Source organism: Lentzea albidocapillata subsp. violacea, from assembly GCF_900100275.1.
GTDB lineage: Bacteria > Actinomycetota > Actinomycetes > Mycobacteriales > Pseudonocardiaceae > Lentzea > Lentzea violacea.
This window is the reverse complement of sequence record NZ_FNET01000006.1, coordinates 1-113,071: the sequence shown is the minus strand read 5'-3', so window position 1 is coordinate 113,071 and position 113,071 is coordinate 1. Positions and strand designations below refer to the sequence as shown.

At 68.4% G+C, this 113,071-nt stretch carries 109 protein-coding genes, 1 tRNA gene, 1 pseudogene and 1 riboswitch (1 of these 112 cut by a window edge); of the genes and pseudogenes, 60 read left to right on the top strand and 51 right to left on the bottom strand.

From position 1 onward, the window contains the following. A protein-coding gene (locus BLR21_RS15760) for a glycosyltransferase family 87 protein (protein ID WP_256334705.1) crosses the window boundary here: on the top strand, window positions 1-1,320 show its 3' portion. It extends 72 nt beyond the left edge of the window; the window shows 1,320 of its 1,392 coding nt (coding positions 73-1,392); the start codon falls outside the window, past its left edge; the stop codon is at window positions 1,318-1,320. A 168-nt stretch (window positions 1,321-1,488) separates the two neighbouring features. After that, window positions 1,489-2,496: a GDSL-type esterase/lipase family protein gene (locus BLR21_RS15755; RefSeq protein ID WP_143027733.1), complete on the top strand. Its 1,008-nt coding sequence runs from the start codon at window positions 1,489-1,491 to the stop codon at window positions 2,494-2,496. On the opposite strand, the gene BLR21_RS15750 is transcribed toward BLR21_RS15755, so the two are convergent. From BLR21_RS15750 to BLR21_RS15735, 3 genes are all read right to left on the bottom strand, one after another. Then, window positions 2,408-4,021 carry a glycosyltransferase family 87 protein gene (locus BLR21_RS15750; RefSeq protein ID WP_090006587.1) on the bottom strand — a complete coding sequence of 538 codons (1,614 nt, stop codon included), beginning with the start codon at window positions 4,019-4,021 and terminating at the stop codon, window positions 2,408-2,410. The two genes, BLR21_RS15755 and BLR21_RS15750, sit on opposite strands and share 89 nt — an antisense overlap. A gap of 101 nt (window positions 4,022-4,122) precedes the next feature. After that, a complete protein-coding gene (locus tag BLR21_RS15745) occupies window positions 4,123-6,636 on the bottom strand; it encodes a transglycosylase domain-containing protein (protein ID WP_176929653.1) in 2,514 nt (837 codons plus the stop codon). A gap of 347 nt (window positions 6,637-6,983) precedes the next feature. Further along, window positions 6,984-7,382, bottom strand: a complete 399-nt coding sequence (locus tag BLR21_RS15735) for a DUF5318 domain-containing protein (protein ID WP_030480154.1) — start codon at window positions 7,380-7,382, stop codon at window positions 6,984-6,986. 164 nt (window positions 7,383-7,546) lie between these two features. Here BLR21_RS15735 and BLR21_RS15730 point away from each other — a divergent pair, with 164 nt between their 5' ends. Further along, complete coding sequence (locus tag BLR21_RS15730) at window positions 7,547-8,083, top strand: PadR family transcriptional regulator (RefSeq protein ID WP_030480153.1); 537 nt, start codon at window positions 7,547-7,549, stop codon at window positions 8,081-8,083. A gap of 31 nt (window positions 8,084-8,114) precedes the next feature. Continuing rightward, the gene (locus BLR21_RS15725; RefSeq protein WP_090006585.1) at window positions 8,115-9,200 is read left to right on the top strand and encodes an inositol-3-phosphate synthase; all 1,086 of its coding nucleotides are present in this window, start codon (window positions 8,115-8,117) and stop codon (window positions 9,198-9,200) included. 42 nt (window positions 9,201-9,242) lie between these two features. Here the strand turns inward: BLR21_RS15725 and BLR21_RS15720 are convergent, their stop codons facing one another. Further along, window positions 9,243-9,977, bottom strand: a complete 735-nt coding sequence (locus BLR21_RS15720) for an SDR family NAD(P)-dependent oxidoreductase (protein WP_090006584.1) — start codon at window positions 9,975-9,977, stop codon at window positions 9,243-9,245. 94 nt (window positions 9,978-10,071) lie between these two features. On the opposite strand from BLR21_RS15720, the gene BLR21_RS15715 reads away from it, so the two are divergent. Further along, window positions 10,072-10,653 (top strand): hypothetical protein, encoded by a 582-nt coding sequence (locus BLR21_RS15715; RefSeq protein WP_090006583.1) that lies wholly within the window; start codon window positions 10,072-10,074, stop codon window positions 10,651-10,653. Here BLR21_RS15715 and BLR21_RS15710 read toward each other — a convergent pair. Beyond that, window positions 10,602-11,231, bottom strand: a complete 630-nt coding sequence (locus BLR21_RS15710; protein ID WP_090006582.1) for an HAD family hydrolase — start codon at window positions 11,229-11,231, stop codon at window positions 10,602-10,604. The two genes, BLR21_RS15715 and BLR21_RS15710, sit on opposite strands and share 52 nt — an antisense overlap. 382 nt (window positions 11,232-11,613) lie before the next feature. Here BLR21_RS15710 and BLR21_RS15705 point away from each other — a divergent pair, with 382 nt between their 5' ends. The 3 genes from BLR21_RS15705 to BLR21_RS15695 all read left to right on the top strand — a co-directional run bounded on the left by BLR21_RS15705 (window position 11,614) and on the right by BLR21_RS15695 (window position 16,591). Further along, window positions 11,614-13,629: a PhoX family protein gene (locus tag BLR21_RS15705; RefSeq protein WP_176929652.1), complete on the top strand. Its 2,016-nt coding sequence runs from the start codon at window positions 11,614-11,616 to the stop codon at window positions 13,627-13,629. A gap of 129 nt (window positions 13,630-13,758) precedes the next feature. Further along, window positions 13,759-15,846: a PhoX family protein gene (locus tag BLR21_RS15700; RefSeq protein ID WP_090006581.1), complete on the top strand. Its 2,088-nt coding sequence runs from the start codon at window positions 13,759-13,761 to the stop codon at window positions 15,844-15,846. Between the two features lie 67 nt (window positions 15,847-15,913). Continuing rightward, window positions 15,914-16,591, top strand: a complete 678-nt coding sequence (locus BLR21_RS15695; RefSeq protein WP_090006580.1) for an SDR family oxidoreductase — start codon at window positions 15,914-15,916, stop codon at window positions 16,589-16,591. Here the strand turns inward: BLR21_RS15695 and BLR21_RS15690 are convergent. From BLR21_RS15690 to BLR21_RS15670, 5 genes are all read right to left on the bottom strand, one after another. Beyond that, window positions 16,588-17,895, bottom strand: a complete 1,308-nt coding sequence (locus BLR21_RS15690) for an amidohydrolase family protein (protein ID WP_090006579.1) — start codon at window positions 17,893-17,895, stop codon at window positions 16,588-16,590. The two genes, BLR21_RS15695 and BLR21_RS15690, sit on opposite strands and share 4 nt — an antisense overlap. A 348-nt stretch (window positions 17,896-18,243) precedes the next feature. Continuing rightward, window positions 18,244-19,401: a sensor histidine kinase gene (locus BLR21_RS15685; RefSeq protein ID WP_090006578.1), complete on the bottom strand. Its 1,158-nt coding sequence runs from the start codon at window positions 19,399-19,401 to the stop codon at window positions 18,244-18,246. Window positions 19,402-19,695: 294 nt separating this feature from the next. Next, window positions 19,696-20,802 carry a nitric oxide synthase oxygenase gene (locus tag BLR21_RS15680; RefSeq protein WP_063758336.1) on the bottom strand — a complete coding sequence of 369 codons (1,107 nt, stop codon included), beginning with the start codon at window positions 20,800-20,802 and terminating at the stop codon, window positions 19,696-19,698. A 132-nt stretch (window positions 20,803-20,934) separates the two neighbouring features. Further along, window positions 20,935-21,579, bottom strand: a complete 645-nt coding sequence (gene trmB / locus BLR21_RS15675) for a tRNA (guanosine(46)-N7)-methyltransferase TrmB (protein WP_218130891.1) — start codon at window positions 21,577-21,579, stop codon at window positions 20,935-20,937. Between the two features lie 68 nt (window positions 21,580-21,647). Beyond that, a complete protein-coding gene (locus tag BLR21_RS15670; protein WP_256334704.1) occupies window positions 21,648-22,052 on the bottom strand; it encodes a hypothetical protein in 405 nt (134 codons plus the stop codon). A gap of 260 nt (window positions 22,053-22,312) precedes the next feature. On the opposite strand from BLR21_RS15670, the gene mycP reads away from it, so the two are divergent. Further along, window positions 22,313-23,455, top strand: coding sequence for a type VII secretion-associated serine protease mycosin (gene mycP / locus BLR21_RS15665; protein ID WP_176929651.1), 1,143 nt, complete (start codon window positions 22,313-22,315; stop codon window positions 23,453-23,455). On the opposite strand, the gene BLR21_RS15660 is transcribed toward mycP, so the two are convergent. The 3 genes from BLR21_RS15660 to BLR21_RS15650 all read right to left on the bottom strand — a co-directional run bounded on the left by BLR21_RS15660 (window position 23,421) and on the right by BLR21_RS15650 (window position 26,082). Then, window positions 23,421-24,323, bottom strand: a complete 903-nt coding sequence (locus BLR21_RS15660; RefSeq protein ID WP_090006574.1) for an ABC transporter ATP-binding protein — start codon at window positions 24,321-24,323, stop codon at window positions 23,421-23,423. The genes mycP and BLR21_RS15660 overlap by 35 nt on opposite strands. A 92-nt stretch (window positions 24,324-24,415) precedes the next feature. Continuing rightward, complete coding sequence (locus tag BLR21_RS15655) at window positions 24,416-25,165, bottom strand: hypothetical protein (protein WP_090006818.1); 750 nt, start codon at window positions 25,163-25,165, stop codon at window positions 24,416-24,418. 5 nt (window positions 25,166-25,170) lie between these two features. Beyond that, window positions 25,171-26,082 carry an ABC transporter ATP-binding protein gene (locus BLR21_RS15650; protein ID WP_090006573.1) on the bottom strand — a complete coding sequence of 304 codons (912 nt, stop codon included), beginning with the start codon at window positions 26,080-26,082 and terminating at the stop codon, window positions 25,171-25,173. Window positions 26,083-26,212: 130 nt separating this feature from the next. Between BLR21_RS15650 and BLR21_RS15645 the strand changes: the two genes are divergently transcribed. Further along, on the top strand, window positions 26,213-26,647 hold the full coding sequence (locus BLR21_RS15645; RefSeq protein ID WP_090006572.1) for a PPOX class F420-dependent oxidoreductase: 435 nt from the start codon (window positions 26,213-26,215) through the stop codon (window positions 26,645-26,647). Here BLR21_RS15645 and BLR21_RS15640 read toward each other — a convergent pair. Beyond that, window positions 26,644-27,426 carry an HAD family hydrolase gene (locus tag BLR21_RS15640; RefSeq protein WP_090006571.1) on the bottom strand — a complete coding sequence of 261 codons (783 nt, stop codon included), beginning with the start codon at window positions 27,424-27,426 and terminating at the stop codon, window positions 26,644-26,646. The two genes, BLR21_RS15645 and BLR21_RS15640, sit on opposite strands and share 4 nt — an antisense overlap. Before the next feature lie 47 nt (window positions 27,427-27,473). On the opposite strand from BLR21_RS15640, the gene BLR21_RS15635 reads away from it, so the two are divergent. The 3 genes from BLR21_RS15635 to BLR21_RS15625 are packed head-to-tail and all read left to right on the top strand — an operon-like array spanning window position 27,474 to window position 29,384. Then, window positions 27,474-28,001: a TetR/AcrR family transcriptional regulator gene (locus BLR21_RS15635; RefSeq protein WP_090006570.1), complete on the top strand. Its 528-nt coding sequence runs from the start codon at window positions 27,474-27,476 to the stop codon at window positions 27,999-28,001. Then, window positions 28,001-28,480, top strand: a complete 480-nt coding sequence (locus BLR21_RS15630) for a pyridoxamine 5'-phosphate oxidase family protein (RefSeq protein ID WP_218130885.1) — start codon at window positions 28,001-28,003, stop codon at window positions 28,478-28,480. Before BLR21_RS15635 ends, BLR21_RS15630 begins: the two co-directional genes overlap by 1 nt. Further along, entirely contained in the window at window positions 28,464-29,384 is a 921-nt protein-coding gene (locus BLR21_RS15625; protein ID WP_143027732.1) for an SDR family oxidoreductase, read from the top strand. Before BLR21_RS15630 ends, BLR21_RS15625 begins: the two co-directional genes overlap by 17 nt. Here BLR21_RS15625 and BLR21_RS15620 read toward each other — a convergent pair. Further along, window positions 29,381-30,037: a response regulator gene (locus BLR21_RS15620; RefSeq protein ID WP_090006569.1), complete on the bottom strand. Its 657-nt coding sequence runs from the start codon at window positions 30,035-30,037 to the stop codon at window positions 29,381-29,383. The genes BLR21_RS15625 and BLR21_RS15620 overlap by 4 nt on opposite strands. 9 nt (window positions 30,038-30,046) lie before the next feature. Then, the gene (locus BLR21_RS15615; protein WP_338061046.1) at window positions 30,047-31,222 is read right to left on the bottom strand and encodes a sensor histidine kinase; all 1,176 of its coding nucleotides are present in this window, start codon (window positions 31,220-31,222) and stop codon (window positions 30,047-30,049) included. 116 nt (window positions 31,223-31,338) lie between these two features. Between BLR21_RS15615 and BLR21_RS15610 the strand changes: the two genes are divergently transcribed. Beyond that, window positions 31,339-32,007 carry a hypothetical protein gene (locus BLR21_RS15610; protein WP_090006567.1) on the top strand — a complete coding sequence of 223 codons (669 nt, stop codon included), beginning with the start codon at window positions 31,339-31,341 and terminating at the stop codon, window positions 32,005-32,007. Next, window positions 32,004-32,372: a GntR family transcriptional regulator gene (locus tag BLR21_RS15605; RefSeq protein ID WP_090006815.1), complete on the top strand. Its 369-nt coding sequence runs from the start codon at window positions 32,004-32,006 to the stop codon at window positions 32,370-32,372. Before BLR21_RS15610 ends, BLR21_RS15605 begins: the two co-directional genes overlap by 4 nt. Here the strand turns inward: BLR21_RS15605 and BLR21_RS15600 are convergent. Further along, window positions 32,357-32,806 carry a hypothetical protein gene (locus BLR21_RS15600; RefSeq protein WP_090006566.1) on the bottom strand — a complete coding sequence of 150 codons (450 nt, stop codon included), beginning with the start codon at window positions 32,804-32,806 and terminating at the stop codon, window positions 32,357-32,359. The genes BLR21_RS15605 and BLR21_RS15600 overlap by 16 nt on opposite strands. A gap of 27 nt (window positions 32,807-32,833) precedes the next feature. Between BLR21_RS15600 and BLR21_RS15595 the strand changes: the two genes are divergently transcribed. Genes BLR21_RS15595 through BLR21_RS15585 form a run of 3 tightly spaced genes read left to right on the top strand, consistent with a single transcriptional unit; the run spans window position 32,834 to window position 36,542 of the window. Then, complete coding sequence (locus BLR21_RS15595) at window positions 32,834-34,363, top strand: dynamin family protein (RefSeq protein ID WP_420843884.1); 1,530 nt, start codon at window positions 32,834-32,836, stop codon at window positions 34,361-34,363. Beyond that, on the top strand, window positions 34,330-34,725 hold the full coding sequence (gene grpE, locus BLR21_RS15590) for a nucleotide exchange factor GrpE (protein WP_420843891.1): 396 nt from the start codon (window positions 34,330-34,332) through the stop codon (window positions 34,723-34,725). The genes BLR21_RS15595 and grpE (BLR21_RS15590) overlap by 34 nt, the downstream gene beginning before the upstream one ends. Next, a complete protein-coding gene (locus BLR21_RS15585; protein WP_090006563.1) occupies window positions 34,722-36,542 on the top strand; it encodes a dynamin family protein in 1,821 nt (606 codons plus the stop codon). The genes grpE (BLR21_RS15590) and BLR21_RS15585 overlap by 4 nt, the downstream gene beginning before the upstream one ends. Here the strand turns inward: BLR21_RS15585 and BLR21_RS15580 are convergent. Next, window positions 36,539-37,036 (bottom strand): hypothetical protein, encoded by a 498-nt coding sequence (locus tag BLR21_RS15580; RefSeq protein ID WP_143027731.1) that lies wholly within the window; start codon window positions 37,034-37,036, stop codon window positions 36,539-36,541. The genes BLR21_RS15585 and BLR21_RS15580 overlap by 4 nt on opposite strands. A 235-nt stretch (window positions 37,037-37,271) precedes the next feature. Between BLR21_RS15580 and BLR21_RS15575 the strand changes: the two genes are divergently transcribed. The 3 genes from BLR21_RS15575 to BLR21_RS15565 all read left to right on the top strand — a co-directional run bounded on the left by BLR21_RS15575 (window position 37,272) and on the right by BLR21_RS15565 (window position 40,365). Then, a complete protein-coding gene (locus tag BLR21_RS15575) occupies window positions 37,272-37,958 on the top strand; it encodes a DUF6802 family protein (protein WP_030480118.1) in 687 nt (228 codons plus the stop codon). A gap of 310 nt (window positions 37,959-38,268) precedes the next feature. Further along, window positions 38,269-40,080: a phosphoenolpyruvate carboxykinase (GTP) gene (locus tag BLR21_RS15570; RefSeq protein WP_090006561.1), complete on the top strand. Its 1,812-nt coding sequence runs from the start codon at window positions 38,269-38,271 to the stop codon at window positions 40,078-40,080. Between the two features lie 75 nt (window positions 40,081-40,155). Next, the gene (locus tag BLR21_RS15565) at window positions 40,156-40,365 is read left to right on the top strand and encodes a hypothetical protein (RefSeq protein ID WP_090006560.1); all 210 of its coding nucleotides are present in this window, start codon (window positions 40,156-40,158) and stop codon (window positions 40,363-40,365) included. Window positions 40,366-40,630: 265 nt separating this feature from the next. On the opposite strand, the gene BLR21_RS15560 is transcribed toward BLR21_RS15565, so the two are convergent. The 5 genes from BLR21_RS15560 to BLR21_RS15540 all read right to left on the bottom strand — a co-directional run bounded on the left by BLR21_RS15560 (window position 40,631) and on the right by BLR21_RS15540 (window position 45,480). After that, window positions 40,631-41,473, bottom strand: coding sequence for a septum formation family protein (locus BLR21_RS15560; protein ID WP_143027730.1), 843 nt, complete (start codon window positions 41,471-41,473; stop codon window positions 40,631-40,633). After that, on the bottom strand, window positions 41,470-42,717 hold the full coding sequence (locus BLR21_RS15555; protein ID WP_256334703.1) for a pyroglutamyl-peptidase I: 1,248 nt from the start codon (window positions 42,715-42,717) through the stop codon (window positions 41,470-41,472). The genes BLR21_RS15560 and BLR21_RS15555 overlap by 4 nt, the downstream gene beginning before the upstream one ends. 71 nt (window positions 42,718-42,788) lie before the next feature. Further along, the gene (gene mctP / locus BLR21_RS15550; RefSeq protein WP_090006557.1) at window positions 42,789-44,423 is read right to left on the bottom strand and encodes a monocarboxylate uptake permease MctP; all 1,635 of its coding nucleotides are present in this window, start codon (window positions 44,421-44,423) and stop codon (window positions 42,789-42,791) included. After that, a complete protein-coding gene (locus tag BLR21_RS15545) occupies window positions 44,423-44,689 on the bottom strand; it encodes a DUF3311 domain-containing protein (protein ID WP_090006556.1) in 267 nt (88 codons plus the stop codon). The genes mctP and BLR21_RS15545 overlap by 1 nt, the downstream gene beginning before the upstream one ends. A gap of 104 nt (window positions 44,690-44,793) precedes the next feature. Beyond that, window positions 44,794-45,480, bottom strand: coding sequence for a GntR family transcriptional regulator (locus BLR21_RS15540; RefSeq protein ID WP_256334702.1), 687 nt, complete (start codon window positions 45,478-45,480; stop codon window positions 44,794-44,796). A gap of 97 nt (window positions 45,481-45,577) precedes the next feature. Between BLR21_RS15540 and BLR21_RS15535 the strand changes: the two genes are divergently transcribed. Continuing rightward, window positions 45,578-46,357 (top strand): LamB/YcsF family protein, encoded by a 780-nt coding sequence (locus BLR21_RS15535; protein ID WP_090006555.1) that lies wholly within the window; start codon window positions 45,578-45,580, stop codon window positions 46,355-46,357. 542 nt (window positions 46,358-46,899) lie between these two features. Here the strand turns inward: BLR21_RS15535 and BLR21_RS15530 are convergent. The 8 genes from BLR21_RS15530 to BLR21_RS15495 form a co-directional block, all read right to left on the bottom strand. After that, on the bottom strand, window positions 46,900-47,799 hold the full coding sequence (locus tag BLR21_RS15530) for an ROK family protein (protein WP_090006554.1): 900 nt from the start codon (window positions 47,797-47,799) through the stop codon (window positions 46,900-46,902). 11 nt (window positions 47,800-47,810) lie between these two features. Beyond that, a complete protein-coding gene (locus tag BLR21_RS15525; protein WP_090006553.1) occupies window positions 47,811-49,979 on the bottom strand; it encodes an NEW3 domain-containing protein in 2,169 nt (722 codons plus the stop codon). Window positions 49,980-50,032: 53 nt separating this feature from the next. Then, window positions 50,033-52,141, bottom strand: coding sequence for a hypothetical protein (locus BLR21_RS15520; protein ID WP_090006552.1), 2,109 nt, complete (start codon window positions 52,139-52,141; stop codon window positions 50,033-50,035). A gap of 4 nt (window positions 52,142-52,145) precedes the next feature. Then, window positions 52,146-52,913: an amino acid ABC transporter ATP-binding protein gene (locus BLR21_RS15515; RefSeq protein WP_090006551.1), complete on the bottom strand. Its 768-nt coding sequence runs from the start codon at window positions 52,911-52,913 to the stop codon at window positions 52,146-52,148. After that, on the bottom strand, window positions 52,910-53,707 hold the full coding sequence (locus BLR21_RS15510) for an amino acid ABC transporter permease (RefSeq protein ID WP_090006550.1): 798 nt from the start codon (window positions 53,705-53,707) through the stop codon (window positions 52,910-52,912). The genes BLR21_RS15515 and BLR21_RS15510 overlap by 4 nt, the downstream gene beginning before the upstream one ends. 73 nt (window positions 53,708-53,780) lie before the next feature. Then, window positions 53,781-54,599: a basic amino acid ABC transporter substrate-binding protein gene (locus tag BLR21_RS15505; RefSeq protein ID WP_090006549.1), complete on the bottom strand. Its 819-nt coding sequence runs from the start codon at window positions 54,597-54,599 to the stop codon at window positions 53,781-53,783. A gap of 241 nt (window positions 54,600-54,840) precedes the next feature. Then, window positions 54,841-57,495: an MGH1-like glycoside hydrolase domain-containing protein gene (locus tag BLR21_RS15500; RefSeq protein ID WP_090006548.1), complete on the bottom strand. Its 2,655-nt coding sequence runs from the start codon at window positions 57,493-57,495 to the stop codon at window positions 54,841-54,843. Between the two features lie 78 nt (window positions 57,496-57,573). Continuing rightward, window positions 57,574-58,977, bottom strand: coding sequence for a M20/M25/M40 family metallo-hydrolase (locus BLR21_RS15495; protein ID WP_256334701.1), 1,404 nt, complete (start codon window positions 58,975-58,977; stop codon window positions 57,574-57,576). 370 nt (window positions 58,978-59,347) lie between these two features. Here BLR21_RS15495 and pdhA point away from each other — a divergent pair, with 370 nt between their 5' ends. From pdhA to BLR21_RS15465, 6 genes are all read left to right on the top strand, one after another. Continuing rightward, window positions 59,348-60,544: a pyruvate dehydrogenase (acetyl-transferring) E1 component subunit alpha gene (gene pdhA, locus BLR21_RS15490; RefSeq protein ID WP_090006546.1), complete on the top strand. Its 1,197-nt coding sequence runs from the start codon at window positions 59,348-59,350 to the stop codon at window positions 60,542-60,544. Further along, window positions 60,544-61,569 (top strand): alpha-ketoacid dehydrogenase subunit beta, encoded by a 1,026-nt coding sequence (locus tag BLR21_RS15485; RefSeq protein WP_030480099.1) that lies wholly within the window; start codon window positions 60,544-60,546, stop codon window positions 61,567-61,569. The genes pdhA and BLR21_RS15485 overlap by 1 nt, the downstream gene beginning before the upstream one ends. 14 nt (window positions 61,570-61,583) lie before the next feature. Next, window positions 61,584-62,963, top strand: a complete 1,380-nt coding sequence (locus tag BLR21_RS15480; protein WP_090006545.1) for a dihydrolipoamide acetyltransferase family protein — start codon at window positions 61,584-61,586, stop codon at window positions 62,961-62,963. Window positions 62,964-63,059: 96 nt separating this feature from the next. Then, a complete protein-coding gene (locus BLR21_RS15475; RefSeq protein ID WP_090006544.1) occupies window positions 63,060-64,565 on the top strand; it encodes a carboxylesterase/lipase family protein in 1,506 nt (501 codons plus the stop codon). Window positions 64,566-64,609: 44 nt separating this feature from the next. Beyond that, entirely contained in the window at window positions 64,610-65,530 is a 921-nt protein-coding gene (locus tag BLR21_RS15470) for a helix-turn-helix domain-containing protein (RefSeq protein WP_090006543.1), read from the top strand. A 66-nt stretch (window positions 65,531-65,596) separates the two neighbouring features. Further along, window positions 65,597-65,923 (top strand): hypothetical protein, encoded by a 327-nt coding sequence (locus tag BLR21_RS15465; RefSeq protein WP_090006542.1) that lies wholly within the window; start codon window positions 65,597-65,599, stop codon window positions 65,921-65,923. A 135-nt stretch (window positions 65,924-66,058) separates the two neighbouring features. On the opposite strand, the gene BLR21_RS15460 is transcribed toward BLR21_RS15465, so the two are convergent. Beyond that, window positions 66,059-67,273, bottom strand: coding sequence for an acyl-CoA dehydrogenase family protein (locus tag BLR21_RS15460; protein ID WP_090006541.1), 1,215 nt, complete (start codon window positions 67,271-67,273; stop codon window positions 66,059-66,061). 10 nt (window positions 67,274-67,283) lie between these two features. Continuing rightward, window positions 67,284-67,913, bottom strand: a complete 630-nt coding sequence (locus tag BLR21_RS15455) for an SCP2 sterol-binding domain-containing protein (RefSeq protein WP_090006540.1) — start codon at window positions 67,911-67,913, stop codon at window positions 67,284-67,286. Between the two features lie 99 nt (window positions 67,914-68,012). Here BLR21_RS15455 and BLR21_RS15450 point away from each other — a divergent pair, with 99 nt between their 5' ends. Then, complete coding sequence (locus BLR21_RS15450) at window positions 68,013-68,651, top strand: TetR/AcrR family transcriptional regulator (protein ID WP_090006539.1); 639 nt, start codon at window positions 68,013-68,015, stop codon at window positions 68,649-68,651. Here the strand turns inward: BLR21_RS15450 and BLR21_RS15445 are convergent. Both BLR21_RS15445 and BLR21_RS15440 read right to left on the bottom strand, forming a co-directional pair. Beyond that, entirely contained in the window at window positions 68,640-69,404 is a 765-nt protein-coding gene (locus tag BLR21_RS15445) for a MaoC family dehydratase (RefSeq protein WP_256334699.1), read from the bottom strand. The two genes, BLR21_RS15450 and BLR21_RS15445, sit on opposite strands and share 12 nt — an antisense overlap. A gap of 11 nt (window positions 69,405-69,415) precedes the next feature. Then, entirely contained in the window at window positions 69,416-70,651 is a 1,236-nt protein-coding gene (locus BLR21_RS15440) for a 3-oxoacyl-ACP reductase (RefSeq protein WP_090006537.1), read from the bottom strand. A 53-nt stretch (window positions 70,652-70,704) separates the two neighbouring features. Between BLR21_RS15440 and BLR21_RS15435 the strand changes: the two genes are divergently transcribed. Continuing rightward, on the top strand, window positions 70,705-71,910 hold the full coding sequence (locus tag BLR21_RS15435; RefSeq protein WP_090006536.1) for an acetyl-CoA C-acetyltransferase: 1,206 nt from the start codon (window positions 70,705-70,707) through the stop codon (window positions 71,908-71,910). Between the two features lie 76 nt (window positions 71,911-71,986). Beyond that, the gene (locus BLR21_RS15430; RefSeq protein ID WP_090006535.1) at window positions 71,987-72,247 is read left to right on the top strand and encodes a hypothetical protein; all 261 of its coding nucleotides are present in this window, start codon (window positions 71,987-71,989) and stop codon (window positions 72,245-72,247) included. Here BLR21_RS15430 and BLR21_RS15425 read toward each other — a convergent pair. Further along, complete coding sequence (locus BLR21_RS15425) at window positions 72,244-72,858, bottom strand: SIMPL domain-containing protein (RefSeq protein ID WP_090006534.1); 615 nt, start codon at window positions 72,856-72,858, stop codon at window positions 72,244-72,246. The two genes, BLR21_RS15430 and BLR21_RS15425, sit on opposite strands and share 4 nt — an antisense overlap. Window positions 72,859-73,012: 154 nt before the next feature. Between BLR21_RS15425 and BLR21_RS15420 the strand changes: the two genes are divergently transcribed. The 5 genes from BLR21_RS15420 (at window position 73,013) to BLR21_RS15405 (ending at window position 77,372) form a co-directional block, all read left to right on the top strand. Beyond that, window positions 73,013-74,206: an ATP-binding protein gene (locus BLR21_RS15420; protein ID WP_090006533.1), complete on the top strand. Its 1,194-nt coding sequence runs from the start codon at window positions 73,013-73,015 to the stop codon at window positions 74,204-74,206. 159 nt (window positions 74,207-74,365) lie between these two features. Then, the gene (locus tag BLR21_RS42505; protein WP_169746017.1) at window positions 74,366-74,512 is read left to right on the top strand and encodes a hypothetical protein; all 147 of its coding nucleotides are present in this window, start codon (window positions 74,366-74,368) and stop codon (window positions 74,510-74,512) included. A 226-nt stretch (window positions 74,513-74,738) separates the two neighbouring features. Next, complete coding sequence (locus BLR21_RS15415; protein WP_176929649.1) at window positions 74,739-75,590, top strand: NAD(P)-dependent oxidoreductase; 852 nt, start codon at window positions 74,739-74,741, stop codon at window positions 75,588-75,590. Between the two features lie 52 nt (window positions 75,591-75,642). Further along, on the top strand, window positions 75,643-77,013 hold the full coding sequence (locus tag BLR21_RS15410) for a S28 family serine protease (RefSeq protein WP_256334698.1): 1,371 nt from the start codon (window positions 75,643-75,645) through the stop codon (window positions 77,011-77,013). A gap of 14 nt (window positions 77,014-77,027) precedes the next feature. Next, on the top strand, window positions 77,028-77,372 hold the full coding sequence (locus BLR21_RS15405; RefSeq protein WP_090006531.1) for a hypothetical protein: 345 nt from the start codon (window positions 77,028-77,030) through the stop codon (window positions 77,370-77,372). On the opposite strand, the gene BLR21_RS15400 is transcribed toward BLR21_RS15405, so the two are convergent. Both BLR21_RS15400 and BLR21_RS15395 read right to left on the bottom strand, forming a co-directional pair. After that, window positions 77,369-78,142, bottom strand: a complete 774-nt coding sequence (locus tag BLR21_RS15400; RefSeq protein WP_218130884.1) for an HAD-IIB family hydrolase — start codon at window positions 78,140-78,142, stop codon at window positions 77,369-77,371. The two genes, BLR21_RS15405 and BLR21_RS15400, sit on opposite strands and share 4 nt — an antisense overlap. Before the next feature lie 21 nt (window positions 78,143-78,163). Continuing rightward, complete coding sequence (locus BLR21_RS15395; RefSeq protein WP_218130883.1) at window positions 78,164-78,826, bottom strand: TetR/AcrR family transcriptional regulator; 663 nt, start codon at window positions 78,824-78,826, stop codon at window positions 78,164-78,166. 97 nt (window positions 78,827-78,923) lie between these two features. Here BLR21_RS15395 and BLR21_RS15390 point away from each other — a divergent pair, with 97 nt between their 5' ends. Beyond that, the gene (locus BLR21_RS15390) at window positions 78,924-79,841 is read left to right on the top strand and encodes an SDR family oxidoreductase (protein ID WP_090006529.1); all 918 of its coding nucleotides are present in this window, start codon (window positions 78,924-78,926) and stop codon (window positions 79,839-79,841) included. 27 nt (window positions 79,842-79,868) lie between these two features. Continuing rightward, complete coding sequence (locus BLR21_RS15385) at window positions 79,869-80,537, top strand: dienelactone hydrolase family protein (RefSeq protein ID WP_090006528.1); 669 nt, start codon at window positions 79,869-79,871, stop codon at window positions 80,535-80,537. Here the strand turns inward: BLR21_RS15385 and BLR21_RS15380 are convergent. Further along, a complete protein-coding gene (locus BLR21_RS15380; protein WP_090006527.1) occupies window positions 80,534-81,586 on the bottom strand; it encodes an NAD(P)-binding domain-containing protein in 1,053 nt (350 codons plus the stop codon). The genes BLR21_RS15385 and BLR21_RS15380 overlap by 4 nt on opposite strands. A gap of 125 nt (window positions 81,587-81,711) precedes the next feature. On the opposite strand from BLR21_RS15380, the gene BLR21_RS15375 reads away from it, so the two are divergent. The 4 genes from BLR21_RS15375 to BLR21_RS15360 all read left to right on the top strand — a co-directional run bounded on the left by BLR21_RS15375 (window position 81,712) and on the right by BLR21_RS15360 (window position 86,807). Continuing rightward, complete coding sequence (locus tag BLR21_RS15375; protein WP_090006811.1) at window positions 81,712-83,571, top strand: NHL domain-containing thioredoxin family protein; 1,860 nt, start codon at window positions 81,712-81,714, stop codon at window positions 83,569-83,571. Window positions 83,572-83,607: 36 nt separating this feature from the next. Further along, the gene (locus BLR21_RS15370; protein ID WP_084401587.1) at window positions 83,608-83,901 is read left to right on the top strand and encodes a GroES family chaperonin; all 294 of its coding nucleotides are present in this window, start codon (window positions 83,608-83,610) and stop codon (window positions 83,899-83,901) included. A gap of 283 nt (window positions 83,902-84,184) precedes the next feature. Then, on the top strand, window positions 84,185-85,969 hold the full coding sequence (locus BLR21_RS15365; RefSeq protein ID WP_420843890.1) for a VanW family protein: 1,785 nt from the start codon (window positions 84,185-84,187) through the stop codon (window positions 85,967-85,969). A gap of 46 nt (window positions 85,970-86,015) precedes the next feature. Further along, on the top strand, window positions 86,016-86,807 hold the full coding sequence (locus tag BLR21_RS15360; protein WP_256334696.1) for a DUF1206 domain-containing protein: 792 nt from the start codon (window positions 86,016-86,018) through the stop codon (window positions 86,805-86,807). On the opposite strand, the gene BLR21_RS15355 is transcribed toward BLR21_RS15360, so the two are convergent. Beyond that, window positions 86,797-87,243 (bottom strand): hypothetical protein, encoded by a 447-nt coding sequence (locus BLR21_RS15355; protein ID WP_090006525.1) that lies wholly within the window; start codon window positions 87,241-87,243, stop codon window positions 86,797-86,799. The two genes, BLR21_RS15360 and BLR21_RS15355, sit on opposite strands and share 11 nt — an antisense overlap. A gap of 171 nt (window positions 87,244-87,414) precedes the next feature. Between BLR21_RS15355 and BLR21_RS15350 the strand changes: the two are divergent. Beyond that, window positions 87,415-88,440 (top strand): annotated as a pseudogene (locus tag BLR21_RS15350) (Cmx/CmrA family chloramphenicol efflux MFS transporter); the annotation flags it as partial. Window positions 88,441-88,515: 75 nt separating this feature from the next. On the opposite strand, the gene BLR21_RS15345 reads toward BLR21_RS15350, so the two are convergent. Both BLR21_RS15345 and BLR21_RS15340 read right to left on the bottom strand, forming a co-directional pair. Beyond that, window positions 88,516-90,351, bottom strand: a complete 1,836-nt coding sequence (locus BLR21_RS15345; RefSeq protein WP_090006523.1) for an acyl-CoA dehydrogenase — start codon at window positions 90,349-90,351, stop codon at window positions 88,516-88,518. A gap of 201 nt (window positions 90,352-90,552) precedes the next feature. Further along, on the bottom strand, window positions 90,553-91,191 hold the full coding sequence (locus BLR21_RS15340) for a LuxR C-terminal-related transcriptional regulator (protein WP_030480067.1): 639 nt from the start codon (window positions 91,189-91,191) through the stop codon (window positions 90,553-90,555). Between the two features lie 242 nt (window positions 91,192-91,433). Between BLR21_RS15340 and BLR21_RS15335 the strand changes: the two genes are divergently transcribed. Together BLR21_RS15335 and BLR21_RS15330 are read left to right on the top strand one after the other, a co-directional pair. Then, on the top strand, window positions 91,434-92,942 hold the full coding sequence (locus BLR21_RS15335) for a sodium:solute symporter family protein (RefSeq protein ID WP_090006522.1): 1,509 nt from the start codon (window positions 91,434-91,436) through the stop codon (window positions 92,940-92,942). A 158-nt stretch (window positions 92,943-93,100) separates the two neighbouring features. After that, complete coding sequence (locus BLR21_RS15330) at window positions 93,101-93,517, top strand: hypothetical protein (protein ID WP_090006521.1); 417 nt, start codon at window positions 93,101-93,103, stop codon at window positions 93,515-93,517. A gap of 81 nt (window positions 93,518-93,598) precedes the next feature. Here the strand turns inward: BLR21_RS15330 and BLR21_RS15325 are convergent, their stop codons facing one another. The 3 genes from BLR21_RS15325 to BLR21_RS15315 all read right to left on the bottom strand — a co-directional run bounded on the left by BLR21_RS15325 (window position 93,599) and on the right by BLR21_RS15315 (window position 94,926). Next, window positions 93,599-93,970, bottom strand: a complete 372-nt coding sequence (locus BLR21_RS15325) for a hypothetical protein (RefSeq protein WP_176929648.1) — start codon at window positions 93,968-93,970, stop codon at window positions 93,599-93,601. Between the two features lie 132 nt (window positions 93,971-94,102). Further along, the gene (locus tag BLR21_RS15320) at window positions 94,103-94,471 is read right to left on the bottom strand and encodes a roadblock/LC7 domain-containing protein (protein WP_090006519.1); all 369 of its coding nucleotides are present in this window, start codon (window positions 94,469-94,471) and stop codon (window positions 94,103-94,105) included. 384 nt (window positions 94,472-94,855) lie between these two features. Then, window positions 94,856-94,926 (bottom strand) — tRNA-Gly (locus BLR21_RS15315). A gap of 72 nt (window positions 94,927-94,998) precedes the next feature. On the opposite strand from BLR21_RS15315, the gene dcd reads away from it, so the two are divergent. After that, window positions 94,999-95,580: a dCTP deaminase gene (dcd, locus tag BLR21_RS15310; protein ID WP_090006518.1), complete on the top strand. Its 582-nt coding sequence runs from the start codon at window positions 94,999-95,001 to the stop codon at window positions 95,578-95,580. Here the strand turns inward: dcd and BLR21_RS15305 are convergent. Further along, window positions 95,577-96,557: a cation diffusion facilitator family transporter gene (locus BLR21_RS15305; RefSeq protein WP_090006517.1), complete on the bottom strand. Its 981-nt coding sequence runs from the start codon at window positions 96,555-96,557 to the stop codon at window positions 95,577-95,579. The two genes, dcd and BLR21_RS15305, sit on opposite strands and share 4 nt — an antisense overlap. Window positions 96,558-96,912: 355 nt before the next feature. Here BLR21_RS15305 and BLR21_RS15300 point away from each other — a divergent pair, with 355 nt between their 5' ends. Genes BLR21_RS15300 through BLR21_RS15290 form a run of 3 tightly spaced genes read left to right on the top strand, consistent with a single transcriptional unit; the run spans window position 96,913 to window position 98,164 of the window. Further along, window positions 96,913-97,278 carry a hypothetical protein gene (locus BLR21_RS15300; protein ID WP_090006516.1) on the top strand — a complete coding sequence of 122 codons (366 nt, stop codon included), beginning with the start codon at window positions 96,913-96,915 and terminating at the stop codon, window positions 97,276-97,278. Beyond that, window positions 97,269-97,751, top strand: coding sequence for a hypothetical protein (locus tag BLR21_RS15295; RefSeq protein WP_090006515.1), 483 nt, complete (start codon window positions 97,269-97,271; stop codon window positions 97,749-97,751). Before BLR21_RS15300 ends, BLR21_RS15295 begins: the two co-directional genes overlap by 10 nt. A 32-nt stretch (window positions 97,752-97,783) precedes the next feature. Further along, window positions 97,784-98,164 carry a phage holin family protein gene (locus tag BLR21_RS15290; protein ID WP_090006514.1) on the top strand — a complete coding sequence of 127 codons (381 nt, stop codon included), beginning with the start codon at window positions 97,784-97,786 and terminating at the stop codon, window positions 98,162-98,164. Window positions 98,165-98,223: 59 nt separating this feature from the next. On the opposite strand, the gene BLR21_RS15285 is transcribed toward BLR21_RS15290, so the two are convergent. After that, the gene (locus tag BLR21_RS15285; protein ID WP_090006513.1) at window positions 98,224-100,485 is read right to left on the bottom strand and encodes a (Fe-S)-binding protein; all 2,262 of its coding nucleotides are present in this window, start codon (window positions 100,483-100,485) and stop codon (window positions 98,224-98,226) included. Between the two features lie 144 nt (window positions 100,486-100,629). On the opposite strand from BLR21_RS15285, the gene BLR21_RS15280 reads away from it, so the two are divergent. The 9 genes from BLR21_RS15280 (at window position 100,630) to BLR21_RS15240 (ending at window position 107,732) form a co-directional block, all read left to right on the top strand. Further along, window positions 100,630-100,953: a DMT family transporter gene (locus BLR21_RS15280; RefSeq protein WP_090006512.1), complete on the top strand. Its 324-nt coding sequence runs from the start codon at window positions 100,630-100,632 to the stop codon at window positions 100,951-100,953. Between the two features lie 8 nt (window positions 100,954-100,961). Then, window positions 100,962-101,540 (top strand): TetR/AcrR family transcriptional regulator, encoded by a 579-nt coding sequence (locus BLR21_RS15275; protein WP_090006511.1) that lies wholly within the window; start codon window positions 100,962-100,964, stop codon window positions 101,538-101,540. 4 nt (window positions 101,541-101,544) lie between these two features. Then, complete coding sequence (locus tag BLR21_RS15270; protein WP_090006510.1) at window positions 101,545-102,099, top strand: hypothetical protein; 555 nt, start codon at window positions 101,545-101,547, stop codon at window positions 102,097-102,099. Between the two features lie 80 nt (window positions 102,100-102,179). After that, the gene (locus BLR21_RS15265) at window positions 102,180-103,022 is read left to right on the top strand and encodes a DUF4097 family beta strand repeat-containing protein (protein ID WP_143027729.1); all 843 of its coding nucleotides are present in this window, start codon (window positions 102,180-102,182) and stop codon (window positions 103,020-103,022) included. Between the two features lie 184 nt (window positions 103,023-103,206). Beyond that, window positions 103,207-105,078: a molecular chaperone DnaK gene (gene dnaK / locus BLR21_RS15260; RefSeq protein ID WP_030480052.1), complete on the top strand. Its 1,872-nt coding sequence runs from the start codon at window positions 103,207-103,209 to the stop codon at window positions 105,076-105,078. Then, complete coding sequence (grpE, locus tag BLR21_RS15255; protein ID WP_090006508.1) at window positions 105,075-105,698, top strand: nucleotide exchange factor GrpE; 624 nt, start codon at window positions 105,075-105,077, stop codon at window positions 105,696-105,698. Before dnaK ends, grpE (BLR21_RS15255) begins: the two co-directional genes overlap by 4 nt. A gap of 17 nt (window positions 105,699-105,715) precedes the next feature. Next, window positions 105,716-106,879, top strand: a complete 1,164-nt coding sequence (dnaJ, locus tag BLR21_RS15250; RefSeq protein WP_090006507.1) for a molecular chaperone DnaJ — start codon at window positions 105,716-105,718, stop codon at window positions 106,877-106,879. A gap of 5 nt (window positions 106,880-106,884) precedes the next feature. Next, complete coding sequence (locus tag BLR21_RS15245; protein ID WP_090006809.1) at window positions 106,885-107,313, top strand: heat shock protein transcriptional repressor HspR; 429 nt, start codon at window positions 106,885-106,887, stop codon at window positions 107,311-107,313. Next, complete coding sequence (locus tag BLR21_RS15240) at window positions 107,310-107,732, top strand: hypothetical protein (protein WP_090006506.1); 423 nt, start codon at window positions 107,310-107,312, stop codon at window positions 107,730-107,732. Before BLR21_RS15245 ends, BLR21_RS15240 begins: the two co-directional genes overlap by 4 nt. Before the next feature lies 1 nt (window position 107,733). Here BLR21_RS15240 and BLR21_RS15235 read toward each other — a convergent pair whose 3' ends face one another. Then, the gene (locus BLR21_RS15235; protein ID WP_090006505.1) at window positions 107,734-108,633 is read right to left on the bottom strand and encodes an SDR family oxidoreductase; all 900 of its coding nucleotides are present in this window, start codon (window positions 108,631-108,633) and stop codon (window positions 107,734-107,736) included. Window positions 108,634-108,716: 83 nt separating this feature from the next. Here BLR21_RS15235 and BLR21_RS15230 point away from each other — a divergent pair, with 83 nt between their 5' ends. Continuing rightward, window positions 108,717-109,292, top strand: coding sequence for a TetR/AcrR family transcriptional regulator (locus BLR21_RS15230; RefSeq protein ID WP_090006504.1), 576 nt, complete (start codon window positions 108,717-108,719; stop codon window positions 109,290-109,292). Here BLR21_RS15230 and BLR21_RS15225 read toward each other — a convergent pair. Both BLR21_RS15225 and BLR21_RS15220 read right to left on the bottom strand, forming a co-directional pair. Further along, window positions 109,275-110,492: a serine hydroxymethyltransferase gene (locus tag BLR21_RS15225; RefSeq protein ID WP_090006503.1), complete on the bottom strand. Its 1,218-nt coding sequence runs from the start codon at window positions 110,490-110,492 to the stop codon at window positions 109,275-109,277. The two genes, BLR21_RS15230 and BLR21_RS15225, sit on opposite strands and share 18 nt — an antisense overlap. A 13-nt stretch (window positions 110,493-110,505) precedes the next feature. Beyond that, a riboswitch (ZMP/ZTP riboswitch) is annotated at window positions 110,506-110,590 on the bottom strand. A 6-nt stretch (window positions 110,591-110,596) separates the two neighbouring features. Beyond that, window positions 110,597-111,700, bottom strand: a complete 1,104-nt coding sequence (locus tag BLR21_RS15220) for an FAD-binding oxidoreductase (RefSeq protein WP_090006502.1) — start codon at window positions 111,698-111,700, stop codon at window positions 110,597-110,599. Window positions 111,701-112,034: 334 nt separating this feature from the next. Here BLR21_RS15220 and BLR21_RS15215 point away from each other — a divergent pair, with 334 nt between their 5' ends. Further along, window positions 112,035-112,664: a pyridoxamine 5'-phosphate oxidase family protein gene (locus BLR21_RS15215; RefSeq protein ID WP_338061045.1), complete on the top strand. Its 630-nt coding sequence runs from the start codon at window positions 112,035-112,037 to the stop codon at window positions 112,662-112,664. 121 nt (window positions 112,665-112,785) lie between these two features. Here BLR21_RS15215 and BLR21_RS15210 read toward each other — a convergent pair. Further along, window positions 112,786-113,071: IS3 family transposase (locus BLR21_RS15210; RefSeq protein WP_143027728.1), on the bottom strand; the 286-nt coding region annotated here is incomplete at its 5' end.

Here is a 113,071-nt window from a genome sequence, read left to right as displayed (position 1 = left end):
TTGTTGTGCGGGCTCACGCTGCTGCTGGGCTTCGTCAACAAGGACCGCTGCACCGGTCCCGCGTTCGACCAGTGGGGCCGCACGCAGCCCGACTACGACGAGCGCAACAAGCAGGACGTCTGCTACTCCGACATCCAGCACCTCTGGATCGGGCGCGACATCGACCGGCACGTCTTCCCGTACGTCGACGGCAACATCAACGACAAGGGCGTCCTCATCGGGGGCTCGGTCGAGTACCCGGTGCTCTCCGGCCTGCTCATCTGGGCGGGTGCGATCTTCGCGCACAACGACGCGGAGTACCTGCTCTACTCGTCGCTGCTGATGGCACCGTTCGGCCTGCTCACGGGCTACCTGCTGGGCAAGCTGGCCCGCTGGCGCGCGTTGCTGTGGGCGATCGGGCCACCGCTGGTCCTCTACGCCTTCCACAACTGGGACCTGCCCGTCGTCCTGTGCTCGGTCGCCGCGGTCTTCGTGGTGCACCGCTGGAACCGGCCGCTGGTCGAGAGAGCCACGGTCGCGTCCGTGCTGCTCGGGCTCGGGTTCGCGTTCAAGGTCTATCCGGCGGCCTTCGTGCTGCCGCTGATGCTCTTCGTCGCCACCGGCGGCTGGCGCGGCCAGGAGATGCCGGCCGGCAAGAAGACCGACGTGGCGGGCGCGGTCAAGGTAGGGCTCGCGTCGATCGTCACGGTCGTGCTGGTCAACCTGCCGTTCGCGATCGCGGGCTACGACGGCTGGGCGGCGTCGTTCGAGTTCCAGCAGCTGCGCCGGGTCGACATCACCACGAACTCGATCTGGTACTGGGGCCTGCGGCCGTTCATCGGCGACGACGCGATGCAGTCGCTGGTCGGTGTCATCTCGCCGATCACGATCCTGCTCTCGTTCGGCATCGCGGCCGGCTACGGCTGGATGCGGTTCCGGCGCGAAGGCAGTTACCCGTGGATCGCCGTGTCCGGCGCGATGCTGTGCGGCTTCATGCTGCTGCACAAGGTCCACTCGCCGCAGTACACGCTGTGGCTGGTGCCGTTCCTCGTGCTGCTGCGCGTGCGGCTGGTGTGGGCCTTCGCCTACTTCGTGGTCGACCTGGCCATGGGCATCGGCATCTTCCGCTGGTTCTGGGCGATCGAGTTCGGTCAGCCGGCCGGGATCTACGACAGCTTCTCCGCGCAGGCCGTGATGATCGGCGTGTGGGGCCGGGCCGCGTTGCTCGTGGCGCTGTTCGTCGTGTTCCTCAAGGCCAGGGACGTCACCGAGGATGATCACGACGACCTCAAGTTCATCCGCGGGGCGGTAGTGCCTGTATCGAAGTCTGGCCCGCGATAGCCGGGCTTGAGGCGGCCCCTGGCGGCACGGCCGGACGACCCACATACAACACCGGTATGCGGGCCGTCCGGCCGCACCACCAGGAACCACCTCAAGCGCGACTCTCATCGGACCAGACTTCGATACAGGCACTAGCAACAAAGGCCTGATCCGCCGCAGACTTCACCGGTGAGGGTGATCATCGTGCTGGCGTTGCTGCTGGCCTGCGGTGCCTCCGGCGTGCCGGTGCGCTCGGAGGTGATCCGCTGGCTGCCCGTGTGGCAGGCCGTGCCGACGCTGTCGGGTTCGGTGCCGGACCAGAGCGTGCGCACCACGGTCGACCTCGCGGCGGGCGGCACCTCGGTCCGGGTGCGCCTGTCGAACCTGATGGGCATCAGGCCGGTCCGCGTCGAGCAGGTCACCGTCACCGCGAACGGCGAGACGCGGCAACTCACGTTCGGCAGGTCCGAAGGCGTCACGATCAGGGCGCGCGACGAGGTCTACAGCGACGCCGTGCGGCTCGACGTCACCAGGACGCTGGAGATCAGCACGTACGCCCCGGCCGGCACGCCGTGCCAGGCCCGCGCGCATCGCACGATCACGTCCACGCGTGACCAGATCTGCCTCGTCTCGGCCGTCGAGGTCGCGGGCTTCACCGCGCCGGGTGCGGTCGTGATGTTCGGCGACTCGATCACCGAGGGGTTCTACGAGAACACCTGGCCGTCGTTGGTGCAGAGCGACTACGCGGTCCTGAACGCGGGCATCAACGGCAACGGCGTGGTGCTGGGCAACGCACCGATGATCACGCGCGTGCACCGGGACGTCCTGTTCAGCAACGAGGTCCGCAAGGTCGTGCTGCTGGGCGGCATCAACGACATCCAGAGCGGCGCAAGTGCCGAGGAGGTCATCGCGGGCATCCGCACCGTTCGGCTGCGATGCGGCAACGAGGGCGTGGAGTTCCACGTCGGCACCATCACGCCGTGGCGCGGCTGGTACAGCTGGACCGAGGAGAAGGAACAGCAGCGCCAGAAGGTGAACGCGTGGATCCGCGCCACCTTCCGCGACGCCATCGACTTCGACGAGGCCGTGCGCGACCCCGCCGATCCGCTCAGACTGCGTCCGGAGTTCGACTCCGGTGATCACCTGCATCCGAACGGGAACGCATTCGGTGTGATGGCGCGCCTCGTGCGGGTCTGACGAGCGGCCGGTCCGGCGCGTCGGCCAGCACGCCTGCCAGCGGGTCGTCGCCCGCCTGCCGCACGAGATCTCGCTCCGGGTGGTAGATCTCCTTGAGGATCATCACGCACAGCCCGACGACGGCGGCGTCACGCAACAGCACGGCGCCGAGGAACCAGTCGATCGGCAGGCCCTTGTTGTCCGTGCCGAGGTAGAAGTACATGCGCGGCACCCACACCAGCGCGTCGACCGTCATCCACGCCAGCAGCAGCTTCCAGCGCGGCAACGCCAGCACGGCCAGCGGCACCAGCCACAGCGAGTACTGCGGGCTCCACACCTTGTTCGTAATGAGGAACGCCGCCACGACCAGGAACCCGAGCTGCGCGAGCCGTGGCCTCGTCGGTGCCGAGAGGGCCACGTAGGCGATGCCGGCGCAACAGGCGAGGAACAGCACCATGCTGACCGTGTTGAGGACAGTCGGTGGTTGTCCCTGCGTCAGCCCGGGATCGAAGCCCTGCCATCCCGTCCACTGCACGAGCACGTTGTAGAGCGTGTCCGGGTCCGCGTTGCGTTCGGTGTTGAGGCGGAAGAACTCACGCCACCCCGTCTGCGACGCCGGGTTCAACGCGATCGGTGCGTTGACGAGCGCCCACGCGCCTATGGCCGCGGCCGTGGTGGTGAGGCCGACCTTGATCCTCTTGGACCGCCAGCACAACAACAGCAACGGCCCGAGCAGGAACAACGGATAGAGCTTCGCCGCGCCACCGAGCCCCAGCAACACCCCGGCGAGCACAGGCTTCTTCCGCGCCCACGCCAGCAGACCCGCCGTCGCGAACGCCGTCGCGATCGTGTCGAAGTTGGTGAACGCATGCACGATGACCAGCGGCGACACCGCCACGATCGCCGCGTCCCACGTCCTGCGCCGCGCGATCCGGGCGACCGAGAACACCGTCACCAGCCACGCCACGGCCAGCCAGAACGCCGTGACGTTGAAGAACACGATCACCGTCATCGGCAGCCCCGGCACGAGCGCCACCAGCCCCTGCGCCACACGCGCGTTGAGCCACATGAACACACCGGTGACCACCGGGTACTCCATGTACCGGACCTGCTCGGTCGGCTTGCCCTCGTCGTCCTTCCACGACGTGATGTACGGGAAGGAACCGCGCTGGTCGAGCCGTTCCGCGGTGTAGAGCGGCACCGTGTCGGAGTAGCAGAGCGCGGTGAACTGCTTGCTGCCCCGCCAGTCGAGCTGCACGACGCCCTTGTCGTCCGTGTACTGCTGGATACACGGCGACTTCTGCACCCATCCCAGCAGCAACGTGACCACGGCGAGCATCAGCACCACTCGCAGCGCCGTCCAGAAGTAGTTCCGGCCGACCTGCGCGTGCTCGCCGAGCGGACCGCCGAACGGTCTGCTCAGGCCGCGGGCGAGGGACTCGGTCCACGTGGGTGCGACGCGTTCTTCACGGGTGAGCGAGTCGGTTTCCTCGGCGAGGTCCGTCTCGGAGGCCTCGGCGGGACGCTCGGCAGGGCTGCTGGGCACGGGGCGGATGTTACGGCCAAGACCGTTTCGCCGTGGTCGACATCCCAGGTACCGCACAAAGCGAAGGAGCCCGGTGCGTGTGCACCGGGCTCCTGCACGAGTCAGCCGTCTCCTGGACTGCCGTTCCTGGGACGGCCGCTGGTCGACGGATCGGGATCATCGGACGGATCGGGGCAGTTGAGGCCCGGGATGCAACCGGGGTTCGGGGGCTTCGTCTGCGACGGCTTGGTCGATGCCGAGGTCTGCGACGGCGGGTTGTTGTTGCTCGGCGGGTTGTTGCTGCTGGCCGGGGTCGACGGCGGCTCGGACTTGCGCGGCGGGTTGAAGTTGCCCAGCGGGACCGGCTTCGGGAACGCTTCCTTCTGCGCGCCCGCGAGTGCCCCGTCCATGAACTTCTTCCACATCAGGCCGGGCAGGCCGGAGCCGAAGACGGCCTTGCCGCTCTTGTCCTTGATGGCCACGTTGCCCTGGTCCTTGCCGACCCACACGGAGGCGGACAGCTGCGGCGTGTAGCCGACCATCCAGGCCTTCGAGTTCTGGTCGAGGCTGCCGGGGAGCTCGTGCGTACCGGTCTTGCCGGCGCACGGGCGGCCGCCGGCGCACGCGATCGACCCTGACGGGATGTCCTTCAACGTCTCGGTGACGTTGTCCGCGATGTCGCGGCTCTTCGTCTCGACCGGGTCGAACGCCGGCACCGGCTGGTCGACGTGCTGGTAGAGGACGTCACCGGTGGGGCCCACGATCTTCGTGACGAAGAACGGAGCCCGGTACACGCCGCGGGCCGCGAACGTCGCGAAGGCCGAGGCCATGTCGAACGGCCGCACCTGGGCGCTGTCGGCACCGATGGAGATACCGGCGGTGGGCGGGTTGCCGCCCTCGCCGACCAGGGTCTGCTTGTCCTGGCCGCCCACCCGGACGACCTTCGGGATGCCGGCCGCGTGCGCCGCGTCCGCCACGGCCTTCGTGCCCGTGCCCTCCGGGCCCGCCACCATGTCGTAGAACACGGTGTTGAGGGACTCCTTCATGGCCTGCTTGATCGTGCACTGCTTGCCGCACTGGGTGTTGCTCGCGTTGCGGATCTCGACGCCGGCGATCTTGCGCGGGGTGGCGTCGTAGGTGTCGCCGATGCCCTTGCCCATCTTCAGGGCGGCCACCAGGTCGAACGGCTTGAACGACGAGCCGGCCTCCTGGATCGTGCCCTTGGCGTAGTCGATGCCCTTGAGGCCGTCCTTGCCAGGGTAGTAGGCCCTGACGGCGCCGGACTGCGGCTCGATCGCGCTGAGCGAGGTGCGCAGCTCCGGGTCCTGGCCTGCCATCACCGAGTTCACGGCGTCGAGCGCGGCCTGCTGCATCTTCGGGTCGATCGTCGTGGTGACGGTGACGCCGACCTTCTGCGCCTTCTCCATCGTGAGGCCGACGAGCTCGCTGTCGATCTCGTTCTGGACCTGCTGGCTCACGCGGGCGAGCGGGCCGTCGAGGCTGGCGGGCTGCGTCTGCTCGAACGGCAGCGGCGTCGGGTACTGGCGGGCGTCGTAGTCGGCCTGGCTGATCCATCCCTTCTGAAGCATCTGCTTCATCACGAACTCCCAGCGCTTCTTCGCGTGCGCCTCGTCCTCGGACCAGGAGGGGATCTGGATCATGCCTGCGATGAAGGCGGCCTCGGAAGGAGTGAGGTCCTTCATCTCCTTGTCGTAGTAGACCTGCGCCGCGGCCTTCATGCCGTTCGCGCCGCGACCGAAGTACACCGTGTTCATGTACGCGGTGAGGATCGTCGGGTGGTCCGACTCGTTGCTCATCTTGTAGGCCTTGACGAGCTCGGTGAACTTACGAGTCAGCGTCGCTTCCTCGTTGCCGGTCGCCTTCTTGATGTACTGCTGCGTCAGGCCGGAACCACCGGAGCTGCCGCCGGTCGCCTGGATCCAGACGGCGCGGGCGATGGCCTTGACGTCGAAGCCGGGGTTGTCGAAGAAGTCCGCGTCCTCCGCCGCCATGACCGCGTTCTTGACGGTGTCCGGGAGCTCCTCGTACGTGAGCAGCGTGCGGTTCTGACCGGGTGAGGTGATCTTGCCCATCTCGGAGCCGTCCGAGTAGAGCAGGGTGATCGTCTTGTCCTGATCGGCCGCGATGTCGCTCGGCCGGGGCCAGTCGACGAGCGGGTACGCGACCGCGATGGCGATCACCGGGCCCAGGAGCATCAGGCCGATCGAGACGAACGCGGCGATCCGGACGCGCTTCCAGATCTTCTTCTTACGCAGACGACGCTCCTCCTCTTCGGTGAGCTCCGGCTCGTCGTCGTACTCGTAGTCGTCGTCATCGTCGCCGACACCGGCCATGAGGAACTCGTCGTCGAACTCGCGGTGGGTGATGAGCTCGGGCTCGCGCTGCGTGGGCCGGTTGACCGGCGGCATCTGCGTGGTGCGCTCTTCACCGGGGCTGCGCGGGGGCACGCCGGGACGACCGGGGCCGCCGGGACCGCCCTGCGGGCCACCGGGGCCGGTCGGTCCGCCGGGGCGACGGACGCCGGGAGGCGGGGCGATGGGCATGCCGCCGGGAGGCGTCGGAGGACGGTTGCCCGGACCGCCGGGACCGCCCTGGGGTCCACCGGGGCCGCCCATGGGGCCCAGCGGACGTCCTGGCCCACCCTGCGGTCCGCCAGGCCCACCCTGCGGACCGCCTGGTCCGTTCGGGCGGCGTGGGGGCTGCTGCTGTGGGAAACCACCAGGTGGCGTGCCACCCTGAGGAGGGCGCGCGAAACCACCGGGCGGGGTACCCGGACGTGGCTGATTCGGGACATCGCGCCTCGCGCCGCCGCCGTCCGGGTCGTCCCCGGTCGGCCACTGCGGCTCGCCTCCGCGCTGCCGGTCATCATGCTGGTCGTTCACGTGAAAAGGCCTCCCAGACCGGCGTGCAACAGCACACGGTTCGGTGGTCGTACTTCATTCGGAGCAGTGTCACCTGTGGATCATTCAGCCGCAGTCCTCCTGCGTGGCTTTTCCAGCCCACGCTTCCCCAGGACGTATGACTGCACCAGGTGGTTCCAACTGCACGTGCGACAAACTTCAACCAGGTACACGGAGAACTCGTCGAAGAGGTTCGCCATCTTCACCAGTTCTTCAGGCGTCCGCGCCGAGCCGGCCGCGTGCTTGAGCTCGTCACCGTAGACCCACGACACGTGCGTGAGCGGTTCCTTGCGGCACACAGGGCAGGGCACGTCGGTCGCCGTCCCGTGGAACTTCGCAGCTCGCAGCAGGTACGGGTTCGCGTCGCAGACCTCCATGGTGCCCGTGCGACCGGCATAGACCTCCGCCAGCAGCGCACGCCGCTGCAGCGAGTAGTCCACCACCTGCCGTTGGGTCAACACGTGACCAGAGTACGTGCCGGGCGCTTTTCGATGATGGGCCGTTCAGGGCAGCGGGCCCTGACGCGGTATCACGGTGTGCCACATCCCACAGTTACGAGGAGCCATCGATGTATCGAGCCGATATACTCACCTCACCTATCGGTGCAGGTGCGAGGAGGTGACTCGTGTTCGAGTTCGCGCTGCTCGGCCTGCTGCACGAGGCGCCCATGCACGGCTACGAGCTGCGCAAGCGCTTGCATGACCTGCTCGGAGCGTTTCGCGCGTTCTCCTACGGATCGCTGTACCCAACATTGCGGCGACTCCAACGTGCGGGCCTGATCGTGGAGGAGGGGCCGGAGGAATCGGCTCTTTCCTGGGGACGTCGGGCGCGCAAGGTCTACAAGCTGACGCCGGAGGGCAAGGAGCGGTTCGCCGATCTCCTGGCCAACGCGGGTCCGCAGACCTGGGACGACGACTCGTTCGGAGTCCACCTGGCGTTCTTCTCGCGCACGCCGGCCGACGTCAGGATGCGCATCCTGGAGGGCCGCCGGCGGTGTGTCGAAGAACGCAGGGAAGGGCTTCGCGAGCGGCTCACGCGCACGGGTGAGCAGATCGACCGCTACACCCGTGAGCTGCACAGCCAAGGCCTGGAAAGCACGGAGCGCGAGGTGCGGTGGCTCAACGAGCTCATCGCGCACGAGAAGTCCGAGCAGGACGAGTAGCGATTCACTGTTGATCAAGGAGGACTCGGCAATGGGCGAAAACCGCCGCACCGTTCGAGTGGCCATCGTCGGGGTTGGCAACTGCGCGGCGTCGCTGGTGCAGGGCGTCCACTACTACCGGGACGCCGACCCGAGCACCCGCGTGCCCGGTCTCATGCACGTGCAGTTCGGTGACTACCACGTGTGCGATGTCGAGTTCGTCGCCGCGTTCGACGTGGACGCGAAGAAGGTCGGCGTCGACCTCGCCGAAGCCATCGGGGCCAGCGAGAACAACACGATCAAGATCGCGGACGTGCCGCCGCTCGGCGTCGTCGTGCAGCGCGGGCACACCTACGACGGTCTCGGGAAGTTCTACCGGGAGACGATCGAGGAGTCCGACTTCGAGCCGGTCGACGTGGTCGCGACGCTGCGCGAGGCCGAGGTCGACGTGCTGGTCTCGTACCTGCCCGTGGGCTCCGAGGACGCGGACCGCTTCTACGCCCAGTGCGCCATCGACGCCGGTGTGGCGTTCGTCAACGCCCTGCCCGTCTTCATCGCGTCGGACCCGGAGTGGGCGGAGAAGTTCCGCGCGGCCGGCGTCCCGATCGTCGGTGACGACATCAAGTCCCAGGTCGGCGCCACCATCACGCACCGCGTGCTGGCGAAGCTGTTCGAGGACCGCGGCGTCCAGCTCGACCGCACCATGCAGCTGAACGTGGGCGGCAACATGGACTTCCTGAACATGAAGGAACTGGAGCGCCTGGAGTCCAAGAAGGTCTCCAAGACCCAGGCCGTCACGTCCCAGGTGGACCGCGAGATGGGCAAGCGCAACGTCCACATCGGACCGTCGGACTACGTGGCGTGGCTCGACGACCGCAAGTGGGCCTACGTGCGCCTGGAAGGCCGCGCCTTCGGCGACGTGCCGCTGAACCTCGAGTACAAGCTGGAGGTCTGGGACTCCCCGAACTCCGCGGGCATCATCATCGACGCGGTACGCGCGGCGAAGATCGCCCTCGACCGGGGCATCGGCGGCCCGATCCTCTCGGCGTCGTCGTACTTCATGAAGTCCCCGCCCGTGCAGTACTCGGACTCCGAGGCGCACGAGTCCGTCGAGAAGTTCATTCGCGGCGAGATCTGATGCGGTGAAGGGCCGCTCTCCTCGTGAGAGCGGCCCTTCCCGTCACCGCTTCGAGAGCCGCAGCTTCTGCCAGCTGCCGTCCGCGGTCCACCCGCCGTCGACGGGCAGCGCGACGCCGTTGATGTACCTGGAGTTGTCGCTCGCCAGGAACCGCACGGCCTGCGCGATGTCATCGGGCGCCGCGAACCGGTTCATCGGCACGTGGTCCGTGATGTCCGAGTCGACGTAGTACCCACCGGCCTGCGACTCGACGTCCATCTCCGTCTTGACCCACCCGGGACACACGGCGTTGACCCTGATCCCCCGCCCGCCCCACTCCACGGCAAGCGTGCGGGTCAGCCCGATCAGCCCATGCTTCGTCGTGTTGTACGCGGCCCGGTCCGCCACCCCCTGCAGCCCGGCGACGGACGCGATGTTGACGACGCTGCCGCTGCCCTGGTCGAGCATGATCCTGCCCAGCGCCTGCGTCAGCAGGAACGGCCCGGTCAGGTTGACCGCCATGATCCGTTCCCACTGCTCCAGGCTCGTGTCCTCGAACGGCACGATGCCGGCGATCCCCGCGTTGTTGACCAACACGTCCACCCGGCCGTAGGTGGCTCGGACGTGCTCGGTCAGGCGCTGGACGTCCGCGGCGCTCGCCACGTTGCCGACGATCCCGTCCTTGCTCTCCTGCAGGTCGAAGCCGACGACGGCGAACCCGTCCTCGCGCAGCACGTCGGCGATCCGCAGCCCCATGCCCTGCGCCGTGCCCGTGACCACGGCAACTCGTTGCGTCATGCCGTCACGCTAGGCAGCGGTGGCCGTTCAGGCACAGACACGTTCGTGTGTTCGGAGTCTCAGCGACAGCCCTGCTTCCGCTAACTTCAGTGCGGTGCGCACGCTGCTCGTCGCCCTCCCCGGCCTGGTGCTGGCCGGCATCGGCCTGACCCACCCGCACCACCTGGACGCGTCGACCGCGCAGCGGTGGCGGGACATGCACATCATCCTGGCGGTGATCTTCCCGCTGCTCGGTGCCGCGCAGTGGGTTCTGCTGGCCGACGCCCCTGGGTACGTCCGCTACCCGGCCCGCGCCGCGACCTTCGGCTACGTCGTCTTCTACGGCGCGCTGGACGCGCTGGCGGGTATCGGCGGCGGGGCGATGACGCTGGCCAACGGCGGTCGCACCGGTGCCGACGAGCCGCTGTTCAAGATCGGCAACCAACTCGGAACCGTTGGTGCGTGGTGCTTTTTCGCGGCCAGCGCCGCGATCGTGGTGTGCGCGCTGGTCAAGCATCGCCTCAAGGCGATCCCGGGCGCTGTGTTCCTGCTGCTGGGGAGCTACCTGTTCCTCAGCAGCCACATCTACTGGCCGAAGGGCGTCGTCGCCTGCGCCTGCATCGCGATCGGCATGGCCGCGATCAGCTACGCCAGCGCGTCCGGCAGGTCCGTGATCGAGGACAGCACCCGCACCTGAGCCAGCACGTCCTCGGCGGGCGGGAAGTGCGGGTTCGGCACGGCGAGCACGGTCATGCCCGCTGCCAGGGCCGCCTTCAGACCGTTGGTCGAATCCTCGACGGCGTAACAGGAAGACGCTGCGAACCCGAGTCGCGAAGCCGCCAGCAGGTACACGTCCGGTGACGGCTTGCCCGCGGCGCACTCTTCCGACGACACCGCGACAGGCACCGGCAGGCCGGTCACCTCCAGGAACACCTTGATCAGCACCGCGGGCGCCGACGACGCGATCGCCACCGGGTAGCGCGACGAGACGAGACGCAGCGTCTCGGTGGCGCCCGGGATCAGCGGCAGGTGCGCGGCGTAGGCATTCTGCATCTCGGCGATCACGCCGGCGGACGCCTCGGCGGGCGAGAGCCGGACGCCGACGGCCGACACGAGGTACTCGGCCCACTCCGGCGTCGACATCCCCTGCATGGCGCGGGTCGCCTCGGCGGTCCACACCCCGCCGTGAGCGGCGGCGAAGGACTGGCGCACCTCGTCCCACACCTGCTCTGAGTCGATCAGCACGCCGTCGAGGTCGAAGATCACCGCATCCACGTGGTGAACGGTACCTTTCATGGGGATCGGGCCCGTGGACCGTGTGTGTGCGGCTGCCTTGATCCTTTGTGCAACGTTCCTGGCGATGGATTCTCACCTGGAACGTCCGAGCAGCAGCCTGCTCGACCCGCTGAAGACCCTCCGGAATCCCGTTCCCGCTCCGCACGTCGATCGGAGCGGCGCTCTAAACGGCCGCGTTCTTCACAGTTCTCGCCTGCGCCGTTCGTCGTCGCCGCCGGACTGCCGACGCTCAACCGGACGGACACAAGGGACGTTCCGTCCGAAGCTGTGCTCGCGGGTGAACAACTTGTGGGTTAACAAAGCATGAACGGAAGCCTACGGTCGGTGCTGGTTCCCGCACCGACCGTAGGAGGCCACCACCATGATCCCTCTGCCACTCGTCAACCACCGCGTCGGCAGAGCGGCGGTGACATGCGAGTACCGCTGCGGGGACGCGTGCTTCCACGAGGTCCCGAACACCTCGGACAACCCCTACTTCGGCGATCTGGTCAGCCGCCGCACCGCGCTCAAGGCGGGTGCGGTCGTCGCGGCGGCCGCCACCATCGCCACGCCGGCGACAGCGGCAGCCGAACCCGAGCACTCCCAGGGCCGCCCACCCAGGGGACTCGACTTCAAGCCCGTCGCGGTCAACACCAGGGACGAGGTCGTCGTCCCCGAGGGGTACGAGCAGGGGATCGTGATCCGCTGGGGCGACCCGCTCTTCCCCGGTGTCCCCGCGTTCGACTTCGACAACCAGACCGCGGCCAAGCAGGCCAAGCAGTTCGGCTACAACTGCGACTTCGCCGCGATCCTGCCGCTGGACCCGTTGGAACTGACCGGGATCATGGTCACGAACCACGAGTACACGAGCGAGTCGTTCATGTTCCGCGGCTACGACCCCGCGAACCCCACCGAGGAACAGGTGAAGATCGCCTGGGCCGCGCACGGCCTGTCGGTGTTCATGATCAAGCGATCGCTGTTCTCCGGCCACTACAAGGCGAAGTTCAGCAGGTACAACCGCCGCATCACCCTGGACACGCCGTTCGAGGTGCGCGGACCGGCAGCGGGCAGCGACCTGCTGAAGACCTCCGTGGACCCCACCGGCCGCAGGGTCCTGGGCACGATCAACAACTGCGCCGGTGGCGTCACGCCGTGGGGCACGATCCTGTCCGGCGAGGAGAACTTCAACCAGTACTTCGCGAACGCCGCCGGCCGCAACGACCCGAGGCTCACGAGGTACGGCGTCAAGGGCACGGCGACCACGCGCAAGTGGGAGCGCTTCGACAAGCGCTGGGATCTCGCCCAGGAACCCAACGAGGTCAACAGGTTCGGCTGGGTGATCGAGCTCGACCCCAACGACCCGGACTCGACGCCGGTCAAGCACACGCACCTCGGCCGGTTCAAGCACGAGACCGCGAACGTGCGCGTCGCCGGCGACGGCCGGGTGGTCGCGTACTCCGGTGACGACGAACGGTTCGAGTACATCTACAAGTACATCTCGAACGGCAAGGTCAAGCGCGGCAACAGCAAGGCGGCACGCCGCCACAACATGACGCTGCTCGACGACGGCACGCTCTACGTCGCGCGGTTCAAGGGCGACAGCCCGGCGTCCGAGATCGACGGCACCGGAAAGCTGCCCAGTGACGGGAAGTTCGACGGCTCCGGCGAGTGGATCCCGCTGGCGGCGGGCACGAAGTCCTTCGTACCTGGGATGACCGCGGAAGAGGTGTACGTCTTCACGCGCCTCGCGGCGGACAAGGTCGGCGCGACCAAGATGGACCGTCCCGAGGACATCGAGACGCACCCGCGCACCGGCACCGTCTACTGCGCGCTGAGCAACAACAGCGAGCGCGGCAACACCGGCAAGGAAGGCGCGACCGAGCCGAACCCGCGGGTGAAGAACCGGCACGGCCAGGTGCTGGAGCTGACCGAACGGCGCGGCGACGCGCTCGCGCTCACGTTCAACTGGAACCTGTTCCTCGTCTGTGGCGACCCGGCGGACCCGAACACCTACTTCGGCGGCTACGACAAGTCCAAGGTCAGCCCTATCTCCAGCCCGGACAACGTGGCGTTCGACCGCCACGGCAACCTGTGGATCTCCACGGACTCGGGCGGTGCGCTCAACGGGCTGAACGACGGCCTGTACGGCGTTCCACTGGACGGGCGCGAGCGCGGGCACCTGAAGCTGTTCCTCACGGTGCCGCGCGGTGGTGAGACGTGTGGTCCGGTGATCGGCGAGCGAGTGATCACCGTGTGCGTGCAGCACCCCGGCGAGGTGGACGGCGCGAGTGCCGACAACCCGGTCTCGAACTGGCCGGACGGAGGTAGGTCGCAACCTCGTGCGTCGGTCGTCGCGGTGTGGCGCAAGGGCCGTCGTCAGCTGGGTGAAATCGGTTGATCACCCTGCGTGCTGTGATCGTTGCGGTGTAGTACGAGTTCGCCCGCCGTTCACCTTGTGGACGGCTGGCGAACTCGTTCGGCTCTTAGGTTCGGCCAGTTCCCACACTGACCGATCTCGGAGGCCTGCGTGTCCTCACCCACCGATCCGGGCCGTCGCCTGCTGCCCCTGCTCACGGCCAACCACCCGCTCGGGCGTCAGGCCGTCACCTGCCAGTACCGCTGCGGCAACGCGTGTTCGCACGAGGCGCCCAACACCTCGGCCAACGCGTACTTCGGCGACGTCGTCAAGGAGGTCGTGAGCCGCCGCGGCATGCTGAAGGCAGGCGCCGTCGTCGCGGCCGCGGGCGCCGGAGCGCTCGCGTTCTCCGGTACGGCCGCCGCCGCTCCGGCCGCCGTTGATCTCGACCTGGACCTCAAGTTCGGCCGCGACCGTGACGGACTCGACTTCGAGCCGGTGCAGCCCAACACCCTCGACGCGGTCGTCGTGCCGAAGGGCTACCAGCAGGACGTCGTCATCCGCTGGGGCGACGCGGTGCTGTCGGACGCGCCGGAGTTCGACTTCGACAACCAGACCGCCGCCGCCCAGGCGAAGCAGTTCGGTTACAACAACGACTTCTGCGGTCTCGTTCCGCTGCCCGGCTGGAACCGCTGGCTCATGGTGAGCAACCACGAGTACTCGTCCGAAGAGTTCATGTTCAAGAACTGGGACGTGAACAACCCGACCGAGGAGCAGGTCAAGATCGCGTGGGCCGCGCACGGCCTTTCGGTCGTGCAGGTCGAGCGCGACCACCGCAGCGGCAAGCTGGTGGTGTCGAAGGACAAGCGCCGCTACAACCGCCGTATCACGCTCACCACGCCGTTCGAGATGCGTGGTCCGGCCGCCGACTCGAAGTACCTCAAGACGTCGGCCGACCCGAGCGGCAAGGTCGTGCTGGGCACGCAGAACAACTGCGCGGGCGGCGTCACGCCGTGGGGCACGATCCTGTCCGGCGAGGAGAACTTCAACCAGTACTTCGCGAACGGCGACCTGGTGACCGACGCGACCGCCAAGGCGCGCAACGCGCGTTACGGCATCAGGGGCACGGCATCGACGCGCAAGTGGGAGCGGTTCGACAAGCGCTTCGACCTCGCGCAGGAGCCCAACGAGGCCAACCGCTTCGGCTGGGTCGTCGAGATCGACCCACTCGACCCGACGTCGACGCCGGTCAAGCACACCGCGCTCGGTCGCTTCAAGCACGAGGGTGCGAACGTCATCGTCGCCCGCAACGGTCGCGTTGTCGCGTACATGGGTGACGACGAGCGCTTCGACTACATGTACAAGTTCGTCTCCGACGAGCGCTACATGCGGGGTAGCTCGAAGCGCGCACGGGAGCACAACAAGCGCCTGCTCGACTCGGGCACGCTCTACGTCGCGAAGTTCACCGGTGACAGCCCGGCCTCCGAGATCGACGGGACCGGCAAGCTGCCGTCGGACGGCGAGTTCGACGGCTCGGGTCAGTGGATTCCACTGGCGCACAACGACAAGTCGTTCGTGCCCGGCTTCACCGCCGAAGAGGTCTACATCTTCACGCGCCTCGCCGCCGACAAGGTCAGCCCCACGAAGATGGACCGGCCGGAGGACGTCGAGCCGTCGTTGAAGAACCGCCGCGTCTACGCGGCGCTCACCAACAACACCGACCGCGGCAAGGCCGGCAAGGAAGGCGCCACCGAGGTCAGCCCGCGGGTCGGCAACAAGCACGGTCACGTGTTGGAGCTCGAGGAGCGCCACAGTGACAACACGGCGACCACGTTCTCGTGGAAGCTGCTGCTGGTGTGCGGTGACCCCAACGACCCCGGCACCTACTTCGGCGGGTACGACAAGGGGCAGGTCAGCCCGATCTCCTGCCCGGACAACGTCGCGTTCGACTCGCGGGGCAACCTGTGGATCTCCACCGACGGCAACGCCCTGAAGTCCAACGACGGCATCTTCGCGGTGCCGGTCGAGGGCAGGCGCCGCGGTTTCGTGAAGCAGTTCCTCACCGTGCCGATCGGTGGCGAAGCCTGCGGCCCGGTCATCGAGGACGACTTCGTGCTGGTGTCCGTGCAGCACCCCGGCGAGATCGACGGCGCCTCGGCCAACAACCCGGTGTCGCACTGGCCGGACGGTGGCACCTCGCAGCCGCGTCCGTCCGTCACGGTGGTGTGGCGCAAGGACCGTCGCAAGATCTGCGACTGATCTGGTAATCCGGTGCAGCCGCCCGTCCGTGTGACGGGTGGCTGCACGGCCACACTATGGTCGCCCCATGAGTGATCGTCCGGTCGCCCTCGTCACCGGGGCATCCAGTGGAATCGGCTCGGCCATCGCCAGAGGCCTGGCCTCGACCCACGACCTGCTGCTAGGCGGCCGCGACGAGACGTCGCTGTCGGTGCTGGCCGCCGAACTCCCCGGCGCGCAGGCGTGGCCGTTCGACCTGACGAACGTCGCCAGTGCCGACCTGGCCGCCGTCTCGCGGCTCGACGTGATCGTCCACAGCGCCGGCATCGCGCTGCTCGGCCCGCTGGGCGAGGCCTCCCAGGACGACTGGCGCCGCACGTTCGACGTGAACGTCTTCGCGGTGGCCGAACTGACCAACCTCGTCCTGCCGCAGCTGCGCGCCGCCTCCGGCCACGTCGTGCTCATCAACTCCGGCGCCGGCCTGGCCGCGAACCCCGGCTGGGGCGTCTACGCGGCCTCGAAGTTCGCCCTGCGCGCCTACGCCGACGCCCTGCGCGGCGACGAGCCGTCGTTGCGGGTGACCACGGTCTACCCCGGCCGCACCGCCACGCCGATGCAGCAGGACGTGCGGCGCCAGGAGGGCGGCGAGTACGACCCGTCGAAGTACATCGACCCGGACTCGATCGGGCGGGCGGTGGCGTCGGCCGTGCTGGCGACGCCCGACGCCCACATCACCGAGATCAACGTGCGGTCGCGGCCGCACTAGGCGCTGCGCAGTCGCCGTGCCACCGCGGCGACTCCGGCCTGCGCCTCGTGCCGATCCACCCGAGTCGACTCCCCACCTGCGACGACGTGGTCACCGGCGACCCACACGTCGGTGACCCGGCGCGACCCGGACCCCCAGACGAGGTTCGCCAGCAGCTGCGAGTCCGGAGCGTCCAGCCCGGTGGCGAAGGCGGGGTCGTCGGCGGCGACGTGCACGACATCGCCCCAGCGACCGGCCTCCAGCGCGCCGATGTCGTCGCGGCCCAGCGCGTCGGCCCCGCCCCGAGTGGCCATCAGCAATGCCTGCGCGGCCCCGAGCACGGTCGCGTCCATTGTGGAGACACGCGCGAGCAGGCCGGCCAGCCGTGCTTCCTCCAGCAGGTCCAGGTCGTCGTTGGACGCGGGCCCGTCGGTGCCCAGCCCGACCGCCACGCCCGCGGCCAGCAGTTCGGGCACCCGCGCGATGCCCGAAGCGAGCTTCGTGTTGGAGCCGGGGCAGTGTGCGACGCCGACGCCGTACGCCGCGTACAGGGCGATGTCGTCGTCGGACAGGTGCACGGAGTGCGCCGACAGCACCCGCCCGCCGAGCACGTCCGAAGCCTTCATCAGGGCCGGCACGGACCCGAACTCGGCGCGGGCGGCCTCGTCCTCGAACGGCGACTCGGCCACATGCACCATGAACAGCGCCCCGCGGGCCCGAGCCTCAAGAGCGATCGACGTGAGCTGAGGCGCAGAGAGCGTGTAGGCGGAGTGCGGCCCGTACGCCAGCTCGACCCGCTCACCAGGCCCGAACCGCAGTCCGTCGGCGTCGATCCACGCGGAGATCTCGTCGGTCAGCGACTTCCAGTCCATGCCCGGCACGTCGAGGATCGCCCCGCCGAACACCACCCGTGACCCGGCGGCCAGGACGGCGGCCGTCAGCTCGCGGCCGTGGAAGTACATCTCGGCGGAGGTGGTGACGCCGTGCCGCAGCATCTCGACGGCGCCGAGCAGCATGCCGGTGCCGATGTCGGCGGGCGTCATCCGCGCCTCGTTGGGCCACATCTGCTCCTGCAGCCACCGCAGCAACGGCAGGTCGGAGCCCAGGCCGCGCAGCACCGTCATCGGGCTGTGCGCGTGGGTGTTCACGAGGCCGGGCATCAGGATCCCCGACAGCGAACGGACCTCGCCGTCGAAGGCGGGGGCATCGGAGATGGCACCCACGTAGGTGATCCGCCCGTCGACGACGTCCACGGCCGCGTCGCGCAACACGGCGCAGGACGGGTCGCAGGGCAGGACCACCGGGGCGTGCAGACGCAGTGACATGCGAGGAATCCTGCCATTGTGATGCCAGTCACAAGCATGCATGCATCCGGACGCGGTGGGCATCCTCGCTGTGTCGGGCGCGGGCCGACCCCCAGGGTCCGCCCCGGCCTAAACTTCTCCCCGACCAAAGGGCTCGTCACGCGTGATGCGACGGGCCCTTTGTGTATCGCGCGGAAGCCCGCCACCCCCAAGCCGCCGACCCGGCGCTGAGTTGGCATGATCACACTCCACGACCGGGCGTGATCATGCGGAGGCATTCAGTGGCCGACTTCGACCCTCAGAACGACGACCAGCAAAGCGATGTCGAGATGACCCAGGAGTTCGAAGTCATCCGCGACGACATGTGAGCTAGCTGATCGGCAGATCGGCGCGGACCGTCCACCCAGTCGGTTCGCGTCGGCCTGCGGAGAAGGTGCCGCCCAGCAGTTCCGCGCGCTCGCGCATGCCGACGAGCCCGTAGCCTCCCGATCCGCCCACGGGCACACCGGACGCGATACCGTCGTCGAGCACCGCCAGGTGCAGCACACCGTCGCCTGAGGACAGCGAAACGTCCACTGAGGACACAGCGGAAGCGTGTTTCCGGGTGTTCGTCAGCGATTCCTGCACCAGGCGCAGCACCGAGCGGGCCAGTTCCTGCGGCACCGCGTCCCGCAGGTCGAACGAGAGCCGCACCGGCAGCCCGGACTCGGCGGCCAGCGCCCGCACGTCGTCCATCAACGACGAAGAAGCGGCCGGACCGTCGGAACTCCCGTCCCGCATGGTTCCCACGAGCCGTCGCATCGCCGTCAGCGCCTCGGTACCGGACGAGGCGATCGACGGCAGCACGTCGACCTCGCGGTCGAGCTGACCTGCCTGCGCGTGCACGACGATCGCCGTCACGTAGTGCGCGACCACGTCGTGCAGTTCGCGCGCCAACGCCATCCGCTCGGCGTTTTGGGCCGCCGCAACGGAAGCAGCCAGCTGAGACGCGCGTTCGTCGTCACGTGCCCGGAAGTACATCCCGGTGCCCACCGACAGGACGAGCAGAACACCCGCCGCGATCAGGAAGTTCCACGTGTCCGGGCTCCACTCGCGATACTCGCGCGCCGCCACGATCGGCCATCCCAGCACCTCCGCGAACGCCATGCCCGCGAGCACGACCAGGGTTCCCGCCACTGCCTTGACGCGCGTCGCGTCCCGCACGAGCGTCGCGATGGTGGCCATCGCGGCCGCGGTCATCGAGATGCCCGCGCCGCTCCAGAAGAGGTGCGGCTCGATCGACACTCCGAGCAGCCGCAGGTAGAGGGCGACGCAGGCGACGGCGAACGCCAGCGCGAGTGTGGCGTCGAACGGCCTGCGGGGTGCGAGCACGGCGATCACGCAGACCACCGCGACACCCGGCACCTGCCACCAGCCGAGACCTGTCGAGATCGAACCGGTCTCCAGCAGGGCGATGATGGTCAGCGAGACCGCCAGCGGCCACTGACGTTTGGCGAGCAACCGCCAGTTCAGTTCCGTGCTCTCCACCCGAGCAACAGTAGGGCCGAAAGTGTGACCCCGCGTCCGACCGGGGGCTACCGGGGCATCAGCCAGAAGGCTGATGCAACGACCTGCGGAAACACCCTCACGGCGGATGCCGGATTACGCCCCGGTCACGGACTCTGGAACAGCGATAGTCGGGGATACGGAGGACGCCATGTTGTCAGTTGTGTTCACTTGGGCCGCCGCGGTGGTCGGCCTGTTGGTCCTTGCTCTGATGGCTCTGTCAGGCGTGATGATCGACTCGAAGCACTAGGTCCCCACCAGCGTGTGATGGGGAAGTCAGACGCTGGTCAGGGAGTGTTGCTGGCGGAGCAGCTCCGCCAGCCTGCTCGTCGGCTGGGGACGGGTCTCGTCCAACGCGGCCGTGAAGCGTGCCGGAGAACCGTTCCGTGCGCGTGCCGCGGCTGCGCTGTCGAGCCGGAACGCGGGCCGCGCGGCGGAAGGCCGTTGGCGGGAACGCAGCCAGGCGAGGCGGTGCAACGCTTCCGCGTGGTGGTCGGTGATGGTGACGGCCGCCTTGTCGAACGAGTGCAGCACTGCGGCGTTCAGGTGAACGGTCGCGAAGTCCCGCCACAGCGTGCGTTCGGACGAGGTGTCCAGACCCAGCGCATCGGCGACCTCACGCGCCACACCGTAAGCACCTTCCTCGGCCAGTGACCGCGTGCCGATCTCGGCGCCGACGAACCACGAGTTGAACGGCGCGGCGGGGTAGTGCACGCCACCGATCGACAGCCTCATGTTCGAGATGACCGGAACCGCGTGCCAGCGCAGGCCCATCTCGCCGAACCACGGCAGAGTCGGGTGCTCCAAAGGAACTTCGTGCACGATCTCGGACGGCAGCGTGAACAGCCGCGGCCCCTCGTGCTGGGTCTCCACCACCAACGGCAGCAGGTCGAAGCGTGAACGCCGCACCGGCGGACGCCAGCCCATGCCCTGCATGGTCTCGGTGAACTGGGTGTACCGGCGGTCCCCCATCCCGTCGGCGTACCCGGCGTACCGGATCAGCTGCTCGTTCCAGATCACCGGCCCGGGCGAACCGGGCGCGTCCGGCGCGAAAACCGTTACCAGCGGCCGGATTTCACCACCGTTGGTCGCCAGTCGCAGGTGTTCGACGCATTCGCCGGCGACTGCGGCGGCGTTGCGGTAGCCGCGCAGATCGCGGACTTTCAGGCGGCGCCAAGGCACACCGGAGGTGCACCAGCCGGAGTCTCGCAACGCGATCCGCGCGCCGTAGGCGAGTTCGTTGGTGGTGTGGCGGTAGGTTCCGGTCTCGGTGATCTCGGCGCGCACCTGGGCGATGCGGGCGGACAGCGAGCCTGCGTCGGAGTGCGCCGCGTGGAACATGCGGACGAACTCCTCCGCGACGGGGAGGACGTCGGGGGTCACGGAGCGAGACGCTAGGCCCGGAACAGGCTCACGCGTCACTGCCACTCGGGGCATTTCGGGTGATCAACACCAGCCACTCCAACGAGTGAATGCGAGACCCAGGGTGTTCACTCGATCGGCTTGAGACCTCGATCAGGTGAGGTCGTTCCGCCGGAACATCAGGTCGTGCGAGACACGGCCCTCGTTCACCGCACGCTGTTCGAACTTCGTGACGGGCCGCCAGTCCGGCCGCGGCGCCCAGCCGTCGTACACGTTGGTCAGCAGCCGCTCGCCGGAACAGACCTCCAGCATCTGCTCGGCGTAGTGCTCCCAGTCCGTCGCGAGGTGCAGCACGCCACCGGGCTCCAGCCGGGACGCCACCAGCGCCACGAACTCCGGCTGCACGAGCCGGCGCTTGTGGTGCTTGTTCTTCGGCCACGGGTCCGGGAAGAAGATCCGCACGCCGTGCAGCGACCCCGGCGCGACATGCGAGGTCAGCAGGTCGACGGCGTCACCGCGCAGCACGCGCAGGTTGTCGAGCCCGCCGAGGTGCTCGGCGCGCAGCAGCAACTGGGCGAGCCCTGGCTTGTAGACCTCGGCGGCGACGTAGTTGAGCTCGGGCGCGGCGGCCACGAGCTGGGAGGTGGTCTCGCCCATGCCGGAACCGATCTCCAGCAGCACGGGCGCGGAGCGGCCGAACCACGAGTCGAAGTCCAGGGGCCCCTCGGGCAACGACTTGACGTCGTTGCCCATCTTCTCCCAGTACGTGTCCCAGGCACGTTCCTGTCCCACGGTCATGCGCTCGCCGCGCTGGACGAAGCTGACGATGGAACGAGGGAACTCAGGCCTGGTCACGACGGGACATTCTAGGCAATGAGTTCGATGTCTTCGATCTGAGCTCGCAGGTCAGCCACGGTGAAGTCGATGGGCTGGGGCCGACCGGCCCCGCGATGGGCGGGGACCAGGTGCACGAACCCGCGGTGCGAGTCGGTGAACTGCACGGTTGTCGGGGTGGCGGGCCCGTAGACACCGCTCTCGGACGGCACGTACTCCCAGTACCCGACCTCGCCGAGGTCGACCCAGGGCACGAACACCCAGCCGGGACGTGAGGAGAGCAGTTCGCTCACCGCGTCCTCGACGGCATGACCTTCGGCACGGGAACGCAGCCGCCCCCGGTCCAGCGCGCGCAGCCACCACGGCGCGGGTGCGTCCTCGGCGTTCCGCACCGAGCGGTACATCGCCAGGACTTCGCTCTCGGATGCGCGGTTCACCCAGGAACGGCGCGCGTCTGCAGGGGTGAGGGCGATTTCGGCAGGGTTGGGAGCTTCGAGCGCACTGGACCACTCGAGGCCGAGCATTGCTTCCACACGGACCACTGGCCACCTCCGCAGCGGGGATATCCCCATTGAACGTGAACTCAAACGCCGGTGATGTCCAGATTGCGGCTTTTCACGGCTTGTTAACAGCACCCTTACGCAACGTGTGACGCCAGGCACGTTGCGGTGTGACGTGGAAACACGATGTAGCTGACGTGCACCTGGTCTCCGCGCTCGCCGTCGCGCTGCCGTTGCTGCTCGCCGCGCAGACGATCGAGGAGCAGGAGTGGCACCTCGACGCGCTCGACGTCTACTCGGCGCAGGCCCAGGCCCGCGGGGACGGCGTGATCGTCGCGGTGATCGACTCCGGCGTCGACGCCCAGCACCCCGACCTCGCCGGGCAGGTACTGCCCGGAACGGGCTTCGGCCGTTCCGAGGGCACCGACGGCACGACCGACGCCGACGGCCACGGCACCGGGATGGCCGGGATCATCGCCGCGACCGGCCGGAACGGCGGGGCGCTCGGCATCGCGCCCGGCGCCAAGATCCTGCCGATCGCCAGCGCCGACGAGAAGGAGCAGTTCGGGCTCGACGCCGTCGCCGAGAGCATCAGGTGGGCCGCCGACCACGGCGCCAAGGTCGTCAACCTGTCGCTGGGCTTCTCCAGTTCGATGACGCCGACGCTGGTCAAGGCCGTGAACTACGCGATCGAGAAGGACGTCGTCCTCGTCGCCGCCACCGGCAACGACGGCAGGGAGGTCTCCGCGCCCGCCAACATCAACGGCGTGATCGCGGTCGCGGGCACGAACAAGGAAGGCAAGCCCTGGGCGTCGTCCAACGTCGGCGCGGACACGGTGCTCGCGGCTCCGGCGGCCGGCATCGTGACGATCGCGCCGCACAGCGTCTATGCCAGCGGTTATGCCGAGATGGACGGCACGAGCGCGGCGTCGGCGATCGTGTCCGGCGTCGCCGCGCTGGTCCGCGCGAAGCACCCGGACATGGCGGCGAAGGACGTCGTCAACGCGCTGGTCAGGACCGCGACGGACCTGGCGGACCCCGGCCGGGACGCGGCGACCGGGTTCGGCATGGTCAACCCGATGGGCGCGCTCACCGCGCAACTCCCGCCGGTGGAACGCAATCCGCTGCTGCCGCCGCCACCCTCGACCACGCAGCCGGCTCCGACACTCGCGGCCCAGCGTCCCCAGCAGCCGGTCGACGTGGAGGACCGGCTGCCATTCGTCGCCGCCGTCGCGGGCGGCACCGCCGTGATGACCGGGCTGCTGATCGTGTTGCCCGCCATCAGGTCACGGCGCCCCAAGCCCGTCAGTGCGCGTGATACTCCACCGACTCCTTGGTGAGCTGCATGAAGGCCTCCTCCAGCGAACCGCGCTGAGGGCTGAGCTCGTGCAGCACGATCTGGTTCTCCGCCGCGAGCTCACCGATCTGCTGCGCCGGAATCCCGTGCACCACCAGGCTTCCGCTCGCCGAGTCGTCGGTCACCGTGGCGTGCGCCGCGAGGATCTCGCGCAGCTTCGCGGCGTGCGGTGACCGCACCCGGACGGTGTCCTGGGTGGCGTCGTTGATGAACTGCTCGGTGGAGGTCTGCGCGATCAGCTGACCCTTGCCGATGACGATGAGGTCCTGGGCGGTCTGCGCCATCTCGGACAGCAGGTGGCTCGACACGAACACCGTGCGGCCCTCGTCCGCGAGCCGGTGCATGAACTGCCGGATCCAGAGGATGCCCTCGGGGTCGAGGCCGTTGACCGGCTCGTCGAACAGCAGCACCTCGGGGTCGCCGAGCAACGCGCCCGCGATGCCGAGCCGCTGAGACATGCCGAGCGAGAAGCCGCCGGCGTTCTTGTGCGCCACCTCGGTGAGGCCGACGACCTCCAGCACCTCCTGCACCCGGCTGACGGGGATCCTGTTCGAGACGGCGAGCCACTTGAGGTGCGCTCGCGCGGAACGGTTGGGGTGCACCCACTTCGCGTCGAGCAGCGCGCCGACCTTGCGCAACGGCTGCTTGAGCTGGGCGTAGTGCTGCCCGTCGATCCTGACGTCGCCGCCGGTGGGGGTGTCGAGGCCGAGGATCATCCGCATCGTCGTGGACTTGCCGGCGCCGTTCGGGCCGAGGAAGCCCGTGACGCGGCCGGGCTGGACGGTGAACGACAGGTCGTCGACGGCCTTCGTCCTGCCGTAGTGCTTCTGCAACCGCACTGCTTCGATCATGACCTCTCCCGGTTCGCTCGACAGAACTGACAGGGACCTGGGTCACCCCCCGACGGATGACCCAGGCCCCTCTCCCCCTTATTCGGAACAGGTCACGCGTCCCGCCGCTTCGCGACGATCAGTGCGACCACCAGCATCGCGATGGCGATGCCGGCGAAGTAGGCCAGTGATCCCCACTGGCTCAGCTTGAAGTCGATGCCCGCCCCGCCCTGCTCCGGGCTGTCCGCGCCCATGGTGAGGAAGTGGGTGGCGTTCGTGAACGGCAGCCAGGCCTGGATCTTGATGCCGGCCTTCGGGATGATCCCGATCAGGCCCTCGGCGATCATCTGCCAGACGAGCAGGATCGCGACGGCGCCCGCCGTCTGACGGACCAGGATGCCGACGGCCACGGCCATGACCGCGCCGATGGCGTAGACGAGGCCGACGCCCGCCACGTGCCGCCACTCGGCGGCCGAGTTGATCGCGAGGTCCGAGCTGGGCGAGATCACCTTGGCGATGCCCACCGAACCGAACGCGATGATCTCGCCGAGCACACCGGCGATCAGCGCGACCACGGTGGCCTTGGCGACCAGCGCGGACGTACGCCCCGGCACGGCCAGGAACGTGGAGCGGATCGTGTTGAAGCGGTACTCGGTGGTGACCGCGATCGCCGCCATCACCAGCACGACCGCGATGGCGAGCTGGGCGCTGCCGATCTGGGTCAGGCCGAGTGACACCTGCTCTTCGCTGGCCGCCGCGATGATCGCGGTGAGTCCCACGCCCAGCACGATGGCGAGCGCGCTGCACCAGTACGGCGAGCGGGTCGAGAAGAGCTTGATTCTCTCAACTGCCAACAGGGTCATCAGACTCACTTCCCGATCTCTGCGTGGTACTCGACAGCATCACCCGTCAGCTGCATGAACGCCTCTTCGAGCGAACCACGCTGGGGGCTCAGCTCGTGCAGGACGACACCGTTGGCACCGGCGATGTCACCGATCTGGTCACTGGTTGCACCCGATACGGACAGCGCGCCGTCCGCACCGTCACGAACGGTGAAGCCCTTGTCGACGAGCAACGGGCCGAGCTTGAAGAGCTGAGGGCTGCGCACGAGGACGGTGTTACCCGTTGCGCTGTCGATGAACTCCTGCGTGGTGCTCTGCGTGATCAGCTTCCCCCGGCCGATCACGATGAGCTCGCCGGCCGTCAGGGCCATCTCCGACAGCAGGTGGCTCGACACCAGGACCGTGCGGCCCTCGGCGGCGAGGTTCTGCATGAACGTGCGGATCCAGAGGATGCCCTCCGGGTCGAGACCGTTGACCGGCTCGTCGAACAGCAACACCTTCGGGTCGCCGAGCAGTGCCGCGGCGATCCCCAGCCGCTGCGACATGCCGAGCGAGAACCCGCCGGCGTTCTTGCCCGCCACCTGCGTGAGACCGACGGCCTCCAGCACCGCGTCCACGCGGCTGTCCGGCAGGTTGTTGGACTTGGCGAGCCAGCGCAGGTGAGCGCGGGCGGAGCGGTTCGGGTGCACCCACTTGGCGTCGAGCAGCGCACCGACCGTCTGCAGTGGACGGTGCAGCTCGGTGTAGGGCTTCCCGTCGATCAGCACGCGGCCTGCCGTCGGACGGTCGAGCCCCAGGATCATGCGCATGGTGGTCGACTTGCCGGCGCCGTTCGGACCGAGGAATCCGGTCACCCGTCCAGGGTGGACGGTGAACGACAGGTCGTCGACCGCGACCGTCCTGCCGTATCTCTTGGTGAGGCCGATTGCCTCGATCATTGGCTGTCCCCTCTCGGTGATGGGACTACTTTGACGTTCCGAGGGGTCCTGCCACATCGGCCTGCGGTCTGCGCGTGCGTCAACTTCCGTCGTCCGGTGGCGCTACCTCAGTCGTAGTTGAATGAGCCACATGGGATACACGGAAGCCCCGGACGGCTGGTGGCGCGAGTTCGTCCTGGCCAAACCCGCCCGCACCGCCAAGCTCGCGGTCACCCGCAAGGACGGTTCCCCGCACGTCGCCCCGGTCTGGGTCGACCTCGACGGTCCGGACGTCGTCTTCCTGACCGCCCGCGAGACGGTCAAGGGCAAGTCGATCCTGCGCGACGGCCGAGTGGCCCTGTGCCTCGACGACGAGACGCCGCCGTTCAACTTCGTCACCATCACCGGCCAGGCCGTGATCGACGAGGACCCGGACCAGCTCAAGTACTGGGCGGGCCGCACCGCCGCGCGCTACATGGGCGACGACCGCGCCGACGAGTACGCCGACCGCAACGGCGTGCCCGGCGAGATGGTCGTGCGGGTGAAGGTCGACAAGGTCGTCGCCGTGCGGAACGTGTCGGACTAGGGGAAGAAGCGGTCGAGCACCCGGGCGGCGCCGTCCTCCAGCACGGTCGGCGCCACCTCGTCCGCCACCGCCTGCACATGAGCCGGCGCCTGGCCCATCGCGACCCCGAGCCCCGCCCACTTCAACATCTCGACGTCGTTGGACCCGTCGCCGATCGCGAGCGCGTCCGAGACCCTGATGTCCAGCTGCGCACAGAGCTCGTCGAGCGCCGAGCCCTTCGAGACGTCCGGAGGCACCGCGGTCAGCCACGCCTCGGTGTGGTCGACGTGCCACTCGATGCCGGGCAGTTCCAGCTCGCGCACGGCGAACGCCAGCTCGGCCGGTGTGTGGTCCAGCCAGCGCATGACCAGTCGCGAGGTCGGCACCGCCATCTCCTCCAACGTCGCCTGGGTCGTCGCACCCCACAGGTCACCGGGCAGGAACTCGCCCAGCGACAGGTTGCCGACGCCGGTCTGCTCGACCGCGAACACGGTGCCGGGCAGCAGCGCCTGCAACGTCTTGATGGTCGGTCCGGGGTCGAACGTCACGCGCCTGGTCACTTCGTCCAGCGCCGCATCCCACCACACCGCGCCGTTCGAGCAGATGGCATACGAGGCAGGCAGTTGTGGTGCCACCGCACTGATGCCGACGAGGCTGCGGCCGGTGCAGAGCACGACGACGGCACCGTGTTCGGTGGCGCGCGTGATGGCTGCTTTCACGGCGGGCGAGATGTCGTTCGAGCCGACAGCGGTCAGGGTTCCGTCAATGTCCAGCGCCACCAGGCGCGGTCTCCAGCTCACTGATGCCACCCTATGCGAAGGTTAGTGAATTGTGGTTCACTAATGGCGTGGCACGACCTCGCACCATCACCGACGAACGGATCCTGAACGCCGTCGCGGCCGTCATCGACCGGCGTGGACCGGAGTTCACCGTCGCGGACGTGGCGGCGCAGGCCGGGGTGTCGGTCGGCGCGGTGGCGAAGCGGTTCGGGTCCAAGAGCGGGCTGCTGCAGGCACTCACGAAGGCGGGCACCGAGGAGGTCGCCCGCAGGATGCGCGAGGCCGGCACCGTCCGCGAAGCGCTGCTGACCTGGTTCGACCGGCTCGCCGACCCGGTGGTCGCGACGAACAACCTGGCGCAGCTCGGGGTCGACCTGATCGACCCGGAACTGCGCGCGCTGCTGGCCCGGCACTACGCGGTGCTGGAAGGGGAACTGGAGGTCCTGTGTGCGGCCGAGAGGCTGCCGTCGAACGCGGCCCGTGTCCTCGCCGCGCTCGTGTTCGGGATCGCGATGGACTGGTCGGTGCGCCCGCGCGGCGACCTGCTGGCACGTACGAGCGAGGACATCGATCTGGTGCTGAAAGGGATGCGCTGATGGCTACCTGGGCGGAGTTCGCGGCCGAACAGCCCGACATGGCCGCGTTCGTGCAGGGCCGGTTCGCCGCGGACCGGCACGCGTTGATCGCGACGCTGCGCAAGGACGGCTCGCCGCGGATCAGCGGTGTGGAACCGGACTTCGCCCGCGGCGAGCTGTGGGCGGGCATGATGCCGGACTCGTTGAAGTCGAAGGACCTGCGGCGCGACCCGAGGTTCGCGCTGCACTGCATGACCACGACCGCGTCGATGACGGAGGCGGGTGACGCGAAGATCAGTGGCACCGCCGAGTTCCGGACGGACAAGGGCGCCTATCTGAAAGACCTGTTCGACCGCACGGGGTGGCAGCCGAAGCCGGAGGAGATCGACCTGTTCCGGTTCGACGTCACCGAGGTCGTGCAGCTCACCGTCGAGGGCGACGAGATGGTCGTCCTCTCCTGGCACGAGGGAAGGGGAACTCGCCGTGTCGGCAAGAAGTAATCCCGATCTGAGCGGGAAGGTCGCGGTCGTCACCGGCGCCACGCGCGGTGCGGGAAGGGCGATCGCCGTGGAGCTGGGGGCGGCGGGGGCGACGGTGTTCGTCGCCGGCCGCACCACGCGGACGCAGCAGTCCGAGATCGGGCGGTCGGAGACGATCGAGGAGACCGCCGAACTCGTGGACGCCGCCGGTGGCAAGGGGATCGCGGTCCGCTGCGACCTCACCGATCCGTCCGATGTGGACGCTCTCGCCGCGAGGATCGACAGGCTCGACATCTTCATCGACAACGCCTGGGGCGGCGAGAACCTCGTCGAGTGGGGCAAGTTCTGGGAACACGACCTCGACAAGCAGCTGCACATGTGGCGCAACGGCGTCGAAACGCACCTCGTGGCGTTGCACAAGCTCATGCCGATCCTGATCAGGTCCGACGACGGGCTCGTGGTCGAGGTGACCGACGGCGAGGACGGCGAGGCGTACTTCGTGAACCTCCCGTACGACGCGGTGAAGAGCTCGGTGCGCCGGTTCGGTGAGGTGCTGGCGAAGGACCTGAAGGACCACCCGAACGTGACGGCGGTCGCGGCCACGCCGGGGTTCCTGCGGTCCGAGCAGATGCTGGAGGGTTTCGGCGTCACCGAGGCGAACTGGCGTGACGCGATCGAGAAGGTGCCGGACTACGCGTTGTCCGAGACGCCGCACTACCTCGGCCGCGGCCTCGCGCACCTCGCGGCCGACAAGGACCGCAGGAGGTTCGCCGGGCAGTGCCTCTCGTCGTGGAAGCTCAAGCGCGAGTACGGGTTCACCGACCTCGACGGCTCGCAGCCCGACTGGGGCCACTGGTGGGACGACGTCGTGATGCCGCGGATGGCGGGCGCGACCGTGGACGCCGATCCGGAGAAATACCGCTAGGCGTCACCAGGGCGGACGAGACCGGTCTCGTAGGCCAGCACGACGGCCTGCACCCGGTCTCGCAGCTCCAGCTTCGCCAGGATCCTGCCGACGTGCGTCTTCACCGTCGCCTCGGACAGGAACAGCTTGCGGGCGAGCTCGGTGTTCGACAGACCCTTCGCGATCAGCACGAGCACCTCGCGTTCGCGCTCGGTCAGCACGTCGAGCACGGAGGCGTCCCGGAGCTCACCGCCGCCGTCGCCGAGGAACCGGCCCAGCAGCCGTTTGGTCACCGACGGCGAGACCACCGCGTCGCCGGAGGCCACCGCGCGCAGGGCCGACACGAGGTCGGACGGCGGCGTGTCCTTCAGCAGGAACCCGCTGGCGCCGTTGCGCAACGCCGACAGCGCGTACTCGTCCATGTCGAAGGTGGTCATGACCAGCACCTTCGCGGAGTCGGCCTCGGTGATGCGCTTGGTCGCCTCCACACCGTCCATCACGGGCATGCGGACGTCCATCAGGACGACGTCGGGCCGCAGCTTCGCCGCCATCTGCACGGCGTCGAGCCCGTCGGCCGCCTCGCCGATCACGTCGATGTCTTCCTGTGCGCCCAGCACCATGCGAAAGCCCATCCGCATGAGTTCCTGGTCGTCTACGAGCAGCACCCGAATCACTCGATCACCCTATGCGGCTAGCGGGAATGTCGCGCGCACGCGCCAGCCCCCACCGGGGTTGGGACCCGCCTCGAACTCCCCGCCCAGCACCGCTGCCCTTTCCCTCATGCCGATCAGTCCGTTGCCGCCGGAGACCTTGACCACGTCGTGGGGCGTGCCGAACCCGTTGTCGGTCACTTCCAGTCGCAGTTCCTCGGGCGTGCGCGCCAGGCGGACCAAGGCGGTGGTCCCAGCTCCGGCGTGCTTGATGGTGTTCGTCAGTGCTTCCTGCACGATCCGGTAGACGCTCAGGCCGACGCCCACGGGCAGGTCGTCCACGTCGCCGTTGATCTCCAGGCGCACCGGCACGCCGGCGGCTCGGGTGTTCTCGGCGAGTTCGACCACACCCCGCGCGTCGGGCTGCGGGGCCCACTGCGTCTCGGCCTCCTCGCTGCGCAGAACACCGAGCAGGCGGCGCATCTCGGTCAGCGCGAGGCGGCCGGTGTCGGCGATCGTGCGGACCGCGTTCTCGGCGACCTCCGGCTGGGACCTGATCGTGTACGCGGCGCCGTCGGCGTGGACGATCATGACGCTCACCGCGTGGGCGACGATGTCGTGCAGTTCGCGGGCGATCCGGGAACGCTCCTCACCCACGGCGATCTTGGCCTGCTGGTCGCGTTCGGTCTCGAGCAGCACCAGGCGTTGCTCCATCTCCCGCTGGTAGGCACGGCGCGCACCGATGAACTCGCCCATCGCCCAGCTGAACCCGAAGATCACGAAGACCAGGAACACGAGGAACACGGCCTGGAGCTCGCCGATCTGGAAGATCGCCCAGAGCAGCGTGCCGGCGACCAGCCAGCCCACGTAGATCAACGCCGTCTTGCGGTTCGTGTACGCGACGAGCGTGTAGAGCGCTATGGCCAGCGCGAAGTCGGACATCCGGACCGGGATGCCGTTGATGCCGCCGTGCGAGAAGAGCTGCAGGAACCCGCCCGCGAGGATCAGGTAGCTGGTGCCGAGCGGGTGGTACCGGCGAAACGGCATCGGTCCGAGCATCAGCAGCGTCACCGCGATATAAGCGGAGAACGACACCCCTTGGTCGACCACCGTGACCGCGATGCCCATGTCGAAGAGCAGCAGAACTCCGGCGATCAGGGAGTCCCCGAACGCCGGATGAGCCTTCATCCACAGACTGAACCGCCGCACTGGACAAGGTTAGGTGCGGACCGAACTTTCGCGCGTCGCGCCACGGGTTGACGCCGCGTACGACTTCAGTGTGAGTTATTGTGTCGAGGGATTGATACAAAGTTCGGGGGTTCGCCATGTACGACATCCTGTGGGCCGCTGGCGTTGGGTTGTTCCTGCTGGTCGCTCTGTGGCCGACGCAGTCGACGGGCAAGCGCTTGCTCAAGAGCTGGAAGGTGTCCGACCCGACGCCCGCGCAGATCGACGACGCCATCCGCTACCTGAAGCGGCGGCGGTTGCTCTACCCGTGGCTCTTCGTCGGGTTGACGTTCGTGCCGTTCGCCAGCGGTCGCGGTCTCGGGTCCCTCGCGGCGGTCGTGCTCGGAGGCACGCTGCTCGCGGAGCTGATCCCGTTGGCGCTGCCCCGCGAAGGCCGGCAGCGGGTGGCCACGCTCACGCCGCGCGGCCTGTTCGACATCGGGTCGCAGTACGTGCTGATCGCGTACGCGGCGATCGTGCTGTTCGGGCTGGCCTGGCTGCTCGTGCGGCTCGAGATCGCGCAACTGCCCGTGTTCGTCGTGTCCGTCGCCGCGGTCGCGGTGGTCATGTGGGCGGCGGTCGCGCGCCCTGCGGACGGCGACGAGGAGGTCGACCGGGCGCTGCGCACTCGCAGCGTGCACGTGTCGGCGGGAATCGGCGCGGCACTGGTCGGCGCACTCGTCGGCGGCCCGTTCCTGTTGGCCGGCGTCGTCGCGTGGGTGCTGATGGCCAACACGAACGTCGTGTCGAAGAAAATCGTGTGGTGACTGCACCACGCATAGTCGTCGACGTCGAGAACGGTGTCCCGCCGTGGCGGCAGGTCCGGGACCAGCTCGTCCGGTTGATCAACGGTGGGGTGCTGCCGGTCGGGTCCCGGCTGCCGACGATCCGGCAGCTCGCCGCGGACCTCGGCCTCGCCGCCGGCACGGTCGCGCGGGCCTACCGGGAGCTGGAGACCAGCGGCGTGCTCACGACAGGACGAAGGCAGGGCACCGTGGTGGCTGCCCTGCCTTCGCATGCACCGGACCCGCTCTCCGCCGCCGCGGCGGAGTTCGTCGCCGTAGCTCGGTCACTCGGCGCCAGCGAGGGGGAGGCGCTGAACGCCGTGCGAGCCCATTACCTGGGTGAGTAGGGCGACTCGATCTTGGGTGCGGGTCGCGGTTCGTTGATGTGGGACTGCCGTTCCTCTTGCCGTTCCTCGTAGATGCGGTGTTCCTCGGCCATCTGGTCAGCGAGTTGCTGCTGCACCTGGCGGTCCCGAATCCTGGCCAGGATCGCCATCGTGGCGCCGTGGGCCAGTGCCAGTAGCAACAGCACGATGCCCAGCTTCATGACCACGTTCTTCACCGCATCGCCGGTGTCGACCTCGATGATCGAGACCAACGCCAGCAGGCCCAGCACGACGAGGTGGAACAGCACGGCCGTCAGCTTCATCATGCTGTCGGCCTGCTCTTCGTCGTACGCGGCGCGCTTCAGGTACCCCTTGCCACCGCGGTAGATCAGCTGGCCGTCGACCACGACCAGGACGATCCCCAGCACTAGGAACGTCACGTAGCTGTCACCCATGCGCTGTGGCTACCCGCGCACGCACGCATGCAAACCGTGGCACGATCAGTGCCCGTGACGGCGTTGCAGGGACAACAACTGGCCGGTCCGCTGTGCGCGGCGGTGGCCAACCTGTGCGCTGCCCTCCAACCGCAGGTGTCCCCGCGGACCGCCGCCGGGTTCCAGGAAGTGCTGCGCCGGTTGCACGCGCCGTTGCAGGTTGCCGTGGCCGGCCGGATCAAGTCCGGCAAGTCGACCCTGGTGAACGCGTTGATCGGACGCCGGGTCGCGCCCACCGACATCGGCGAGTGCACCCGGCTCGTCACGCGCTATCAGTACGGCACGGTCGACCGCATCGAAGTCGTGTTGCGAGACGGCAGACGGCAGGTGCTGCCGTTCGACGCGAACGGCATGATCCCCGTCTCTCTCGGCCTGGAAGGCGTTTCGCACATCGAGGCGTACCTGACGAACGCCGTGCTGCGCGACATCACCGTCATCGACACGCCAGGGCTCGGTTCGCTGGACGCGGCGTCGGTCGCGCGCACCGAGGAACTGCTGGATCCCGTGTCGCGCAACGCGGTCGCCGGTGCAGAGGCCGTGCTCTACGTCGTGACACAGGGCGTGCGGGCGGATGACCACTCGACGCTGGCCGCGTTCACGGCCGCGACCGCCTCCCGCGAGGCAGGCCCGGTCAACGCCATCGCCGCGCTGAACAAGGTCGACGCCGTCGCGCCGGAAACCGTCGAGGGCTCGGAAGGTGATGTCTGGCGCGCCGCGCAGATCCTCGCGGCGAAGCAGGCCGAACTGCTCAGGCCGCGCGTCGCCGACGTGCTGCCGGTGATCAGCCTGCTCGCCGAGTCCGCGGAGACCGGGGAGTTCACGTCGGCCGACGCGGAGGCGTTGCGGGCGTTGGCGGCCCTCGACGCGGACACCCGCACGATGATGCTGATGTCCGGCGACCTCTTCACGTCGTGGGAGTGCGACGTCGCGGCCGGTGTGCGCTCCCGGTTGCTGGAGAAGCTCGACCTCTATGGCATCGGCCAGGCGCTCCTGGCGCTGGACGCCGAGCCCGCGCTGCCCGCCGGGGCGTTGCGGCGGGTGCTGTTCGACGCGTCCGGGTTCGCCGCGGTCCGAGGCCGGCTGGACGCGGTCTTCCGGGCGCGGGCCGACGGCATCAAGGCCGCGGCCGCGCTGGCCTCGGTCACGTCACTGGCCTCGGGCGATCCCGGCGAACGGCAGCGCGTGCACGACGCGATCGAGGTCCTGCTGGCCCGTCCCGAGGCACACCAGCTGCGGTTGCTGGAGGCGTTGACGCTCGTCTCGTCCGGCGCGGTCGAGCTGGCCCCGGACCTGACGGAGGAGGTGCTGCGGGTCGGGAGCACCCCGGACGTCGCCGCTCAGCTGGGCATGCCGGGCAGACCGGGCGCGGAACTGGTCGCGTACGCGCTGGAACGGGCCGGTTGGTGGCGTTCGTTCGCCTCCTTCGGCGCGACTCCGGCACAGGCTCGGGTGGCGCATGTCGTCCACAGGGCGTATTTCCTCATCTGGCAGCAACTACGTGCTGGGGGGCACCGATGAGCACGAACGGAACCGAACCCGCCGATCTGGCGTCGGACGACGGTGTGGAGACCATTGCCGACGAGCTGCTCGACCAGGCGCTGGCCGAGCGCCGTGCGCTGGTCCAGCTGTGCCTGTACGCACTGGACCGCGCCAGTGCGGGCGTGGTCGCACGCATCGAGGAAGGCCTGTCGTCCATAGGCGTCGTGGCGTTGCGGGTGGACGGTGAGCGGTTCGACCCGTCGCAGCACGAGGCCGGTGGCGCCGTGCCGACCGACGACCTGTCGTTGCAGGGCCTGGTCGCCGAGACCGAGGTGCCCGGCTTCTGCGACCGAGGCCGCCTCCTGCGGGCTCCGATCGTGACGGTCTACACGTCCCGATGAGCAACCTTTCGCAGACAGTCCGGCAGACCCGCGAACGCCTCACCTCTCTCGTGCGCGAACTCGACCCGTCGATGGCCGACTGGGTGACTCGTCGCGCGGCGCCGGAGGTGTCGTCGGTCGTGATCGTCGGCGAGACGAACCGCGGCAAGTCGTCGCTGGTCAACGCCCTGTTGTCGGCACCGGGTCTCTCGCCGGTCGACGCGGACGTGGCCACCTCCACCTACCTCGTCTTCCAGCACGGCCCGTCCTGGGCGGCCCGTGCCTGCTACCCCGGCCTGCTCGCGCCCGTCAGCTTCCCGCTGCCCGCGCTGATCAACTGGGTCTCCGCCGCCCACGACCTGCCCGACGGCGAGCTGCCCCCGCGCTACGTAGAGGTCGACGCCCCGATCCCGTTGCTGGAACGAATGTCCGTTGTGGACACTCCCGGCGTCGGCGGCCTGGAGTCGGTGCACGGCGAACTGGCGCTGGAGGCCGTCACGTCGGCCACCGCCCTGATCTTCGTCGTGGACGCCTCGTCGCCGTTCACCCGCGGCGAGCTGGACTTCCTCAAGCGCGTCGGCGACCGCGTCGAGACCGTCGTCTTCGCGCTGACCAAGACCGACCAGTACCGGGGCTGGCGCCAGGTCCTCGACGCCGACAAGGCGTTGCTCGCCGAGCACGCCCCGCGTTTCGCCGACGCGACCTTCTATCCGGTGTCGTCGCGCATGTTCGGCATGGCCGCCCAGGCCCCGAACCCGGACGCGGCCTCGATGCTCCGCGAACGCTCCGGCATCTCCGCGCTGCAGACCGCCCTGCAGGAACTCGTCACGGGCCGCGCCGGCATGCTCGCCGAGGCCAACGCCCTGCGCGCGTTGTCGACCGTGCTGGCGGAGCTGGAAATCCGCCTCGAACACGAGAAGCGCGCTCTGTCCGTGGGCGAGGACGAGGCTGTTCTACTTCGTGCCCGCCGCGAAGAACTGCAGACCGAACGCCGGTCCTCGACCCGGGGCTGGCAGGTCCGGTTGCGCGGTGAGGTCCAGCGAGCCCGCATCGAGAACTCCCACGAGATCTCCCGCCAGATGCGTGACCTGCAGACCTGGTACCGCCAGGCCATCGACTCCGCCGACCGCACCGCCCTGAGCGCGTTGCCGCAGCAGGTGGACACCGCACTGCAGGTCGTCTCCGGCCGCATCTCCACGGCTCTGTCCGTGCGTCTCTCGCAGGTCACCGACGCCGTGCTGGCCACGCTGTTCAGCGCGGAGGAACTGACCCTGATCCGCGGCCAGTTCGCCCGCGGCGAGCAACCGCCGGTCGTGTTGCGCCCCAAGGAAAAGCGCCCGCCGACAGCCGAGGACAAACTCCTGGTGTTCATGGGCGTCTCCGGGGGCCTGGGCGCGGGCAAGCTCGCCGTCATGCCGCTCGCCGGCCTCGGCATCGCCGTGCTGAACCCGATCGTCCTGCCCGTCACCATCGCCCTGGGCCTCGGCGCGGGCTGGTGGATGGCCCGCACCCGCACCCACACGGCCGAGAAGCAGCACGTCAAGCAGTGGCTCTCCGACGCCATCGCCGACGCGCGCTCCACAGTGGACCAACTGGCCGCCGAGCAGCTGATCGAGGCCGAACAGGCTCTGTCGCTCGCATTGGACGAGGCACTGGCCAAGCGCATCGAGGCCATCGAGGCCGAACTGCGCGAGGTCGACCGCGCGTTGCGGATGGAGGCCGGTGAACGCGGCCGCGAGCTGCAGGCCGTGACCCGGCAGCTTGCGGAGGTGGAGCAGGGCCGCTCGAAGGCCGAGGAGCTACTGGGCCGGATCAGGTCCGTGCGCGACCGCGTCTAGCTCCAGGCCTTGGAGATCTCGAAGGCCGCCCAGGCCACGAGCAGCGGCGGCCCGAAGGCCGCCGGCAGGATCAGGAACACGCCGAAGAAACGGACCGCGTGCCCCCACAGCCTCTGCTTCAGGGGTGGCTCGGACAGTCCCAGGCGGTCAGCGGCGTCCCAGGAGATGCGCGGAGCGTTGGCGGGATTCGCCACCACCGCCTGCATCGTCGCCTCGTCGACCTCCGGGTCCTGGTTGAGCATCAGCCGGACCCCGTCGGCGTCGACGAGCATCAGCAGGTCGATGGTCGGCAGCTGGTCTAGGCGGAAACGGCTGATCCTCGCCAGCCGGTGCAGGTCCACCGTGCGCCATCCGCTCATCGTGCGCGCCGTCACATAGCGCTGGGCGTGCACTTCGGTGTCCGTGCCCTGGGCCACGAACGGCAGCATGAACATGATCACCCCGGCCGCGGCGACCAGCGGGAAGCCCAGGCCGGTGCCCACTGCGGGGCTCATGAGGTAACCCCCGAGCACCGAAAACGCGATGCACGTCCCGAGCGCGCCGATCAGTACGGCACGAGCCCGTCTTCGGGCACTCACCGCCGGTACCAGCCCTCTGTCCACACCGTCCCCCTCGCTCGTCGTCACCACCCAGACGCCGGATGGGATGCCGGTGTTGAGCTTGGCGACGGAACCAAACCGGCATAACGTGGGTCATACCGGTACATGAGCAAGTAGGAGGTGTGTCCCGGTGTACATCGACGAGAACGGTGCGGCCGACGCCGAGCTGAAGGTCACCGTCGAGGATGAGGAGTACACCGCCGACGTCACCTTCGACCTCGACCACGACGGCGTGAACGACTCCGCCGTCGTCGAGACGGACGACGGTGGACACCTCGCGTTCACCGACACGAACGGCGACGGTGACGCCGATCTGATGACCACGTTCGACAAGGACGGCAATCTCCTGAGCCAGGCGCGGTTCGAGGAGAATTCCGGTGAGTGGGTCGCCGTCGACCCGAGCGACTCCCAGCGGGAAAAGACGAATTCGTCTCCCACACAGGCGATTGTCGTGGACACCGACGACGGTGAGCGAAACGTCGGGCAGGCTACCGAGGACACCGACGGGGACGGCAAGGCGGACACCGCCGTCGTCCGGGACGACGCCGGCGACACGTGGTTGTTCACGGACAAGGACGGCGACGGCAAGGCCGACGTGGCGACCGAGATCACGCGATCCGGCGAGGTCACGATGTCGGAACACCGCGGTGACGACTGGGTCGACGTCGAGCACGGGCACATCGAGTCCGACGGCCGGTACGTGACCGACTCGAAGAGCGGCATTCTGGACGACTCGGACGACTGGCTCGAGGAAGAACGGTTCGACGGAGTCGTCCGAATCGATTCCACAACGGGCCAGTGGATCAGTCCGAACTGACCCCCTGACTGAAACGCAGGTCACAGGCCCCGGTGTGGTGAGAACCGCACCGGGGCCTCTTGTGTTTTTCCCACCTCAAGCCGGCCTTAACGCCGTCCGAGTGCTGAATCGATTCCAGAATCGGTTTTGTGAGGGAAGCGACAGGCTGGGGGTGCTTTACCTGCCATTCACCGGGCTAACCTCGATCCATCCCCTTCACACACGCCCGGCCCCACCGGGCGTGTGGAGCTATTCCCGAGGACGACGAAGTCCTGCACCGGACCACCACGTGCTCGGGTTGCCGAGGCGTTCAGTCAGGAGACGAGACGAGATGACGGCAGTGACCATTCCCGGTCTCGAACACGCACCTACCAACCACGCGCGTCTGCTCGCATGGGTTCAGGAAGTCGCTGAGCTGACCTGCCCCGACGAGGTTGTTTGGGCTGACGGGTCTCAGGGCGAATGGGACCGTCTCACGAAGAAGCTCGTCGACGCCGGCACGTTCGTGCCGCTCAAGAAGAAGCCGAACTCGTTCTGGGCGGCCTCGGACCCGACGGACGTCGCGCGCGTGGAAGAGCGGACCTACATCTGCTCCGTGCGCGAGGAGGACTCGGGCCCGACGAACAACTGGATGGACCCTTCGGAGATGAAGGCCATCATGACCGAGCTCTACCGGGGCTGCATGCGTGGCCGCACGATGTACGTCATCCCGTTCTGCATGGGCCCGCTGGACGCGGAGAAGCCGATGCTCGGTGTCGAGATCACCGACTCGGAGTACGTCGTCGTCTCCATGCACATCATGACCCGCATGGGCAACAAGGCTCTCGCGCTGTTCGGTGAGGACGCTCCGTTCGTCCCCGCGCTGCACTCGCTCGGCGCCCCGCTGGAGTCCGGCCAGGAAGACGTGCAGTGGCCGTGCAACACGACCAAGTACATCTCCCACTTCCCGGAGACCCGCGAGATCTGGAGCTTCGGCTCCGGCTACGGCGGCAACGCCCTGCTCGGCAAGAAGTGCTACTCGCTGCGCATCGCCTCGGCGATGGCGCGCGACGAGGGCTGGCTCGCCGAGCACATGCTGATCCTCAAGCTCACCTCGCCGGAGAACAAGGCGTACTACATCGCCGCCGCGTTCCCGTCGGCCTGTGGCAAGACGAACCTCGCCATGCTGGAGCCGACCATCCCCGGCTGGAAGGTCGAGACGCTCGGCGACGACATCGCCTGGATGCGTTTCGGTGAGGACGGCCGCCTGTACGCGGTGAACCCGGAGAACGGCTTCTTCGGCGTCGCGCCCGGCACCGACTACCACACCAACCCGAACGCGATGCGCACCATCGCCAAGGGCAACTCGCTGTTCACGAACGTCGCGCTGACCGACGACGGCGACGTCTGGTGGGAGGGCATGGGCGAGCCCCCGGCCCACCTCACCTCGTGGAAGCACCAGGACTGGACGCCCGACAGCGAGGAGCTGTCGTCGCACCCGAACTCGCGCTACTGCACGCCGATCGAGCAGTGCGACATCAAGGCGCCGGAGTGGGAGGACCCGAACGGCGTCCCGATCTCGGCGATCTTCTTCGGTGGCCGCCGCGCCACGACGATCCCGCTGGTCACCGAGTCGCGCGACTGGCAGCACGGCACCTTCATGGGCGCCACGCTCTCGTCCGAGACCACGGCCGCCGCGGTCGGCAAGACCGGCGTCGTGCGCCGCGACCCGATGGCGATGCTGCCGTTCATCGGCTACAACGCCGGTGACTACTTCCAGCACTGGGTCGACCTCGGCAAGCGCGCCGACGCCGACAAGCTGCCGAAGATCTTCTACGTCAACTGGTTCCGCCGTGGCGATGACAAGCGCTTCCTGTGGCCCGGGTTCGGCGAGAACTCGCGCGTGCTGAAGTGGGCCATCGAGCGCCTCGAGGGCAAGTCCGCCGCTGTCGAGACCCCCATCGGCTACGTGCCGACCGCCGACGACCTGGACCTCGAGGGTCTGGAGGCGTCGCGTGAGGACATCGAGGCCTCGCTGGAGTTCGACGCCGACGAGTGGCGCGCCGAGATCCCGCTGGTCGAGGAGTGGTTCGCGAAGATCGGCGAGAAGGTCCCGACCACGCTCCGCGACGAGCTGGCGAACCTGAAGCAGCGCCTGGGCTAGCAGGCCCGAGGTGTTTCGAAGCCCCAGCGGTCAACGGCGACCGCTGGGGCTTCTCTATGAGGTACTACTGGTGGTGTGACGCAGGACGACTTGCTCGGCGGACTGAACTTCGACGGTTCGAAGCGCGATGTGGAGGTCGGCCCGTCGACGGGCATCGTGCGCTACTACCCGGTGCCCGCGGCCCCGCCTGCCCGCCCGTCGCGGTGGCGTTACGCGCTCGTGTTCGGCCTCGGTTTAGCCATCGGCGTGGTCGCCGGCGTGATCCTGTGCAGTAATTTTCTCTGAGTCACCGCAGCTCATCGTCCACAACAGACGAAGTTGTCCACAGGTGTGGACGGATTTGTGCACATGTTGTGGATAGCTGTGGACAAGCTTGGGAATGGTCTTGCTCCAGGAATGAACCTGGCCCCGCCCGGAAACGTCCTAGGTATGTGATGGCGGTCACAAAGATCGTCACCGGAGACGGAAGGGGAGGTGTGCCGTGGGAATCGCAGGAATCGCGATGCTGGTGCTGTCCCTGGCCGCCGTGCTGATGGTCGTGGTCGCCGGATCAGTTCGGGAGCGGGTTGTCGCGGATGCCGAGGAGGGTGCCGTTGAAGGCCCTGGTGGCCTCCGCGTAGCAGACGGCGTTCGTCCAACCCTCTGACCAGGCCTGGGAACCGGGGTTCCGCCACGCGGGGAACACGTCCGAGCGCTTGGTCGAGCCCAGGTAGTCGTGCACGGCCTTGGTGCACTTCTCGTTCGCGATCGAGTTCATCTGCTCCTTGGACGGAGCGGGATCGGTCGACTTGCCGAGCGAGACGACGCCGGCGGGCACGGCCTCGGCCATGTGCGCGGTGGTGCAGGCGACGACCTTGATCTCCTGGTCCTTCGACGGCGAACCCTGGGTGCAGGTCTGGAAGGTGCCGAAGCCGTTGCCCTTCAGCACGCCCTTCACGGAACCCTTGCGCGCCAGCGGCTTCTCGTCCGGGCTGATCTCCACGACGGTGCACAGCCGCCAGCGCTGGCCGTCCTTCCAGCCCTGCTCGTTCGGCCAGAACGCCCAGACCCGCAGGCGCGTCGAGTCCGCGTCACCGGTGCCCAGGTACTCGTTGAGAGTCTGACGGCACGGCGGCAGCGCGGCCTTGCGCAGCGCCTGCGTGTCCGGGTAGGTCGTCGGCAGGCCGGTGAGCTCACCGACGCTCATGACCTCGGCCTCGTGCGATTCGGTGCACTGCAGCACCTTCAGCTCGTAGGCGTTCATGCACTGCCCGGCCTTGGGCAGTGCGGGCGCGGAGGCGGAGGCGGTCGAAGGCAGTGGTCCGGGGACCGCCTGCCCTCCCACCTGAATGGCGCACGCGGACAGGGTCAGCGCACTCAGGACAATTGCCACCGCCGGCCGCACACGAGTCACACCACAGAGACTAGGGCCTTCACCTGATCGGCGATGTCCCGACGCTGCTTTTCGAAGGCGGGATCGGTCAACGCGGCCGGGTCGGCCGGCTGCCCGAGCACCGGCGTGTGCAGGTGTCCACCGAGGACGTTGGTTGCGCCGTAACCGATTCGCAGCCGGTTGGCCCGATACATGCTCTCGTTGGAGAGGTAGTCACCGCCGCCACCGGACGCCGCGACCCGGCCGGGAGTGGGGTTGTCCGTGCGGCACGACTGCTGGGAACCGACGACGACCCACTCGCAGAAGGCGCGGTTGTAGTTGACCGCGAACGGGCCGGTGCCCGCGTCGATCATCTTCTGGAACGGCAGGCTCGTCTCGATGAACTCGTGGCCGGGCTGCGGCCAGCCGGCGGCGTTCGGGACGCTGCCGAACGAACCGACGTTGTTGTTGTCCGCGAACCCGCCGCGCCAGCGCGCCGCCCACCGCTCGACGTCGAACCGGCCGGGCCTGCCCTGGCTGATTGTCACGAACGCGTCGGGCTTCTGCCGCAGCGCCGAACCGTAGAACTGCTCGACGACTCCCTCGTCGAACCCGCCCCACAGCACCGGAAGCACCGCCGCCTGCAGGACGACCTTGCCGTCCGGCGTCGAGATCTCCCGGCCGTCGAGCTGCAACGCCGCCGCGCCGGCCGGGTTGGCGCGCCGCACGTTCACGCCGGTGAGCTGGAACGGGTCGAAGCCCGTGACGGCGATCCTGCGCACGCCGGGCCTGCTCGGGAACGCCGAGTCGCTCAAACCCCGTGAGGCCCAGTCGAACCGCTGGATGAGCTTCGCGCGGTCGTCGGGTGCCATGGCGAACTTCGGTTTCCACTGGCGCAGCGCGGAACTGAGCTGCAACCGGGCCCAGTAGAGCGGGCGGTCGTCGTAGGCGTCGTGTGTCACGGGTGTTGTGCTTTGCGCGCGGGCGACAGCGGCCTTCCACAGCGCGTTGCCTTCGCGTTCCACGAACTGCTGCGCCTGCTTCGGCACGATCTGGCGGCAGAGTCTGGAGGTGAAGTCCGTGACGCGGCCGTCGAACCCGGCCAGTTTCACGAGGGAAGGTCCGACGGCGGGGCCGCCCGTGACGAGCGTGTCGTCGAGGCGCTGTTCCTCGACGGTGAGCGGCGCGGTGGTGTCGTAGCAGTTCGCGTCCTGCGCGTGAGCGACGGCAGGACTCAGGGTGAGGGTGATCGCGGTCAGGCCGACCAGTCCGGCGATGGTTTTCACGTACTCGATCCTCAACGCAAAGGGCCACCCGTCGTAACCGACGGGTGGCCCATAGTGTCGACGACTGCGTCTCAGTGGGCAGCGATGGGCTTGACCCTCGGGTTGTCCTCGTCGACGTGGTAGTCGGACGGATCGGTCTGGTCCGTGCCGTTGAAGACCTTGGCCTTCTTGGCGATCAGCGTGACGATGACGGCGACGATCAGGTTGACCGCCAGCGCGATGATGCCGACGTAGATCGTCATGGCCGACCCGCCGAACGGGTGCCAGCCGAAGATCGACAGCTGGTTCAGCGGTAGTGCCGAACCGCCGAAGTGCAGGCGGGACTTGTCGGCACTGGGGATGAGGTACAGCAGGTACATCCCGTAGGCCATGCCCGCGAACCAACCTGAGATGAGTCCCCAGATGTGGAACCAGCGGGTGTAGAGCGCGATGGCGACGGCGGGCAGCGTCTGCAGAATGATCACGCCGCCGATGAGCTGCAGGTCGATCGAGAACTGCGGGTCGATGAACACGATGAACGCGACCGCGCCGAACTTCACCACCAGCGACGCGAGCTTGGCCTGCTTGGCCTCCTCCGCGGGCGAGGCGTTCTTCTTCAGGTACTCCTTGTAGACGTTGCGCGTCCACAGGTTCGCCGCCGCGATGGACATGATCGCCGCGGGCACGAGTGCCCCGATGCCGATGGCTGCGAACGCGATACCCGCGAACCACGACGGGAAGTTCGCACCGAACAGTTCCGGCACGATCGTGTTGGTGTCGGGACGGCCGGTCGCCTGGTTGACGATCGGCTTGGTGCCCGCGCTGATCGCGACGTAGCCGAGCAGCGCCAGCAGGCCCAGCACCAGCGAGTACGCCGGCAGCGCGACCATGTTGCGCTTGATCACGTTGCGCCCGCGGCTGGCCAGGATGCCGGTCAGCGAGTGCGGGTAGATGAAGAGAGCGAGTGCCGACCCGAGCGCCAGCGTCGCGTACTGCAGCTGGTTGTTGGCGTTGAGCAGGATGCCGTCACCCGGCGCGGGTGTGGCCTTGAACTTGGCGTCCGCGTCGTTGAAGATCTCGCCCCAGCCGCCGAACTTGGCGGGCAGGTAGACGATCGCGACCAGGATGACGATGTAGATCAGGATGTCCTTGACGAACGCGATCAGCGCAGGCGCCCGCAGTCCGGACTGGTACGTGTAGACCGCGAGGATCACGAACGCGATGAACAACGGCAGGTGGCCGAGGATGCCGCTGCCGTTGAGCCCCATGCTGCGCAGCACGGCTTCGAGTCCGACCAGCTGCAACGCGATGTACGGCATGGTCGCGAAGATGCCGGTGATCGCGATCAGCAGCGCCAGCCAGTGCGAGCCGTAGCGGCCCTTCACGAAGTCGGCGGGCGTGACGTAACCGTGCACGCGGCTGACCGACCACATCCGCACCAGCGGCAGGAAGACGATCGGGTAGAGGATCACCGTGTACGGCAGCGCGAAGAACCCCATCGCGCCGGCGCCGAACATCAGCGCGGGCACCGCGACGAAGGTGTAGGCGGTGTAGAGGTCACCACCGACCAGGAACCACGTGATCCAGCTGCCGAACTTTCGTCCGCCGAGGCCCCACTCGTCGAGGTGTTCGAGGGTCTCGCCCTTCTGCCACTTCGCGGCGACGAAGCCCAAAACCGTGACGAACAGGAAGAGAGCGCTGAAAACGATCAGCTCGGTCCACTGCATCAGTTCGCTCCCTCGTCCAGGTCGTCAACGCCGAGCTTGTCCGGTTTGCCGGTGACCACGGGCTGGTCCTTTGTCTTGACGTAGACCAGACCGACGCAGAGCACCCCGAGCGGGACGAACACGAACTGGTACCAGTAGAAGAACGGCAGCCCGAACAGGCGAGGCTCGTCCTGGTTGAACCACGGCGTGATGAGCATGAACAGCGGAAGTATCAGCAGCAGGTTCCAGTTGCTCCAGCGCAAGCCGGTCTTGTGCTCCGACGGCATGGTGGCCTCCGTGTACGCGGTGTTGCGCGGATGTTAGGCCTGATGAAGGGTGCCGTCAGCCTCGTGATCGCAATCGTTGCCTTCGTCTTAACGTTCTCTTTGGACTAATCCGCCACCAGTCGGCTGACGAGGTCCTGCTCGGCGGCGTCGAAGTACTCGTCGAGTTGCTGGACCGCCTGTTCAACAGTCCCATTGTTCAACAATTCTACGATCTTGCGGTTCCACGGCAGGTAGGTCTGGTGGAAGGCCTCGACCTCGTGCGCGACGCGGAAGGCGAGCATGAGCTCGGCGAAGAGCCGGTCGGACTCGTCGCTCAGGCGGGCGCTGCCCGCGAGGCCGACGATGCCGCGGTGGAACTGGATGTTCGCGCTGCCGGTCCTGCTGAAGTCGTTCTTCTCGGCGCGTGCCACGGCTTGACGGACCGGCGCCCGCACAGCTTCCCGCTGCGCGTCGCTGACGTCGTTCCAGAGCCTCAGCGCGCCGCACTCGATCACCCTGCGCGCGGCGTAGAGGTCGCGCACGTCCTCGCCGGTCGGGCGGCGGACGAAGACGCCGCGGCTGTGTTCGTGCACCAGGATCCGGTCGCGCGTGAGCAGCCGGAACGCTTCCCTGAGCGTGTTGCGACTGACGCCCAGCGCTCCGCCGATCGCTTCCTCGCTCAGGCGCAGGCCCGGTTCCAGCTCACCGAGGAGCACCCGCTCGCGCAGCATGTCGGCGACCTTCTGCGCGGTGCTCGCGCGCTCCAGATCCGCCTTGTTCTGAGCCAGCGTCGACACCCACGTCTCGGTCACCCCGGCAGTCTATTTGCAGGATCGTTCGATTGCCCTATCGTAGAATCGTTCAACAATCCCACAATCCAACAACCAATCGCGCACGGGAAGGACGGCCATGGACCTGAACGCGGACCTGGGCGAGGGCTACGGCCACTGGACCCTAGGCGACGACAAGGCCCTGCTAGGAGTCGTGACCAGCGCAAACATCGCCTGCGGCCACCACGCCGGCGACGCCGACACAATGCGAGAAACCTGCACCCTCGCCGCCGCCGCAGGAACAGCCGTAGGCGCACACGTCGGCTACCAGGACCTGGCAGGCTTCGGCCGCAGGTTCATCGACGTACCCCAGGACACGCTCACCAACGAGGTCCTGGCCCAACTAGGAGCCTTGTCGGCGTTCGCACGAGCCGCCGGCACCAGGATCTCCTACGTGAAGCCACACGGCGCCCTCTACAACACCCTGGTCAGACACGAAGCCCAGGCCGACGCCGTAGTAGACGCCGTCCGCCTCTTCGACCCAACGCTCGCAGTACTGGGCCCACCAGGCGCGGTATGGCTGAAACGAGCCTCGGTAGCCGGCCTGCGCGTATGGCACGAGGCCTTCGCCGACAGGGCGTACACACCATCCGGAACCCTGGTCCCGCGCGGCGAACCGGGAGCCCTCCTACGCGACCCGGCCGAGATCGCGGCCCGCTGCGTACAACTGGCAACCGAGGGCTGGATCCGCAGCGTCTCCGGCCGCCCGGTACGAGTCCAGGCCGACTCCATCTGCGTGCACGGCGACACCCCAGGCGCGGTGGAAATCGCCCGCGCGGTCCGCTCGGCCCTGGAGGCGGCAGGAATCGCCGTGGCCAGGGTCGAGTCACCCCTGCGGCACACCCGCCAGGCAGTCTGACGCTGCCGCAACGCACCGGCCGATCACCGGGACCTCTTGGGCCCGCCCGCCCAGCGCCACCGCGTCCGTCGGATGCGGCCGCCCCGCCTGCCCGCCGCCCCGCCTGCCCGCCGAGGCCACCCAGCCAGTCAGCTCGGCCAGCCGGCCCGCAACCGGCCGATCAAGCGGACTGGCGAACCAGCGCAGCCGCCTGCCCAACGAGCCGCCCAGCTGTCTGCCGAGCCGCCCCAGTTCTGCCGTGCCGCCTGCCTGCCGTGCCGCCGAGCCGCCAGTCCAGCCAGCCCGTCAGCCGGCCCAGCGGCCGGCCTGCCGCCGACCCCGCCGATCAAACGGACTGCCGACCCAGCCCGGCCTCCCCCACCAGCCCTGCCGCCCCTACCAGCCCTGCCGCCCCTACCAGCCCGGCCTTCCCGCCCGGCCTCCCCGCCCAGCCGCGCGCACCTCGAGCCCGGCAGCCCGGCAGCCCGCCGACCCGTCAGCCTGTCCAGGCCGTCAGCCCGCCCAGCCGGCCCAGCCGACCGGCCTACCGCCGACCCCGCCGATCAAACCGACTGCCGAACCAGCGCAGCCGCCCCCACCAGCCCAGCCTCCCCACCAAGCTCAGCCGCCCGCACCTCCAGCCCATTCAAATAGGACAGCCCGGCATGAGTCTTCAACGCCCGCCGCACCGGCTCGAACAGCAACTCCCCGGCCTGCGCCACCCCACCCCCGATGACGGCGAGCTCCAGGTCGCACACCGCGGCAGCCCCGGCAACAGCCATCCCGACGGCTTGACCCGCACGGTCGAAGGCCTCCAGCGGAATCTCCTCGCCGGACAGAGCGGCGGCGGCGAGCAGGGCGGCGTCGGCGTGGTCTGGTGCCTGCCAGCCGGCGCGGCGTGCCCAGGCCACCATGCGCGGGCCGCCCGCGATGGTCTCCACACATCCCCTGCCGCCGCACGTGCAGGGTTCGCCGTCGGGTTCCACGACGATGTGGCCGATGTGGCCCGCGTTGCCGGTGCGGCCGTCGAACGGCCGTCCGTCCAGCACCAGGCCGCCGCCTACACCGGTCGACACGACGAGGCCGACCATGAACGTGCTGCCCTGGCCGGCGCCGCGCCAGTGTTCGCCCAGCGCCATGCACACGCCGTCGCCCGCGAGTTCTACCGGGACGCCGGGGAACAGCGACGCCACCGACGACCGCAGCGGGAACTGCTGCCAGGTCGGCACGTTGATCGGCGAGACGGTGCCTGCGGTGGTGTCGACCGGGCCCGCGGAAGCGATGCCCACGCCCGCTACGGCCGAGTCCTGGACCACCTCGGAGATCACCGCGACGACCGCGTCCCAAGGGTTTTCGGACGGCGTCGGCACGCGCGAGGACCGCACCACCGAGCCGAACGGGTCCACCAGGGCGGCGGCGATCTTGGTGCCGCCGAAGTCCAGTGCCAGCACCAGATCAGTCACGGTGAGGCAGCTTAACCAGCCACTTCGAGGCGGATGGGTGCAGTGGTGCGGACCAGGTCGCCCGCGGCCACGCGCACGACGGCCGCCCACGTGTCCGGCGTGGCCCACGCGGGCGCCGAGAGCGTGAAGTCGAGCGACAGCCGGCCCTGGCCCGGCAATAACCCGCTGACGCAGAACGGCCCGGCGAACTCCCACGAGGAGCGCGGCGACAGCAACCGGGCCTGAACCGGCAGGTCACCGTGAGCGCCGGAGGCCAGCACGACGCGCACCGACGCCGATTCCCCCGGCTTGACCGACACCACGGCCGGCGACGAGGCCACCCACAGCACCTCGACGGGCTCGTCGCCGTCCCACTCCGGCACGGTCAGCAGCGCCACGTCGTAGACGTCGAAGGGCAGCCCCTCCAACGTGGCGCGCACCGGATGGCAGCCAGGGATCCGCGGCGGCACCAGGCGCACCTCGGCCGACACGTGACCACCGGCCGGCAGCGACACCGGTAACGAGTCCCACGACGCCGACCAGCCGTCGGGCAGCGTGAGCCGGACGACGCCGGAGAACGCCGGGCCGTCCGACACGGCCACCACGCGCAGCCGGGTCGGGCCGAGCACCTCCAGGTGGACGTTCGCGGGCAGGCCGCCCAACGGGGCGGGCTCGTGCAGCCAGTAGCGCGCGAACACCGGGGTCACGGCAGGTGCGACGGGTCCCAGCGGCGGTCCGGCCAACGCCAGTCGCGGCGCCACGGACGGCAAGGTGCCGCTGGAAGGGCTGCGTGAGCCGAGCACGGCGTACAAAGACGAAGGCCCCAGGTGCCCGACCTCGTTCCACAGCGTGAAGGCCGTGGAGCCGACCATCCTCTCGCCGACCTCGCTGTGCCACACGCTCACCGGCCCGACCAGCCGAGGCGCTTCCAGCGCAGGACCGTCAACGGCGACAAGAGAAGCGATCGGGTCGTACGACAGGACGTAGTGAGTGGACGCGATCTCGGTGCCGTAGCCGCGCTTCCAGCCGTGATCGATGTCGTCCTCGACCAACGAGTAGGTGCGCCATCCGCGCGCGGGCACGTCACGCGCCAAGAACGTCACGGTCACGCCGTCCACCAACGTCGGCAGCACAACGCCGTCGGACTCCACGTGCACGTTGCGCTCGAACGGCAGGTGCACCGACACGACGTCGGTGCACGCCGAGGACGACGGGTTCCACACGACCACCGAAGAGTCCACAGTGGACGTCAAGGCCGCGAGCGACCGCGAGATGACGTCGGACTGCAGGTCGAAGGCCTCCCGCGGGTGCGCCACCGCAGCGCGTGAGAGCGCGGCGGCAGGATATGCAGCCCCGGTCAGCCGAGCCGCGTGCGAAGCGAACACTGCAGCAGGCGAGTCGTCCACAGGTGCGGGCGGCACGGGCACAGACCCGCGCACGTAGTAGTCACGCGGCAACGAGCAGGTCACCCGCGGCCACGTGTAGCGCGCGCTCCAGTCGTGGTGGATCGCGGTCACCCACGGGTTCGGACCCTCACGATCGGAACCGATCGGCAACATCACGTGCGGCGCGACAACCCCCGACCGCGACTCCAGGAACGAGGCGTAGACCAACCGCTCGGCCTCGGCCAGCGACGAGGCCGCCAGCGACGGCCCGGACGGCAGCGAGGACAGCAACGGCGCCACACCGACCACATTGGACTCGGACCCGACGACCTCGACCCGGCCCTCGGAGATCAGCCGCAGCAGCAACGAGCGGTGCTGCGGAAACGTGTCCCAGTACGGCTGCAGCAACTCGACCGACGTCACCGCGAACCGGTAGGCGGGATCGGTCAGCGCCAGGTCCAGATGGGCGCGCACGGCGGGGAACGGCGCGTCGCCCGCGACGTGCCCGACGAGGTGCACCGTCCATCCCGGCGAGCCCACGACCAGCGAGAACGTGCACGACTCCTCGCCGGCGGCCGACCGCACGACGGCCTGCGCGGGCACCACGGCACCGGGCGGGTGCTCGGACACGTCGATGGCGAGCTCGTAGCCGAACGGCCCCGGCACCAGCGAGCCGCCGTGCCGCGGCGAGTGCAGGCCGGGCCCGGACACGTGCGCATGCACCGGTCCGGCCACTGTCGGCGAGGTCAGCCGCACCACCTGCAGCAGGGCGGTCCGAGGTCCGACGAACAGCTCGGTGGACTCGGCGGCGATCACCGGACGATCGCACCACTGTTCACCAGGCGGCGAAATACCCCGATGGTGGCGTTCTACCTCTTCAGCATCCGGGTCAGGCCGGCCGCCACGGTCGTCGCCAGGATCCAGCCCGTCACGATCAGCCCGGACGCGATCCACTGCGACGCGCCCGGCGTCTGCCAGCGGTTCTTGTTGCCGAAGTCGACGATCGGCACCACCAGGTCGATCGTGTAGAGCCAGGCGTTCCACGGCAGGTGGTCGTCGTCGTTGATCTCGGTCAACGGTCCCTGGACCTGGAACCAGATGCTGCCGACGACCCACGCCGCGATCAGCCATCCCAGCGCCCGCGCCGGCCGGTAGCCGTAGCCGACCATCGACCGTTGCAGGAAGCTCCACACCAGCACCAGCGGACCGAAGAACCGCATGCCCTCGGCGACCGCGCGGTACCGCAGGCGTTGCTTCTCGATCAGCACGGTCGACGCGTGCTCCTCGTTGCCGGCCGCGGTCAGCATCTCCGCGAACTGGTCGTACGGGCGCGGGTGGTAGCTGCGCCGCATCGCCTGCCGCAGCCAGCGCAGCCGCTGCTGCACCTGGTCGTCGTCGCGCAGGTCGATCGGATAGGCGAGCGAGTCGTAGCGGAAGTCGTCGAGGTCGATGAAACCCGTGGCGTTCCAGAAGTTCTCGTTGTCGTTCAACGACGTGCAGCGCGCCTGGCGCAGCGTCACGAGGCCCTTGGGCGGCGACACGACGTTGAGCATCAGCTCCTGCACCTGCATGCCCATGGCGTTCAACGCGTGGCTGTCGAGTTTGTAGCCGAGCACCGCGCCGTTGAAGTTCGCCATCCGGCCGATCACCGCGCGACGGCACCGCACGCCGCCATGCGCGACGAACTCCTTGTCGCCGCGCGCGCAGATGAGGTCACGGCCGATGGTGGCGCCACCGATGTCGAGCGACGGCTTCTCCCGCGGCTGGTGCCGGTACTTGCCCGGCTTGATCAACCGGCTGCCGCGCAGGTCGAGGTTCGCGCCGACGGTGATGCCGCGCAGCTCCAGCCCGCCGGCGACGTCCGACTCGCGCACCACGAAGTTGCTGCCGATCTGGGAACGGTTGGCCAGCACGGCATCCGCGGCCGGATTGTCCACAGTGGCCCGTTCGATGGTGATGCTGCCGCGCACGTGCGTGTCGACCATGCGTAGCTGGCCCTTGATCCGCACGCCACGGCCGACGACGTCGCCGCCGATCTCCGCGCCGTCGACGTGCAACGCGCGGCCAGAGCCGGTCGGGTCGGTGCCGGCCGACGGCGGCGACACGGCGTCCAGCACGGCTTCTGCCAGCGAGAACGTGCCGCCGATCTTCGCGTTCACCGCGCGGATCGTGCCCTGGCTGGTGAAGCCGCGGTCGAGCTGCAGGTCACCGGACACGTCCACCCGGTCGAGGAAGAGCGTGGCGGACGGGTCGGCGTGCGGGTCGCTGGAGGCCGTGAAGTCCGGCCCGCGCGAGAGCGTCGCGCCACTTAAAGACAGCGTCGAACTGATCCGCGCGTTCGCCAGGAACACCACCCCGTGCGAGGTGAACGCGCCGAGGAAGTTGCCGCCGACCTGCATGCCGTTGCCGTTCAACGTGAAGCCGTCGGCGTTCTCCAGCACCGCGCTGCCGAGGTTGACGTTGCCGCCGATGCGCGCGCCCGCGAGCCGCACCTCGCCCTCGGTGACGATGCCGAACCCGAGCAACGCGCCCGCGACCGTCAGCCGGTCGCCGTGCACGCACAGCCCGCCCGGCACGCTGAACCTGGTGTCCCGCAACAGGACCGAGCCCGCGATCTCGGCGTCGGTGAAGTCCGTCAGGCCCGAGACGCGGCAGTCGAGCAGCGACACGTCGTTGCCACTGCTGAGGTTGCGCGCCTCGAGACCGGGCAGGTCGCAGTCGGTGAACGAGATGCCCGCCAGGTTCGCCTGCCGCAGGTCCGGCGCCGCCTCGAACTGGCAGCGCTCGAACTCCAGCACGTAGGGCACCTCGACCGCACGCAGGTCGAGTACGTCGGTGACCACCCGGTCCACCACGCGGATGACGGGCGGGGTGCTCGGCTTGCGCCGAGGCAACCTCCACCCGCCACCACCAGAGTTGTCGTTCTCCCCCAACAGCCCCCGCAGCACGTCCGCCGCGGCGACCTTCCCCCTCGCCATGCAGCTAGACCGGGTCGCTCGGACCGTGGTGCGTCGGGTCGAGCACGCGCGCCAGGAACTCCTGCGTGCGCGGCTCCTGCGGGTTGCCGATCACCTCGGCCGCCGGACCCTCCTCGACGATGTAGCCGCCGTCCATGAAGATCACCTTGTCGGCGACCTCGCGGGCGAACTGCATCTCGTGCGTCACGACCAGCATCGTCATGCCCTCGTCGGCGAGCTGGCGCATCACGCCCAGCACGTCACCGACGAGCTCGGGGTCGAGCGCCGAGGTGGGCTCGTCGAACAGCATCACGTCGGGGTCCATCGACAGCGCGCGGGCGATCGCCACGCGTTGCTGCTGGCCACCGGAGAGCTGCGCGGGCATCGAGTTGGCCTTCTCCAGCAGGCCGACCCGCTCCAGGTTGCGCAGGGCGATCTCCTGCGCCTCCTTCTCGCCGCGCTTGAGCACCTTGCGCTGCGCGACGGTGAGGTTCGCGAGGACGTTCAGGTGCGAGAACAGGTTGAACGACTGGAAGACCATGCCGATCTTCGTGCGCGCCAGGTCGATGTCGACGTCCTGGTCGGTCAGCTCGACGCCGTTGACGACGATCTTGCCGTCGTTCGGCTCCTCCAGCAGGTTCACGCAGCGCAGCAGCGTCGACTTGCCCGAACCGGAGGGGCCGATGATGCAGACCACGTCACCGCGGTTGACCGTGACGTCGAGGCCCTTGAGGACGTCCAGCGAGCCGAACGACTTCTTCAGCCCGGTGATCTCAACGGAAATCTCGCTCACAGGACGGACACCTTCTTTCCGCCGGAGCGGCGCTCCAGGTACCTCGACAGGTACCCGAGAGGCAACGTGATGATCAGGTAGCACAGACCGACGACGAGGATCGGGGTGAGCGACGGGCTGCGGCTCAGCGTCTCCCGCCCGAACTTCGTCAGCTCGTACTGGTCACGGGCGAGCCCGATGATGTAGATCAGCGAGGAGTCCTTGGTCAGCAGGATCAGCTCGTTGGTCAGCGGCGGCAGGATGATCCGGAAGGCCTGCGGGATCACGATGGTGATCATCGCGCGGCCCTGCGACATGCCCAGCGAGCGCGCGGCTTCGACCTGCCCCTTCGGCACGGCCTGGATGCCGGCGCGGATGGTCTCGGCCATGTAGGCGGCACCGACGATGCCGAGCGCCAGCATGACCGTGGAGTAGATGTCGAACTGGAGCTGGAACGCGAGCGGCACACCGAACGCCAGGCCGATGAACACCAGCAGTGCCGGGATGCCGCGGAAGAACTCGATGTAGATGGTCGCGATCCACCGGTACGGCGCGATCGACGAGAGCTTCATCAACGCGAGGACGAGCCCGAGCGCGAGGCCGAACGCGAAGCCGAGTGCGGTGTAGATGAGGGTGTTCTTCAACGCGATGGTGATGACGTTGGGGAACATGTCCCCCATCGTCTTGAAGTTGAAGAACGCGGTGCGGATCTGCTCCCAGTCGGCGAAGAACGCGATCACCAGGGCGGCGACGACGAGCAGCGTGTACTGCGAGTACCGGAAGTATTCGGCCCGCTTGCGCTTGGACAGCGCCATGGTACGACTCCTAGCGGATGTGGTTCGGACGCGAACGGGGCGGCGTCGTCCGCCGCCCCGTCAGCTCAGATCGCTACTTCTTCTCCGGCTTCTTGCCGAACCACTTCTCGTAGATCTCGTCGTACTTGCCGCTGTCCTTGGCCTTCTTCAGGACCTCGTTGATCTTGGCCAGCAGCGCGGTGTTGCCCTTCTTCACGCCGATGCCGTACTGCTCGTTCGTGTCGAACTCGGCGGAGACGGCGGTGTCCGGGAACTCCTTGACGTAGTCGAGGAGCACGCCGTTGTCGTTGATCGCGGCATCGACGGCGCCGGTGCGCACGGCGGTCTCCATCAGCGGGAGGTCCTCGAACTGGATGACCTCGTAGCCGTTGGCGGCCTTGTTGTCGTTGGCGTAGATCTCACCGGTGGTGTCCTGCTGGACACCGATCTTCTTGCCCTTGAGGTCCGCCAGCGACTTGATCGGCGAGTCCTTCTTGACCAGCAGCGCCTGCGAGGCCTCGAAGTAGGGGTCGGAGAAGTCCATCCCCTGCTTGCGTTCTTCCTTGATCGTCATACCCGCCGCGGCGAGGTCACACTGGTTCGCGTTGAAGCTCGCGCCAGACGTGATCGTCTCGAACTGGGTGTCGAAGATCTCCTGCTTGACCTTCAGTTCCTCGGCGATCAGATCGACCAGATCGACGTCGAAACCGACGGTCTTGTCACCATCGGTGTACTGGAACGGCTTGTAGGACAGGTGGGTACAGGTGACGAGCTTGCCTTCCTTGACAAGCTTGATCCCACCGTCGGTGGTGCCACCGCCGCTGTTGGTGCTCGTCGCGCATCCGGCGAGCGCGGTCAGCGCAAGGGCCGCTGCGGGCAGTAGGGCGAGCACGTGCCTGGGTCGACGAGCCACTGCGTCACTCCTCGTAACTGTCGCGGACGAGTGAACGGGATCCTGCCACTCGGTTGACGCGGAGGACAGCACGTGGGTGTTACAGGCCACTGCCTTGCAATGATTTTGCGTCAAATCAGTCTTTCAGGCACAGAATCTTGCGTGATTTAGGCCAGATCACACAACGTCTTCACGTATTGCGCACGAATGATAACCATCCGCGAGCGTGTCCTTGATCAGGATTTGATCACGACAGCGCTGGTCAGCGTGTTCTCTCGGCCAGCAGGCCCGCCACCAGAGCGGTCCAGCCGGTCTGGTGGGTGGCGCCGAGGCCCTCACCCGTGTCCCCGTCGAAGTACTCGCTGAAGGTGACGTGCCTGCGCCAAAGAGGTGACTCGGAGGCCTCGATCCGCTTGCCGTCCGACGGCCGGCGCCCGTCGTGGTCGGGCAGGAAGAGCCCGACGAGCCGGTCGCTCAGCTCGTCCGCGACCTGGCCCGCAGTGACCCAGCGTCCGGAGTGCGTCGGCATCTCGACCTGGAACATGCCGTCGTGGAACGCGCAGACCGTGCGGAGCGCCTCCACCAGCAGCGCGTTCGTGGGCAACCAGACCGGGCCGCGCCAGTTCGAGTTGCCGCCGAACATCGGCGTGTGCGACTCGCCCGGCTCGTAGCCCATGCGGTGGTCCTGGCCCGCGACGCTGACCTCCAGGCCCTCGCGGTGTGCGGCACTGAGCGAGCGGATCCCGTGCGGCGACAGGAACTCCTGCTCGTCGAGCATCCGGTGCAGCACGCGCTTGAGCTTGCCCTCGTCGAGCAACGACACGAACGCGCCGCGCTCGTAGTGGAACGTGATGAACTGCCGCAGTTCGGGCCGCCGTTTGAGCAGGTGCTCCAGCCGGCTCGTGAACCCCTGCAGCTCTTCGAGCACCCACGGTTCGAGAACAGCGCCGGCCAGCAACGGGATGAGGCCGACCATCGACCGCACGCGCACCGGCTCGGACTCGACCTCGCCGTCGGGACGGCGCCGCGAGACGCGGTCGTAGCAGAAGCCGTCCTCGTCGTGCCAGATGCCGCCGCCGTGCGACCCGAAGTGCGTGAACGCCTCCGCGATCGACAGGAAGTGCTCGACGAACTTCGTGGCAACGTCCTCATAGGACTCGTCGTCGCGCGCCAGCTCCAGCGCGATCTGCATGAGATGCAGGCTGTACGCGGCCATCCACGACGTCGCGTCGGACTGCTCCAGCCGCCACTCGCCCAGCATCGGCTCGGACCGGTTGACCGGCCCGATGTTGTCCATGCCGAGGAACCCGCCCTCGAACAGGTAACTGCCGCCGGCGTCCTTGCGGTTGACCCACCAGGAGAAGTTGAGCAGCAGCTTGTGGAAGATCTTGGCGAGGAACCCGCGGTCCCTGCTGCCGTCCGCGCGGTAGACCTGCAACGCCGCCCACGCGTGCACCGGCGGGTTGACGTCGCCGAACTCCCACTCGTAGGCGGGAATCTGGCCGTTCGGATGCATCATCCACTCACGGCAGAACAGCAGCAGCTGCTCCTTCGCGAACGCCGGGTCGACCAGCGTGAACGGGACGGTGTGGAACGCGAGGTCCCACGCCGCGAACCACGGGTACTCCCACTCGTCCGGCATCGAGATCACGTCGGCGACGTCGAGATGCCGCCAGTGCACGTTGCGCGCCTCGGGCGTACGTCTGGAACTGGGCGCCTCGGGCTTCGTCGGGTCGCCGTCGAGCCAGTCGCGCGTGCGGAACCGGTAGTGCTGCTTCGTCCACATGAGACCCGCGAGCGCGCGCCGCAGCACGTGCCTCTCCTCGGGCCTGGTCTGCGGCGCGATGGCGTCGTGGAACTCGTCGGCCTCGATCTTCCGCCGCGCCATGGTCTCTTCGAAGCTCGGCCCGAACGGGTCCAGGTGCCCGTCGCCGCCGACGAGCCGCAGCCGGACCGTCACCGTCTCGCCCGGCTCCACTGGGTCGAACGAGTACCAGGCCGCGAACTTGGTGCCCGCCACCCCGGCGTCGTCCGGCCCCACCACCTGACAACTGCTCGTGCTGCCACGCACCACGTAGTCGCAGATGCCGTCCTTGGTCCACGGCGACGGGTTGCGCTCGGCGCCGAAGAGCGACACCTCGTTGGTCTCGTTGTCCGTCATGAGCATCGACGGCGAGTCGTCCAGATGCAGCGTGTACCGGCCGAGGTTGCCGTGGTCAGCCGTGACCTTGCGTCCGGCCGTGGTGCTCGCAACGAGCTGACACGGCCGTTGGTCCCGGCCCCACGCCCACGTGTTGCGGAACCACAGCTGCGGCAGAAGGTGCAACGGCGCGTCCTCGGGCCCGTGGTTCGTCGCACTGATCTCGATGCAGATGTCGTCCGTCTCGGCCTTCGCGTAGGTGACCTGGACGTCGAAGAACCGGTTCTCGTCGAGCACGCCGGTATCCGAGAGCTCGGGCTCGCGGTTCTCCCGCCCGGCGTTGCGCGCCATCTCGCGCAGCTGCTCGTAGGGGAACTCGCGCTGCGGATACCGGTAGACGACCTGCATCCAGGAGTGGGTGGGCGTCCCGTCGGTCACCCACCAGTGCTCCTTGACGTCCTCACCGTGGTTGCCCTCGTCGTTGGTGAGGCCGAAGTACCGCTCCTTGAGGATCGGATCCCTGCCGTTCCACAGGGCGACGGCGAAGTTCATGAACCCGTGCACGTCGCAGATGCCGGCGATGCCGTCCTCGCCCCACCGGTAGGCACGCGAACGGGCGTGGTCGAACGGGAACGACGCCCACGCGTCACCCTCGGGCGAGTAGTCCTCGCGGACCGTGCCCCACTGGCGACCCGAGAGGTACGGCCCCCACAGCCGCCACGGCGAAGTCGGTGTGTCCGACTTCGCGAGACGCGCCCGTTCCGCATGTTCGCCCATCGGCCCAGTGTGGGATATGGGGTCGGACGGCTGGTGGGGCCCAGGCCTCGGCTGAGTCGTACCTCACTAAAAGCCGGGTCAGGACTGCTTCGAGTGCGAGTCGAGGACGAGCGCCACGGCCTCGGTGACCCGAGCCGCGTGCGCCAGGTGCAGCCACTCGTCGGGCACGTGGCAGTTGGAGTCCGGTCCGATCACCCCGGTCACCACGAACTGGGCGTCCGGGTAGGCCTCGTGCAGCAGCCCCATGAACGGGATCGAGCCGCCCAGCGACACGGTCCGCCACGGCGCGCCGAAGACCTCCTTGCTCGCCTCGTCCAGGACGGAGGACAGCCAGGGTGCCAGCTCGGGCGCGTTCCAGCCGTCGGCCGACTCGACGCGGGAGAGCTCCACGGTCGCGTTGTAGGGCACGTCGGTGGTCAGCTTCTCGCGCACCGCCTCCAGTGCGGTGGCGGACGAAACCGTTGGCGGCAGCCGGAACGACAGCACCAGGGTCGTGAACGGGCGCAGCACGTTGCCCGCGTCGTCCGGCAGCGGCAGGCCCTCGGCGCCGGTGAAGGACAGGGTCGGCCGCCACCCGGAGTTGAGCGCCAGCTCCACCTCGTCGTCGGACATCGGCTGCAGGTCGCCGACGCGCGGCACCGCACCCCACAGGGCGCCCGGCGCGGCCTCGACGGCCTCGCGGACCTCGGCCAGCCGGCCCGCCGGGATCTCGACGTGCATCTCCGGCACGAGGATCTCGCCGGTCTCCGAGTTCTCCAGCCGGTCCAGCAGCACCCGCGCGATCCGGAACGACGACGGCACGATGCCGGACGCCATACCGGAGTGCAGGCCGCCGTCCAGCACGCGGACGGTCATCGTGACCTGCACCATCCCGCGCAGCGACGTCGTCAGCCACATGCGGTCGTAGTCGGAACCGCCCGAGTCCAGGCAGACCACCAACGACACCTGGCCCAACCGTGCAGACAGGTGCTCCAGGTACGCGGGCAGGTCGGGCGAACCCGACTCCTCGCCGGTCTCCAGCAGCACGACGCAACGGGCGTGCGAACCGCCGGCGGCACGCACGGCCTCGATGGCGGCGATTGCGGCATATCCGGAGTAACCGTCATCGGCCGCGCCACGGCCGTAGAGACGTCCGTCACGCAGAACCGGGGTCCACGGACCGAGGCCTTCGCTCCAACCGCCCACCGGCGGCTGCTTGTCGAGGTGTCCGTAGAGCAACACCGTGTCGTCGGACGCGTTACCGGATGCGGGCACGTCGACCATCAGAAGCGGCGTACGTCCCGCCAGTTGGACGACCTCCAGCACTGCTCCGGGAAGCGCACGTGACTCGATCCAGAGGCGTACGTGCTCGATCGCGGCGGCCAGTTCGCCGTGTTCTTCCCAGGCGGGATCGAACGCGGGCGAGATCGCCGGCACGGCGACGAGCTGAGACAGGCTCGGGACGATGTCGTCGTCCCAGAGCGCCCTGACAGTGCTGGTCACAAGTGAGCGGTCCACCTCTCGATCCTGTCACGACTCCGCCTCCGCTCGCGCCCGTAGCCTCTTACGCAGAGACCCGCCGCTAAGTTAACGATCGGTAACCGGGACACCGTCGTCCGGTAATCGGACGGCCTAGTCGGAGGACAAAAGGTCGAACCTCCGACTGTTGTCGCTGATCAGAACGTTGACTTGTGTGTTACGAAGTGGGACGGGTCTCACCAACTCGGGTGAGGCCGTGTCAGGATGTGGTCGTAAGCCACCGTCACCGTCGACGGCTGCCTCCGGCCCCACAGGGTCAGCGGCGACCGCCGGCGTCGCCGCACGAGATCGTCACGAGCGATCAGGCGGTCGGAGAAGACAGAGGAGAAGGCGCATGTCGTCCCCTGAGCAATGGACGCACCCTGAGCCGGACGCAGCGCCGGCCGCCACTGCCGCAAAACCGACAGCGGAACAGGTGATCGCAGGCTTGCGTGCGACTGACGAGGGCGGCGCCGACCTGGTGCAGCTCCTCACCCCTGAGGGCGAGCGGGTCACGCACCCCGACTTCGACATCGACATCTCGGCGGAGGAGCTGCGCGGCCTGTACCGCGACATGGTCCTGATCCGCCGCGTCGACCGCGAGGCGAACGCGCTGCAGCGCAAGGGCCAGCTCGGCATCTGGGTGCCGCTGCTCGGTCAGGAGGCAGCGCAGATCGGTTCCGGCCGCGCGATGCGTCCGACCGACATGGCGTTCCCGAGCTACCGCGAGCACGGCATCGCGTGGACGCGCGGGATCAACCCGACGGAGCTGCTCGGCATCTTCCGCGGCACCGACCAGGGCACGTGGGACCCGGTCGAGAAGCGCTTCCACCCGTACACGATCGTCATCGGCAACCAGGTCCTCAACGCGGCCGGGTACGCGATGGGCCAGAAGTTCGACGGCAAGGTCGGCGACGACGACGGCGAAGCCACGATGTGCTTCTTCGGCGACGGCGCCACCAGCCAGGGTGACGTGCACGAGGGCTTCGTGTGGGCGGCGGTCTACGACGCGCCGCTGGTCTTCTTCTGCCAGAACAACCAGTGGGCCATCTCCGAGCCCACCGAGCGCCAGTCGCGCCTGCCGCTGTACCAGCGCGCCCGCGGCTACGGCTTCCCCGGCATCCGCGTCGACGGCAACGACGTCCTCGCGACGCTCGCCGTCACGAGGTGGGCGCTGGACGAGTGCCGCCACGGCAACGGCCCGATCCTGATCGAGGCGTTCACCTACCGGATGGACGCGCACACCACCTCCGACGACCCGACGCGCTACCGGCTGTCGGACGAGCTGGAGATGTGGAAGCTCAAGGACCCGATCGAGCGCGTGAAGGTCTACCTGGTCAAGCAGCAGTGGGCCGACAGCGAGTTCTTCGAGAGCGTCGAGGCTGACGCCGACAAGCTGGGCGAGGAGCTGCGGGAGTTCTGTACGAACATGCCCGATCCGCCCGCTGAACGGATCTTCAGCAACGTCTACGCGGAGGGGAACCCCAACCTCGAAGCGCAGCGCGACGAATTCCTCGGCTACGTCTCGGGTTTTGCTGGAGGTGAGCACTGATGGCTGCTCCGACCATGGACCGTTCCACGGCTGCTGCCCCGGCTTCCCCGGTGCAGACGCTCACGATCTCCAAGGCGCTCAACATGGGCTTGCGGGCGGCCATGGAGGCCAACCCCAAGGTCATCATGATGGGCGAGGACATCGGCAAGCTCGGCGGTGTCTTCCGAATTACCGACGGTCTGCAGAAGGACTTCGGTGAGCAGCGCGTGCTCGACACGCCGCTCGCGGAGTCCGGCATCATCGGCACCGCCGTCGGCCTCGCGATCCGCGGCTACCGCCCGGTGTGCGAGATCCAGTTCGACGGCTTCATCTTCCCCGGCTTCGACCAGATCGTGTCGCAGGTCGCGAAGCTGCACTACCGCACCCAGGGCAAGATCAAGCTGCCCATCGTGATCCGCGTGCCGTTCGGTGGCGGCATCGGTGCGGTCGAGCACCACTCGGAGTCCCCGGAGTCGTACTTCGCGCACACCGCCGGCCTCAAGGTCGTCTCGTGCTCGAACCCGGCCGACGCGTACTGGATGATCCAGCAGGCGATCGACAGCGACGACCCGGTGCTGTTCTTCGAGCCCAAGCGCCGTTACTACGAGAAGGGCGAGGTCGACACCACGGCCCAGCCCGGCAAGCTGTTCGAGTCGCGCGTGCTGCGGCCCGGCACGGACGCGACGCTGGTGGCCTACGGCCCGATGGTCCGCACCTCTCTCGACGCCGCGAACGCGGCCGCAGAGGACGGCACCTCGCTGGAGGTCATCGACCTGCGCACGCTGTCGCCGCTGGACCTCGCACCGGTCTACGACTCGGTACGCCGCACCGGCCGGCTGGTCGTCGTGTCCGAGGCGCCGTCCGAGTCCTCGATCGCCAGCGAGATTGCGGCCAAGGTCCAGCAGGAGTGCTTCTACTCCTTGCAGGCACCGGTGCTGCGGGTGACCGGTTTCGACACCCCGTACCCGCCGTCGAAGCTCGAGGAGGAGTTCCTCCCCGACCTCGACCGGGTGCTGCACGCCGTCGACCGCTCTCTCGCCTGGTAAGGGGACAACCGGAAATGCCGCAGTACAAGCAATTCCCCCTGCCGGACACGGCAGAGGGACTGACCGAGGCCGACATTCTCACCTGGCACGTGAAGCCGGGTGACACCGTCAAGGTCAACCAGATCATCGTCGAGATCGAGACGGCCAAGGCCGCCGTCGAGCTGCCGTGCCCGTGGGCGGGCGTCGTGACCGAGCTCCTCGCGGAGCCCGGCCAGACCGTCGAGGTCGGCGTCCCGATCATCACGATCGACACCGACCCCGGTGGCGCGGCCGCACCCGCGCCGGCCCCCGTCGCGGCGGAGGCGAACGGCACCTCGTCCGGCAAGATCGGCGAGGAGATGCCGGGCGGGCGCATCGCGACGCTCGTCGGCTACGGCCCGAAGTCCGGTACGGCCAAGCGTCGCGCCCGCAAGGACACGCCCGCCGCCGCACCGGCCGCAGCCGTCGCGGCCCCGCCCGCTCCTGCTCCGGTCGTGGCACCCCCGGCTCCCGTCGTGGTCGCCGCTCCGGTGCAGACGCCGGGCGGATACGTGCCGCTGGCCAAGCCGCCGGTGCGCAAGCTGGCCAAGGACCTCGGCGTCGACCTGCACGCGCTCACGGGCTCCGGCCCGAACGGCGTGATCACGCGGGAGGACGTCGAAACCGCTGTCGCAGCACCGGCTGCCGCTCCTGCGCAGTCCGTTGTGGACAACGGCTCGCGCGAACGCCGGGTGCCCATCAAGGGCGTCCGCAAGGCGACCGCGCAGGCGATGGTGGACAGCGCGTTCACCGCACCGCACGTCACCGAGTTCCTGACGGTCGACGTCACACCGATGATGGAACTGCGCGCACGCCTGAAGAACGCGCCGGAGTTCCGCGGCGTGAAGCTGACGCCCCTCGCGTTCTGTGCGAAGGCGATCATCCTCGCGGCCCGTCGCACGCCGGACGTCAACGCGACGTGGGACGCGGCGGCGAACGAGATCGTCTACAAGGACTACGTCCACCTGGGCATCGCGGCCGCAACGCCGCGCGGCCTGGTCGTGCCGAAGGTCCGCGACGCCGACCGGATGTCGTTGAAGGGACTGGCGATCGCGCTCGACGAGCTCGCCACGGTCGCCCGTGAGGGCAAGACGTCGCCGGCCGACATGATGAACGGCACCATCACGATCACCAACGTCGGCGTCTTCGGCGTCGACACCGGTACGCCGATCCTCAACCCCGGTGAGTCCGCGATCCTCGCGCTGGGCGCGATCCGCGACATGCCGTGGGTGGTCGACGGCGAGATCAAGATCCGCAAGATCTGCCAGCTCGCGCTCTCCTTCGACCACCGCGTGGTCGACGGTCAGCAGGGCTCGCAGTTCCTGGCCGACGTCGGCGCGCTGCTGGCCGAGCCGGGCATCGCGATGACCTACTGAGAGAACTCGGTATGTGAGGGCCCGCGGATCGTCGATCCGCGGGCCCTTTCGTTCGACCTATGTGTGTCAACGCTCGAACTGAGGGGACACACAGCTATGCGCAAGCGACTGTCTTTGCTGATCGCCGCGAGCCTGCTCGCGGGCCCGGCCGGGGTGGCCCAGGCCGGTGAGAACAGCCTGGTGCGCACCGATGCCGGTCCGGTGCGCGGCACCGTTGCCGCAGATCACCAGCTCTACCAGGGGATTCCGTACGCGGCAGCGCCGGTGGGCGAGCTGCGATGGCGTTCGCCGCGGCCGGTCACGCCGTGGACGACGCCGCGTGACGCGACCAAGCCCGGCCCGGCCTGCGCGCAGTCGCCCGGCGCCGGTTCTCCGAGCAGCACCGAGGACTGCCTGTACCTCAACGTGACCACGCCTTCGCGGCACGGCCGCAAGCCGGTCATGGTGTGGATCCACGGCGGCGGCAACAGCTACATGTCCGCCGAGGGTTTCGGTGCGCGCCGCCTGGCCGCGCAGGGCGACGTCGTGGTCGTGACCATCAACTTCCGGTTGGGCTTCTTCGGTTTCTACGGCCACCCGGACCTGCCCGACTCGGGTGCCTACGGCATCGAGGACCAGCAGGCGGCCCTGCGGTGGGTGCAGCGCAACGCCTCCGCGTTCGGCGGAGACCCGCGCAACATCACGATCTTCGGTGAGTCGGGCGGCGCGTTCGACGTGTGCGCGCACCTGACCTCACCTCTGTCGCGCGGTCTGTTCCAGCGGGCCATCGCACAGAGCGGCGGCTGCTCCACCACGTGGCCCGCCAACGGAACCATTCACGGCCTGCCGGCCAGCGGCCCGTGGATCACGAAGTCCGCAGCGCAGTCCGACGCCGTAGCGGTGGCGACGCAGCTCGGCTGTTCCGACGTCGCGTGCCTGCGATCGTTGCCCGCCACGGCTTTCACCGCGATCGACCGTGGTCCGACGCCCGTCGTGATCGGCAACCGGGTGCTGCCCGTGCACCCCGTCGACGCGCTGCGGTCGGGCCGGTTCAACCGCGTGCCGGTGATCTGGGGCAACACCCGTGACGAGGGCAGGCTGACGGCGGCGACCGTGCCGGAACCGTTCGACTACCTGGGTCTGCTGGAACAGGCGTTCGGTGCCGGGAAGGCCGCCAAGATCGCCGCCGAGTATCCGCCGAGCGCCTACGAGTCTGCACGTGTGGCGTACGGCGCCGTTCTCACCGACAGCGTGTGGGCCTGCACACAGCTCGCTGACGACAAACTGCTCTCACGGCACACGCCGACGTACGGCTTCGAGTTCGCTGACCGCACGGCACCGCTCGGCTACTTCAAGGACCTCTTCCCCGAGGGCTTCCCGCCCGGCGCGTCGCACGGGTCCGAGCTCGCGTACCTGTTCGACATCGTGACGTTCGACCTCAACCCGGACCAACAGCGGCTCGCGTCGAGGATGATCCGCGACTGGACGACGTTCGCCCGCACTGGCAACCCCGGCTGGTCCCGGTACCGCTCCGGCAACGTCCAGTCGTACTCGCTCGACCGCGTGGGTCAGACCAACGCGCTGACGACGCACAACTGTTCGTTCTGGGCCACGATCGGTTAATCCGGTTTGACTCTCCAGCTACTGGAGACTGCAGAGTTGTCCCCGTGACGCGCTACCAGATCGGTGAGCTGGCCAGGATGACCGGACTCACCGTCCGCACCATCAGGTTCTACTCCGACTCGGGCCTCATCCCGCCCACGGACAGAACCGCGGGTGGGTACCGCACCTACGACGCCGAGGCGCTGGCCAGGCTGAAGCTCGTCCGCACCCTGCGAGATCTGGGCGTGGACCTGCCGACCGCCGGCCGCGTCCTCGCGCGTGAGGTGTCGGTGACGGACGTGGCGCGTGCACACGCGGAAGCGATCGACGCGCAAATGAAGACGTTGCGGCTGCGCCGCGCCGTCCTGCGCGCCGTCGCCAAGGGAGGGGAGATGGAACTGATGAACGAGTTGGCACGCATGTCGGACGAGGAGCGCCAGCGGATCCTCGACGACTTCTTCGAGGAGGTGTTCGGGCCCTACGAGCTGGATCCGCAGTTCGAGCAGCACATGCGATCCGTGCGGATCGAGCTGCCGGACGACCCGTCGACCGAGCAGTTGGAAGCGTGGGTCGAGCTCGCGAAGCTCGTGCAGGACCCGGACTTCCGCGCGGCGGTCAAGCGGATGTCCCAGCAGCACGAGGAAAAGCGTCGCGCAGGGGCGGACATGGGCCCGCCAGGGGACGGCCAGATGGAGGCGTTCAACTTCGCGATCGCCCAGGCGCGTGAGGCTCTCGACGCGGGCATCGCGCCGGAGTCCGCCGAAGCCCGCGAGGTCGTGGACCGCGTGAACGCCAACTGGGCGGAGGCGCTGGGCCTGCCGAACGACGACAGCCTCGTCGAACGGCTGCGCGAGCTTTCCGACTTCGCAGACCCGCGTGCCGAGCGGTACTGGGTCCTGATCGCGAGGATCAACGGCTGGCCCGCCATGCCGGACCACTTGCGCGAGCGCGCCTGGCTGCGCGAAGCCGGCCAGCCGTTCGGCTAGATCGCCCTTGTGACGGGAACCAGCTGGGCGCCCAGCTCGTTTCCGTGGCAACGAAGGGGGATCGTCATGTCTGCTCTGTTCGACATTCTCGGGGGCGTGCTCGCCGAGGCGTTCGGTCCGTCCGGCGAAGACCACTCGCGCGGGGACGGTGACGTCTTCCTGGACGGCGAGTGGCACGAGGGCGAGCTGTTCTTCGGCCCCACCAAGATCATCTGGGACGAGCGGATCGTCTTCAGCAACGAGGAGGGTCGCGTCGAGCAGATCATCGACCACGACCCGCCGCACCCGAACTTCGTGGTGCTGCACTTCCGCCGGCCCAAGGACGTGGTGCTGCTCGCCGTGCACCGCCGCGAACTCACGCGAGTGGGCGCCGTCCTGCAGCTACCGCTCTAGCGGTTCTCCCGGATTCGTAACGCGCTCGACGCGACCCTGGACATTTACCGCGCCATAACCACAAGCCGAGACGGTGTCGTACGTGGCCCGCCGGCTCAGGGGAACGGCGGGCCACTTCTCCGGCGTTGACCGGTCCTACCTGATCTGCATGCCCGAGATCGCCCGCGACACGACGAGCCGCTGGATCTCCGACGTCCCCTCGAAGATGGTGAAGATCTTCGAGTCCCGGTGCATCCGCTCCACCGGGTGCTCCCGCGTGTACCCGGCCCCACCGAGGATGTGGATCGCCCGCTCGGTCGCCCACACCGACACCTCGGACGCCTTGAGCTTCGACATCGACCCCTCACCCGCGGTGAACGGCACGTTGTTGCGGCCCATCCAGGCCGCCCGCCACACGAGCAGCCGCGCGGCGTCGATCTCCATCCGCATGTTCGCTAGGTCGAACGCGATCGACTGGTTCTCGATGATCTTGCGCCCGAACGCCTCGCGGTCCTTCGCGTAGTCGAGGGAGTACTCGTAGGCGGCGCGGGCGACGCCGACTGCCATCGCGCCGACGGTCGGGCGCGTGGTCTCGAACGTCGCCATCGCTGCCTGGCCGCCGGACTTCTGGCCTTCGCGGGCACGGGCCAGGCGTGCTTCGACTCGTTCGCGGCCGCCGAGCACGCACCGGCCGGGCACGCGCACGTCGTCGAGGAACACGTCGGCCGTGTGGGAGGCGCGCATGCCGTGCTTCTTGATCTTGCCGGGGGACGACAGGCCGGGGGTGCCGGGCGGGATGATGAACCCCGCCTGGCCGCGCGACCCCAGTGACGGGTCCAGCACGGCGGTCACGACGTGCACGTTCGCGATGCCGCCGTTGGTGGCCCAGGCCTTCTGGCCGTTGATCACCCACTCGTCGGTGGCCTCGTCGTAGCGCGCGCGAGTTCGATAACCGGCCACGTCGGAGCCCGCCTGGGGTTCTGAGGCGCAGAACGCGGCCAGTTTCGGGTCGCTCTCGTCGCCGAAGCACTCCGGTACCCACTCGGCCAGCTGCTCGGGCTCACCGGACGCGAAGATGCCCGCCACGGCGAGGCCGGTGCCCATCAGGGCCAATGCGATTCCGGCATCGCCCCAGAAGAGTTCCTCGGTCGCGATCGGCAGCGACAGGCCGATCGGGTCGGCGAACCAGGTCGCGAGGGCCTCGAAGCCGTAGAGGCCGATCTTCGCCGCCTCCTGGATCACCGGCCACGGCGTCTCCTCGCGCTCGTCCCACTCGGAGGCCGCCGGCCTGATCACGTCACGAGCGAAGCCGTGCACCCAGTCGCGCAGGTCGGTCTGGTCTTCGTTCAGTTCGAGCGAGAAGCCACCCACAGGAAGTCTCCTAAGCCTTCGGGATGTTGAACAGGCTCATGAACCCGGCCGCGAACCCCAGGTCGCCCTTCACCTTCAGCTTGCCCGTCATGAACAGCACGGGTGCGGAGGCGTTGCCGGTCGCGAGCTTCAGGAAGTCGGCGGGTGTCAGCGTCACGATGGCACGGGCCTCGCGCGTCACGCCCTTGTTGATGGTGCACTCGGCGTTCTCGATGATGGCCTCGTAGACGTCTTCCAGCACGTGGAAGTGCACGACCGCGCGAGTCGCTCCGGCCCGGTCCGAACGGAAGTGGACCTCCATCCGGCGGAACACCTCGTCCAGCACGCGTACGCGCAAAGAAGGATCGGCGACGACGGCCTCGATCTGGTCCTTCGAGGCGCGCGAGATGATGCGGGCGAAGTTGGACGGGTCCATCTTCGCCAGGTCGAGGTCGGCGCCGCCGTCGGCCAGCGCGCCCAGGGCGTTCAGCAACGCCGCGAAGTCGTCCCTGCCGAGCTTCTTCGGGTCGATGCCGCGGGCGACGACGTCGATGTTCACCTCGGCCAGCGCCGGGTCGTCCGGCGAGATCTGCTGCAACGTGCTGATCAGCTCGGCCGGGCTGAGCTTCGCGATCGCCTCGGTGGTGAGGTCGAGCGTCATGGACAACACCTCCTGGTACCTACTCGCGAGTAAGACTACTGGTGAGTAGATAGGGCGGCAAGCCGATCGGATAATCTTGCCGCTCCGAACCGAGGGGTAATGATGCGCACAGAAGGTCGAGCCAAGCGCTTGCCACGCGCCGTGCGTGAGCGGCAGATCATGGATGCCGCCGTCGACGTGTTCTCGCGGCTCGGCTTCTACTCGGCCTCCATGGACGAGATCTCCGAGGTCGCGGGCATCTCCAAGCCGATGCTCTACGCCTACCTGGGCTCGAAGGAGGAGCTGTTCGCGACGTGCATCCGGCGCGAGGCCACCCGCATGATGGAGGCCATCGCGACGGGCGTCGAGCCCGACCAGGAACCGGACGTGCAGCTGTGGAGCGGCCTGCGGGCGTTCTTCGGGTTCGTCGGCGAGAACCGGGCGAGCTGGATGGTGCTGCACCGGCAGGCGTCCACGCAGGGCGGGCCGTTCGCGATCGAGCTCACGGACATGCGCGGCCGGGCGGTGTCACTGGTCGCGGCGCTGCTCACCCAGTCCACGAAGGCGCCCGCGACCAAGCTGGAGGCCGAGTCGCTGGCCGCCGCGCTGGTCGGGGCCGGCGAGTCGCTCGCGGACTGGTGGCTCGACCACCCCGAGGAACCGGCCGGCGTCGTCGCGGCCCGCCTCATGAACCTCGTCTGGATGGGCTTCGGCGACCTGGTCGACGGCAACGTCTGGCATCCACCGTCACGTCGCTGAGCCGACCAGGTGGGGCCCCCTGCCCCACACGGCGAACTCCCAGCCATCAGCACCCTCGGTGGCCGAGAACTCGACGCGACCGGGGATGAACAGCGGCTTCTTGAACCGGACGGCGACCGTCACGGCCTCGGGAAGTCGCCCCTCCAGCGCGGCCACACAACGAGCCTTCGTCCACATCCCGTGCGCGATCGCGCGCTTGAAGCCGAACAGCCTGGCGCTCAACGGGTGCAGGTGGATCGGGTTGCGGTCGCCGGACGCCGAGCCGTAGCGCCGTCCGATGTCCGCGGGCACCCGCCACACGGCCGACCCGACCGGCCGCTCCAGTTCCTCGCTGGTGCCGGACGCCCCGCCGGTGCGCCGCAGGTACGTCGAAACCCCTTCCCAGACACCGGAAACCGACGTCACCACGTCGACCTGCGTGCCCTGCGGATGAGGCCGCAGATCGCGCGCGGACACCGTGATCTCCAACGGCTCGTCCAACGTCAGCAGACGCGACTGCGTGATCCGGTTCGCGACGTGCACGAGGCCCGGCAACGGAAAGGGGAACCCGGCGCCGGACATCAGCTTCATCTGCAACGGAAAGCCCAGCACGTGCGGATAGGTCAGCGGCAACGCGTCGCGCAACCCGAACCCGCACACCGCGTTGTACGCCGCCAGGTGCTTCAGCGACACGTCGACCGTGGCCGAAACCGGTTGGGCGGCAAGCGTTTCCCCGCGCCGGAACGACGTCAGGGCGGCACTGAGCAAGATCATTTTGGGCGACATCAGGCCCCCAGGAGCATCTGGCCGCACACCCGCACGACGTTCCCGTTCACGCCACCGGATCCCGGCGCCGCGAACCACGCCACGGTCTCCGCGACGTCGGCGGGCAACCCGCCCTGCGACAGGCTGTTCATCCGCCGCCCGACCTCACGCGTCGCGAACGGCACCGCCGCGGTCATCTTCGTCTCGATGAAACCGGGCGCCACGGCGTTGATCGTGGCCCCCCGAGCAGCGAGTACGGGCGCGAGTGTCCGCACCATCCCGATCACGCCGGCCTTCGAGGTGGCGTAGTTGGTCTGGCCGACGTTGCCCGCGATGCCGGCGATCGACGACACCCCGACGATCCGCCCGCCGGTGCGCAGCACATCGCCGTCCAGCAGCGCGTCGTTCACCCGCTCCTGGCAGGCGAGGTTGACCTCCAGCACCGCGTCCCACTGCGAGGAGTCCATGCGCGCCAACGTCTTGTCGCGCGTGATGCCCGCGTTGTGCACGACGACGTCGACGCCGCCGTGCCGTTCCATCAGGTACGAGGTGAGTCGAGCGGGATCGCCGGTGATGTCGAGCTGCAACGCCGACCCGCCGGCGGAGTTCGCGACCTTCGACAGCTCGTCCCCGGCGGCGGGGACGTCGAGGCACACCACGTGCGCGCCGTCACGGGCGAGAGTGGCCACGATCGCCGCACCGATGCCCCGCGAGGCACCCGTGACCAGCGCGACCTTGCCGTCCAGCGTGCCTGCAGGCGAGTTCCCGGACACGTGGACGACCTGCCCGGACACGTACGCGGACCGCCCGGACAGCAGGAACCGCAGCGTCGACTCGACTCCATCCTCGGCGCCGTCCGCCACGTAGACGAGGTTGGCCGTGCCGCCCCGCCGCAGCTCCTTGCCGACCGACCGCACGAACCCTTCGAGGGCCCGCTGCGCCACGGAGTCCGGCGACCGTCCGATGACGATCACCCGCCCGCACGGCCCGAGCTGCGTGATCGCCGGGTGGAAGAAGTCGTGCAGCTGCCGCAGGTCCGCGACGGACGCGATCTCGGACGCGTCGAACACCAGCGCGCCGTACGGGGCGCTGCCTGTTTCCAGCTGCTTCAGAAAGGGCAGCCGGGAAGCACCACCGACCAGCACGGGTGTGGCCAGTGCGGCGTCGCGGCGAAGTGGATACGGGTTCGGCAGGCCGAGCCTGCGCACGAGCTGGCGCCCCAGCCCCGACGTTGCGAACTTCTGGTACCTGTCCACGTCACATAACCTACTCGCTAGTAAGTCTACCCGCTAGTAGGTAGTATGGCGGTATGCGAGTAGCGATCATCGGCGGCAACCGCATCCCGTTCGCCCGCTCGAACGGCCCGTACGCCACCGCGTCGAACCAGGACATGTTCACGACGGTGCTGGACGGCCTGGTCAGCCGCTTCGGCCTGCAGGGCGAGCGGCTCGGCGAGGTGGTCGCGGGAGCGGTGCTCAAGCACTCGCGCGACTTCAACCTCGTGCGCGAGTCGGTGCTGGGCAGCAGGCTCAGCCCGGAAACCCCGGCGTACGACCTCCAGCAGGCGTGCGGCACCGGCCTGCAGGCGATCATCGCCGTGGCCAACAAGATCGCGCTCGGCCAGATCGAGGCGGGCATCGCGGGCGGCGTCGACACCACCAGCGACGCCCCGATCGGCGTGAACGAGAACTTCCGCAAGCTCCTGCTGGAGTTCAACCGCACCCGCAAGATCAGCCTGCTCACCCGCCTGCGTCCCAGCCATGTCGTGCCACATCTGCCGCGCAACGGCGAACCGCGCACCGGCATGTCGATGGGCGAGCACGCGGCCGTCACCGCCGCGCGGTACGAGATCACGCGCGAGGACCAGGACGAACTGACCGCGCGCAGCCATCAGAACCTCGCCCGCGCCTACGACGAGGGCTTCTTCGACGACCTCGTCACCCCGTACCTCGGCCTGACCCGCGACCAGAACCTCCGCCCGGACAGCAGCGCCGAGAAGCTCGCGAAGCTCAAGCCCGTCTTCGGCGACACGATGACCGCCGGCAACTCGACCCCGCTCTCCGACGGCGCCTCCGCGGTCCTGCTCGCCACCGAGGAGTGGGCCCGCGCGCGCAAGCTCCCGGTCCTCGCCTACCTGACGTTCGCCGAGACCGCCGCCGTCGACTACGTGCACGGCGACGAGGGCCTGCTCATGGCACCCGTGCACGCCGCACCGCGCATGCTCGACAAAGCCGGCCTCACGCTGCAGGACTTCGACTTCTACGAGGTGCACGAGGCGTTCGCATCACAGGTGCTCGCCACGCTCAAGGCCTGGGAGAAGGAACTCGGCGAGATCGACAGGTCCAAGCTGAACGTCAACGGCTCGTCGCTGGCGGCAGGCCACCCGTTCGCCGCCACCGGCGCCCGGATCGTGGCGACGCTGGCGAAGCTGTTGCACCAGCGGGGAAGTGGACGCGGGTTCGTGTCCATTTGCGCCGCCGGAGGTCAAGGGATCACGGCGATTCTGGAACGGTGACGCACTTAGGCCTGCCGAACTCGACAGTCCCTCATGCACACTCACAGTGTCGCGTCGCAGCGACACTGGGGGTGGGATGCAGGATCCGCAGGTTGATCCAGAGAAAGACCCGGTGCTGGCGCGCGCACTCGTCGGCACCCTCCGCGACGAGTGGCGCCCGGCCGCCGACGCGATGCGGTCCGCACACGAGTGGGAGCGCCGCGCCTACATCACGTTGACGCTGGCGGCGGCAGCCAGGCGCCGCGTCGAGTGGCTCAGGAACTGGCTCACCGCACGTCCGGACGACGCCGACGCCACCGCCGTGCACCACGCGATGGAGTCGCTTGGCGAGAACTAGTCGAGCAGCGACCAGGTGGCTGTGCACGACGCCGACACGGTGATCTGCTGCGCCTTGAGGTTCAGCTGGTCGACCATTCCGGCGGGCCCGGCCATCTCGAACGACGCGGCGCCGCTCATCATGCGCGGCTGGTAGTGCGCGCCTCCCTCGGTGTCGCCGATGCGCAGCAACGGCCCGAGCCGCCGCCCCAACGCCGTTGCGTACCCCTCGGCACGTCGCAGCGCGTCTGCCACGGCCTCCCGTTGCGCCTCACGGATCGCCTCGGTGTCGTCGACGAGCGTCCACGAAGGGCCGTTGATCCAGGACGGCTCCGCCTGCACGAGTTCGGCCAGCAGCGCGTCGAGGCGGTCCAGGTTCTTCACCCAGATCACGTACTGCTGGGACGCGCGGCTGCCGACGCGCTGGTTGTTGTCCCAGTTGTCGTGCGCGGACAGTTGCCGCGACCGCACCTCGAACTCCTCGAGCAGCGGCTCGACGGCGGAAATGCGCTGGTTGAGCATGCTCACCGCCTCGGAGCGCTCGGCGCCGAGAGCCTCGAACGTCACGTCCACCTGGGCGCGGTCGGCAGTGCGCTCGACCTCGCCCGTCCCCTTCGTCACGACTTCAGCCACGTGCGCCAGCCAACCGGCACAGGGGTTCATCCGCAACTATTAGCCTCTATTGCTCAATCACTAGATAAACCAATAAAGCGGCATCCGGCCGCACTTCGAGCTTGGTCTGCGCGTCTCTACGGCGAGCACTAGAAACGCGGATACGGTGCGAGCCATGGACCCGGTGCGCAATCCGTTCGCTCCCGGTGCAGGCCAGCGGCCTCCTGAGCTCGCCGGCCGGGACAAAGAGGTCGGCGCGTTCGAGGTCGTGCTCGAACGCGTGGCCCGCGGCCGTCCCGAGCGCAGCCTCGTGCTGAGGGGGCTGCGGGGCGTCGGCAAGACCGTGCTGCTCGGCGAGTTGCGGTCGATGGCCGTCAAACGCGGCTGGGGCGCGGGCAAGGTCGAGGCCAGGCCCGACGCCGATCTCAGAAGGCCCCTGTCGGCCGCGCTGCACCGGGCGATCCGGGATCTCGCGGTCCGGCACCGCGCGCCGGACCGGGTCGAGGCGATCCTCGGCATCCTGAAGGCGTTCGCGCTCAGGGCCGCTCCCGACGGCGCCAAGCTGCGCGATCGCTGGCAGCCCGGCATCGACGTGCCCGCGGCGTCCGGGCGGGCCGACTCCGGCGACATCGAGATCGACCTGGTCGAGCTGTTCACCGATGTAGCCGAGCTTGCGCAGGACGTCGGCACGGGCGTCGCGCTGCTCATCGACGAGATGCAGGACCTCAAGCCGGACGACATCAGCGCGTTGTGCGCGGCGTGCCACGAGCTGTCGCAGATCGGCGCGCCGCTGGTGGTCGTCGGCGCCGGCCTGCCGCACCTGCCGGCGGTGCTGAGCGCGAGCAAGTCCTACTCGGAACGCCTCTTCCGCTACGTCCGCATCGACCGGCTCAGCCGTGAGGACGCCGACCGCGCCGTGCTCGCTCCCGTCGAACGCGAGGACGCGGGCATCACCGACGAGGCGCTCGACGCGTTGTTCGACGCGTCCGGGGGCTACCCGTACTTCATCCAGGCCTACGGCAAGGCCGCCTGGGACGCCGCGCCGGCTGATCCGATCACCGCGATGGACGTCTCCGTGGCCGCTCCGGAGGCGGACACGGAGCTCGCGGTGGGCTTCTTCGGCTCCCGATACGAGCGTGCGACGCCCGCTGAACGCGAGTATCTCCGGTCGATGGCCGAGTTGACCGACGGAAAGGATGCGGGCGTCAACACCGCCCAGGTGGCCGACCACCTGAAGCGCAAGCCCTCGTCGCTGTCGCCCGCGCGGGACTCGCTCATCAAGAAAGGCCTGGTCTACAGCGCGGAACGGGGTCAGATCGCCTTCACCGTGCCGCACTTCGGACGGTTCCTGCTCGGCCGCGAGGAGTGACCCGGGGCACCCCGCCGTTGTCCGGCTGTTCACGTTGTCAGCCGATGATTCATCGGCGTGTGCCCCAACTCACCGGATAATCGCGTGCTTTCGTGCGCGCGTAGGTGCATACTTGGGTTACCAGCCAAACAGACCTCACAGAGGGAAGTGCAGACCGAGATGAACTTCGCAGCGAAGCTCCGCGCCCGCCGTGCCGAGGCGCGCAACCGGAAGGCCGTGGCTCGCGCGATCGACATGGCGACCACCCCGTCCATGCGTCACGAGCTCATGGCCATCGCCCAGGCTCAGGTCACCACCCTCCGCTGACCAAGACCCGGCACTCGCACGGCGCCCCGGCGCGAGTGCCTCCCTTACCGGAACCCCTGGAGCACCTCCCGCGCTCCAGGGGTTTCATTCTGTTAAACGTGATCCACGCCACAGTATGATGGCGTTGTAACAGCGCACGTCGGTCCGCCGATGTCACTGTTGACCTCGCGGTGCTGTCGGACCCCCGACCTGGCAGCACCGCGAGGTTTCTTGTTTGCTGGGGGACATGAAGATCGCCGTGCTCGGCACCGGCCTCATGGGTGCCCCCATCGCAGCCAACCTCGCCGCAGCCGGACACACCGTCCGCGTCTGGAACCGCACGCGCGCCAAGGCCGAACCGCTCGCCGCGCAGGGCGCCACCGTCACCGACAGCCCCGCTGAGGCCGTCGAAGGCACCGAGATCGTGCTGACGGTCCTGAACGACGGCGCCACGGTCACCGCCGTCATGCAGGACGCCGCACCCTCCCTGTCGCACGACGTCGTGTGGATCCAGGCGTCCACGGTCGGCGTCGCGTCCACCGAGGACCACATCGACCTGGCGCGGTCGCTCGGCCTGGAGTTCGTCGACGCGCCCGTGCTCGGCAGCACGAAGCCCGCGGCCGAGGGCAAGCTCGTCGTGCTCGCCTCCGGTGCCGATGAACTGCGCGAGCGCGTGCAGCCCGTGTTCGACGTGATCGGCGCCCGCACGATGTGGGTCGGCGAGGCCGGGGCGTCGTCGAAGTTGAAGCTGGTCGCGAACAGCTGGGTGCTCGCGCTGACCGCCGCCGTCGGCGAGGCCGTGTCGCTCGCGGAGGCGTCCGGGATCGACCCGAAGCTGTTCCTCGAAGCCGTGTCCGGTGGCGCGGTGGACTGCGCGTACCTGCAGACGAAGGGCAACGCGATCATCGAGCGGTCCTTCCCGCCCGCGTTCACCGTGCAGAACGCGCTGAAGGACGCGTTGCTGGTGAACGAGGCCGCGGTGCGCGCCAACGTGCGGCTCGACGTGGCGCAGGCGTCGAGCGCGCGGCTGAACCGCGCTGTCACCAAGGGGCACGGCGGCGAGGACATGGCCGCGTCTTACTACGCGAGTCACGAATAAGCCCGACGATCGGCCGGTCCGGCGGGGCGTGCGGGCTCAATAGCTTGGCCTGGTGAACAGACTCGCACGCTCCCTGCTGGCGTTCGGCCTGGCATCGGCACAGGTCGTGGCCACCGCCGCAGTCGTGTCCGCCGCTCCCGACATCAAGGACCGCATCGCCGCCATCCCCGGCGTGCGGATCATCAGCGAGGGGACCTCCGGCACCGCGCGGACGTTCGTCCTCGGCATCCAGCAGCCCGCGGACCACCGCAGACCGCGCGGCCTGAGGTTCGAGCAGCGCTTCTCGTTGCTGCACAAGGCGGAATCGAAGCCGATGGTGCTGCACACCAGCGGCTACAACCTGTCCGGCACGATCAGCCCGTCCGAGCCCGCCCGGCTCGTCGACGGCAACCAGATCAGCGTCGAACAACGGTTCTTCACGCCGTCGCGGCCCGCTCCGGCCGACTGGGACGACCTGAACATCTGGCAGGCGGCCAGTGACCACCACCGGATCGTCGGCGCGTTCAAGAAGATCTACGGCGCGAAGTGGCTGTCGACGGGTGCCAGCAAGGGCGGCATGACGTCGATCTACCACCGCCGGTTCTTCCCGCGCGACGTCGACGCGACCATCGCGTACGTGGCGCCGAACGACGTGGTGAACGACCGCGACGTCTACGGCGAGTTCATCCGCGAGGTCGGCGACGACCCGGCGTGCAACCGCCGCCTGGAAGGCGTCCAGCGGCAGATCCTGCAGCACCGCGACGAGTTCGTCTCGCGGCTGGAGGCCAAGGGCTACACCTACAAGCAGTTCGGCAGCGCGCACAAGGCGCTGGAGATCCTCGTGCTCGACACGCCGTTCACGTTCTGGCAGTACGGCACGCAGGCGCAGTGCGCGCTGGTCCCCGGTGCCGGTGCCTCCGTCGACGACCTCTGGAAGTTCATCGACACGACCGTGGGCTGGGACTTCTACACCGACGCCGGCGTCGCGCCCTACACGGCGTACTACTACCAGGCGGGCACGCAGCTCGGCTGGCCGGAGGCGGACGAGTCCGCCGTGCGCGACCTGCTGCGCCACCCCGGTTCCTCGGTGCCGCGCTCGATGGTCTCGCCGGACATCAGGTTCCCGCGGTTCGACCGGTCGGCGATGCGTGACGTGGATTCATGGGTGCGCCACCGGGGTTCGCGGCTGCTGTTCGTGAACGGGCAGAACGACCCGTGGAGTGCGGAACCGTTCCGCCTCGGCCGGGGCACGCGCGACTCGCTGTCGCTCACGGTGCCCGGTGGCAACCACGGCGCGAACATCGCGAAGCTGCCCGAAAAGGAACGCGCCGCCGCGACGGCCGCCGTCCTGCGCTGGGCCGGCGTTCCGTCCACTCCTGTTGCGGCACTTGCCGTGGACGAGGGCCCGGACTCGCTGGACGCGCTGCGGGCGCGCCGGGGCTGAGGCACGCTGGAGGCGTGAAGCCGTTGCTCGTGGTCGACGCAGCCAACGTCGTGGGATCGGTCCCGGACGGGTGGTGGCGCGACCGGGCGGGCGCGGCCGAACGCCTCCGCGACGCCCTGCGCGGCCGTGACGAGGAGGTCGTCCTGGTCGTGGAAGGCAAGGCGCGCAACGTTTCCTCCGTCGACGACGTCCGCGTGGTCGCCGCTCCCGGCGATGGCGACGACACGATCGTCGAGGTCGTGCGGACCGAGGGCCTGGGGCGTTCGGTGACGGTGGTGACCGCCGACCGCGAGTTGCGGCAGCGGGTGACGGCGCTGGGTGCCGAGGTGGCAGGACCCACCTCGGTGCCGCGTCGTTAGAGCCTGAAGAGGCTTTCGAGGATCTGCGCCACGCCGTCCTCGGTGTTCGGCGGCGCGTGGTTGGTGCAGGCCTGCTTCACGAGCGGGTGCGCGTTGCCCATCGCGTACGCCGTGCCGGCCCACCCGAGCACCGACAGGTCGTTCGGCATGTCACCGAACGCGATGACCTCGTCCCTGCCGATTCCCCTGGTGTCGCACAGGGATTCGAGCGTGGCGGCCTTCGAGACGCCGGGCGGGCTGATCTCCAGCAGGCCGAGCCCGCCCGAGTGCGTGACCGAGACGTGCTGCCCGACGGCCTCACGCGCGATCTCCATCATGTGGTCGACCTCGGCGTCCGGCGCCCACGCGAGCATCTGCACGACCTGGTGCGCCTCCTCGAGGACGTGGTCGAGCAACTCCAGTGTCCTGTGTGGATTCTTCGGCCCGAAGCCCTGGAAACCGGGCTCCGACAACACTTCCAGCCCGGTCTCGACCGCGATGCCGACGTTCGGGATCACCTCGGCCAACGCCTCGGACACCTTCCGCACGACGTCGAACGGCACCGTCTGCGCGTGCGTGACCTCGCGGTTCGTCAGGTCGTAGATCATCGCACCGTTGGAGCAGATCGCCGTGCCGGTCAGCTCCAGGTTCTGCACGAACCGCGGCGGGCGCGCCGTGACGACCACGACGTCCGCGTCGACGGCGTGGAGCGTGGCGCGGGTGCGATCGCTCAGCACGCCACCCGGTTGCAGCAGCGTGCCGTCGAGGTCGGTCGCGATCAACCTGATCATCGGCTGATTATCGGGCAGGAACTACCGGCTGCGGGCGAGAAGCCCGGAAGCCGTCACCTCGGCGGTGCGGCGCACGACGTCGGCGAAGTCGATGCACAGCGCGGCCAGATCCGGATCGGCGGCGTAGGCGTCGAGAACCGCCTGCGGGGGACGGCTGCTCGGCCAGGCGGCGACCGTGATCAGCATGACGGTCCGCATCAGGGCGCCGGCGTTCTCGTCGCCCAGTTCGGGAAGGTGCCGTCCGGTGAACTGGACGAGCGTCTTCAGGCACTCGTGGACGGCGCGTTTGTGCCGCAGCGCGGTTTCGGCGGAGATGTTGCGCTCCAGCACGGTCGCCTGGGCACTGATCAGGTCGCACAGCACAGGGCGACGTGCCAGCGAGGTGGCCAGCAGTTCCGCCAGCCGGTCTCCGCGCTCCCGGGCGGTGGCACCGCCGGGGAACGCCGCGGACTCCAGTTCCGTGATCCAGTCCGCGATCTCCGCCTCCAGCAGTGCCAGCAGCACCGCCTCCCGCGACTCGAAGTAACGCAGGACGTTGGCTTTGGCCAGGCAGACCCGGCGGCTGAGCGCGGTGAGGGTCAGCTCGGCGACCGGCATCTCGGTGAGCATCGCGGCCGCGGTGGCGAGGATCTGCCGCCGCCGTTCGTTGCGCTGCTCGTCGGTGCGCGCCCGCTGGAAACTCATGTCGCGCATGTTACAGACCAGCGGTACTTTACTAAGATACCGACGGTCCGTTATGTTGGAGACATAAGAGACCGGAAGTACTTAATGAGGGGTTGCGATGTACCAGGTTCCTGACCAGCACGGCAAGCGCATCGTCGTCACCGGCGCGAACAGCGGCACCGGCAAGGAGGCGGCCAAGCGACTGGCGGGAGCCGGGGCCCACGTCGTCCTCGCGGTGCGCACCGAGACCAAGGGCCGGCAGGCCGAGGCGGAGATCCTCGCCGCGCATCCCGGAGCCAGGGTGGAGGTCCGGCGGCTCGACCTGGCCGACCAGGCGTCGGTGCGGACGTTCGCCGAGGAGCTGATCGCCGAGGGCGAGCCGCTGGACGTCCTGGTCAACAACGCCGGCGTGATGAACGTGCCCGTGCGGACCGAGACCGTCGACGGCTTCGAGCTCCAGCTCGCCAGCAACTTCCTCGGCCCGTTCGCCCTGACCGTCCGCCTGCTGCCGTTGCTGCTGGCCGCGCCCGCGCCGAGGGTCGTGATGATGAGCAGCGGTGCCGCGTACCTCGGGCGGATCGACTTCGACGACCTGCAGTCCCGCCGCCGGTACAGCCCCATGCCGGCCTACTCGCTCTCCAAGCTGGCCGACCTGCTGATGATGGTGCGCCTGGCGGACCTCGCGGCCGAGAATGACTGGCCGCTGCTCTCGGTCGGCGCGCACCCCGGTTACACCCGCACCAACCTGACGACCTCGGGCCCGCGCCTGAACGGTGGCAAGCCCGGTCTCATCGAGTCGGTCGGATACCGGTTCGTGCCCTCACAGGGCGTCGAGCAGGGCACCGAACCCCTCCTGCACGCGGCGGCCGACCCCGCAGCGGTCGCCGGTGGCTACTACGGGCCGCGCTGGGCGCTCGTCGGTCCGACCAGGCCCGCCTCGATGCCCCGGTCCGCACGGGACAAGGCGCTGGCCGCCCGCCTGTGGACCGAGGCCGAACGTCTCACCGGCACCTCGGTGGAGGTCGTGGGCCGGTGATCGGACGTGCTCGGGCAAGATCGATCCATGACCCATCGAGTTGACGACATGCCGTTGCCGGTCTGGCTCCCGGAGTCCGGCTCCGGCCCCGGCATCGTGCTGATCCAGGAGATCTTCGGCCTGGACGGCTACCTGCGCGGCATCGCGGAGAAGCTCGCCGCGCTCGGCTACGTCGTGGCCGTGCCCGAGCTCTTCCACCGCTTCCAGCCGGGCTGGGTCGGTGAGCACGACGAGGCGGGCATCGCGAAGTCGATGGAGGTCGTCGGCAACCTCGACTTCCCGCTCGCCGTGCAGGACGTCGTCAAGTCCGTGCAGTACCTGCGCGACCTGCCCGAGGTGACCGGCGGCGTCGGCGTACTCGGCTTCTGCCTCGGCGGCACCCTGGCCTACGCCGCGGCCACCGCCGCCGACCCGGACGCCGCCGTCTCGTTCTACGGCTCGGGCGTGCCGGACCAGATCGACACGCTCGACCAGGTGTCGTGCCCGATCCAGTTCGTCTTCGGTACCGAGGACCCGTTCATCACCGGCTACCAGAAGGTCGCGGACGCGGTGCCGTCGCACGAGGGCGCCGAGATCCACCTGGAGCCCGCGGGCCACGCGTTCCTCAACCACCTCGGCCCCTGGTACGACAAGGACGCCGCCGACAGCGCGTGGGACGTCTCCGTGAAGTTCCTCGCGCGCACACTGCCGGTCTAGGAAATGCACGGCACCGCGAGCTGCTGCGAGAAGAACCTCTCCAGCGGCTTGCGGTGCAACCGGCGCTCGACCGCGATCAGCTCGTTGCGCCGGTAGTGCCTCACCTGCGTGCTCGTGACGACGAACCCGTTCCGTTCGGTGGTGGGCATCTCGTCGTAGAGCAGCGCGTGCTGCCCTTGCGTCACAACGACATCCGCCAGCCCGTCCGGGATCTCACGCGCCCGCGTGGCGATCGTGGCCGCCAGCGCGTCCGGCCGGCTGCGCAACCGGCGATGCGGCCACGGCACCCCGTGGTGCTCGGCCTCCAACGACCGGTGCAGCGCCCTGGCCGAGTGCCGAATCGCCTTGATCGAGTCGCCGCCGAGCACATGCACGCCGGGCCCGTCCAGCGCGGTGTCCCTGCGGAACCCGGTACACACCACGACCTTGTCGTACCGCAGTTCGCCGGTGCCGTCGATCGTCGCGACGAACTCGTTGCCCTCCTTGACGATCCGCTGCACGGACCGCCCGACGGTATGCGTGAGCCGTGCCGTGGACGCGATGTTGTCGGCAGTCTCGAACGCACTGGGCCCGCGCCCGACGATCAGCACGCGCTTGCCCGCGTACTCGGTCGGATCAGTGCTCGCACTCGCGTACGTCTCGGCGTGCTCGACGCCGGGAACGTCCGGCAGGCGGGGTTTCTTGCCGGTCGCGACGATGACGTGCCGCGCCTCGTACCGGCCAAGATCGCTGACCGGCGTGTTGTAGCGGATGTTCAACCGCCGCGCGAAGTCCTCCAGATAACGCACCAGATCATCCGCGTCGGGAAAGGACCTCTTGCTGTAGCGCGCGAACGGCGCACCCTCGAACAGCGAGTTGTCGTCCGTCGAGAGCACGCGGTGCCGCGGGAACGTCCGGAAGAAGCTCGCCGGCCCGGGTTCCCGCTCGACGATCAGGTAGTCGCGGCCTGCACGGTGTAGAAAGCGCCCCATCTGCAAGCCCGCCGGACCCGCACCGATCACCAGGTACTCCACCATCACGCACCTCCCGGCGTCCTCTACGCCGATCACGGCGAAAAGGTTCAGGCGGGCGGTCCTCGTTCCATGATGAGGGCTACCGGCGGGTTCGGGTCAACCTTTCCGCAGGCCGGGACACAAGGAGCCGGGCCAGACCCCAAGGCCGTTCTTCTCACGTGATGGACGCCGGAACAGCACGACCGTCCACAGTGTTGGATCGGGACGTGACGACTGCGAAGCGCCGTGCCCGTGTCCGTGCCCCTGAGCTGGTAGGACGCGGCTGGCTGAACACCGGCGGCGAACAGGTCAGCCTGAAGGACCTGCGCGGCAAGATCGTGCTCCTCGACTTCTGGACATTCTGCTGCATCAACTGCCTGCACGTCCTCGACGAGCTGCGCCCGCTGGAGGAGGAGTTCGAGGACGTCCTCGTCACGATCGGCGTGCACTCGCCGAAGTTCGTGCACGAGGCCGACCCCGAGGCGCTCAAGGCCGCCGTCGAGCGGTACGGGGTGCATCACCCGGTCCTCGACGACCCGGAGCTCACGACGTGGCAGAACTACGCCGTGAAGGCGTGGCCGACGCTGACCGTGGTCGACCCCGAGGGCTACGTCGTGCACGTCGCCGCTGGTGAGGGCCATGTCGAGGCGCTCAGGACCGTCATCCGGGAACTGGTCGAGGAGCACGACGAGAAGGGCACGCTGCACCGCGGCCGAGGTCCGTACCAGGCGCCGGAACCGGAGAACACCACGCTTCGCTTCCCCGCCAAGGCCATCGTGACGCCGAGCGGGACGATCCTCGTCAGCGACTCGGCCCACCACAGCATCGTGGAGCTCGAAGCGGACGGTGAGACCGTCATCCGCCGCATCGGCACCGGTGAGCGCGGCCGGCGGGACGGCCTGCACCCCACCTTCTCCGAGCCGGCGGGTCTCGCGCTGGTTCCCGGTACCAGCGACGTCGTCGTCGCCGACACGGTCAACCACCTCCTGCGCGGCCTCGACCTCGAAACGGGCGAGGTCACGACGCTCGCGGGCACCGGCGAGCAGTGGCGTGACGGGGAGACCGACGGGCCGGCCGGCAAGATCGAGCTGACGAGTCCGTGGGACGTTGCCTGGTGGAACGGCGGTGTCGCGATCGCGATGGCCGGCAACCACACGCTGAGCTTCTTCGACCCCGCCACGAACACCGTCAGGAGGCTGGCCGGCACCACCGTCGAGGGCATCAACGACGGCCCGGCCGAAGGTGCCTTCTTCGCGCAGACGTCCGGGCTCGCGGCGGACGGCGACCGGCTGTGGATGGTCGACTCCGAGACGAGTGCGTTGCGCTACCTCGAGAACGGTGAGGTCCGCACGGTCGTCGGCAAGGGGCTGTTCGCGTTCGGGCACAAGGACGGTGACGCGGACGAGGCCCTGCTGCAGCACCCTCTGGGCGTCACGGTCCTCGGTGACCACTCGGTCGTCATCAGCGACACCTACAACAACGCGATCAGGCGTTTCGACCCTGAGACGAACACCCTGACCACCATCGCCACGGACATCGCCGAGCCGTCCGACGCGCTCCTCATCCAGAACGAACTCGTCGTGGTCGCGAGTGCGGCTCATCGGCTCGAACGGTTCACGGCGGCCGCCACGAAGATCGACGGCGCGGCCCACGAGGTGAAGCGGCCGTCCACCGACATCGCGCCGGGAGCGTTCGAGCTCGCGGTCGTCTTCACCCCGCCGACCGGGACGAAACTGGACGAAAGGTACGGGCCCTCCACCCGTCTGGAGATCACCAGCTCGCCTCCGGAGCTGATCATCGAGGGGGCCGGCGTCAGTACCGGACTGGTACGGGCGTTGCGGATCAACGATCAGGTCACGAACGGCGTTCTGCATGTCGTAGCGCAGGCCGCCAGTTGCAGTGACGATCCTGCCGACGAACACCCGGTGTGCCGTCTGACCAGGCAGGACTGGGGGGTTCCGGTTCGAGTTGTTGCCGATGCACCTACCCGGCTGCCGCTGCTGATGGGCGGCATGGACGAGGAGGGTCCGCAGGGCACGTAGACTCTGCTGGTGCCTGATGTCAAGCTCGAGATCCAGATGCTGTACGACCGTGTGATGGTCCGCATCTCGCCCGAGGACGGCGAGCGGCGTTCCAGCGGAGGCATCGTGATCCCCGCTACGGCCCAGATGGCGAAGCGGTTGGCGTGGGGTGATGTGTTCGGAGTCGGTACCAGCGTGCGGCACGTGAAGGTCGGGGACCGGGTGATGTTCAACCCGGAAGATCAGCTTGAGGTCGAGGTGCACGGCACCACGTATCTCGTGATGAGGGAACGCGATCTGCACGCGGTTGCGACGGAGCTCACCGAGCACGGTACTGGTCTGTACCTATGAGCCGCCGGTTCGTGATCGACGCCTGATAGCTGCACACATATGCCACCTCAGGAGAGACAGGGCAACGGGGAGAGCTGTGCCGTACGACGCTGACAAGACGAGAGCGATGCCACCGGTGGGTCCCGGCGGCACGTCCTCGGAGCAGACGACCAAGATCGCTCCGGTCCAGGTGGACGCCTCGACCGAGGCGTGGCCGTCTGAGGAGCCGGACGCGAACGAGCCGACCGTCACCGCGGCTGTGCCCGGTGTCGGGTTCCCGGCCGCCGAGGCCGCCACGGAGTACATGAAGCCGGTGGCGCCACCCGAGCCGCAGCCGGAGGACTCCGGCGTCTACGGGCCCGTGATGATCGAACCGGGCGCGGACGAGGGCCAGCCGAAGAACACGAAGAAGAAGGCGTTGATCGTGGCCGCGGCCGTGGTCGGCGCCTTCGGTCTGCTCTACGGCCTCGACATGCTCGTCTCCAGCGGCAACGTGCCGCGCGGTGTGACGGTGGCGGGCGTCGACGTCGGCGGCATGAGCCACGACGAGGCCGAGAAGAAGCTGCGCGACGAGATCGGCCCGCGCCTGGACAAGCCCGTCGCGCTCAAGGCCGGCGACGTCACGTCCGAGCTCGACCCCAAGGCCGCGGGTCTCGAGCTCGACTGGAACAGCACGATCGAGCGTGCCGGCAGCCAGCCGCTCAGCCCGTTCACGCGCGTCACGTCGTTCTTCACCAGCCGTGAGGTCGGTGTCGCGACGAAGGCCGACGACGCGAAGGTCACCGGCGCGCTGGAGGCCCTGCGCCCCAAGCTCGACCACGAGCCGATCGAGGGCACCATCAGGTTCGAGGGCGCGAATCCCGTCGCCGTCGAGCCGCACGAAGGCCAGAAGCTCAAGGCCGAGGAGGCCGCGGGCGCGGTCGTCGCGAACTGGGCGTCCGGCAACCCGGTCGAGGTCCCGATGGACTTCACCCCGGTCAAGACGACCAAGGAGGGCGTCGAGAAGGCGCTCAACGAGGTCGTGAAGACGGCGGTGTCCGGTCCCGTCGTCATCAAGGGCGAGGGCAAGGACGCGACGCTCACCCCGGAGCAGATCGGGACCACGCTGGCCTTCGCTCCCGGTGAGGGTGGCGCGCTGAACGTCACGCCGAACAAGGACAAGCTCGCCGAGGTGACCACGCCGCAGCTCAAGGACACGGTCAAGCAGGGCAAGGACGCCGAGATCGTCTTCGAGGGCGGCAGGCCGACCGTCAAGCCGTCGGTGGACGGCCTCGACCTCGACTGGGACAAGAACCTCCAGCCCTACTTCGACACGCTGAAGAAGACGGACGCGCGCGAGGTCAAGTTCGAGTACAAGCACACGCCCGCGAAGGTCACCACCGAGCAGGCGAACAAGATGGGCATCAAGGAGGTCATCGGCGAGTTCCAGACCGGTGGCTTCGCCCCTGCCTCGGGCGTCAACATCCGGGTCGTGGCCGAGAAGGTCAACGGCGCGATCGTGAAGCCCAAGGAGACGTTCAGCCTCAACAAGCACACCGGCCCCCGCGGTACCGCGCAGGGCTACGTCGAGGCGGGCATCATCGAGAACGGCATCCCCGGCATGGCGGTCGGTGGCGGCATCTCGCAGTTCGCGACCACGCTCTACAACGCGTACTACTACGCGGGCATGAAGGACGCGGGCCACAAGGAGCACAGCTACTGGATCACGCGGTACCCGAAGGGCCGCGAGGCCACCGTGTTCATGGACAACGCGGGCAACAGCCTGATCGACATCTCCTTCACGAACCCGGACGACACGGGCGTCGCCATCCAGACGATCTGGACCCCGGGGTCCATCAAGATCGTGCTGTGGGGCACCAAGAACTACGACGTCACCGGCTCGACCAGCGGGGACTTCAACCCCACCCAGCCGCAGGAGAAGAAGGTCAACAAGACCCCGTGCTCCGCGAGCAACGGCGCTCCTGGCTTCTCGGTGACGGACACCCGCACGATCACGGACCGCCGCACGGGCCAGTCCCGCAGCGAGTCGCGCACGGTCCGCTACGACCCGCAGTTCAAGATCGTCTGTGAGCCACCACCCGGCGGCTGAGCTTCTTTCAGGTTGACCGTGGCCACGCGCGGGTAGTCACCCGTTCGTGGCCACTGTTGCGCAAGAGGCGCGAAGACACCCCGTCGTCCAGGCGTTCGGGCGGGTGGGGATGGTGTTCTACGGGGTCGTGCACGTCCTGGTGGCGTGGCTCGCGATCCAGGTCGCGTTCGGTGACTCCGAACAGGCCGACTCGAAAGGCGCGGTGAGTGACATCGCGCAGGGCGGCGCGTGGTTGCTGTGGACGCTCGCGATCGGGCTCGTGTGCTTCGCGCTGTGGCAGCTGCTGCTCGCCTTCGTCGGGTACACCTACATCGGCAAGAAGCGGAAGCGGATCTCCAAGCGCATCGGGTCCGCGGCCCGCGCCATCACCGCGACCGGTATCGCGCTGGGTGCCTTCAAGTACGCGACGGGCTCGGGCGGTTCCGGTGACCAGAGCCGGCAGCAGCAGGAACTCACGGCGCAGCTGCTCGCCCTGTCCGGCGGCCAGCTCATCGTCGGTGCCGTGGCGATCGGCATCCTCGTCATCGCCGGCGTGATCATCTACAAGGGCATCAAGAAGTCCTTCGAGAAGGATCTCGACATGAGCCGTGCGCCGTCGTGGATCGAGCCGGTCGGCAGGATCGGCTGGATCGGCAAGGGCTCCGCGTACGGCGTCATCGGTGTCCTCGTCGGACTCGCCGCGATCAACGCGGACCCCCAGCAGTCCGGCGGCATGGACAAGGCCCTGAAAACGTTGGCGGCACAGCCTTACGGCATGTTCCTGCTGTCCGCCGTGGCGATCGGCATCGCCGCGTTCGGCGTCTACTGCTTCGCCGCCGCGCGAGCGCTCAAGGAGTGACGCCGGTGGCCGCGAGCCGACGCTCATGCCGGGCCGCGGCCGCCTGCGCCTCCACCGTCATCGACGACAGGACCTGTCCCGGCGCCACGTAGAAGACGTTGGGGCTGGCGGAGTCCGGCCCCCAGCCGGGACCGCGGCGCAGCAGCAGGACGTCGCCGGGGCTCGGGTCCATCCCCTCGAACCACGAGTCCTGCTCGACTCCCGTGCGCTCCCACGCGATCACGGCCTTGGTGCCGCTCTTCGCACGTTGGTACACCTGCGCGACCCTCGCCAGCTCCGCTTCCGGCGACGCCTCGCGCAGCGCGTTCATGTGCTGCTGGTACCCGGACCACAGTTCGTCCTGGCGCACCTGCCGGTTCTTGAGGCGTCGCAGGACGATCGTCGCGAGCGCCAGGATGCCGACGATCGCGCACAGCATCAGCAGGTACAGGAACACCGGCCAATTTTTGATTCCGAACGAGCGGCTGTCAACTGACAACGAAATCAAGCTGCATCGTGTGAGGTGATCGCGCTATCGTGCCGATCATGTCGAGTCCTGAGGCATCCAGGGTCGGGTCTGCGGTCTAGCCGTCAGCCCCGGTAAACCCCTCGTCCTCGGAGCTCCTCCGTGCCTCTTTCGCTGTACCTGCTCGCCCTGGCCCTGTTCGCCATGGGCACCTCTGAGTTCATGCTCTCCGGGCTGTTGCCCGCCGTCGCCGCCGACTTCCACGTGTCCGTGGGCACCGCCGGTACGCTCACCTCGGCCTTCGCGGCAGGGATGGTCGTCGGCGCACCGCTGATGGCCGCGCTGGCCCGCAACTGGCCACCGAGGTTCAGCCTGTTCGCGTTCCTCGCTGTCTTCCTCGCCGCACACCTGATCGGGGCCGTCACCGAGAGCTTCGCCGTGTTGCTCGTGACCAGGGTGGTGGCCGCGCTCGCGAACGCCGGTTTCCTCGCCGTGGCGCTGACGACCGCCACGGCATCAGTGCCGCCACGGCAACGTGGACGGGCGCTCGCCGTGCTGCTGTCCGGCACGACGGTGGCCATGATCGCCGGTGTGCCGGGAGGATCGCTGCTCGGCACCGCGCTCGGCTGGCGTGCCACGTTCCTGGCCGTCGCGGTGCTCTGTGTGCCGGCCGCAGCCGGTGTCCTCAAAGGGATTCCGTCCCGGCAGCAGCACACAGCCGTCGCGTTGCGACCCGAGTTGGCGGAGCTGCGAAAACCGCGGCTGGTGCTGGTGATCGCGCTCGCGGTCCTGGTGAACGCGGTGACCTTCGGCCACTTCACGTTCCTGGCCCCGGTCGTCACCGACGTCGCCGGGCTGGGTGACTGGTGGGTGTCCGTCGTGCTGGTGCTCTTCGGCGTCGGCTCGTTCGCGGGGGTCACCACAGGTGGACGCCTGTCCGGCTCTGCGGCACGTCCGGTCGTCGCGATCGGCGGAGTGCTGGTGCTCTCGGGATGGTTCAGCCTCGACGTGCTCGGCCGTGAGCCGATCGTGTTGCTGCCGTTGGTGTTCGCGCTCGGTGTGGTGTCGTTCGCGGTGGGCAGCACGTTGATCGCGAGGGTGCTGCACCACGCCGCAGGTGCGCCGACGATGGCCGGCTCCTACGCGACCACCGCGCTCAACATCGGCGCCGTGGCCGGCCCGCTCCTCTTCGTGGCGCAATGAAAAACGGGTCCTCGCACCCCGGGCAGGAGGTGCGAGGACCCGTAGTCCGTCGAGGGGCGCTTAGAAAACGCTCTCGTCGATGTCCATCAGCGCGTTGTCCGTGGACTCGGCGATCTTGCGGCGAGCGGTGAGCTCCGGCAGCACGCTCTTCGCGAAGAACGACGCCACCGCGACCTTGCCCTCGTAGAACGCCTTGTCCTTGGCGGACGGCGTGCCACCGAGCTTCTCCAGCGCGACCTCGGCCTGGCGCAGCAGCAGCCAGCCGACGAGGACGTCACCGGCGGTCATCAGCAGGCGGACCGAGTTCTGGCCGACCTTGTAGAGGTTGCGGACGTCCTCCTGCGAGGTGGTCAGGAAGCCGACCAGCGCGCCGAGCATGCCCTGCAGGTCTTCGAGACCCTGCTTGAGCAGCGCCCGCTCCTCCTTCAGACGGCCGTTGCCGCCCTCGTTGTCGAGGAACTTCTGGATCTCGCCGTTGATGAACGTGAGCGCCTCGCCCTTGTCGCGGATGATCTTCCGGAAGAAGAAGTCCAGCGACTGGATGGCCGTGGTGCCCTCGTACAGCGAGTCGATCTTCGCGTCGCGGATGTACTGCTCGATCGGGTACTCCTGCAGGAAGCCCGAGCCGCCCAGCGTCTGCAGCGACTGCGCCAGCTGCTCGTACGCGCGCTCCGAGCCGACGCCCTTGACGATCGGCAGCAGCAGGTCGTTGACCTTGGCCGCCAGCTTCGCGTCGTCGCCGCCGAACATCACCTTGTCCTGCTGCGTCGCGGTGTACAGGTACACGGCGCGCAGACCCTCGGCGTACGCCTTCTGCAGCATCAGGCTGCGGCGGACGTCCGGGTGGTTGGTGATGGTGACGCGCGGCGCGGTCTTGTCCGTCATCCGCGTCAGGTCGGCGCTCTGCACGCGCTCCTTGGCGTAGGACAGCGCGTTCAGGTAGCCGGTCGACAGCGTCGCGATGGCCTTGGTGCCGACCATCATGCGGGCGTACTCGATGACGTCGAACATCTGCGCGATGCCGTCGTGCACCTCGCCGAGCAGCCAGCCCTTGGCAGGCACGCCGTGCTGGCCGAACGTCAGCTCGCACGTCGTGGACGCCTTGAGGCCCATCTTGTGCTCGACGTTGGTGACGAAGGCGCCGTTGCGCTCGCCCAGCTCACCGGACTCCGGGTCGAAGTGGAACTTCGGCACCAGGAACAGCGACAGGCCCTTGGTGCCGGGCTTCGCCTCGATGCCTTCGCCCTCGGGACGCGCGAGGACCATGTGCATGATGTTCTCGGTCAGATCCTGGTCGGCGGACGTGATGAAGCGCTTCACGCCCTCGATGTGCCAGCTGCCGTCGTCCTGCCTGAAGGCCTTGGTGCGGCCGGCGCCGACGTCGGAACCGGCGTCCGGCTCGGTCAGCACCATCGTGGCGCCCCAGCCGCGGTCGATCATCAGCTGAGCCCACTGCTTGTCGCGCTCAGTGCCGTTGTTGTAGACGACCGTCGCGAAGCTCGGACCCGCCAGGTACATGTAGACGGCCGGGTTCGCACCGAGCAGCAGCTCGGACGCGGCCCACGTGACCGACGGCGGGGTGCCGAAGCCGCCCAGCTCGTTCGGCAGGAACAGGCGGTACCACTCGCCGTCCCACACCGCCTGGTACGACTTCTTCAGCGACTCCGGCAGGGTGGCCGAGTGCGTCGCCGGGTCGAACACCGGCGGGTTGCGGTCGGCGTCGACGAAGGAGTCCCCGAGGACACCCTCGGCGAGGTTCTTCACCTCGGCCAGCACGCTGCGCGCAGTGTCCTCGTCGGACTGCTCGAACGGCCCCTTGCCGAGGTGGTCCTGCACGTTGAAGACCTCGAACAGGTTGAACTCGAGATCCCGGACGTTGCTCTTGTAGTGGCCCATCTCGTCAGCTCACTCCTCAGGGTCGCGGCGGGGTCGCCTACTGACCGGTAACAACAGAGTATTACTCGACAGTAACCCCGGCAAGGCCGACCACCCACTGGTGGCGAAGTAGACAGTCCTCCGAGTGGCCTGAATCAGGCATGAGGGCCGGTCAGACGCCCGCTGGGCGTTCGGAGACCATCTCGGGAAGTGGAGCGCCGGTCACTCGAGCATGGCTGGGCGGCCGATCAGCAGTCCTGACCGGTAGGCGAGGGACACCGCGTGCGTCCGATCGCGTGCGCTGAGCTTGCGCAGGATGCCCTTGACGTGGGTTCGCACGGTCTCGACGGACACGATCAGCTCGTTCGCGACCTGCTGGTTCTCCAGGCCGTCCGCGATGAGCGTGAGCACCTCGTACTCGCGCTTGGACAGCGTCGGCCGGTCCTTCGGCCGCAGGTCGGGGTGCACGTAGCCGCGCGAGCGGATCGTCTCGGCGATCACCCGCAGCATCTGTTCGGGCTGGGCGCTGCGCGGCACGACGCCACGGACTCCTGCCTCCAACGCGGTCGTCACGTAGTTCGCGTGCGAGTGCGCGTCGCGGACGAGTCCGATGACGAGCAGGGCTGGATCGCGTTCGACCAGCAGCCGGGCCAGATGGCCCACCGGGTCGAGCACGGAGTCGATGAGCAGCACGTCGGGACGCAGCCGTCCGTGCAGGCGAACGGCGGCGTGCAGGTCACCGGTCGAACCGAGCCAGCGCAGGCCGGGAGTTCGTCTGACCAGTGCGGACAGACCTTCGCGGTAGAGCGGTACGGGATCGATCAGTGCGACGCCGGGAGTGGGCCGGCCGGGCGGGAGCATCAGCACCTCCGTTCGTGCTTCTGGAGGAGAGACGTCGTTCACTCGGACGCGTGACGCGGAATCATAAGTTCACGTGGGTGAACAAGGATCACGAATGTGATTCAAGACGGCCGAAGGTCTTCCGCCCCACCGCAACAGTCTCGTAAGACCTACGTCACATATCCCGTGCGGATGTGCCAGGTTCCGCCGCCATGAGGCCTGGTGCTCTCGCGGGCACACGTGTGTGCACGCAAGGAGGTCACATGGGCACCCTCGATTGGATCGTGGTTGTCGGCTATTTCTTCGTGATGGTCGGGATCGGACTCTGGTCGCGCGGGCGAGTTCACAACATCGCCGACTTCTTCACGGCAGGCGGCAAGATGCCGTGGTGGTTGTCCGGCATCTCGCACCACATGTCGGGCTACAGCGCGGTCATGTTCGTGGCGTTCGCCTCCGAGGCGTACCGGCTCGGACTCACCGTCTACGTGTGGTGGTCACTGACGATCGGCATCGGCGTCGGCATCGGTGCGTTCCTGTTCGCGCCGCGGTGGAACCGCCTGCGCGCGAAGCACGACGTCAAGTCGCCGCTCGAGTACCTGGCGAAGCGCTACAACGTGCCCACCCAGCAGGTCATGGCCTACGCGGGTGCGTTGCTCAAGGTCGTCGACATCGCCGCCAAGTGGGCGGCCGTCTCGATCCTGCTCCGCGGCTTCGCGGGTGTCCCGATCACCTGGGGCATCGTCATCATCGGCGTGGTCACGATGATCTACTCCGTGCTCGGCGGCCTCTGGGCCGACGCGCTCACCGACTTCGGCCAGTTCATCATCCAGGCTGCCGCCGGCTTCGCGATGCTGTTCGCGGTCGCCACCACCCTCGGCTGGGACTTCCCCGTGACGATCTGGGACAAGCTCCCGGAGAGCCACAGCGACCCGCTGGCGGGCCCGTACACGTCGACGTTCCTGATGGCGCTCTTCCTGATCAAGACGCTCGAGTACAACGGCGGCATGTGGAACCTGGCGCAGCGCTACATGGCCGCGCCGTCCGGCTTCGCGGCCAAGCGGTCCGCGCTGCTCTCGTCCGCGCTGTGGCTCGTGTGGCCGCTCGTGCTGTTCCTCCCGATGTGGGCAGCGCCGCTGATCGTGCCGGGCCTCGAAGGAGCGCAGGCGGAGAACGCGTACATCGAGATGGGCAAGCAGATGCTGCCCGCGGGCATGATCGGCCTGGTCCTGGCGGGCTTCTTCTCGCACACCATGGCCATGGTGTCGTCGGACGCGAACGTCATCGCCGCGGTCATCAACCGCGACATGCTGCCGCACCTCTGGAAGAAGGTGAAGACGTTCTCCGCGGACAACCAGCTGAAGCTGGCCCGCATCACGACCTTCTCCTTCATCGGCATAAGCATGATCATCGCTATCGCGTCCGGAGGCCAGGGCTTCGTGCTCAAGGTGGTCGTCGACCTGGTCGCCGCCACGATGGGCCCGATCGCGATCCCGCTGATGCTCGGCCTGCTGCCGTGGTTCCGCAAGGTCGGCTCGACGGCGGCGATCGCCTCGGTCGTCGGCGGCCTGGGCATGTGGGCGTTCCTGTACATCGAGCAGCTGAACAAGGCCGCCTGGGTCACCAAGGGCGTACTCGTGTCGTGGCCGCTGCTGCTCTCGCTGGTGCTCTACCTGTCGATCGGCTTCCTGAAGAAGGAGCCCTCCACCGAGCGCGACGTCCTGCTCGACTCGCTCAACTCCGACGAGCCCGAACCGGAGCGGGTGAAGGCCTAGGCCGGTCGTTCCTCATGGTCCTCGCGGCGGCGCACCCGAACAGGGTCGCCGCCGCGAGCCAGACGTAGGGCATACAAGACGCGTGTGTGGCGCATCGGTTGCCGTGGCGTGCGTCATCGTCACGAGACTCTTCCTGCCCACGCATGCACAGTGGATGCATGGGTAAGTGGTCTCCTGCAGACGACGCGGAACTCGCCACGGGCTGGCGGCTTTGGCTGGAGCTGAGCGACCGCGTGTGGCCGGACCCGTCGTGGGACGGCACGCCGGCCGACGCCATCCGTCAGGTGCGATCGCTGCTGGCCGTGTGCGAGGAGATCCGCCTCTCCTATCTGACGGAGACTCCGCGGCCTTCCGTGGCGCTGGTTCAGCTCCTGCAGTCGATGTCGTTCGTCGCTTCGTTCGCGGTCGACCTGTGGCACGACGACACACACCCGTTGGACGTCGAGCGAGCCGAACTGCTGCACGGGGACCTTGCGTCGTTCGCTGACCACGTGGCCGGTGTGCGCGCGGCACTCGCACGCGGTGGCGGCTGGGTGGAGCTCGACCGCCGGCCGTGGGGCCTACCGGTCGACTAACGCTCCCGGACGATTGTTCCGGAAATGCCGAAAGCCTTTCCGCGCGGAGGGATTTCGGCATTTCCGCGGTGTCGACCCGATCTAGACGATCAGGTCGCTTTCGATGCGTCTGAGTTGGTGCCGGGCCAGCGCGAGGTTCGCGTTGTCCCGTTCCAGCACCAGGTACAGGAAGAGCGAACCCCTGTTCTTCACGCCGCCCATCAACCGGATCAGGTGGTACTGCCGGTGCAGCGTGATCAGGATGTCCTCGATGCTGTCGCTGAGGCCGAGCGACTGCATCACCCGGAGTTTCGAACGAATGACCTCGGTGTTCCCGGCCGCCGCGATCTCCAGGTTCAGCCAGTCACCTCCGCCGCTGGTGCCGAGCGACATCCCGCTGTCGTAGTCGACCAGCGCGACACCGACAGCGCCGGAGATGGACATGGCTTCCTTCAACGCGGTATCGATGTTCATCAAACTCCACTTCCCTGTGTCTGGTGACCGAGGCGGTCGCGTGCGGAAATGTCTCCAGAAAGAAGACATCATTGACGAGAGCCGTGAACCAAGCGTGGACATGGGCTACGACCATTTTTCGCACTGGTGCGTCTACGAGGAGAGGATCACGCCGACCCGCTCGATCACGGGCCGGGTCTCGTGCAGCAGACGGCCGAGGTTCAGGCCCTTGTCCCCGAGGACGACCACCAGCGACAACCTGCCGATGGCGTACACGGCCAGGTAGCCCTCGCTGCCGAACACGACGGTATGACTGAGCGTGCCCAGACCGATCACCTCCGCCGCCTCACGTGCGATTCCGAGATCGGCGGCGGCCAGCGCGGAGATATGGGCGGGGTCGATGTCCTTCGTCACGTCGGCGACGATGGGAATGCCGTCGGACGCGGCGATGACCGTGTCGGTCACTCCGGAGACGTTTTCTCGAAGCTTTCGCAGTTCGGCGCTCAGAGCGTCGTAGTCCAATTCACTCCCTTCAGAATCGGAAATGTAGAACCGCTCAGGACAAACACCACACCTCCGAAGACCTCAGGGAGATTTCGAAATCCGCCCACAGTGCGCAACGTGCCGGCGACTCCGGTACTCGAATCGAAAGAGCGGCCGCCAGGGCTACTTCTTACCTTCCGACAGTGCCAACCCAAGTCAAGCGTCACCTGATCGAGTGAAGCATTCCAATTGAGACGGCCAGCGTTTCATTGCCGATAAATGAACCTGCTGGAAAGGGGTGCCGGCTACGACGTCAGGGTTAGGGGCTGAGCCCGCCCGGTTGGGGTCTGGGGGCTCGGCCCCAGAAACACCGAAGCCGGTGCGGCCTGCGCATTACGCAGGCACACACCGGGGCCGGTTTCGAGCGGGTGACGGGAATCGAACCCGCCTCTACAGCTTGGGAAGCTGTCGTTCTACCAATGAACTACACCCGCGTGAGCAAGCTCGTGGCCGATCATACACAGCGCGGGAACCTCTGGTGCGCCCGCTTCGGTTAACCTGTCCGGGTGCTGCTGAGTGACCAGGATCTGCGCAAAGAGGTCGAGTCAGGCCGTCTCGTCCTCGACCCCTTCGACGCCGAGATGCTCCAGCCGTCGAGCTTCGACGTGCGGCTGGACCGGTTCTTCCGGGTCTTCAACAACACCAAGTACACCCACATCGACCCCTCGCAGCAGCAGGACGAGCTGACGAGCCTGGTCGAGACGCCGGAGGGCGAGCGGTTCGTGCTGCACCCCGGAGAGTTCGTGCTCGGGTCGACCTACGAGATGGTGACGCTGCCGGACGACCTGGCCGGGCGGCTCGAAGGCAAGTCCAGCCTCGGCAGGCTCGGTCTGCTCACGCACTCCACCGCGGGCTTCATCGACCCCGGCTTCTCCGGCCACATCACGCTGGAGCTGTCGAACGTCGCGAACCTGCCCATCACGCTGCACCCCGGCATGAAGATCGGGCAGCTGTGCCTGTTCAAGCTGTCGAGCCCGGCGGAGTACCCGTACGGCTCGACGCAGGCCGGCAGCCGGTACCAGGGCCAGCGCGGGCCGACGCCGAGCCGCGCCTACCTGAACTTCCACCAGACCGACACGCGGCGCTAACTCAGGTCGCCGTACCGCTCCAGCACCCGCCGGCGCAGTTCGGGATCGGTGCGCGGGACGGGCTCGAGGAAGATCTCGTCCAGGTCCGGGAACTGCGTGCGCAACTCCGCGGAGATGCGCACGCACGCGCCTTCCAGCTGATGTGCCGTCAGCGCGTCGTCGAAGTCGAGCCGCGCGCACAGCAACACGCGGTCGGTGCCGATCGACATCGTCAGGACGTCCACGACGGCGTCCACCTCGGACGCCTCGGACAGCCGGCGCCAGATCGACCTCACCATCACCGGGTCTGCCTGCTGTCCGATCAGCAGGCCGCGGTTCGTGCGCGCCAGGACGTAAGCGACCAGCGCGAGCAGCAGGCCGATCGCCAGCGACGCGAGGCCGTCCCACAGCGACGAGCCGGTCAGCTGGTGCAGGCCGAGGCCCGCGAACGCCAGTACCAGGCCGATCAAAGCGGCCGAGTCCTCCAGGAACACGGTCTTCACGGTCGGGTCGTCGGAGACGCGCAGGAAGTCCCAGAACCCGCGGCCGTGCGCGGCGGACTCGGAACGAACCTGCCGGAACGCCTGCGTCCACGAGACGGACTCCAGGACGAACGCCAGGCCCAGCACGACGTAGCCGACCAACGGCCGGCTCTGCTCTTCCGGCTCGCCGAAGACCGTGCGGAAGCCCTCGTAGAACGCGAACATCGCGCCCGAGGCGAAGATCGAGACCGCCGCGAGCAACGACCAGAAGTAGCGGTCCTTGCCGTAGCCGAACGGGTGGCGGCGGTCGGCCGGCCGGCCCGAACGGCGGAGAGCGGTCAGCAGGAGTGCCTCGGTGAACGTGTCGGCCACCGAGTGCGCGGCTTCCGAGAGGATTGCGGCCGATCCGGTCAAAACGCCCGCGATGGCCTTCATGACCGCGATGGCCAGGTTGACCAGCAGTGCGAGGACGACGGTCAGCGTGCTTTCGCCCGAGCCCTGCGGCTTCTCGCTCATGTCGATCAGCCTAGGTGGCAGGGCGCAGGGCACCCGTCCACTACTGCATTCGAGTGACATTCGGCGGCGGGGGCAACATCGAGGGCGGCTGAGGTGTCTTACAGGCGGGATCCGCACCGGGGGGACGCTGATCACCAGGGGGTAAGACGGAACGGCCCGCGTCCGGGAGAGACGCGGGCCGTTCTGCATGTGGGCGCAACTGGCATTGCGGGGTGGGCAACCGTTTCCTCGCCGCGCCGCACGGGCTGAACCGCGCGGACCACGAGGTCCTCGCCCGGCTCTTCTGGATCGGGCCACCGCACCGGCTCACGCGCAAGCAACTCGCGAACGGCACGTTGATCCCGGCCGCGAGATCGTGCTGCTCGCGACGGGCGTTCCCGCCCTCGCTCGGGACGAGAAGATCGACATCGTCGGCCGCGTCTACCTCGACCGCAACGGGAACAACGCCTACGACGTCGGCGACGGCGTCCAGACCTGGGGCACCGGCGTTCGGGTCACCGACCAGGTCGGCGGACGCACCTTCACCGTGGTCCTAGGAGCGGACGGCCGATATCGGGCCGGCAAGATTCCCAAGTCGACGTACCTGGTCGAGAACCTCGGCGTCACGAACTACACCAGCACCACATCACCGCGGCGGCGAACATCACCGTCAAGGGGTCGCTCTCGCCGGTCAAGGACACCTACCTGGTCGGCGAGGAGATCACCGCGAAGGTGCAGCTGATCAACACCGGCAACGCGCCGGCCATGCCGACGATCGGGCTGGGCCGGTTCCACGCGAAGCTGATCCGGTACAGCGACAGCCTCGCAGCTCACACCGGCACCCAGTTCGAGCTCAAGCGCAAGATCGTTCCCGGCGAGACGGCCGAGATCGAGCTGACGTTCACACCCACCGGCACCATCTTCACCGGCCTGCAGCTGGTCGTGTTCGACCCGATGCGCGGGCTGAAGGACGTCGACCCCAGCGACAACATCCTGCAGATCGCCGCGAAGGTCGTCGAGAAGGGTGCGGAGACCACCGCCCCGACCACCACCGCGCCGGCCACGACCACCACCACTCCGGCTGTGGCCCAGGCGGGCAACTTCGCCGGTCTCGCGTCGACCGGCGCGTCACCGCTGGGCTTCCTGGGTCCCGGCGCCCTGTTGCTCGCGGCGGGCACGAGCGCGTTCTTCCTCGCGCGCCGTCGCCGCTCCTGACCACATAGGACCCGTCACGGTTAGTCTGCCGCATGGGCATCTTGGTGCAAGTGCTGCTGACCGCCGTGGCGGTGTGGGTGTCGACCGCCCTTCCCGGCATCGACCTGGGCGAGGGTTCCACCGGGTCGAGGATCCTCACGCTGATCGGCGTCGCGGTGATCTTCGGCCTGGTGAACGCGATCGTGAAGCCGCTGGTGAAGTTCTTCGGCTGCCTGTTCTACCTGCTGACGCTCGGTCTCATCGGGCTCGTGGTGAACGCGCTGCTGTTCATGCTCACCGGGTGGCTGGCAGAGCAGTTCGACCTGCCGTTCCGCGTCGACGGCTTCTGGCCCGCGTTCTGGGGCGCGATCATCGTCGCCCTGGCGGGCTGGGTACTGAACGTGGTCTACGACAAGGTCACCGACAAAGACTGACATCACAACGAAAATGGCCCTCGGTCCACAACGGACCGAGGGCCATTCCCTTGCCTTGGCTAGGCCTTCGCCTTGTCCTGGTCCGGCAACGGCGTGCCGGTCGGGACCTCGTCGGTCGGCGTGTCCTGCTTCTCGGTACCGCGCTTCACGGACTCGAGCAGCATCTGAGCCACGTCCACGACCTCGACGTGTGCCCCTGCCAGGCCGTCGGCCTGACGCGCGGTCACGCCGTCGGTCAGCATCACGCGGCAGAACGGGCAGCCCGTCGCGATCTTCGACGGCGCGGTCGAGAGGGCCTCGTCCACGCGGTCGACGTTGATGCGCTTGCCGATCCGCTCCTCCATCCACATGCGGGCGCCACCGGCACCGCAGCACATGGACCGTTCCTCGTGCCGCGGCATCTCGCGCAGCTTCGCGCCCGACGCCCCGATCAGCTCACGCGGTGCCTCGTAGATCTTGTTGTGGCGGCCCAGGTAGCACGGGTCGTGGTAGGTGACGTCCTCGGTGACCGGTGCGACCGGCACCAGGCGGCGTTCGCGCACCAGCTTGTTCAGCAGCTGCGTGTGGTGCACGACCTCGTACGTGCCACCGACCTGCGGGTACTCGTTCGCCAGCGTGTTGAAGCAGTGCGCGCACGTCACGACGATCTTGCGCTGGCCGGCGGGCCGGTCCTCGAACACGGAGTTCAGCACTTCCACGTTCTGCTGCGCGAGCATCTGGAAGAGGAACTCGTTGCCGGCGCGGCGGGCCGGGTCACCGGTGCAGGTCTCCTCCGGGCCGAGCACCGTGTACTTGACGTCCGCGGTGTGCAGGAGCTCGGCGACGGCGCGGGTGGTCTTCTTCGCGCGGTCCTCGAACGCGCCGGCGCAGCCGACCCAGAACAGGTACTCCGCGTCGCCGAGGTCGCCGTCGAACACCGGCACCTCGAACTCGAGGCCCTCGGTCCACGCCAGGCGGTCCTTGGAGTTCTGGCCCCACGGGTTGCCCTTGTTCTCCAGGTTCTTGAACATGCCGCCGAGCTCGGACGGGAAGTTCGACTCGATCAGCACCTGGTAGCGGCGCATGTCGACGATGTGGTCGACGTGCTCGATGTCCACGGGGCACTGCTCGACGCACGCGCCGCAGGTCGTGCAGGACCACAGCACCTCGGGGTCGATGACACCCAGCTCGTCCGGGCCGCCGACCAGCGGGCGGTCGGCCTCGGCCATCGCCAGCACGTCGATGGACTCGAGGCGCTTCTTGTAGTCCTCGTACTTGTCCTCGGTCAGGCCGACCTCGTCGCCGGCCATGTCGCGCGAGCCGCCCGCCAGCAGGTACGGCGCCTTGGCGTAGGCGTGGTCGCGCAGCTGCGTGATGAGCAGCTTGGGGGACAACGGCTTGGCGGTGTTCCAGGCGGGACACTGCGACTGGCAGCGGCCGCACTCGGTGCAGGTGGAGAAGTCGAGCCAGCCCTTCCAGCTGAAGTCCTCGACCTTGCCGACGCCGAACACGTCCTTGTCCGGGTCGGCCTCCTCCAGGTCCAGGACCTTGCCGCCGGACATCATCGGCTTCAGCGCGCCCAGAGCGACGCCACCGTCGTCCTCGCGCTTGAAGTAGATGTTGAAGAACGCCGAGAACCGGTGCCAGGCGACGCCCATCGTGAGGTTCCGGCCGACCACGATCAGCCAGATCATGCCGCTCAGCAGCTTGACCAGCGCCATCACCGACACCCAGATGGGCGCGGCGGGCAGGATCTGCGCGAGCGGCTGCGTCACGAACGACGTCCACAGCGGGGCGACCTCCAGGCCGCTCGACTGCTTGAACGCCTTGACCATCAGGATGCCGACGCCCTCGATGATCACGACGGCCTCGACGAAGTACGCGGACTTGAAGTCGGAGCCCTGGAACCGGGACACCCTGTCGGCGCGGCGCGGGTGGTTGCGCTGGCGGATCACCGCCAGGGCCACACCACCGACGACCGTGCCGAGGCCCAGCAGTTCGATCAGCAGCAGCCAGACCGACCACGTGCCGATGATCGGCCAGTGGAAGTGCGGGTCGAACACCTCGCCGTACGCCTCGAACAGCACCGCGGAGCCGATGAGGAAGCCCCACATCACCATCCAGTGCCACGGGGCGACCGAACGGAACTTCGCCATTCTGGTGTGCGCGACGAACTCGACGATCATCGTCTTCATGCGCGGCACGAACGGGCCCATGCGGGTGCCGTCCGGCTGGCCGAGCCGGATGATCCTGATCTGCTTCAGCACGGCGGCGACGAACACGCCCCAGGCGACGACGCTCACCGCCACGGCGACGAGTCCGAGAACCAGCTGGAGGGTCATGGCGGGATTCTAGGCCACGTTACTCATGAGTAACCACTTGGACGTGGCCGGTGTCTCCTCACGTACCGGTCAAGAATCCGGAAATTGATCAAAAACTTGTGGAACACTTGTTCAGGTAGTTGTCCTGAGCAGCCGGAGGCCGCCGTGTTGTACCTGTATCTCGCCGCGGCGATCGTGGCGGAGATCGCCGCCACCGTCTCGTTGAAGCTGTCCGAGGGCTTCACCAGACTCTGGCCGTCCGTGGTCGTCGTCCTCGGTTACGCCATCGCCTTCACCGTGCTTTCGCGCGCGTTGAAGTTGGGTATGCCCGTGGGCGTCGCCTACGCCGTATGGTCCGCTGTCGGCGTTGCATCAGTCGCGATCATCGGCTGGAAGTTCCTCGGCGAAACCCTCAACCCCACGATGGTCATCGGACTGGTTCTGATCATCGGAGGCGTGGTGACGCTCGAACTCGGGAGGACGCACTGACCGCGACAGTGGAGTTGCAGAAGGTCGACGGCCGCAAGGCGCGTGGTGAGAAGAAGCGGCGTGCCATCGTCGAGGCCACCCTGCGCGTGATCGAACGCGACGGCGTCGCGGGCGTGACGCATCGCAGCGTCGCCCGTGAGGCGGGCGTGCCGACGACGGCACCCACCTACTACTTCGCGACACTCGACGACCTGCTGATCGCCACGCTGCTGTGGTCGGCGGAAGAGCTGTGCGACGACATGCTGAAGATCGTCGCGAGCGGCGGCTGCGCCCGCGAGATCGCGCGGAGCCTGGCGAAGGCGGTCAACGAGAACCGGAGCCGCACGCTCGCCGAGTACGAGCTGTACCTGCTGGCCGGCCGGCGTCCCGAGCTGAGGCCCGCCGCGCGCCGGTGGCTGGACCGGGCCGTGGAGGTGGCGCGGCCGGCGGATCCCGTCGCGTTCCGGGCGTTCCTCGCGGCCATCGACGGGCTGCTGATGCAGGGCCTGATCGCCGACGTTGCTCCGAACGAGGACGAGCTGGAGCCAATTGTGTCCTTCTTGATCCGCGGCTGCGACGATCTCACGGCCGCACCGCGGGAACAATGAGGTCATGAAGTTCGCGCGAGAGGTGTCCGGCATCAGCCACGGGGTGAGCCTGGGGCTGCTCGCCGCGCTCTACGTGCGCGACTCGCTGGCGTTGTCGGTCGACGTCGAGCCGCACGTGCCGGGCCTGGACCCGTCGTTACCGGTGCAGGTGCCGCCGGGCACCGACCGCGCCGCCGTGACCGCCGAATGGCCGGGCTGGTGGGCCGACGCGCTGGACGCGTGCAGGCGCAACGCCGAACCCCAGACCCCCGAGGACGCCGAGGCGTTGCTGACCCGCCCGTCCAGCCGTGCCGTGGTGCTCGCGCTGAAGCCGGGTATCGAGCGACTGCACCAGGTGCAGAGCCCCGCCGCGTTGCCGATGGGCGACGTGCTGCGCGGCATCGAGTCGCGCATCGGCCGGTGGGCGCAGAGCGTCGAGCTGCACATCGCCGAGGTGCCGGTCGACGGCCTGCTGTGGGAACGGATCGCGCCCGCGCACGTGCTGGCGTCGACGAGGTTCCTCAACGACCCGGCGCGCACTGCTCCCGCGTTGCGCGCGGTGCTCGAAGACCTGGTCTGACCTAGGTAGGGAGAACCCCACCCCGCCTTCGGGGGCTTGCAGCCGTGTAGCTGAGCGACAGCACCTCTAGTTTTGTGCTCATGATGAGGACGGCGCTGGTGGCGTTGGTGGCGGGGGCGGTGCTCACAGTGTCGACCGGCTGTGGCATCCGCATCATGAAGTACGAGTTCTCCGACGACCACGTCGTCGCGGAGAAGTTCACCTCGGTGAAGGTCCGCAGCGACCAGGATTCCGGGGACGTGACGATCCGGTACCAGCAGGGCCTGACCGAGGCGAAGATCCACCGCAGGGTCGAGCACTCGAAGGACACCAAGCCGTCGGGCGTCGCACACCGCGTCGAGGGCAACACGCTGGTGCTGGACGGCTGCGGCAGGGACTGCGAGATCAACTACGAGGTCGTGGTGCCGTCCGCGGACACGACGGTGGTCGGCGACATCGGTTCGGGGGACGTGATCATCGAGGGGCTGGCCTCCGTCGAGTTCAAGACTGGCTCCGGCAGGATCACCATCCGCGACATCGCGGGGGACGCCAAGGTGAAGACCGGGTCCGGTCGCTTCGACGGCACCAGGATCGGTGGCGCCGTCACGGCTGACGTGGGATCCGGCCGGATCGTCCTGGACGCGATCAAGGGCAAGGCACTGCTCGACACCGGTTCCGGAGACATCGAGGGCACCTCGATGGACAACGAGGTGATCGCCAAAGCCGACTCCGGGGACATCGCCCTGACGTTGTCGGCGGCGAAGTCGGTGCGGGCCAACACCGGGTCCGGCGGCGTCACCGTCCGGGTGCCAGGGGGTCCGTTCAAGATCACCGGCTCGTCGGGCAGCGGTGAGCGCTCGATCCACGTCCCGACCGATCCGAACGCGTCGATCGAGCTCAACCTCAACGCGGGCTCGGGGGACGTCCAAGTGCTCGCGGCCTGAGTTCGACCAGGGGGATGTGCTGAGGACCACTCCACAAGGGTGGTCCTCAGTGCGTTGTGAGGGAACAAGCGGACTTTGCCGGCCGTTGGGACAGGCAGGAAGCTTGAGTCGGGTAGGCTCAAGGTTGAGCGGATGGCAAACTTGAGTCAGCAACGCTCAACAAGTACTAGCGGAAGGAACTCCAATGGCGCGTGCAGTCGGCATCGACCTCGGGACGACCAACTCGGTCGTCGCAGTCCTCGAAGGCGGTGAGCCGACGGTCATCGCCAACTCGGAGGGCTCCAGGACGACTCCGTCCATCGTCGCGTTCGCCAAGAACGGCGAGGTCCTCGTGGGCCAGCCCGCGAAGAACCAGGCCGTCACCAACGTCGACCGCACCATCCGGTCGGTCAAGCGTCACGTCGGCACCAACTGGCAGACCGACGAGATCGACGGCAAGAAGTACACCTCGCAGGAGATCAGCGCGCGCGTGCTGATGAAGCTCAAGCGCGACGCCGAGGCGTACCTGGGCGAAGAGATCACCGACGCGGTCATCACCGTCCCGGCCTACTTCGAGGACGCGCAGCGCCAGGCCACCAAGGAGGCCGGCCAGATCGCGGGCCTCAACGTGCTCCGGATCGTCAACGAGCCGACGTCGGCCGCTCTGGCCTACGGCCTCGACAAGGGCGAGAAGGAGCAGACCATCCTGGTCTTCGACCTCGGTGGCGGCACGTTCGACGTCTCGCTGCTCGAGCTCGGCGACGGCGTGGTCGAGGTCCGGGCGACCTCCGGTGACAACCACCTCGGTGGCGACGACTGGGACCAGCGCGTCGTCGACTGGCTGGTCGAGCGCTTCAAGCAGGCCAACGGCATCGACCTGACCAAGGACAAGATGGCCCTCCAGCGCATCCGTGAGGCTGCCGAGAAGGCCAAGATCGAGCTGTCGAGCTCCAACAACGCCTCGATCAACCTGCCGTACATCACGGTCGACGGCGACAAGAACCCGCTGTTCCTCGACGAGACGCTGTCCCGTGCCGAGTTCCAGCGGATCACGAACGACCTGCTCGAGCGCACCCGCGCGCCGTTCAACAACGTGATCAAGGACGCGGGCGTCTCCGTCGGCGACATCGACCACGTCGTGCTCGTCGGTGGCTCGACCCGCATGCCCGCCGTCGCGGAGCTCGTCAAGGAGCTGACCGGCGGTCGCGAGCCCAACAAGGGCGTGAACCCGGACGAGGTCGTCGCCGTCGGCGCCGCCCTGCAGGCCGGTGTCCTCAAGGGTGAGGTCAAGGACGTCCTGCTGCTCGACGTCACCCCGCTGTCCCTCGGCATCGAGACCAAGGGCGGCATCATGACCAAGCTGATCGAGCGCAACACCACGATCCCGACGAAGCGCTCCGAGACCTTCACGACGGCCGACGACAGCCAGCCGTCCGTGCAGATCCAGGTCTTCCAGGGCGAGCGCGAGATCGCGGCGCACAACAAGAAGCTCGGCATGTTCGAGCTGACCGGCCTGCCGCCCGCCCCGCGTGGCGTGCCGCAGATCGAGGTCACCTTCGACATCGACGCGAACGGCATCGTCCACGTGTCGGCGAAGGACCTGGGCACCGGCAAGGAGCAGTCGATGACGATCACCGGTGGCTCCGCGCTGCCGAAGGACGACATCGACCGCATGGTGAAGGACGCCGAGGCCCACGCGGAGGAGGACAAGCGCCGCCGCGAGGAGGCCGAGGTCCGCAACCAGGCCGAGACGCTCGTCTACCAGACGGAGAAGGTCGTCAAGGAGAACGACGACAAGCTCCCGGCCGAGATCAAGGACAAGGTCAACGCGGCGATCGCCGAGGCGACCGAGGCGCTCAAGGGCACCGACATCAACGCCATCAAGACGGCGGTCGAGAAGCTCGCGACCGAGTCCCAGGCCATCGGCCAGGCGATCTACGCCAACGCGCCGGGTGCCCCCGGTGCCGAGGCTCCCGGTGCCGACGCGCCGGGTGCCGCTGGTGCGGGCGCCGGTGCCAAGGCCGGCCAGGACGACGTCGTCGACGCCGAGATCGTGGACGAGGACGAGAAGAAGTGACCGAACCGAGGCATGCCGCCCCTGATGAGGAGCAGCCTCAGGTAGTCGTGAACGACCGGCGCCGGATCGACCCCGAAACGGGTGACGTCCGGCCGCCGGCCCACGCTGCCGAGGACAGTGCTCCGGTAGAAGAGCCCCTGGTCGCCGAGGTCGTGGACGAGGTGGCCGCCGAGCTGAAGACCCAGCTCGACGAGCGCACCGCCGACCTGCAGCGGCTCACCGCCGAGTACGCGAACTACCGCAAGCGGGTGGAACGCGACCGGGAAGCGGTGATCAACAACGCGAAGGCGTCCGTCGCCTCCGAACTGCTCTCGGTGCTGGACGACATCGAGCGGGCCGCCGCGCACGGCGACCTGACCGGTGCCTTCAAGGCGGTGGCGGACAAGCTCGTGTCCACGCTGGCCAAGACCGGTCTGGAGCCGTTCGCGCACGACGGCGAGGCGTTCGACCCGTCGGTGCACGAGGCCGTGCAGCACAGCACGTCCCCGGACGTCGAGGGCCCGACCGTCACGGCCGTTCTGCGTCGTGGCTACAAGTTCGGCGACAAGCTCGTCCGGCCCGCGCTCGTCGCGGTGACCGACCACGAGCCCGCCGCAGCCGCACCGTCCGAAGAAGCCTAGGGAGGAGGAGCCGTCCGGTGAGTCAGAGGGACTGGATCGAGAAGGACTTCTACCGCGAGCTGGGCGTCTCCTCCGAGGCGACCGCGGACGAGATCAAGAAGTCGTACCGCAAGCTCGCGCGCGAGCTGCACCCCGACGCGAACCCCGGTGACGCCAAGGCGGAGGCCCGCTTCAAGGCGGTCTCCGAGGCCTACGGCGTGCTGTCGGACCCGGCCAAGCGCAAGCAGTACGACGAGGCCCGCCGCCTGTTCGCGGGCGGCGGCGGGTTCCCGGGTTCCGGCGGCTTCGGCTCCGGCGGGTTCGACGTCAACGACCTGTTCGGCCGTGCCGCGCAGGGCACCGGTGGCGGCGGCCTGGGCGACCTGCTCGGCGGGCTGTTCAACCGGCGCGGCGGCGCGGCGGCGGGTTCGCCCACGCGGCCGCGTCGTGGTGAGGACGTCGAGACCGACGTCCGCATCGACTTCACCGAGGCGGTGAAGGGAGCGACGGTGCCGCTGCGCCTGTCGTCCCCCGCCGCCTGCACGACGTGCAACGGTTCCGGCGCCAAGCCCGGCACCACCCCGCACACCTGCGCGACGTGCTCTGGTTCCGGCCTCGTCACGCGGTCGCAGGGCGCGTTCGCGTTCAGCGAGCCGTGCCGCGACTGCCGTGGCACCGGCCGGATCATCGACGACCCGTGTCTCGAGTGCGGTGGCGACGGCGTCAGTACCCGCACCCGCACGCTGACGGTCCGGATCCCGTCGGGAGTCTCCGACGGCCAGCGGATTCGCCTTGCCGGGCAAGGCGAACCAGGCCGCAACGGCGGCCCGAACGGCGATCTGTTCGTGCGCGTACACGTCAACCCGCACGGCATCTTCGGCCGTCAGGGCAACGACCTGACGCTGACGGCGCCGATGACGTTCGCCGAGCTCGCGCTCGGAACCACGTTGACCGTGCCCACGCTGGACGGCAAGGTCTCCCTGAAGGTGCCTGCCGGTACCGCCTCCGGGCGGGTGCTGCGGGCGCGGGGCAAGGGGATCACGAAGCGGGACGGGACCGCGGGCGATCTCCTGATCACCCTGGAGGTCGCGGTGCCGAACAACCTGTCGTCCGAGGCCCGCAAGGCACTCGAGGCGTACGCGGACGTGACCCAGGACCATGACCCGCGCGGCGATCTGAACGCACTCCTTGAAGGGCGGTGAGTTCGGTGGGTTTTCCGTTCCCGCCGGGAACCGATGAGGACACGCCGTTCTTCGTGATCTCGGTGGCAGCCCAGCTGTCGGGCCTGCACGCCCAGACCCTGCGGTCCTACGACCGGATGGGCCTGGTCTCGCCGGGCCGCACGTCCGGTGGCGGCCGCCGCTACTCGATGCGCGACATCGTGCTGCTGCGCGAAGTCCAGCGCCTCTCGCAGGACGAGGGCGTGAACCTCGCCGGCATCAAGCGGATCATCGACCTGGAGAACCAGGTCGACGCGCTGCGGTCGCGGGTCGCCGAACTCCAGCAGGAGCTCGCGCAGGCCATGGCGGCAGCCGACTCCACGGCCGCCGCCGTGCACGCGTCCTATCGGCGCGACCTCGTGCCGATCCGGCAGGAGACCGCCCTCGTCGTCTGGAAACCGAGGCCCCGCAAATGATCGAGCGTGTTTACGAGGTCTTCGAGGCGCCGCGCCCGCGCGTGGTCGACTACTGCGACCACTGCGTCAAGCCGGAGGACGTGGCGCCGTTCACGAACGTTGCGCTGCGCGACCTGACGGCTGACCAGGTCGAGACGTACTGGCTGCGTTCCGGGACGATCGGCGACGAGAACTTCGCGCGCTACCTGCTCCCGCGCGTGCTGGACCTGATCGCGGCCGGCGAGCTCGACGCGGACTTCTACTGGCTGCGCATCGCGAACACGGCGCACGAGAAGGGCGATGCGCGTGAACGGCAGGCGATCGAGGAGTACTACGACGCCACGCCACGCGCTTTCGCCGCCCTCGTCGAGGAGTGCACGGGCGACAACGCTCCCGGCGAACACCTCGCGAAGTGGGTCGCCGGGCGAGAAGCCCGTTGACTCACCGCTGCTCGAAGTAGAACCCGGCCTCCAGGTCCTCCAGGATGCTGGGTTCTTTCGTTTCCCAGCCCAGCAACGCCTTCGTGCGCGCACCGGACGTGGGTGCGTCCCGCGAGACCATGAACGCGAGCGGGCCGAAGTGCTCCTGGGCACGTTCCGCCGGAATGCTCTCGACGGGCACGTTCAGCTTCCGGCCGATGACCTCGGCGATCTCCCTCATCGTCACGGCCTCCTCGGCGACCGCGTGCAGCACCGAGCCCGCGGGGGCCTTCTCCGCGGCCAGCCGGTAGAGCCTCGCCGCGTCCAGCGTGTGCGTGGCGGACCAGCGGTTCGCGCCGTCGCCCGGATAGCCGGAAATGCCTGTGGCGCGGGCGGTCCTGACCAGGATCGGGATGAAACCCGCCGTGTCCAGTGCACTGTGGACGGTCGGGGGCAACACGACGACCGAGCCCCGGACGTCCGCGGCGTCGATGATCAGGTTGCGTGCGGCGCCGCGCGGTCCCTCGCTCGACACCCGCTCCTCCTCGGTGGCGGTGCGGCCCAGACCGGAGTACGCCAGCGTGCCGGCGGTGCCGACCAGCGCCTTGCCGGTGCCGGAGAGCTCGTCCAGGAAGGCACGGACGACGGCGAGATCGGCGTCGGAGGCGCCCTGGTAGTCGCCCGCGTACATCTCGTCGTGCTTGAACGCCAGATGGATCACGGCGTCCGCCTCGGCCGCGCCCTTGCGCAACCCGTCCAGGTCGTCCAGATCGCCGAGCCGGACCGCGGCGCCCTGGGTGTCGAGCTTGGCGGCGGAGGCGTCGGACCGGGCCAGTCCGACGACCTGGTGACCCGCGTTCAGCAGTTCTGGAACCAGCGCCGAGCCGACGTGGCCGCTGGCGCCCGTGACGAAGACCTTCATGGCACTTCCTTCAAGTGATGGGACTTGGTCTCATCACCGTAGCAGAGTGATGGGACTGAGTCGCATCACTTAGGATGTAGGTCATGGGTCGATGGGAGCCGGACGCGCGGGAGCGGTTGGTGCGCGCCGCACTCGACCTGTTCAGCGAGCAGGGGTACGAGAACACCGCGGTCGCGCAGATCGCCGAGCGCGCGGGCCTCACGAAGAGCACGTTCTTCCGGCACTTCCGGGACAAGCGCGAGGTGCTCTTCGGCGGCCAGGACGTGCTGGCCGAGCTGATGACCGGTGCCATCTCCGGTGCGCCCGCGGAGGCGGGGCCGCTGGAGGCGGTCGAGGCGGCGCTGGTGGCGACGGCCGTGACGTTCACCGACGAGCGGCGGGCGCACGGACCGCAGCGGCTCGTGGTGATCGCGGGCAACGACGAACTGCGCGAGCGGGCCGCGTTGAAGATGGTCGGGTTCGCCGTCGCGATGACCGACGCGTTGAAGCAGCGCGGGGTGCCGGAGCTCGAGGCCGCCGTGGCCGCTGAGCTGGGCGTGCTGGCCTTCAACCACGGCTATGAGCGCTGGCTGGAGACCGGCGGGGACTTCGCGGAAGTCGCCCGCCGGACGTTCGGCGACGTGCGTGCGGCCGTCGGTTCTCTAGAGCGAGCCGAGTAGTTCCTCGACCTCGGCGGCGATGCGGTCCAGCGCCTGGTCGTTGTCGTGCGCGGCGATCGCGCGGTCCATCCAGTCCGCGATCAACGGCATGTGCTCGGGCCGGAGGCCGCGCGTCGTGACGCCCGGCGTGCCGAGCCGGATGCCGGACGGGTCGAACGGCTTGCGGGTGTCGAACGGGACGGCGTTGTAGTTCAGCTCGATGCCCGCGCGGTCGAGCGCCTGCGCGGCCGGCTTGCCGCCGATCAGCTTGGACGTCAGGTCGATCAGCACCAGGTGGTTGTCCGTGCCGCCGGACACGAGGTCGAAGCCGCGTTCCAGCAACGCCTCCGCGAGCGCCTGCGCGTTCTTCACGATCATGTGCGCGTAGTCGCGGAACTCCGGCTGCGAGGCCTCCTTGAGCGCCACGGCGATGGCGGCCGTCGTGTGGTTGTGCGGGCCGCCCTGCAGGCCCGGGAAGATCGCACGGTCGATCGCCTTCGCGTGCGCGGCGTCGGTGAGGATCATGGCGCCACGCGGGCCCCTCAGCGTTTTGTGCGTGGTCGTGGTGATCACCGGCGCGTGCCCGACCGGCGACGGGTGCGCGCCGCCGGCGACGAGCCCCGCGATGTGCGCGATGTCGGCGACCAGCAGCGCGTCGACCTCCCTGGCGATGTCCGCGAATGCGGGGAAGTCGATGGTGCGCGGGATCGCCGTGCCACCGCAGAAGATCACCTTCGGGCGTTCGGCGAGTGCGAGCGCGCGGACCTCGTCCATGTCGACACGGCCGGTGTCCTTGCGGACCTCGTACTGGGCGCTGCGGAACCACCTGCCGGTGGCCGAGACGCTCCAGCCGTGCGTGAGGTGGCCGCCCATCGGCAGGGACATGCCCATCACGGTGTCGCCCGGCTGCAGGAACGCCAGGTACACGGCGAGGTTCGCCGGGGAACCCGAGTACGGCTGGACGTTCGCGTGGTCGACGCCGAAGAGCGCCTTCGCGCGGTCCTGCGCCAGCAGCTCGACCTGGTCGATGACCTGCTGGCCCTCGTAGTACCGCTTGCCGGGGTAGCCCTCGGAGTACTTGTTCGTCAGCACCGAGCCCGTTGCCTCGAGCACGGCCGCCGACACGTCGTTCTCGGACGCGATCATGCGCAGCTTGCGGGCCTGGCGGTGTTCCTCGGCCTGGATCAGGGTGGCGATCTCGGGATCGACTTCGCGCAGCACGGCATCACTCCGTGCCGGGCACCCAGGCGTTCGGTGCGCTCGGCCGTCGCTTCCCGGTGGTCACTTCCACCCTCGGCACGCCAGTCGCTTTCGACGTGCCGAGTTTAGTCCAGCGTGAACGGGTCGTACTTGATGCGGTCGAGCGGCGTTCCGGCGACCAGCATGCGGGACACCGTCGATCTGATCATGGCGGGGCTGCCGCAGACCAGGACGTCGCGCTCTTCCCACGCGCCGTAGCGGGTGACCACGTCGGCGAGGCTGCCCTGCTCGACACCCCGGACGCCGGGGTCGGACTCCAGCACCGGCACGACCGTGAGCCACGGGTTCGTGGTCGCGATGCGCTGCAGGTTGTCCAAGTCGTAGAGGTCCTCACGGGTGCGGCCGCCGTAGAACAGGTGCACGCGCGGGTTCTCGCCGTACTGCGCCATCTCGTCGATCATGGCGTGCATCGGCGCGACACCCGTGCCACCGGCCACCATCAGGATGTCCGTCCCGGCCGTGCGGTCGACCGACAGACGTCCCATGGGCGGTCCGATCCGCCACGTGTCACCGGCCTGCGTGTGGCCGACCACCGAGCGGGACACCCAGCCGCCGTCGACGGACCGGATGTGGAACTCGATGACGCCGTCCTCGCGCGGTGCGTTCGCCGGCGAGTAGTACCGCCACAGGCGCTTGCGCTGCGGCGTCTCCACGCTGACGTACTGACCGGCCTTGTAGCTCACCGGGTGGTCCGGCTGCAGGCGCACGACGGCCAGGTCCCACGAGACGCGCTGGTGCTCCAGCACCGTCGCGTGCCAGTAGGCGGGCCCGTTGTCGGCGTCGGCCGCCTCCTGCATCGCCCTGGCCATGAGGGTGTAGGCCTCGGCCCACGCCATCTCGACCTTGGGCGTCCAGGCGGCGCCGGAGAACTTCTTCACCGCGGACAGCAGTGCCGTCCCGACCGCCTCGTAGTGGACGTTGATGACACCGAACTTCCGGTGGTCACGACCCAGCTGACGCAGGAAGGGGATGAGGTCGTCCGGGCGGTCGACCATCTGCACCACGTGCACGAGGGCCCGCAGCAGACGGCTGCGCTGCACCTCCATGTTCGCGGGGAACATCTCGCGTGTGGCAGGCGAGAGCGAGAAGAGCATTCCGTAGAAGAACTTCGCCACTTCTTCGGAATACGGCTCCACCACCGCGAAGCTCTCCCGGATCATCCGCACCATCGCGGTGACACCAGGCGGGGGTTCTCGGTGGGGCGGGGTAGGGATGGGGCTCAGCACAGCGTTCGCAGTCATGGTCCGCGCGCAGTCTCCACGTTCTTCATCGTCGTTCTCAGTGGCGCCGGCAAGTTCTCAGTGGTACCGGCAAGGCGCCGTACGTCGTCAAGCATCCGTCCCCCGACAGGGTGGACAGTAACCCCTGATCGGGCCGTTTGACTCCTTGATGCCACCTTCGAGCGAAGTATGGTCACTCTAGGTGAGTAGTTGTTACCGCAACAGTGTGAATGTGAGGGTCCGTCCGTACCGGGTTGCGCGCTTGCGTGCTTGGGTGGGGCGCGTGTCCCTGCCTGAGCTGACTGAAACCACCTCACCCGACCGTGTCGAGCTCCCCGGCTCACGCGGCGAGCACTTCCTCCAATGTGCCCTGGAGACGTCCGACCGCGCCACACGCTTCTACTCGGACCAAGTGCTGGACCACCTCAACCCCGTCATGGCCGCGTTCGTCGGCCGGATGGAGATGGCCTTCATCTCGACCGCTGATGCGGACGGAGCATGCGACTCCTCGCTGCGGGCCGGTCCTGCCGGGTTTTTGCGGGTGGTCGACTCGCGGACGCTCGTCTACCCCGAGTATCGGGGGAACGGGGTGATGGCTTCGTTGGGGAACATCATGGAGAACCCGCACGTCGGGATGTTGATGGTGGACTTTGCCGAGGATTTGATCGGGCTGCATGTGAATGGAGGGGCGCGGATCGCTGCCCTGGAGGAGTTCGCTGAGTTCGCCGCTGATGAGGATCGGAAGGTTGAGCGGTGGGTGGTGGTGTCTGTTGAGGAGGCCTACATCCACTGTCGCAAGCACATTCCCCGGATGGTTCCTGTGGATCGGATCCGGGAGTGGGGGACGGATGACGTTCGGCGGAAGGGTGGCGACTTTTTCGAGGTCAAGGCTCGGAAGACTGCTTCGGCTTAGGTCTGACGGGGCGCGACTCTTGTGGGTGGTTGGGTTGCGGGCGGCGACCTTGCGGTTGCGTGCTTCCCCTGGGGGCGCTGCCCTGAACTGGTCCCCGGAAGTTGGACTGGCTAAGTGGAGGTTAGGCGGGTTGGTTCTGGGCTCGGTATTGGGCCGGGTTCAGGCCGCCGAGTGTGGTGGAGATGCGGGTGGTGTTGTACCAGTCGATGTAGTTGTCGAGTTCGGTGGTGAGCTCGGTGACGGTGTCGAACTTGGTGTGGTGGAACAGTTCTGCTTTGAGGTGGCCGAAGAAGTTCTCGGCCATGGCGTTGTCCAGGCAGTTGCCTCGGCGGGACATCGACTGGGGCAGACGGGCTTTGTCGAGGATGGCGCGCCAGGTGGGGTGCTGGTAGTGCAGGCCCTGGTCG

Bases quoted from the DNA above. Each gene is read 5' to 3' on its own strand.
- BLR21_RS15745 (WP_176929653.1), bottom strand. From the start codon at position 6,636: ATGGGCGGCCCCGGTGGACCCCAGGGCGGTCCCGGCGGTCCGGGCAAC.
- BLR21_RS15725 (WP_090006585.1), top strand. From the start codon at position 8,115: ATGGGCGAAAACCGCCGCACCGTTCGAGTGGCCATCGTCGGGGTTGGC.
- BLR21_RS15720 (WP_090006584.1), bottom strand. From the start codon at position 9,977: ATGACGCAACGAGTTGCCGTGGTCACGGGCACGGCGCAGGGCATGGGG.
- BLR21_RS15705 (WP_176929652.1), top strand. From the start codon at position 11,614: ATGATCCCTCTGCCACTCGTCAACCACCGCGTCGGCAGAGCGGCGGTG.
- BLR21_RS15695 (WP_090006580.1), top strand. From the start codon at position 15,914: ATGAGTGATCGTCCGGTCGCCCTCGTCACCGGGGCATCCAGTGGAATC.
- BLR21_RS15690 (WP_090006579.1), bottom strand. From the start codon at position 17,895: ATGTCACTGCGTCTGCACGCCCCGGTGGTCCTGCCCTGCGACCCGTCC.
- trmB (WP_218130891.1), bottom strand. From the start codon at position 21,579: ATGACCGTGGGACAGGAACGTGCCTGGGACACGTACTGGGAGAAGATG.
- BLR21_RS15660 (WP_090006574.1), bottom strand. From the start codon at position 24,323: ATGATCGAAGCAGTGCGGTTGCAGAAGCACTACGGCAGGACGAAGGCC.
- BLR21_RS15655 (WP_090006818.1), bottom strand. From the start codon at position 25,165: ATGACCCTGTTGGCAGTTGAGAGAATCAAGCTCTTCTCGACCCGCTCG.
- BLR21_RS15650 (WP_090006573.1), bottom strand. From the start codon at position 26,082: ATGATCGAGGCAATCGGCCTCACCAAGAGATACGGCAGGACGGTCGCG.
- BLR21_RS15645 (WP_090006572.1), top strand. From the start codon at position 26,213: ATGGGATACACGGAAGCCCCGGACGGCTGGTGGCGCGAGTTCGTCCTG.
- BLR21_RS15630 (WP_218130885.1), top strand. From the start codon at position 28,001: ATGGCTACCTGGGCGGAGTTCGCGGCCGAACAGCCCGACATGGCCGCG.
- BLR21_RS15610 (WP_090006567.1), top strand. From the start codon at position 31,339: ATGTACGACATCCTGTGGGCCGCTGGCGTTGGGTTGTTCCTGCTGGTC.
- BLR21_RS15600 (WP_090006566.1), bottom strand. From the start codon at position 32,806: ATGGGTGACAGCTACGTGACGTTCCTAGTGCTGGGGATCGTCCTGGTC.
- BLR21_RS15595 (WP_420843884.1), top strand. From the start codon at position 32,834: ATGCAAACCGTGGCACGATCAGTGCCCGTGACGGCGTTGCAGGGACAA.
- BLR21_RS15585 (WP_090006563.1), top strand. From the start codon at position 34,722: ATGAGCAACCTTTCGCAGACAGTCCGGCAGACCCGCGAACGCCTCACC.
- BLR21_RS15580 (WP_143027731.1), bottom strand. From the start codon at position 37,036: ATGAGCCCCGCAGTGGGCACCGGCCTGGGCTTCCCGCTGGTCGCCGCG.
- BLR21_RS15570 (WP_090006561.1), top strand. From the start codon at position 38,269: ATGACGGCAGTGACCATTCCCGGTCTCGAACACGCACCTACCAACCAC.
- mctP (WP_090006557.1), bottom strand. From the start codon at position 44,423: ATGCAGTGGACCGAGCTGATCGTTTTCAGCGCTCTCTTCCTGTTCGTC.
- BLR21_RS15545 (WP_090006556.1), bottom strand. From the start codon at position 44,689: ATGCCGTCGGAGCACAAGACCGGCTTGCGCTGGAGCAACTGGAACCTG.
- BLR21_RS15535 (WP_090006555.1), top strand. From the start codon at position 45,578: ATGGACCTGAACGCGGACCTGGGCGAGGGCTACGGCCACTGGACCCTA.
- BLR21_RS15520 (WP_090006552.1), bottom strand. From the start codon at position 52,141: ATGGCGAGGGGGAAGGTCGCCGCGGCGGACGTGCTGCGGGGGCTGTTG.
- BLR21_RS15510 (WP_090006550.1), bottom strand. From the start codon at position 53,707: ATGGCGCTGTCCAAGCGCAAGCGGGCCGAATACTTCCGGTACTCGCAG.
- BLR21_RS15500 (WP_090006548.1), bottom strand. From the start codon at position 57,495: ATGGGCGAACATGCGGAACGGGCGCGTCTCGCGAAGTCGGACACACCG.
- pdhA (WP_090006546.1), top strand. From the start codon at position 59,348: ATGTCGTCCCCTGAGCAATGGACGCACCCTGAGCCGGACGCAGCGCCG.
- BLR21_RS15485 (WP_030480099.1), top strand. From the start codon at position 60,544: ATGGCTGCTCCGACCATGGACCGTTCCACGGCTGCTGCCCCGGCTTCC.
- BLR21_RS15480 (WP_090006545.1), top strand. From the start codon at position 61,584: ATGCCGCAGTACAAGCAATTCCCCCTGCCGGACACGGCAGAGGGACTG.
- BLR21_RS15475 (WP_090006544.1), top strand. From the start codon at position 63,060: ATGCGCAAGCGACTGTCTTTGCTGATCGCCGCGAGCCTGCTCGCGGGC.
- BLR21_RS15465 (WP_090006542.1), top strand. From the start codon at position 65,597: ATGTCTGCTCTGTTCGACATTCTCGGGGGCGTGCTCGCCGAGGCGTTC.
- BLR21_RS15455 (WP_090006540.1), bottom strand. From the start codon at position 67,913: ATGACGCTCGACCTCACCACCGAGGCGATCGCGAAGCTCAGCCCGGCC.
- BLR21_RS15450 (WP_090006539.1), top strand. From the start codon at position 68,013: ATGATGCGCACAGAAGGTCGAGCCAAGCGCTTGCCACGCGCCGTGCGT.
- BLR21_RS15445 (WP_256334699.1), bottom strand. From the start codon at position 69,404: ATGATCTTGCTCAGTGCCGCCCTGACGTCGTTCCGGCGCGGGGAAACG.
- BLR21_RS15435 (WP_090006536.1), top strand. From the start codon at position 70,705: ATGCGAGTAGCGATCATCGGCGGCAACCGCATCCCGTTCGCCCGCTCG.
- BLR21_RS15430 (WP_090006535.1), top strand. From the start codon at position 71,987: ATGCAGGATCCGCAGGTTGATCCAGAGAAAGACCCGGTGCTGGCGCGC.
- BLR21_RS15420 (WP_090006533.1), top strand. From the start codon at position 73,013: ATGGACCCGGTGCGCAATCCGTTCGCTCCCGGTGCAGGCCAGCGGCCT.
- BLR21_RS42505 (WP_169746017.1), top strand. From the start codon at position 74,366: ATGAACTTCGCAGCGAAGCTCCGCGCCCGCCGTGCCGAGGCGCGCAAC.
- BLR21_RS15415 (WP_176929649.1), top strand. From the start codon at position 74,739: ATGAAGATCGCCGTGCTCGGCACCGGCCTCATGGGTGCCCCCATCGCA.
- BLR21_RS15400 (WP_218130884.1), bottom strand. From the start codon at position 78,142: ATGATCAGGTTGATCGCGACCGACCTCGACGGCACGCTGCTGCAACCG.
- BLR21_RS15395 (WP_218130883.1), bottom strand. From the start codon at position 78,826: ATGAGTTTCCAGCGGGCGCGCACCGACGAGCAGCGCAACGAACGGCGG.
- BLR21_RS15390 (WP_090006529.1), top strand. From the start codon at position 78,924: ATGTACCAGGTTCCTGACCAGCACGGCAAGCGCATCGTCGTCACCGGC.
- BLR21_RS15385 (WP_090006528.1), top strand. From the start codon at position 79,869: ATGACCCATCGAGTTGACGACATGCCGTTGCCGGTCTGGCTCCCGGAG.
- BLR21_RS15375 (WP_090006811.1), top strand. From the start codon at position 81,712: ATGGACGCCGGAACAGCACGACCGTCCACAGTGTTGGATCGGGACGTG.
- BLR21_RS15370 (WP_084401587.1), top strand. From the start codon at position 83,608: ATGCTGTACGACCGTGTGATGGTCCGCATCTCGCCCGAGGACGGCGAG.
- BLR21_RS15365 (WP_420843890.1), top strand. From the start codon at position 84,185: ATGAAGCCGGTGGCGCCACCCGAGCCGCAGCCGGAGGACTCCGGCGTC.
- BLR21_RS15345 (WP_090006523.1), bottom strand. From the start codon at position 90,351: ATGGGCCACTACAAGAGCAACGTCCGGGATCTCGAGTTCAACCTGTTC.
- BLR21_RS15340 (WP_030480067.1), bottom strand. From the start codon at position 91,191: ATGCTCCCGCCCGGCCGGCCCACTCCCGGCGTCGCACTGATCGATCCC.
- BLR21_RS15335 (WP_090006522.1), top strand. From the start codon at position 91,434: ATGGGCACCCTCGATTGGATCGTGGTTGTCGGCTATTTCTTCGTGATG.
- BLR21_RS15330 (WP_090006521.1), top strand. From the start codon at position 93,101: ATGGGTAAGTGGTCTCCTGCAGACGACGCGGAACTCGCCACGGGCTGG.
- BLR21_RS15325 (WP_176929648.1), bottom strand. From the start codon at position 93,970: ATGAACATCGATACCGCGTTGAAGGAAGCCATGTCCATCTCCGGCGCT.
- BLR21_RS15305 (WP_090006517.1), bottom strand. From the start codon at position 96,557: ATGAGCGAGAAGCCGCAGGGCTCGGGCGAAAGCACGCTGACCGTCGTC.
- BLR21_RS15290 (WP_090006514.1), top strand. From the start codon at position 97,784: ATGGGCATCTTGGTGCAAGTGCTGCTGACCGCCGTGGCGGTGTGGGTG.
- BLR21_RS15285 (WP_090006513.1), bottom strand. From the start codon at position 100,485: ATGACCCTCCAGCTGGTTCTCGGACTCGTCGCCGTGGCGGTGAGCGTC.
- BLR21_RS15270 (WP_090006510.1), top strand. From the start codon at position 101,545: ATGAAGTTCGCGCGAGAGGTGTCCGGCATCAGCCACGGGGTGAGCCTG.
- BLR21_RS15265 (WP_143027729.1), top strand. From the start codon at position 102,180: ATGATGAGGACGGCGCTGGTGGCGTTGGTGGCGGGGGCGGTGCTCACA.
- dnaK (WP_030480052.1), top strand. From the start codon at position 103,207: ATGGCGCGTGCAGTCGGCATCGACCTCGGGACGACCAACTCGGTCGTC.
- BLR21_RS15240 (WP_090006506.1), top strand. From the start codon at position 107,310: ATGATCGAGCGTGTTTACGAGGTCTTCGAGGCGCCGCGCCCGCGCGTG.
- BLR21_RS15235 (WP_090006505.1), bottom strand. From the start codon at position 108,633: ATGAAGGTCTTCGTCACGGGCGCCAGCGGCCACGTCGGCTCGGCGCTG.
- BLR21_RS15230 (WP_090006504.1), top strand. From the start codon at position 108,717: ATGGGTCGATGGGAGCCGGACGCGCGGGAGCGGTTGGTGCGCGCCGCA.
- BLR21_RS15220 (WP_090006502.1), bottom strand. From the start codon at position 111,700: ATGGTGCGGATGATCCGGGAGAGCTTCGCGGTGGTGGAGCCGTATTCC.